Origin of the sequence: Rhodopseudomonas palustris (assembly GCF_013415845.1) — a bacterium.
Classification (GTDB): Bacteria; Pseudomonadota; Alphaproteobacteria; order Rhizobiales; family Xanthobacteraceae; genus Rhodopseudomonas; species Rhodopseudomonas palustris_F.
Window position 1 is genome coordinate 3,639,177 of the sequence record NZ_CP058907.1, and the last position, 115,343, is coordinate 3,754,519.

The following is a 115,343-nucleotide window of genomic DNA, read 5'->3' on the forward strand; positions in this document are numbered from 1 at the left end:
GCACTATGGAACCGGATCCCGGCTCGCGCATTGTTGGCAGTCACGGGTATGGGGCTGTTCATGACACGACCGTCGGTGCTTTTCGTCCGAGGGCTCGCTCGAAGCGTGCGCCCCCACTCGGATGAATTCACACCGCTTGTGCAGGAGCCGCGCCAATGACCGACACCAACGAAACGCTGGAGCTGCCGCCGGAGACCAAGCCGGCAGAACCTGCAGCGAAGCCGCAGGCGGTCCCCGGCTACAACGTTTTCAACGACACTAAAGCGGTTCGCGAGGGTCTGCCTTATCCGCTCGGCTCGTGCTGGGACGGCCATGGTACCAACTTCGCGCTGTTCTCCGCCAACGCCACCAAGGTCGAGGTCTGCCTGTTCGATGGCGACACCGAGCGTCGGATCGAGCTGCCCGAATATACCGACGAGGTGTTTCACGGCTACATCCCCGATATCGGCCCCGGCACCTTCTATGGCTATCGCGTCTATGGACCGTACGAGCCGGAGAACGGTCACCGCTTCAATCCGAACAAGCTGCTGCTCGACCCTTACGCGCGCGCCCACGCCGGCTTGCTGACCTGGGATCCTGCCGTGTTCGGCTATGTGATGGAGAGCGGCGACGACACCACATTCGACGAGCGAGACAGTGCGCGCTTCGTGCCGAAATGTGTGGTGGTCGATCCCGACTTCGACTGGAAGGGCGAGCCCGGCCGCAAATTCGTGCCGTGGGACCAGGCGATCATCTACGAGACCCACGTCAAGGGTTTCACCAAGCTGCATCCAGAGGTGCCCGAGCATCTGCGCGGAACCTATGCGGGCTTCGGCACCAAGCCGGTGGTCGATTACATTTCCTCGCTCGGCGTCACCGCGGTCGAGTTGTTGCCGATCCACACCTTCGTCAATGACAGCTATCTGCTCGACAAGAACCTGGTGAACTACTGGGGCTACAACACCATCGGTTTCTTCGCGCCCGACCCGCGCTACGCCGCCGACGTGCCCAACAGCTTGCGCGAGTTCAAGGAGATGGTGGCGCGGCTGCACGATGTCGGCCTCGCCGTGATCCTCGACGTGGTTTACAACCACACCGCAGAGGGCAACGAGCTCGGCCCGACGCTATCGTTCAAGGGCATCGACAACGCCAGCTACTACCGGCTGCTGCCGGAGCAGAAGCGCTATTACATCAACGACACCGGCACCGGAAACACCGTCAACCTCACGCATCCGCGCGTGATCCAGATGGTCAACGACAGCCTGCGCTACTGGGCCGGCGAGATGCACATCGACGGCTTCCGGTTCGATCTCGGCACCATCCTGGCGCGCGAGCATTACGGCTTCGACGAACAGAGCGGCTTTTTGAAATCCGTGATGCAGGACCCGCTGCTCAGTTCGGTGAAGCTGATCGCCGAACCTTGGGATTGCGGTCCCGGCGGCTATCAGGTCGGCGGCTTCCCGCCGGGCTGGGCGGAATGGAACGACAAGTTCCGCGACACCGCGCGCGATTATTGGCGCGGCGAAGCCCCGGCGGCGGCGTTGGCGCCGCGGCTGTCTGCCTCCGGTGACGTGTTCAACCGCCAGGGCCGGCGCGCCTGGGCGAGCGTGAACTTCATCACCGCGCATGACGGCTTCACCCTCAATGACTGGGCGAGCTACAACGACAAGCACAACGAGGCCAATGGCGAAGACAATCGCGACGGCCACTCCGACAACCGCTCGTGGAATTGCGGTGCGGAAGGTCCGACCGACGACGAGACCATCCTCAGCCTGCGAGAACGTCAGAAGCGCAACATGCTGGCGACGCTGCTACTCGCCCAAGGCACGCCGATGCTGCTGGCCGGCGACGAGTTTGGCCGCACCCAGAACGGCAACAACAACGCCTACTGCCAGGACAACGAGATCTCCTGGGTGCACTGGGACCACGACGAGGCCGCGCAGCATCTGCGCGCCTTCACCCAGCGGCTGCTGGAATTGCGCCGGACCACGCCAACGCTGCGGCGCAGCCGGTTCCTCACCGGACAATACGACGAGACGCTCGACGTTCGCGACGTCACCTGGATCAACGCCAATGGCGGCGAGATGCAGCAAGAGCATTGGGACGATTCCAACGTGAAATGCTTCGGCATGCTGCTCGACGGCCGCGCCCAGACCACCGGCATCCGCCGGCTAAGCGAAGAAGCCACCGTGCTGCTGGTGCTGAACGGCTTCGACGGCATGGTGGAGTTCACCCTGCCCGAGGTTCCGCACGGCACCAAATGGTCGCTGCTGATCGACACCAACCTGCCCCACGGCGTGCCGGATGAGGAGTTCGAATGCGGCGCGGCGTATCAGGTGACGGCACGCTCGGTGCTGCTGTTCAAGCTCGGCGAGTAAGGCCAAGGCACGCCGGCGCTTTGCTACGCCGGCGTGCTGCCACAAATTTGCGCAACCTTCTCCGCGGCATAGCGGGAACGCCTGGTTCGTTCCGCGATTGAGAAAGTAACGAGGGCCGCCACCATCGGCCTTTCCTCGATCAGCAACGGAGCTTTTCAAGTGATCATTCGCGCGGGCTACAATATCGCATTTCAGTGTTTCCAGGAGACGCCGATCAACCTGCTGCTGAGCGTGCATCCGTCGCGCGCCCAGCATGTGATCGGCGAGCATGTCATCAAGTTTTCGCCGGACGTGCCCTCCCACGACTTCACCGACATGTTCGGCAACGTCTGCACCCGGATCGTGGCGCCGGCCGGACGCATCGATATCAGCAACGACTTCCTGATCGAAGACACCGGCCTGCCCGACGAGGTCGCCCCCGGCGCCCGCGAGATCCCGGTGGCCGAGCTGCCCGACGAGGTGATGGTGTATCTGCTCGGCAGCCGCTATTGCGACACCGATAAGCTGGCGACCCTGGCCTGGTCGATGTTCGGCGGCATCCCCTCGGGCTGGGAGCGCGTGCAGGCGATCGTCGACTACGTCCACAACCACATCACCTTCGGCTATCAGTTCGCCCGCAACGACCGTACCGCGTCCGAGGGACACGCCGAGCAGATCGGCGTCTGCCGCGACTTCGCGCATCTCGCAGTGACGCTGTGCCGCTGCATGAACATTCCGGCCCGCTACTGCACCGGCTATCTAGGCGACATCGGTGTGCCACAGGATCCGGCGCCGATGGACTTCTCGGCGTGGTTCGAAGTCTATCTCGACGGCCGCTGGTACACCTTCGACGCGCGTCACAACCATCCGCGGATCGGCCGCATCGTTATCGCCCGCGGTCGCGACGCTGCCGACGTCGCGATCTCCACGTCGTTCGGCACCGCGAACCTGCTGAACTTCGAGGTGATCACCCACGAGGTAACGGATCAAGCCGCAGTGACGGACGCCCGGCTGCAGAAGGTCGCGTGAGGCTTTCGGCGTCGCGTATCCTTAGGAACTCCCTTCTCTGTCATTGCGAGCGCAGCGAAGCAATCCAGCCTCTCTGCACGAAGCATCTGGATTGCTTCGTTGCTTCGCTCCTCGCACTGACGGATAGGCGCCAATACGCAGAGGGCACCAAAGGCAGAGAGCACCAAAGAAAGCAGCGGCCGGGCTTGCACCGGACCGCTTGAGACCAAGACCAAAACGTTCAGTTGGTGATCACGCCGAGATTGGTTCCCGAACCATCGTTGCCCGGCACGGTGATCCGAACCTCATGACCGAATTTGATCGCGTTGGACGCCGCCGCGCAGGCGGCTTCGAATGCGGCTTCCTTGCTGGAGTAGTCGCCGGTCGGATCGTCGTCGTGGCGGATGCCCCAACGATTGTCGCTACCGACGATGTCGTAATAAGCCTTGCCCATCGTTCACCTCCGATTGCTGCAACAATCGGCGGCGAATGCATTCGTTCCGATCGGCGCCCTCCAGGGCGCTTCAGGTCCGGCGACGCTGCGAGATATCAGTCACCTTCACGGTCACCGTCCGGGCGCGTCCGTCGCGCTCGACCGTCAGCTTGACGTCGCGACCGATCCCCGCCTCCTCCAGCGCTGCGGCAAGATCCGACATGCTGTGGATGTCCGAGCCGTTTGCACCGGTGATAACGTCGCGGACATAGCCGTCGTCGGTCGCGCCTTCGAGGCCAGCTTGCGCGGCCGGCGAATCCGGCAGCGTGCGCAGGATCACCACACCGTCGATGCCGAGCTGCGCGGTTTCGGTCTCGCGCGCCGCGACGATGCCGATGCCCGGCACCGGCACGCTGCCGTTGGTGATCAAGGCTGTGACGACGCGATTGACCGCATCGACCGGGATAGCAAAGCCGATGCCTGCCGAGGCGCCGGAGCCGGAGATGATCGCGGTGTTGATACCGATCAACCGCCCGGCGCTGTCGAGCAGCGGACCGCCGGAATTGCCGGGATTGATCGCCGCATCGGTCTGGATCACCCCGCGCACCTCGTGGGCCGCCGCGGTCGGCAGCCGCCGCCGCAGCGCGCTGACGATGCCGGTGGTCAGCGTCTGTTCGAGGCCGTAGGGATTGCCGATCGCGAACGTCGCCTGCCCGACCTGCAAATCCTCCGAGCTGCCGATCGCGAGCGGGCGCAGCGGTGTGTGCGGTCGCTCCAGCTGCAACACCGCGAGGTCGTAATTCGGCGCGGTGCCCACCACCCGCGCAGTGACGAATTCGCCCGACGCCAGCCGGACGCCCAACTGGCTGGCGTTCTGGATGACATGGTTGTTGGTGACGACATGGCCGGCGGCATCCCAGATCACGCCCGAGCCGGACTGCACCGGCGCCTCTTGCTGGACGGCGAATGGCGACACCCGCTGGCTGCCCTGCGCGAACACATGCACCACCGACGGCGACACCTGCTTGAACAGATCCACGGTGGCCTTTTCGGCCGGCGCCAGCTCGCCGCGTGCCGTGACGGTGCGCGGCCCCGTTGCGGAAAACCACAGCGCGCTGAGATAAGGCTGCGCCACCCAGAAAGTCGCCAGCACCAGCAGCCACACGATCGCAATCCGGAGCAACCGGTCGGTACGCTGCGTCCTTCGGACCTGCGTCTGCTGACTGGCGAGCGGATCAAGTCCCGGCGGTCGCGGGGGCGGCGGCGGAGTCTGCGGGGGCAGCGACGTCATCGGCGTGTCTCGAAGAACAGCAGGTTGGCCCGACGGACCGGTTCCGTCGCGCCGGCCAGCTAATGCGCCAAGTTCCGGCTGGTTCCGTGGATCAAGGCATGTCGTCCTTCGGGACCGGGCCTCGGATGGTTAAAAGACAGTGAACGCAGCCGCCGCCGGTCGGCTCGCATTACTTCTCATCCATGATCTCTCCTGAGGCCGTCCCGGCGCTGGCGCCACGCTGGCGCGGCTTCTATATCTCGCTGGTTCCCGCTTCGGATCTTCGGCTTCCCGATCGATCCCAACCCCGGGTGGATCGACATGACAGGCTCGTTGTCCAACATGATGGTGGTGATCTCGGTCTGGGCGCTGCCGCTCCTGATCGCGATCACGTTCCACGAAGCCGCGCATGCCTATGTGGCCAAGCTGTGCGGTGACAACACCGCCTGGATGCTCGGCCGGGTCAGCTTCAACCCGATCAAGCACATCGATCCGTTCGGCACGGTGCTGCTGCCGCTGCTGTTGCTGGTGATCCAGTCGCCGTTCCTGTTCGGCTACGCTAAGCCGGTACCGGTGAACTTCCGCAATCTGCGCAATCCACGCCGCGACATGGTGCTGGTCGCCGCTGCTGGTCCCGCGATCAATCTCGTTCTCGCAGCCCTTGCGGCGCTGGCGTTTCACGTCGTCGGTTACGTGCCGGGCGAAGCCGGCCAGTGGCTGGCGCAGAACCTCGTCAACGCGCTGCTGATCAACGTCGTGCTGGCGATTTTCAACCTGCTACCGATCCCGCCACTCGACGGCGGCAGGATCGCCGTGGGCATCCTGCCGCGGGTGCTGGCCCATCCGCTGGCCCGCGTGGAGCCCTACGGCATGCTGATCCTGCTCGGGCTGATCTTCATCCTGCCGCTGGCCGGCATCGGCATCGCCACGCAGTTCATCGCCCAATCGAGCCAGTTCGTCGTGCAGGCGATCCTGCGGCTCACCGGCGCGGCCTGATCCAGCCCACACCTCCAGGACGCGTTACGACGCGCCATCTTGGAAACGCTGATCGCCCGCACCGCTCGCCGCAACGACCAGCCGGCGTAGCGCGGGGCCGTTACGACCATTCCTCGGAAACCACGTTGTTGCAGTAATAACAGCGGAATATCCTGCGCGCCGCGTGCGCATGTCGCCTCGGCGCGCTGCCCAGATACGTCATCTGATTGCCGCACACCTCACAGACCCGAACACGCACCTCCGCAGTCTCTTCAAGATCTGACATCGTCGCCTTTCCGATCATATTGGGGGCGCAACGGGCCTTCCAACCAACGCAGAAGCGCGCTTGAACGCATTGGATCGTCCACGGCATTTCCGAGCTTTCGCTTGCGCTCGCAACTCGCGCATTCGTGTGAAAGAAGATGCCGGCAATCGCAACACGCCAACACTGGCGGCAAGACGGGCATCGATATGGCGGGTTGACGCATACATTCCTCCCGCAGTCAGGACATAAGCGACGCGTTTGCGACTCCAGGCTGCCGGCCCGCAACAGCAGGCGATCAGTGCCACTCTGGCGCGGACGCGCCTCGACCAGCGTGGAATGCGCATTTCCATTGAACCCGCCGTTATTCCCGACTCCACTTCAGCCGCGGCGGTCTAGTGAGAATTTATGCGTCGCCAAGCATCGCGGTCGAAAGTTCGTGACCATCAGCGCTGGTCGATGGGGTCGAACGAGCCGCTGTCAGCGAGCAGGCCAGCCTGCTTCGACAGCGCTTCGTTCTTCACGACGACAATTCGTGCGCAGGCCATGCACTTGAAGATACCACTGTGGGGACACAGACCCAGGTCCGGGATCTCGGCCACAAACAAAAGAGTCTGGCCGCACTCGTGGCAAGCAAGAAAGCCAGCTCCTGCTTTGTCAGCCATTGCCAACCTCTCCCGGATGCCTTTGGTAACTAATCAGACCCCAGAATGGCCTGCACTAACAAATGTGGGCAACCGGTGATGATCTGAACCGCACCGGAGACGTCCGATTTGCCATTCGCTTTGGCTGAATGGGCACCTTGTTTTGGTTTTACGTGCCACGCGTCGTATAGCCGCACAACCAGAATGGCCCGTCCTGCAATTAGACTGGTGAAACCGAATTCGGCCCAGTGCGACCACAAAACGCTGTATTGTAAGAGCGATCAGTCGGTTGCGGCCATTGAGAGCCTGGAGACGGTAGGAATGAGCGTTGGGAAGTCAGGCCAAGAGACCGGTGCGTCTATGGTTTCGCCCCGTCGGCGCCCGCCTTCCCTGGTGGTCGGCATTGGTGCCTCGGCGGGCGGGCTCGCCGCTTTCAAGACGTTCTTTGACAATATGCCGGCCGACACCGGTATGGCGTTCGTGCTGGTTCAGCACCTCGATCCCGATCACAAGAGTCTGCTGGTCGAGCTGTTGCGGCCGCATTCGGCCATGCCGGTGGTCGAGGCGCAGGACCACGATCCCCTGGCGCCCAACCAGATTTATGTGATCCCGCCCAATGCAACGCTGTCTCTCGAGGGAGACGTTCTACGCGTTGCGACGCCCTCGCCCGCGCGGGAATATCGTCGTCCGATCGACACATTCTTCGCGTCGCTCGCAGAGAGCCAGGAGGATTGCGCAGTCGGCATCATCCTGTCGGGTGTCGGCAGCGACGGGTCGCTCGGCATCAAGGCCATCAAGGAGCATGGCGGGTTTACGCTGGCGCAGGCGGAGTTCGACGATACCGCAATGACGGGAATGCCGAGCAGTGCCGCGGCCACGGGACTGGTCGATCGCGTCGCCTCGGTCGAGAGCCTGCCGACCAAATTGCTCGAGCATCAAGCCTATCTGACCAAGGTCGAGGAGCAGAAAGGGGCAGATGGCGCACGCGAGGACGTCCGCGGCAGCTTGAGCGCCATTACGGCGGTGCTGCGCAGACGGCTCAAGCACGATTTCAGCGGCTACAAGCAAAACACCCTCATCCGCCGAATTCAGCGCCGGATGCAGGTTCTTCAGATCGAGTCGGTCACCGCTTATGCAGAGCATCTGCGCAAGGAGCCTTCCGAAGGCGACGCTCTGTTTCGCGAGCTGCTGATCGGCGTCACCCAGTTCTTCCGTGACGAAGACGCATTCGACTCCCTGAAGGCCAATTTCCTGCCGTCGCTGTTCACCGGGCGAGATGCGGACGATCCGATCCGGGTCTGGGTGGCAGGCTGCGCCACCGGCGAAGAAGCATATTCGATTGCGATCATGCTGCAGGAACTGCTCGGCTCCCATCAACACGAGGCCGCGGTCACCATCTTCGCCACCGATATCGATCCGCAGGCCGTCGCGTTCGCCCGCGCCGCGCGGTTCCGCCGAATTGACGGCCTATCGCAGGAGCGGCTTCAACGCTGGTTCGTGAAAGACGGCGACGACTACGTTCCGACTCATGTCATCCGGGAGATGTGCGTTTTCTCCGAGCACAATCTGGTCAGAGATCCTCCGTTCTCCAGGATCGACCTGATTACATGCCGCAACGTCCTGATCTATATGGAGAACGATTTTCAGCACCGGGTGATGCAGACGTTCCATTATGCACTGCGGCCCGGCGGCTATCTGTTCATCGGTCCGTCCGAAAGCATCAGCCGCGAAACAGGATTGTTCAGCATCGTCGATAAGAAGCAGCGCATCCTGCAACGCCGTGACGGCGCCAGAGCCGCGCTGCCGCACTTCGTGCCGCAGGCAGGGACCATTTCATCTCCCCAATTGCCGGCCAACCGGATCGAAGACCAAATCGACAAGAGCGCGCGCCGCGTCATGGCGAAGCACTCTCCGGCTTATTTCATTATCGATCGCAACCACAACATCGTCCGGTTCTCCGGCGGCGAGACCGGGCGCTATCTCGAGCCTTCGGAAGGCAACGCCAGCCTCGACCTGTTCGCCAATCTGGCCAGAAGCCTCAGAACGCAGGTCCGTCGCGCTGTCGAGACCGCCTTCTCGTCGGGGCGCGCGGTTGAAGAAGAAAACCTGAGACTCGAAGGCAAGCCGCCGGTCGACCTCGTCGTCGAACCGATTATCGAGGTCGGACATCCGCCGAGCTTGGTAGTAGTCGCCTTCCGAACCAGCCCTCATACAACCGACCTGCCGCAAGAGACCGAGATATCGCCGGCGAACCGGCGCGAGCTCGAGGCGATTCAGCAGGAATTTCGCGCCTTACAGATCCAACATCGGGCGACCAGCGAGGAACTGGAAAGCCAGATCGAAAATATGAAATCGGTGACCGAGGAGTTCCAGTCGGTCAACGAGGAGCTTCAATCGTCCAACGAGGAGCTCGAGACCGCCAAGGAGGAGATGCAGTCGGTCAACGAGGAACTGCAGACCATCAACAGCGAGCTTCACGGCAAGAACGAGCTGCTGCTGCAGGCCAACAACGATCTTCAGAACCTGCTCGACAACACGCAGATCGCCACCATCTTTCTCGACGACGATCTCACGGTCCGAAACTTCACGCCGGCGGCGCGCGAAGTGTTTTCGCTGCGCGATGGCGACCGCGGCCGGCCGGTGACGGAGATCACCTCCCTGCTGTCCTACGACAAGCTGTGCGAAGACGTCAGGACCGTACAACGCACCCTCGGTGTCGTGGAAAGCCAGCTCGATCTCAAGGACGAGAGCGCGACCTATATCATGCGGATCAGGCCCTACCGCACGGTCGCCAACGTCATCTCGGGAGTCGTGATCACGTTCAGCAACATCACAGAGCAGAAGCAGCAGCACGACCACCTTCAAGTCTTGATGGGGGAGCTCCAGCATCGCACCAACAACGTCTTTGCGGTCATTCTCGCGATAGCACGACAGACAGTGCGTAACAGCGCATCGTTGGAAACATTCGAACAGCAATTCGGCGCGCGACTGCTGGCGCTGGCGCAAGCCAACGCGCTGCTCGTCGACCAGGAGTGGAAGGGCGTTTCACTGGAGAAACTGATCGAAGCGCAGCTGGCGCCGTTTATCGGTGGCGACTCCACCCGACTCGAGTTGGTCGGCCCGCCCGTGACGATGGCCGGTGCCACCATCCAGACGATCGGGCTCGCGCTGCACGAGCTTGCGACCAATGCATCCAAATACGGTTCACTATCGGTGCCGGGCGGCAAGGTGGTCGTTAGCTGGAGCTTCGACGAGGGCGAAACGTCCCCCGAGTCCTTCCGACTGGAATGGAGAGAACAGGATGGTCCGCCGGTCAAGCCGAGCGACCGCAAAGGCTTCGGTCACTTCGTCACAAAGCAGATGGTCACGCGCTCACTCAACGCGAAGGTGGACGTCGACCTCGCTCCCGAAGGATTGCGATGGAGCATGCAGATGCCGGCGAATGAAGCGCGCAGCGGATAAGCGACTCCGTTCAGGGGACTTCACACAACACACCGCGAAGCCCCCCACTCCCGGTCGATAGGCGCACTAAGACTAGGGCAGCTTCGCACGAATCGCAGCGAAGATCTCTCTTGTTTTCGACAGTTCGGCACTAAGCTCGTCTTTCAACTTCGCGCCGCGCGCCATTTCACGGCAACAATTCTCCAGGATCATCCGAGTCTGGCGCCGGGTCGGCGAGCTGCGCGCGTCGGCCGCAGGGCGCAGCACTTCGGAAAACGGCACCTGAATGAGCACGTCATGACTGTGGTCGGTGATCTCGAAAGCATCGGTCGCTGGATCCTGCCGCATTCGAAGTTTTTCGAAAGCAATCTCCAACACGCTCTCATATGCGTCGAGATAGGCCGCTTCGAGCGACGGAAACTCCGTCCCAACGTCGTCCGTGTAGGTCGCGCCGCCAGACGTGTAGTTGAAGAAGAAACGGGGCATCCGGGCACTCCTCAGTTGTCGATCTTGTGTCCTTCGAGGTACTGCGGGTCGAATTCGGCAACCGAGTAAAGCCCGTCTCTATCCAGGATGATCAGGCGGCTACGGGTCAGCTCGATCAGCCCCTGCCCTCTCAACACCTGCAGGCTTCGATTGACGTGCACGGTCGACATCCCAAGGGCATCCGCGAGATCGTTCTGGGTCAACGGAAACTCAACTTCAGAGTTCAAATCGCGTCCCGCCAGTCGCAAGCGGTAGGACAACTCACACAGAAAATGCGCAAGTCGAGGCCGGGCTGCGCGCAGCCCGAGCCAGATCATCCATTCCTGCTGGATTGCAGCATGGACCGCCGTCTCCAACCAAAGCGCTCGCGTGATCGCGGGCCGGATCGTGATCAGATCGTTCAGCTTTCCGGCTGGAATGGACACATAGGACGCCGGCGTGAGGGCATAGACCGAATTTCGGGATTGGCGGAACACCACTTCGCCGGCGTTCAAGGCGTCACCTTCGACGAATACGGCGACAATCTGCTCCATTCCGTCGGAAAATCTGCGCACCTTTCGCGCCATCCCGCTGCAAAGAATGACGAGGGACGAAAACGGTGCGCCCCCTTCGATCAAGCAATCACCTTTGCTGGCTTGCCGCAGCGTCGGGGCCACTCCGAACAAAGCCCGCTGATCTGAGATCGGCAGTCCCCCCCGAAACAGCAGCCGCTTTACTGCCAGCGACAGTTCGTCAGACATTTGCAGCCTACGTCTTCAATGGGCGTCTATCAGAAGCTCTGATCAGCAATCGACGAATTGGCCATGCACTTGACCTTGCATGATATTGCCATCCCCCCCGCCACAGTACGCGGCTTCCCAATATTGGGGGCTTATTATCTCCGCACAGTGCGGGCGTGCGCGCTCATTGGCTCTAGCGAGATCATCGGTCCGGCTGGATGCCACCATTCCCGGCGATGGCATGTTGCGGCGTCCGCCCATCCTGTCAGGAACCAGATGTTCCCCAAGCGTCCGATCGTACACTGGAGCTATGCGCTCCCCTCAACTATTCCAACCCCAACACGATCAAGGCTGACCTAAGCACGCGCGGAACCTCTGAGCAGCGGTGGCGCTTTACCGGCCACATTCCTGAACGCGGGAATGCTCGGCCGGGCCGGCCGCAATCCGATCAGCGCAGGACGGCACGCTCGCCTCTCCTGCCGCTGAGGATCCAGTCGCCGCTTCCGGTCCGCTGCGCCAAGCGCGGGCAGTTGCTCGTCCGCAGTCTGCGCCATCCGCGCCGCGACGTGCGCTGGCTGCCTCGGCGGCCCCGATCAATCTCATCCTCGCGTCCGTGGCGGCGCTGATTTCCCACTTCGGTGAGTACATGCGGAGCGAAGCCGAACAGTGACGAGCGCACAACCTCTTCAACGCGCGGCTAATCGACGTGGTGAGGGCGATGTTCAACCCGCTACCGATCCAGTCGCTCGATCGCACACGCAACTTGGACCGCTACTCTTCAGCACACGCTTGGATTATCACGCGGCCATTTTCCGGCAACAGCGGACACGTATTACTACGGGCTCGACGGCACCACCGATCGAAGCCGACACGAGACCGCCCTGAGCCAGCACGTCCTATCCCAGCAGCTTTCGCTCTTCAAAACTCAGATTCGCCTGCCCCTGTAGATCAGACTAAGCGGGCTACGATGGACACCGAATTTACCCAACCCCTGTCACTCCGCTCGTCCGGCGCGCACTCAAGTAGGTGCCGATCGATTGATCGACCTGGTATCACGTTACGATTGAATTAACCAAGACGAGCTAATCTACTGTGGGGTTGAACTGAGGAAATCGCTTCAAGACGCATTCAAGCGGGGGCTGGAATGATCGTTCTGCTGATAATTGTCGGCCTTCTGACCGCTTTCCTATGGGCATGCTGGTCGTCGGCTAGAGCATACTACCAGCATGGGCGAGTCAGGGGCATGGACGAAGCCGTTCGGCAGATCGTCCGGGGAATCGCTCGTCACTACGAGATGGCCGCGAGAGCGACACCCGAAGGCGTGGCCGGGGCGATCGCCGAAATCAAAGGGCTGTTCAATCACGGCCCCCATCTCAAAGCAAAAGACATCGAGCGCTTCCATCTTCAGCTCTCAATATTGGCTGACGCCATCGGTGAAGCCTGCTGTTCAAAAGGCCAGGCGCAAGGCGTCGAGATGATGGCACCGGCCGAAGGCTACATCCGTGTCGACCTGTCAGTGATCGAACTCCTGCAGCTCAGTCGGCTGGCTCATTTGGGCTTTCTTCACATGATGCCCAACTATCGCGGGCTGGAAATCCAGCGCTTCAGCGATGAGCTCGATGCACAGGAGGGCACACGGTCGATCTACAAGCTGGAATCCGTGATCCCGCTGAATGAGCGCCCGTTCGCCGATCTTGCCACCCACTATAAAGGGCGCGAGCAGCTGATCTCTGATTGGTGGCAGCCCACCCCCGCCGACCGTGTCGGATATGTTAGAGGCCTCGGCTCGCTGGTGGCTCTGGCTCCGGCAACGGCCTCCTCATAGGCCTCGGCGGCGACTGACATGCGCCACGTGCCCTGTCGCACGCAGCTTTCTGAACTCTGCAGACATCCCTCTATGCGTTCAGCGCCGTCGGCACTGTCCGTGCCCTGCCTTGCCAGGCGATAGAGCTCAGATCGTCTGGTTATAGGCGCCGACTTCGGGATGCTGGCGCAGTACGACGTTCACCGCTTCGAACATGTCGTGCATCCGCTGCTCCGACACCGGGCTTTCGACCACAACCACCAGCTCGGGTTTGTTGGAGGAGGCGCGGACCAGGCCCCAGCTGCCGTCTTCGCAGGTGATGCGGACGCCGTTGACGGTGACAAGATCGCGGATCGGCTGGCCGGCGACGAGGTCGCCATTGGTCTTGGCGGCTTCGAAGTGCTTCACCACCTGATCGATCACCCGGTACTTCACCTCGTCGGCGCAATGCGGCGACATCGTCGGCGACGACCATGTCTTCGGCAGTGCGTTCTTCAGATCCGACATCGACTTGCCGGGTGCGCGGTCGAGCATCTCGCAGATCGCGATCGCCGACACCAAGCCGTCGTCATAGCCGCGGCCGAGCGGGGCGTTGAAGAAGAAGTGGCCGGACTTCTCGAAGCCCGCGAGCGCGTTCAGCTCGTTGGTGCGCCGCTTCATGTAGGAGTGGCCGGTCTTCCAGTATTCGGTCTGGGCGCCCTGCTGTTGCAGCACCGGGTCGGTCGCGAACAGGCCGGTCGATTTGACGTCGACGACGAAGCGCGCGTTCGGATGGATCGCCGACATGTCGCGCGCCAGCATCACCCCGACCTTGTCGGCGAAGATCTCCTCGCCGGTGTCGTCGACCACGCCGCAGCGGTCGCCGTCGCCATCGAAGCCGAGCCCGAGATCGGCCTTATGCTGCAGCACCGCGTCGCGGATCGCGTGCAGCATCTCCATGTCTTCGGGATTGGGATTGTACTTCGGGAAGGTGTGATCGAGCTCGGTGTCGAGCGGGATCACCTCGCAGCCGATCGCTTCCATCACCTGCGGCGCGAACGCGCCGGCGGTGCCGTTGCCGCAGGCGACCACCACCTTGAGCTTACGCTTCAGCTTGGCGTGCTTGGTGAGGTCGGCGATGTAGCGGGCCGGGAAGTTCGGATGAAACACATAAGAGCCAGCGCCCTGCTTGAACGCCGCGCCGAGCACGATCTCCTTCAGCCGGTTCATCTCGTCGGGGCCGAAGGTGAGCGGCCGATTGGCGCCCATCTTGACGCCGGTCCAGCCGTTGTCGTTGTGCGAGGCGGTGACCATCGCGACGCACGGCACGTCGAGCTCGAACTGCGCGAAATACGCCATCGGCGTGACCGCGAGCCCGATGTCGTGGACCTTGCAACCCGACGCCATCAGGCCGGCGATCAGCGCGTATTTGATCGAGGCGGAATAGCTGCGGAAGTCATGCCCGGTGACGATCTCCTGCGGCCGGCCAAGCTCGGCGATCAGCGTGCCGAGTCCCATGCCCAGCGCCTGCACGCCCATCAGGTTGATCTCCTGGCCGAACAGCCAGCGCGCGTCGTACTCGCGAAAACCGGTGGGCTTCACCATCGGCTCGGATTCGTAGGCGTAGGTGTTGGCCGTCAGAAGCGGCTGCGGCGTCGGAAACATGGCGCTCTTTCGCAAAAGGAAGGGTGCGGCGGGGACAGCGATCGTCTTACGAACGACGATAGTCGTCGTCGAACCGAATGATGTCGTCTTCGCCCAGATAGCTGCCGGTCTGCACTTCGATCAGCTCGAGCGTGATCTTGCCGGGGTTTTCCAGCCGGTGGGTGGCCCCGATCGGAATGTAGATCGACTCGTTCTCGTGGATGATCTTGATCAGTTCGTCCACCGTCACCTGCGCGGTGCCGCGCACCACGATCCAATGCTCGGAGCGGTGGTGATGCTTCTGCAGCGATAGCCGCTCGCCCGGCTTGACGATAATGCGCTTGACCTGATGCCGGTCGCCGGAATCCAGCGAACGGTAGGAGCCCCACGGGCGGTGGACCTGGGCGTGGTGGTCTGTGACCTCCGGCGCCACGGTCTTGACCTTGGCGACCAGCCGCTTCAGTCCGTTGCCGTCCTTCTGCCGGGACACCAGCACGGCGTCCTGGGTCGCGACCACCACCAGATCGTCGACGCCTTCGAGCGCGACCAGGGTGTGGTCGCTGGACACGTGACAGTTGCGGGAATCTTCAAATACTGCAGGGCCTTGCGCGGCATTCCCGCCGCCGTCCTTGGCCGTCAGCTCCCACACCGCGCGCCAGGAGCCGACGTCCGACCAGCCGCAGTCGACCGGCACCACGGCAGCGCGTTTGGTCTTCTCCATCACGGCGTAATCAATCGAAATCGGCTTGGCTTTGCCGAACGAGGCTTCAGGCAGTGTCACGAAGCCGAGATCGCGGCCGGCCGACGTCACCGCCTCGGTGATAGTCGCCACGCTGTCGGGATCGACCGCATTGTACTCCTCGAGCAACGCCGCCGCCGGAAACATGAAGTTGCCGCTGTTCCACAGATAGCCCGCCGCGACATAGCCCTCGGCGGTGGCGAGGTCCGGCTTCTCGACGAACTTGGCGACGTTGCGGACCTTGCCGACAATCGCGTCGCCGGGAGAAATGTAGCCGTACTCGGTCGCCGGACGTTCCGGCTTCACCCCGAAGGTCACGATCCGCCCCTCGGCGACGCCCGCCAGTCCGTCGCGGCAGGCCGCGATGAATGCGTCCTTGTCGCGCACCACGTGATCGGCCGCCAGCGCCAGCACGGTCGCTCCCGGCTCACGCTGCTCGGCGAACACTGCACCCGCCACGATCGCGGGACCGGAGTCGCGACGCGCTGGCTCGAGCAGGACGTCGGCCTCGACCCCGATCTCGGCCAGCTGGTCCCGCACCATGAAGCGGTAGGCGGCGTTGGTGATGATGATCGGCCGGCCGAACAGCGCCGGGTCCGAGACCCGCAGCAGCGTCTCCTGGAACGTCGAGCGCGGCCCGAACAGCGGCAGAAACTGCTTCGGCCGCACCTCCCGCGATGCCGGCCACAGCCGCGTCCCGGCGCCGCCGCACATGATCAAGGGGACACACCGAGGATCGTTCGCAGACTTCCCGACAGCGTTCATCGAAGACACCCAACTCTGATTACGATCTCTTTGTGGTTGCAACGAATTGTCGAGTCAACACGCCTCCCCCGGGACGGCCGCCCCCTTCCACTTGCAGCCTCACCGCCGCAGGGGCCAGGAACGCCACAAGCCTCTATCCCACGTCTCTTGGCGAGATCGCACCACGCTCAACCCGAAGATGCGACCTCGACCAGATCGAGAGACTCGGCCAGTGGCGTAACTATCATGATCGCTGTCAGGCGCGACGCGGCGCCACGAGCTCGGTCTCTGCCGGGGCGTGCGAGCCGGGACCGACGTCACGCATGCCTCCGCCATTGTACACCACCACCAAGCGCTCGCCCTCCTCGGGCTGGCTGGCGGGGACGGCTTCCTCCACCACTGGCTCCCTGTGCACCGGAGCCACAGGCTCAGCCGAAACCTCATCGGCAAGCCGAGCCTCGACCTTGTCGCTGCTCTCTGCGGGCACCGGGATCGTCGCGATGATCGCCTGGTCATTGGTGGGCGCCGGATACGCTTCCTTCGCCTTCCGTAACGGCAGTCCCCATCGCCGTCTTGCCGTGGGATTCGATGGAGCTCGGGCCGCTTCAGGCGGCTCGAACCTCGGGAATATCGGAGTCACCCGATCGTCCGCATGAGCTGGCTCGACCGGTGCGACAGCTTCCGGGATCACCCGCTCGCGCTCCGGCTCATCCTCCGCCAGCTTCCACGTCATCGACCGAGCAGCGACCCGCGCAGACTTGATCTGCGACTGGACGTTGATCGCGTACATGCTCGGCGGCGAGAAGAAGATCTTGGTGACCACCGGCACGATCTCGAGAAACACCACGAACAGCCGGATCATCCAGGAGAACAGGGTGATCGCCTGGCCTTCCTGCGGATCGCTCTTCAAGGCCTGATACGCCGTCAGCCGAACCAGCGGATCATTGCTGTCCTTCCTTTGCTGGACGAACGAGCCTTCCAGCGTGCGCTCGCGATAACGCTGAACCTTGGCCTCGCGCTGGCTTTCCAGCAGTTGCAGGTTCGCGCGCGCGGTGTCGACCTGCTTCTGGATCGCCGCGCGTTTGGCGGCGAAGTCCTGCTTCTGATCGTCGCGTTGCGCGAGGTCCGCCGCCATCCGTGCCGCCGCGTCGTTCTTAACCCGCTCGCGTCGCGCGACGATGTCGGACAGCTCCGCCTGGCGCGACTGCAGCAGCATCTCGGCGGCTTCCTTCTGCTTCTTGGCGAGTTCATAGCGCCGCCCGGCGCCGGCCCGCCCGCTATTGGTCGGGCGCAGCTTCTCGCCGAACTGCTCCGCGCTCATATCGAGCGACTGATCCCTGATCGTCGCTTCCAGCTCTCGGACCTCGCCGCGGACGGTAGCTTCGCGTTCGGCCAGCGACTTCAACTCGCGGTCCACCTCGGGGTCCGCAGCGGTTGGGGTGTCGGAGGGAAGCGGTGCCTGCGCCAGCAACTCACGCTGATGCTGCTCGATGGCGGTCAGTTGGGCGCGGCTTTCCGCGATCTCGCGATCGAGCCCCGATGCGTATTTGTCGATCTGCTCGTAGATCGGGCGATTGCCGGCAACACGGTCGCGATCGATCTTCTGGGAAATCGCATCGGAGAACAGCGCAAGCTCGAGAAACAGAGCGATGACCCAGGCCAGCCCGAGCGAGATGGCGAGACGCGCCGTGATGCGGACGAACTGCCACACCGAGCGCCTTAGCCCCTCCCCGACCTTCTTCGACTGATCGTCGTCCAGCCAGAACGCGCCTTGCACGAACCAGTCCGACTGAAACAGCGCGCGGTCGAACATCATCACGGTGAGTGCGATCACCACCGCAATCGAGGCTCGCAGCGGGGTCGAGCCGACGATATAGCCGAGCGCGTAGTAGGAGACGCCGAACACCACCAGGAACGACAGGCAGAGCGAAAAACCAATCTGCATCGCCCAGATACGGTCAGTCGGCGGGCAGCGGGCGATCAGCTCCCGGTCGACGCCGGCAATGAAATAAAGCAATCGTTGGAGCATGGCTCACCCCTCTATGAACCAGATGCGGGCCGTTCACCGCCCACGCCCGGAGCGAGGATCGAACACCTTTTGGAGGCGACGGGCAACAAACTGATTAGTCAACGGTTAACCGATCCGGGAAAAAGCTGGTAAAAGAACACTTCGCTCGCAGGCCGAGCGGTATCATCAGTTATTTCGACGAGGTGCGTTGACATATATGTCAACGTAACCACGGCCCCGACTAATTATTCAGAACAGATGCATGCTACGTCGAATCGTTCGACGGTCACCAAGACGTCACGGACGTCGCACGCGATACGCGATCAACGATCGAGGTCCAGCGGACCCAGGCCGGCAGACACGGCGAATTATCGGGAAGCTGCCGTTTGCCGGCGGTCGGCGTCGAGCACGAAGAACAGACCCCAGTACGTATCATTCAGGTCCGGCCGCAGCGGCACGCGGCTTGCGCGCTCGTGCACCGGCCATTTCGCCACGAACCGATATCCAATGGCTTCCATGCCTGCGATCGTGCCCGCCAGGCTGTGGAGCTTGCAGGCATGCACATAGCCGTCGCCCACTTGCGTGGTCACGATCGGATCCGTCTGAGAGAATGGCGTCCGGTTGACGACCACAAGGCGCGGCAATTCGGGAAGCCGGCCTAGGATCACCGCAAGCTCGTCTTCGAAATAATGCAGCGCCCCGGAGACGATAAACAGATCGACCCCGGAGGCATCTTCCATCCGCCGCGAAAACCCGACCCGCTGTTCGTTGCGTGATTTGGCGAACTGCAGCACGATTTCTTCCTTGTCGGGCAGATCGTGCACCATCCAGCGCAGCGTCGCAGGCAGCCGCAACTCGCGGTCGTAGGGATAGAACAGATTCCCGATCCCCCCGCCGAGATCGAACACCGTCGACAGGCCAGGCGCGTAGCCGGACAAATAGAACAAGACCGGATAATCGCTCTCTCGGGTGACGTCCGCGAACTGCTTGAGCTGGCTCACCACATCGGAGTGCTCGTGACCGGCCGGAATGAACCGCCGGATATACCTGGTCGCCGTGTCGATGTCTGGAAACGGCTGATAAACGCACAATAGCGCTCGCAACCAGCGCTCGATTCCGGGGCGGCTCGCCGCGGCGCGAATGAGCTGCGGGCCGTAGGGCAGTTTCGCCAGCGCCCGTAGGCCGATCGCCGCCGACGAGCCGATCGCGACACGCAATTTGTTGAGCCCCGGGACCATGCTGCCCTTCCAAGCTATTGCCTGCTGACCTGTCTATCAGACTGTTCGGCGATGTCCGAACTGATACCGACTTCGGCCCTCGCTCACAAATGGCGGCAGGTCGTCCACCGCCTCCAGATCGGCAGCGCGCTCATGATCGATCTCATCACAAGTGAGGCGCGATCGACCAAGCGAGTCGTCGCGATTGCCGCGCCCGACGCCCGCTGCAGGTCGACGCATCCGCCGAGGTGTACGGCTCCGTCGGCGTCCCTCCTCGGGTCGTTCAGGCTTACCCCGCAAGCCAAAGGACAGACCAGACGCCCGCTTCAGCAACGGGTTCGATGAGCCGTTTGTCTGATGCCCGACGGGCAATCATGCCAGCCGTCAAACCATGATGAGATGCGGAGACTCTTAGCCAATCCCGAAGGTATTTATTAACGTTATGCCTTTTCCAATGTGGATCGCGGCGCGCGCGCCCTGCCCTTGGCCGGGTTAACCTCGCACAATGATCTCGACGCCCAGCGAGCCATCCGGGGGGCTGGAAATCAGGGGGGAACGACCGGCAAACGCTCGCCGTGAATGAGGCGCAGAAAGCACTCACACAACCACCAGCTGCAGCCTATCTTGAGCAATCGCTGGGCTGTTGGGCAATGCGCATCGATCGACGGGGCGCTGGACGAAAGCGAAAATGGCAAAATTCGGCCACGACGTGACCGAATTTGCACGGGAATCTGGTCAGACTGCCGGTGGGGACTCCGGCAGCTCGGTAGAAGCCTGCGGGGCAGTCTGGCGGGCACTACGGAGCGACAGAGTCTGATCGTAAGGGGAGCGCGCGGGGACACGTGACGATCGAGGATCTGCTGCGGCAAGGGGCGATACGACGGATCGAGGTGGATCTCGGAGCAGGCGCGCAGCCGGCCCGGCTGCTGTATGGCACCCCAAATTTCATCGAATGGCTTGAGAACTTGCTGGGGGGGGCGGAGCCTGACCAACGGCTCGGCGAAGCGACCCCCGCCGAACAAGTCGATGCGCTGTTCTACGCCTATATTTCCGGACGGCCTTTGGTTTATGTCCGTCAATTCAGGATGATACGCGTCGAGCAAAGCGCCGTATGGGAATTGAAAACTCCCGACGTGCGCATCTTCGGTTGGTTCCTACGCAAGGATTGTTTCGTCGCCGTTTTCGGCGATTGGACCGACCACGTAAAAGATCACAATTTATATAAAGGTTACCGCACATCAGTCCGCCGAATTCGACGAGAATTGGGTATAGGTGCTACCCTGTGTGTCACAGGGAGTTCACCCGATGACGTCATTTCAATGTGAAGATGGCGGCTATTCAACAGTCACTACGCGCTTTGCTACCTCATTAAGCGTTGCTGTTTCCGGGGCCTCGCCGGCGCGCGAACACCTCGTGGCGGTGCCGTCCGCGCAATTAGCTGGCCGGCTCGGCGGGGCTGAGCTGTCGCTATCCGATCCCGCAAAGTGCGCAGCGCGGAAATTAACTTTGTCGGGTCCGGATCGGTCTCGAACCGCAGTGATGGATGTCCGTTGGGACCGATCCAACGCCGCGCATCGACGATCTTTCGATCGGGATGTCCGAACGACACGCGCTAGAATGCTCGATCGCGCCGTGCGCGCCGACTGAGATAACTGGCTCAGGCCGGCCTTTTGGCCCGAATGCTTTTCTGACACCCTTTTATTCAAGCGAGCTCAAATGGAACGATATGGATATTGCATCTTCTGCGACGATATTCGTACCGAGGCAGGCGGAAAACTCAGCTTTATCGGGTGCTACAACTCGGCGATGTTCGTGACGAACGAGTTCCCGCTGTCGCTGCCCAAGCTGTGTGTGCACTTCAACGTCTTCTCGCCCGCCGATCAGCCGTACAAATCTCTGCGGGTCCGATGCTATCTGCCGGGCGAAGATAAGCCGATCGCCGAGGAGACCATCGAAGTGCCTGCGCTGCAGGACCAGATCAATCTTCTGACGAGCCTGCCGAAAGACCAGCCGATGATGCCCTACATCGTGGTTGCGGCAAGCCTGATCTTTTCACCTTGCGAAATCAAATCGCCGGGCATGATCCACGTGCGCGCCGTCATCAACGACAGTCCGACCGAACTTCATCTCGGATCGCTCGCCGTCTCGTCGCAAGCAACGCCTCAAGTCGCCCTGGAACATGGGCCAGCGGCCATTAACTGAGATCTACCGTCGATCGCTGGCGCGATCGACGACTTTGCCGAGGGGCGAGCGAGCCGTGAGCAGAGACTCCGGCGCAGACCTCAGCCGCAGCCGGTCGGACCTGGCAGCCGCCCTCCCCGTTCGCGCCCGACTTCACTTATGAACATCCGAACGTGGACCGCGCGCATCTCGCGCTCACCCATCAATTCCAGAGCTGTTCTGTTACGAGATCGGGATGGCGAGGACTTCGTCCCCTTGAGACGGGCCGAGTCCGCTTCAAGCAATCGATGAAGCGCTCAAGCTGCGATGCTTGCCTCGATTTTCATATCGAGGTGCATTCGATTGGAACTGGCGCGCTAGAATGTCCGAGCAACTCACCGCGGACACCGAGCTGGGCCCTATTTGTCATCTTCAGAAACACGAAACCGCGCAGCGATCTCCGGCACGGTCGACATGCGAGAGACCAAACAAGGCTTGCGGCACAGCGGCCGCTCACCATCCGTTGCTTCGCCAAAGATCAATGAGCTGATTGGGCGACACCGCAGCCCGCCACAATCCGATTGTCGCGCGGTCGGGTCGGTCAGGAACTCCTGACCATGACGCGGCGTCGGGGAAGGCCACGACGACCCTACTCCGCGGCGCCCGAGAAGCTCTGGAAATTCGAGTTGCGCGCGCGCTGGTCCGGCATGAGGTCGTTTTTCACCGAGCGGATATTAACGACTTTTATCTGGCCGTAGCTGAGCGTCGAGGTGGTCACTGGCTCGTTTTGTCCGGGATGGCGCTCGGGCTGGCGAAGCTCGAACGACAGCTCCATGTCCATGGCCCAGGCCAGATCAGCAAGGCTGCGTAAGGTGAGATTGCTTTCGCCGGAGAGCTGGCGATTGATCACGGAACGATTGACCCCGAGGCGTTTGGCGAGTGCCTGTTGGGTCAGGCCGTCCCTCTTCTTCTCTGAAAGCACCTTAAGCAATTCGTCTCGTACGCGGGCAATAAATCGTCCTGCCTTCTGCGCACGACCGCCGATATCAAAATGATAAGACGTCACTGCGGAACCTCCTACCCAGCCGCGATCCTCAATACAACGTGGCGCCGTCCTATCACTTGCAAGTAGTGTTCATTGTGCACCAAAGCGGACAGGTTGACAGCCCTTTTTTGTCGGCTTGCTGAATGAATACAGGCGGAGTGTTGCCAAATATCCATCCCACCAAGCAGCGGGACCCCAGGCCCTAAGATTTAGTATGCTTTGGCAGCACAACGGTTCAACGGAACTAGATACCGGACCGGTCATTTAAGGAATTCGTGCGCCCCAAAGGCCACTTCCTGAGCGAAACCTTCAGAATATTGCCGATGGCAGGTGCGGCCGCGGTATTCGGCCGCCCGAAAAAAGACGGCGGGACCGAGGTCCCGCCGTCCGAAGGCATCTTAGTGCTGCGAGGTGAACGCGACGTTGTGCGAGCCGAACTGCGCCGTCACCGACGTGTTGGTCACGGTCGCGCTGTTCTGGGCGGTCACGGCGTAGTTGCCGGTGCCGACCTGGACGGTCGCCTGCGTGTTCAGCGCGCCGATCATCGGCTGCAAGCCGGTGCTCTGGGCGGCGACCGCGGTATTGCTGTTGCCGAACTGGGCGATCAGCGATCCGTTGAGGCCGGCGTTGAGCGGATTGGCGACCTGGTTGGTGAAGGCACGGTTCTTCGAGCCGGCCTGGATGGTCGCCGCGGCGTTGACCGTGCCGGACACCGGGGCGTTCTTCTGCAGGGTGACGGCGTTGTTGCGGTCACCGAGCTGGATGGTCGCCTGGCCGTTCAGGCCGTTCTGCTGGCTGACCAGCGCGCCGTTCTTCTCGCCGAACTGCGCGACGAGCGAGTCGTTCGACACCGGCAGAGCGCTGACGCCGTCCTGCAGGGTGATCGCAGCGTTCTTCTTACCGACCTGGACGGTCGCGGCGTTGTTATTTACACCCTTCAGAGCGACCGCCTGGGGAAGTTCAGCGGTCCCGGTGACAGTGCCGTAAACCGTCTTGGTCGGGTCAGGCAGGCCATGCCAGACGCCGAACCCCACCGGCACATCGACACTCTTCGAAAGGGCGACACCAGTACGAGCCCCTTCCGAATTCTGCACCGTCAGGGCGGAGTTGCCCTTACCGACCTGCAGGGTGCTCGCAGCATTCACGCCGCCGTAAACCGCCGGGGCAGTGTACGGGAAGGCAACCGGGCCGTAGTTGGTCGTTCCGGGCTGATTGACCTGGTAGTAGGGGAACGACGACTTGGGCGTCGTATACTTCTCGGTGGTCTTGATGCTGCCGCTGAGCGAGCCGTCGTTCGCCGCGAAGCTCGGCGAGCCCTTGCTGCTCTGCAGAGTCACCGCCTTGTTGCCGATGCCGATCTGCGTGGTTAGCGCCGAGTTGGTGGCGCCCTGGGCGTTGGTGGTCTGGCCGGTCGCCGACAGGTTGCCGTAGCCGAACTGCAGCGTGCCCTGATCGTTGCCGCCGCCGGCCTGACCGGCGAACGACCGGTTGAAGTTGCCGAACTGCAGGGTCGACGACTCGTTGGTGCGGCCGAGGGTGGCAACGCCGGTCTGGCTGGTGGCGGCGAAGTTGCCGACGCCCACGCTCAGAGTGGTCTGGTTGTTGTTGCCGCCGGTCTGGCCGACCAGCGCGCTGTTGAAGGCGCCGAGCTGGGTGGTCGAGGAGGTGTTCTTGTTGGTGCCGGCGTTATCCTGCGAGGTCGCCGCGAAATTGCTACCGCCGACCTGCAGCGTGGTCTGCTTGTTGTTGCCGTCCTTCTGATTGACGATCGAGCCGTTGAACGCGCCGAACTGGGCGGTCGTCGAGTCGTTCGGGGTGGCAGCGCTCTGGCGGCCCTTCTGCGAGGTGACGGCGAAGTTGCGCACGCCGCCCTGCACGGTGCCCTGCTTGTTGTTGCCACCGGTCTGCAGCGCAACGGCGCCGTTCTGCGCGCCGATCTGCAGCACGCCCGACTCGTTGGGCTTCGACGAAGCTGCGCTCTGCGCGGTCAGCGCCGAGTTGCCGCGACCGAGCTGAACGGTGCCCTGCTTGTTGTTACCACCGGTCTGTCCGGCGATCGCGTGGTTGGTCGATCCAGCCTGCACGATGAACGATTCATTGCTGGCGGCGGAAGCAAGTGACGTCGTGGCCAACAGGACGGCCAGCGTTGTCAGCATACGCATGTTTTTATTCCCTGTTATCCGAAGCGGGGTCGACGACCATCGCCGCCCTCAAAATCGATTTAACTCCAACTTAACTATTCGGACAACCGTAAACCGGTTATTTACTTTAACTGTCAACCTAACCGCGAAGCGCCACGGAACTAACAGCCCGCTAACACGTCGGTTTTTGAGGAATCGAGACACTAATGGTCGGCTGCTACCTGATGCGTTGACATACAGGTCAACACGCCGCGGAACCGCGGCCTCATCGGCGTTGACTCATATGTCAACACGGCCGGATCTCAGGCAAAAGCAGTGCAAAAAGCACCGAAAAATCGTGACTTTCTTGATTCTTTAGCCGACACAGCCATCCGGCCGATGACGAATTAATTCAAATCCATGTCCACCCTTGTGGAGGCAGTTAAATCAAGTTTAACTATCCAGGCCTCGGGCAATGAGCACCGCCCAACGAATGATTTCGTCGCCAAACCTCGACGAAAGCACGATCACTTTCGAATTCCGCGCCACGCAAGTTGATTAGTTCAAACCAGTTCACACAGACCTAGAGTCGTCATTTCGATGTTTGTCGCGTCACGACATTTCAGTCACCTCGCCCGCTGCAGTGCGGGCCTGCTGCTGATTTCGATCGGGTTGCCCGACGCCAACGCGAGCAACACGACGGGACTCGACTGCGAGATCAGAACTACGCCGGACGGCAATCTGCTGCGGATCGACGCGATCCTTCATGCGCAAAACGCCGCGGCGGGCGAATATCAACTGAACGTCTTCAAACAATCGACAAGCGGCGTGAGCCAAAGCGCCCAGAGCGGAACTTTCGAACTCACCGGCCCGGCGGACCAGGTGCTGACCAGCGTCATCGTCGATCAGTCGCCAGCAGCAAAAGCTCGGTCCGAACTAACGATAAGATCCAATCAAGGGAGCGTATCATGTGCTTCACCATGACATCGCGGTTGTACTCGATGGCGGCCGCGCTGGCCGTCGCTACCGCGGGCGCTGGACACGCGACGATCGCGCATGCAGAAACAGCCTATATTTCGCAGGCCACCGGCAACGGCGGCAGTCCCGTGATCGGATTAGCGCCCACTTCGCTCAGTAACGGAACCGCGGCGAATTTCGCTAACGGTAATCGGCAAAAGATGTCTCTGCCGGAGATGGCCGCGCCGAGAATGACTGGCGGAAACTACGCGAGCACGCTGCAAATCGGCTCGTACAACACGGTTTTCCAGGCCCAAAGCGGCTTTGGTAACGTCTCCAACGTCGGCATCATCGGCGGCAACAACAATGCGGTGGGTGTGTTGCAGGCTGGCAACAACCTTCGATCCAATCTTGTGTTACTTGGTACATCAGGAACGTCGGTCGGCGTCCTGCAGGGAAATGGTGCAGCGCCGCTGAACCTCCTCGTCGGACGATTACCGAGCGGCGCATTAGTGATCGGAGGCCTGCCGATCAGACGATGAGACGAATTGTTTGTAGCTTATAGGAGGGTAGGATGAAGTCGAAGTTTCTGCTAGCCGCTGCCGCGTTGGTGATTCTCACAGCGCCCAGCTTCGCGACCGAACAGATCTATCGGCCCGTCAGCCCGACCTTCAACGGCAATCCGCTCAACGGCAACTTCCTTCTCAGCACCGCCCAGGCTCAGGGCATGGGCGCGAAGTCCGGCAGCAACAACACACCGGATCTGTCCGGCTTGAGCTCGGCGCTCAGCAATGTCGGCAGCGGTTCGTCCGTGATCGTGATCGGTGGTACGCCGACCACAGCTTCGACCAGCCCGTAACCGAGCATCAACATTGCTTGGTCAGTATTGAGTTAGCTAAACGGGGGGCGGCGGCGATGGATAGCAGAGCCGGAGTATTGGCGTGTGTCTTGCTGGCTGTTTCCTTAGGTGGATGCGCTATCACCGGAACCGATAAGGACCCGGTGACTCCGCCGGCGACCATGGTGGCGTCGACCAAGACCGGCGTCGTCCTCGAGCAGCTTCCTCCTCCGACCAAGAAGCTCGACGTAGCCGTCTATAACTTCCCGGACCTCACCGGTCAGAACAAGTCGAACGACAACTTCGCGGAGTTCTCGCGCGCCGTCACGCAAGGCGGCAGCGCGATTCTCACCGATGTGTTGCTGACCGCCGGCGGCGGACATTGGTTCGACGTTGCGGAACGCGCCGACCTGCAGCCGCTGCTGCAGGAACGCCAGATCATTCAGAATACGCGATCGGCCCTGCAGGGCGAGAAGGCGCAGAGCCTGCCGCCGCTGCGATTCGCCGGCGTGCTGCTCGAAGGCGGCATCGTCGGATACGACACCAACGAGACCACCGGCGGCATCGGTGCGAACTACCTTGGTCTCGGCGGCAACATGCAGTATCGGCAGGACATCGTCACGGTGTCACTGCGCGCGGTGAGCGTCCAGACTGGCCGTGTTCTCGCCGCCGTCACGACCACGAAGATCATCTACTCGGTGAACGTCAGCGGCAGCGGCTTCAAGTATGTCGCGATCGACAGCTTGCTGCAGGCCGATGCGGGCTTCACCAAGAACTCTCCGACCACCCTGGCGGTGCGTGAGGGCATCCAGCTCGCCGTTTATTCGCTGATCTTCGAGGGCGTGAAGAAGGAACTTTGGAACTTCAAGGATCCGGCCGCCGGCACCGCCTTCATGCGCGAGCTCGAGCTGCAACGGAAGGCGGCTATTCCGACCGCCCCGCCTGCGATGTGATCCGGGACTGGTATCTCCCAGTCCCGACAGCGCTCATCGTTTGAAGAATTCGCCTGGGCGGGTCGAGAGCCGCTCCGCGCGGATCTGACTTGGCGAACGGCCGGCAACATCGGGCGCAGTTCACGCCGATGCTCTTCACTCGGACAGCAATCGTTCAGACGGTCTTTGCTTGGGGCGCCCCGCCCTGTTGAGCAACGACCAACTCGGCCGCAACGTCGAACAGGAAGCCGTCGGCACTCAGCCGAGGCGATCTCAGCGTGTCGGCGGCCTGGCTTGCTGGGTAGCGCTGTAGCAGGCTTGCGACGACGCGTTGCTCGGATCGCAGGACACCTGGCCATTGCTCCCGGCCGGAACGGGCGATCCACCACTCAGTTCGGGCGAGCCCTTTTTCTTCGGTGCGTCCGGCTTCAGACCGCCGGGAGGGGCTTTCGGAGCAACCAACCCGCTCTCCGGTGAGAGCTTGGGGGCTTCTCCCGCGCGGGCCGCGAGCGGCGGAAGCATGCCGTGCGGCTGCTGGACATACACCTCGTTGGCGACCAGGAAGGTTCCGGCCTGGCCGGCCGCGGGCGACTTGACCGCGCCACTCTCCCAAACGAGACCACCGACGCTCATCACCGCCAATAGCATTGCCGGATAGGACATCTGCTGCTCCCTCGCGATGGGAGATCGTCCGTCCCCCGGACGATTCTCTCGATCCCGTCATTAGCATTGCCGGCCGCAAATGGCGAAGGCTTCGACCGGCGATACGCCTCAACAGGATCGCTTCGCCGCCTCGACTACCGGCGCTGACTGACGATGGCGCTGTTCTGGGATCCCTGCTGGATGATGTAGGAGGAATTCCCACCGCCCACCTGCGCCAGAAGCGCCGAGTTCAGAGTACCAGACTGAGCGACCATCGATACGTTGGCCGTGCCGGGATCAGGCATCTTAGCAGCAGCCTTCATCAAGCGCGCGGCGCTTTCGATCGTCACCGGCACAGCGGTGGTTCGAGCGGATCCGGTCGGCGCCTGCTGCGCCTTGCCGCCGACGGGCTGGCTCACATAGGCCTCGCTGGCCCAAGCTGGCTGATAGGCGGCGATGAAAACGGTGGCGACTGTCAGTATCCGGATGGTCCGCATCGTTGCTCCCCCTCGATTCTCTCAGTATCGGAGGTGGTTCCTTTCGAAATCGTAAGAGGCCAGCCCCGCCCGCTTGGGGAGCGACTCAGCCGTCGACGTCGATGATGGCATGCCCGTGCGCGCACGCTCATGACTTGAAAGCGCTGCTCGGAGCCAGGAATCACATGGCGGGGATCAGGCGAAGATCAGCCAGCCGATACCGGCCCACAGTCCAGAGCTGATGAAGATCGCGGCCACCCAGGGCCAAGGAGAGGAATACTGGAGTTCGGCCAGCGGGCCCGATGACGGGCCGGCTTCGTCGTCCGTATTTCCGAAGGCCGATTCGGGAACTTCGGAGAATGAAATTCCAGAGCCCTTCATTGCCCCCTCCGCCCAATGTCGTGACAATGAGCGTCAAAGGTTAACGTGAGCTTGCAAATTGACGACGCCCCTCGGCCACTTCGCGCCAGAAGAGGACAGGTCGGAGGGATTCCGCGCCTGACTAGGCGCAACCAACGGCAAGCAGGGATCAGGAGGCCATGAGCTACCGTGCCGCCCTTGCGACGGTATGGAGGAATTTGAGGCCTAGCGTGTGGAAGCCGCACGCGACCGGAGGGTCTGCGCGAAGTGGAATCGGCGTACGCGGGGACGAGTCGGCAGAGCCACGCCTGCAACGGCAGCCGCCCTGGCATCCGAGCTCAGATCGATCAGCGCGAGCCGGCGACTCATCGGGCTGCGCACCGACACGCTCCAACTGCCGCCGTCATCCAGCGGCACCTGGAACAGCTTGGGGTCGAGCAGAAACCCCGTTCCGACAGCCTTCGCCACCGCCTCCTTGCGGGTCCATCCCCGCAGGAAAAGATCGTTGCGGACGGATTTTTCCAAGCGATGCAGGCAAGCGGCCTCGTGCTGCTCGAAGATGGTATCGATCATTTCCGAATAGTCCGCCCTGGCGTCGCGATCCTCGACGTCGACTCCGACGGTCCCGGCCTTGGAGATCGCGATCAGCCCGGTCCGCCGGCTGTGCGAGAGATTGAAATCGATCTCTGCGGCGCGCCCAGCAACGAATGGCCGGCCGTGGGCTCCGACGACGATCGGAACCGCTTCGGCAGCCATGCCGAGGAGCTCGGAAAGCCGCAGCCGCAACGCGGTATGAATCACACCGTAGCGATAGCGATCCTCAGCGTGGATGAACGCATCCGCCGCGGCGGTCTCGCGCGGATCCAGGAGTTGCCAATCCACCGCCCCGGCTTCATCGAAGCTGATCTCCCAGATCTCAACCGGTTCGCTCATGGAGCAGTGCCTGATCTAATTGGCTGAACCGGCGCCCGGCCGCGGGCCGCTCGGAATGAGCCCCTCGATCTCCGTCACCGACCTGACCTCTGCAAAAGTCGTCCTGGGCGGACCTCCACGCTGGATCAGATGCCCGACAAGAAACTGCACGAGGAGCGTGTCGATGATCGCATGCATCCGCTCCGGCGCAATACGCCTGGGGGCCCACGGCCGCCAATCGCGCCAGCGATCCTCGGTGTAGAGCTGATCGGAGAAGTCCGAATGCCTCGCGCCGTCGACCATGAACACGTCCGAGCCTGACGAGCGCGCCAGCGCCAGCAGGCAGCCGAAATCCTCCCATCCGATCTTGGTCTCGTAGTTCGGACGATACGACCATGTCCGTTCTGAAGACGGCAATGACGCATACACCGCCAGAAACGGGCGCTTCAGCCCGGCGGCTGCAGGAGTGTGGATCACCCAGCCATCGAGATCGACACCAGCCGCCAGGGCCTCATCCAACGCGAGAGCTCTCGCCGCGACGGCACCGCCGAACGAATAGCCGACCACCGCAATCCGGGAGAAATCGGCTCCTTCAAGCATTGTGGTCGGTTGTCCGCCGCGCAGCGCCGCCAGGACGCGCTGGAGCTTGTCATATCCCAACCGAGTTCGGCGCTCACTGGTGGTCGGGAAGCTTGCGTAGTCCTGCGCGGTTTGCATGCTGAACGGCGCCAACCGGACCGTCTCGTCGGCAGGGTCAATCGCGGGATCTGGCCGGTCATGGCTGATGTCGTCCATGGCGACGACGATAAAGCCCGCGCTGGCGACGGTGGAGAGCAACACATCGTTCTCGGACCGGCGCCCACCCCACGAGGGGACGTAGATCACCAGCGGCAGCCCTCGATCAGAAGCGCCCGCCTTCACCGCGTCGCGCTGCACCGGCTGGCTCGGCCTCCAGATGCGGACCGCGATCTCTGTCTCTTGTGTGGGATCAGTCAAGACGACTTCTCCGACACGCGCCTGATCAGTTGGCTTGATGACACTGGAGGCGCGACGTTCGGCCCACATCGTGCCTCCGACCAGCACAGCCGCCGCAAGCCCTGCCACGACGAGGAGAAGCACAACGGCACCTCGGCGCATCGTTCAGCCGGGCGCCTGCCGGAGACGTCCAGCGGGCACATCGAGATGCCTACTCGCCGACAACATCGCTCAACCTGCGGCGCGCTGCGCGGACCAGCGGCCCTCCCGCCGATCGATCATCCAGCTCATGTATTCGGCGATGGTGGCGACCGCGGGCTCGCGGGTCATGTCGTCGTGACCACCAGGAACGTCGAAGATCCGCAACTGCCCATTCACGACGTTGTCCCATCCCAGGCCGCGTACGAACAGCCGTCCGACACGTGATTTCGCGCTCCGGAACAGAACGACTTCGCCGTCATACGGCTTCCAGGGATACAGAGCCCTGGCGTCCAGCAAATAGTCCATCAGCCCGTGATTGAGGAAGTCTTCGTTGGTGGCTCGTGGACGTGGCGCATCACCGTCCCTGCCGATCATTCGAACCAGTGGATTGTTCCTGATGATCGAGTACTGCGACATCGCAGCCGCAATGCTCATGTCCCCGGACCTGACTTTCCGGATCCGTGCGACCAGATCGGGGATGATCCGATCGGTCAGTTGGACTCGCCTCAGGAAACGGTCGAACCGGCTCATCGATTCCACGTAGCCGGGCGCGACCGTGTCGAGCAGAAAGATCACCGACGCTTCGCCATTGAGGCTCTTCAGTTGCTGCGCAACTTCGAGCGCGACGTTGCCCATCAGGCACAGGCTGATCAAATAGTACGGACCGACGGGATCGTGCGCCCGGATCTGCCGAACCGCATCCGCCGCGATCCTGCAAATGCTGTCCTGATCGAGCGGCGGCAACTCAGCGTCGTCGGCCCATTGCAAGTCGATGAAGGGACGCCCCGCCGCCACCCGCTGCACCAGCGGGTAGTACAAGGACCTGTTGCTCAACGCGAAGATCGGCGGCAGCTTGCCTTCGGACTGCAGGACGCACGGCTGAAAATACGGGCGCGTGGGACGCCGGTTCGGCAGCCTGCGTTCGAGCGAGAGGGCAAGAGGAGCAACGACATCACCGGTCGGCTGATCCGCCTTCGAGGCCGGATTCGCGTTCCCCAGGTCGCTCTCGATCGGAGCGACCTGAGCCTCCAACTCCTCCGACCACGCTTTCAGCAGCGCATCGGCAGCGGCGGCAACATGATGATCGGTGTTGTACTCGCAGGAGATCCGCCACCCCTCTTGCCGCTCCACCAAGAAGAAACTGAATTCATAGAGGCAGCCCGTCGTCGCCGACGGCAGCGACACCAGTTGGAAGTCGCCGTGCCGGATCACGCCGGCCTGGCCGGTCTCGACATTGCCGGCGGCAAAGTTGATGGCGTAGCCGAGCGGCAGATCTTTCCGATCCGACAGTTCGATACCGGCGGCGATCTCGGCGAAAGGCAGCGCCTTGTTCGCCAGTGCCTGCGAGACCTCGTCCCTGATGCGGCGCGCGTGCGTGAGCGGATCGCTCCCCGCCTCGATCCCGAGCCTCAGGACCACAGTGTTGACCACGGGGCCGACCAGATCGAACAGCAACGGATCGTCGCGGTTGGCGACCTGCGTTCCGATGACGATCTCGTCCGCCTCCAGCTTGCGGCCCAGCGCCCGCGTCAAGGCCGCACAGGTCAGCCCGTACATCGTGAAGCCTTCCTGCTGCGCCAGCGATTGCAGCGCATCCGTCAAAAGCCTCGGAAGAACACGGCTCCTAATCTCGCCGTTGCGGCCGGCATCGAGCACGCGCTGCCTGCTGGGTTTGATATCGAGTGGACACACCCCCGACAACTTGCGACGCCAGTATTGTCGCTCATCGGCCAGTCCGTCACTCGCCAGCAACGCCGACTGCCACTGCGCATAGTCCACGTACTGAAGGCTCAACTCGCGGCAATCTGGCCTTTGACCGCGCTCCAGTGCATCGACCACTTGGGCAAATTCGTGCGCGATCAGTCCGACCGACCAGAGATCTGCGATGGCGTGATGGATCGTTAGCAGCAGGATCGCATCGTTCGGCGAGCGCCGAAGCACGGTCGTTCGCCAGGGCGGCGCGACCAAAGGATCGAACGCCGCCCTCGCCTCCAATGACGCAAGCCGCTCCGCCTCCGCCTGGTAGCGCTCGCTCGATAGCTGCGACAGATCGATCAGCGACAGTCTCGGCGGAGTTTCGACGACAATCTGTGAGTAGCCGTCGGCCGAGCGTTCAAATCTCGTCCGGAGCGCCTCGTGTCGCCCGGCGAGAAAGTCCAGCGCCTTCTGGATCGTCTGGTCGCGCACCGCTCCCTTCATCTGCCAGCGCATCGCGACATTGGCCAGCGAAGAGGTTGGATTGTGTCTCTGCAGTTCGAGAAACCGCTCTTGAATGCTGGTACAGCGGACCGGTTCAATCTCCGGCTCTTGCCCGACGGCGGAAGGGACCTGTGTCTTCATGTTGTCCTCGCGCGGCTCGAGGGACGCCGAAACTCGGCGAGCGATGGTGTCTTCTTGTCGGACGTCTGCGCTCTTGCCGCGACGGAAGCTCGCCGCGCCAAATCGCCCATGCTTGGATTGGTCATCAGATCTTGTGCCCGGATCGGCAGCTGCGCTTCGGAAAACCGCGCAGCCATCCGGAAAACGTGCAGACTGGTCGCACCGAGCGCGAAAACCCGGTCGTCCGGCTTGATCCCGGTTCGGTTCAACGCCGCCTCGACGATGGCGATGACCTTGGTCAGCACGTCCGGCGCCGGCTCGTCGCGCAGCTCCGCCTTCTCGATGAAGTTGACGACAATCGACGGACTGACGATCGTCGCAGACAGCGCCTTTCGGTCCAATTTGCCGTTCGCAGTCTTCGGCAATTCGGCAACCGCGACGAAGCGGTTGGGAACCATGTAGTGAGGCAGGCTGAACTGCGCCGTCTGCTGCAGGCTGTCGATGCTCACCGTCATGCCCGGCTTCGCCACGAAGGCAGCAACCAGCGCGGCGTCGGCAGTGCCGGCATTCTCGACCATGACGGCGGCATCCACGATCTCTGGACAGGTCCGCAGCACGGACTCGATCTCTTCCAACTCGATGCGGAAGCCGCGGATCTTCACCTGCTGGTCGCGTCGGCCGAGCAGTTGAATGCCGCCGTCCGACAGTCGCACGGCCAGATCGCCGGTTCGATACAGACGCACCGTTTTGCCATCCTGCAACGAGATCACAGGAAACGCTGCGGCTGTCAGATCGGGCCGGTTGACGTAGCCTTTTGCTAGACCAAGTCCGCCAATACACAGCTCCCCGGGCGTGCCGACCGGCGCCTGCGTTCCATCGTCGGACAGGATGTAGAGATCGGTATGAGCCACCGGCTCGCCGATCACGATCGGGCGGCTGGCATCGACGATCCGCCCGCAGGCCGACCAGATCGTGGTCTCGGTCGGCCCATACATGTTCCACAGCTCGAAGCCTGCAGCGATCAGCTTCTCGGCGACGTCGCGCGGCAGCGCCTCCCCGCCGCTCAATGCCCGAAGCGGACGCGATGGCTGCAAACCAGCTTCGAGAAGCACGCGCCAAAGCGTCGGTGTGGCCTGAACAATCGTCGCAGAGCTGGTCTCGATCAGCCGAACGATGCTGTCGGGCTCAAGCAACCTGTCCTTGCCGCAGATCACGGTTCGTCCGCCGCAATACAGCGGCAGCAGCAGCTCGAGCACCGCGATGTCGAACGACACCGTGGTCACTGCGACGATCCGATCATCGGCACCGAAGCCAGGCCGGACTGCCATCGAGCCGAGGAAGTTGGCGAGTGCGCGGTGACTGATCTCGACGCCCTTCGGTGTCCCGGTCGAGCCGGACGTGAAGATCACATAGGCGGTCGAGTCCAGCACCTCTTGCGGTGGCGCCGGTTCGGGACGAGCGGACGATGCGGCATCGATCTGTGCAGCATCACGCTCGAGATCGATGACCGGTACACCCATTTCGGCCGCAACCGGACAGTCCGCCCCTGACGTGATGAAGACCGCAACCTCGGCGGCTTCAGCCATCTGCCGAATCCGAACCACGGGCAGCAAAGGATCGACCGGGACGTAGGCGAGACCCGCCTTCGCTACGGCGACCAATGCGACCGGCAGATCAATGCCCCGCTGAACCGCGACCGCGACCCGGGCTCCCTTGGTCGGAGCCAACGCTCTCAACCGATCCGCAATCCGATTGCTCCTGGAGTCGAGCTCGCGGTAGCGCAACACGTCGGTCTCGTACTCAACCGCAATCGCGTCAGGCGTGCGGTCGCAGTTACGCTCGATCATTTCGACCAGAGGAATATCGAAACGCGCGGCCTGCAGCGTGGTGGTTTGACCGCTTTCAAGCCCGATGACGACCGGATTCTGCAGCTTCAGTTCCTGCAGCTTGATCTCAGGCCGCTCGAGCGCTTGCGCCAAGATCTTGCGCAGCTGATCGAGCCATCGCGACACCGTCGCACGATCCAGAAGATCAGTTGCGTAATCGACCTCGATCGTGAGGTCGTCGTCGGTTTCGATCATGTTGATGAAGATGTCGAAATTGACGAAGGCCTTTGGATTTGTATCGACCCGCGTGTCGACGCCGCGGAATGTCAGCCGAGAGCCGACCCTTTCAAGGTTGAACTGGATGTCCGACAGCGGCGTCCGGTTGATACTGCGGGGTATGTCCAGATCGCGGACCAGAGATCCCAACGTGTAGTCCTGGTGATCGAAGATCTCGTTCAGTTTCTCGTCGACGTGTCTCAGATGGTCGCAGAACGAGACCGCCAACCGAGCCGTGACTGGCACCGGCAGGAAGTTGACGCAATGCCCGACCAGATCTTGCCGATCCAGCAAAGCCTGACCGCCCATCGGGACGGTCAAGACAACGCGCTCGTTGTCGCAAAGCCGCGCGAACAGAGTCTGCACCGAGGCAAACAGCACGGTGAACAGCGTTACGCCCTGGCGTTTCGCCAGCTCCCTGGCGTCACGGCAGAGGTCCTGTCCCAGCCGCTCCCGCAGGGATGCACCGAAGAAGCTCTTGACCTCCGGGCGTGGGCGGTCGAGCGGAAGCTCTGAGGCGACCGGCACATTTTCGAACTGCTTCCGCCAGAATTCGATCGTGGAAGCCGAAGGCCGCGGTCGCTCCGCAGCGTGTTCGGCGAAACTCGCGGCGGGCACCAGCGACGGCGTCTTTCCGTCACGATAAGCGTTGTAGATCTCGGCCAGGTCCCCGAGCAGGACGTTCATCGACCAGCCGTCACAGATAATGTGATGCGCGGTGAAGACCAACACGTGGACGTCAGCCCCCAGACGCAGAACGCTGGCACGAACCAACGGGCCGCTGAAAAGGTCAAACGGCGTTCTTGCATCCTTGGCAAGCCACTGCGCCAGTTCTGTATCGCCATCCTCCCCGTCGAGAGCGATGATCGGAACCTCAGGCACGAAATCAGGGTTGATCTCAAGCATTCCGGTGAAATCAACCACACGGCTCCGAAGTGCCTCGTGGCGCCGAACGACTTCTTCAACCGCCTTGATCAACAAGCTTTCGACGAGAGTCCCATTAAAGCGAATGCTGACCGACTCGTTGAACGCCATCGAGGCTGCCTCGCCCATTTGCGCCGCGAGCAGCACCTCCATCTGAGGCTCGGTCAAGGGCACCGTTTTGAATTTCTGCGGCTGCGGTTGAGCTTGATCATCACCAATAAGGCTCGACTTCCTGGTGATACCCTTGGCTTCTCCCGTGCTCAGCCCAGCGTCGGCAAAAGCCCCTATCGCCCTTTCAAACGCGCCGTCGATCGCCTGGCACTGAGCGGCCTCGTGTGCGGTGGTGAGAAAACACGGGAACCCTTCGTGGACATGAATCCCCTGCAGTCGAAGCTCGGCAAACAGCAGGCCGGCGAACCGTCCTAAAGGTGAACCATCGACAAAGAACCAGCTCGCACATGTCTCGGCCTGCGTCGGAAGTCCGTAGCTGTCGAGGTGCGAATTGATCCGATCGACAAGCTGCCCTGTGCGCTGCGCCAAGGGCGCATAGATCTCCGCCTTATTCCGTTCGATGTGCTCGAGCACGGCGCGCGCGGCGGCGAGCACCATCGGATGCCGGACAAACGTTCCGGCGAAGAATGTCGGGGCGACTTCCGGCTCGCTATCGTCGCCGTATTGCCAGAAGCCGCCATCCAGCGCGTCCATGAAATCCGCGCGGCCGGCGACCACGCCGATTGGCATTCCTCCGCCAAGCACTTTGCCATAGGTCGCCATGTCGGCCTTGATGCCGAAGACCTTTTGCATTCCACCGGGATCCACTCGGAAGCCCGTCACCACCTCGTCGAATACCAGCGCCGTCCCGCTCTTCGCGGTCAACTCTCGGAGCGACGCTACGAAGTCTCGCGGCTGCAAAGCTGGATGCCGGCTTTGAATCGGCTCGACGATGACCGCGGCGAGATCGTCAGCCATTTGCCTGACAATCTCGAGGCTGGCTGGATGGCCGTACGGCAGGACAATCATCTGTCCGACGTTCTCGGCCGGGATGCCGGACGCGATCGGAAGTGCACCGGGGACGCTGCCAGCGCGGCACGACTTGATCAGAACCTCATCGAACTGGCCGTGATAGGCGCCACTGAACACGACGACCTTCAGTCGTCCGGTCACAGCGCGCGCCACCCGGATGGCGGCCATGACAGCTTCGGAACCGGTATTGCAGAAGGCGACCCGCTCATTGCCGGTCATGGCGCTAATTCGCGCCGCAACCTCCCCGGCCAGCTCGGTCTGCGGTCCGATCGCGAATCCGTCGTCTAGTTGTGCCTGCAACGCAGCGGCGACGAATGGCGGAACATGGCCGAACATCGTCTGACCGTAGCCATTCACCAGATCAATGTACTCGTTGCCGTCGACGTCCCAGATCGACGCTCCCTTCGACCGCTTGCACACGATCGGGTAAACGATCTCCTTCCACTGCGCATTGAAGCCGCTCGCCGTCCGGGGATCGGCAAGAACTCTGCGCGACGCCTGAGCACGGGCCTTCGATCCAGGAGTGCGGTCGTTATAACGCTGGACAAGGTTCTCGATGTAGGCCCGCTGCTCCGGTGCAAGTGCGAGATCGCCATCGCCGGCGCCAGGGCGATAGATCTTGAACCGACCGCCTCCCTCCTCTCCCGTGTCCGGCATCACAAGAGCCTTGTCCGGCGAGTTGTCAGGCGAAGGCGCTTCGCCGCTGTTGGCCGGCACCGCAGTAACCGGCAACTCAGCCGCGACGCGCCCTTCTTTGCCGACTGCCGCCAGCTGAGCGGCAAAAATCCGCTCCATCGATTGCAGCTGCTCGCGAAGCAACGCCTCGACTCCCGTAGCTCCCGCCATCACCGGCACAGGCGGATCTTTCGGCAGCACAGCCTCTGCCGGCCTCTGCATCATTGCTACCTGGGGCTTCACGGCTGCTCGCTCGACCTGGGGCAATTTGTCGGCCGGTGCCGAGGTCTTCAACATCGCGGCCAGGGCGTCCAGAGAATTGAGATCTCGCATCAACTGCCGGAAGGTAATCTTCACGCCGAACGACTTGTTGACGCGCTGCGCGACCTGACCGAGCAGCAAGGAATCAAACCCGAGCGAGATGAAGGAAGTCGCCGCGTCCTGATCCGAAAGAGGTCGTCCGGAGACATCTGACAGAATAGCCGCAAGCGCCTTGATCAGCGCCTTCGAGACCTCGTCACCGGACATTTTACTCTCCATCGAAACGCTATGCAGACCATCCTGATCGCTACTCGCCTCCTGCGGAGGCTCGGTCCGAGGGAACGAGTCTCCTTGGGCAGATGCGACGGGCATGGCTATGTCGAGACTGACCGGAGCAGGACGCGCGATCCAATGGCGCGTGCGCTCGAACGGATAGCTTGGCAATCGTAGTCGGGCCGCGCCAGCGGCCGGGCGAACGTCGGATTTCAGCCTCGCACCGTGTGCCCACAGATCACCCAACGCTTGAGCGAAAGTAAGCTCTTCGTCGTTTCGCTCCACATAGTCCGGCGCAGTCGTAATGATCGCCCGAACCTTAGAAACGGATGATGAGGCCCCTGCAAACGTCGCCAGCGTTCGGCCCGGGCCGACCTCCACCAAAAGACAATCCGCCCGCTCGGATATCGTGTCGATCAGCGTGGTGAGTGCGGCGCGGAAACTGACTGGCTCGCGGCATTGGCGAGCCCAATAGGCAGGCGACGTGGCCTCCGCCGCGGTCATCCAAGTTCCGGTGACAGTCGAGATCAACCGACGCTTCGGTGGCTGGAGCGGAATCCCGGCCGCAACCTTCTCGAGTTCGACCGCCACCGGATCCATCATGGCTGAATGGAAGGCGTGGGATGTGTGCAGACGCCGATGAGGGATCTCCGCCCTCTCCAACCGGCGCTCGAGATCTTCCACAGCTTCAAAAGGACCGCTGGCGACACTGAGGCGAGGCGAATTGTCGGACGCAATCTCGACCCCGACCGGCAGATGCGCCGCTAGCTCGCTGGCAGCCAATCGCACGCTGAGCATGGCGCCAGGTGGCTGAGCCTGCATGATCCGTCCGCGATGCACCACAAGCTTCAGCGCATCCTGATAAGACATCACGCCCGCAAGCGCCGCCGCCACCAACTCGCCGAGGCTGTGGCCGATCATCGCTTTCGGCTCGATGCCGGACCGGAGCAGACGCTGTGCCAGAGCATATTCGATGAGGAAGAGCGCCGGCTGCGCCAACGTCGTCGATCGGATCGCATGGTCGTCATCGTCACGGTCGTCGAACAGCACGGCAAGGATATCGACGCCGAGGTGTTCTTTGACGATTGCGGCCCCGAGCTCGACATCGGCGCGGAATTCGCGATCGGACTCGAAGAGCCAACGTCCCATCCCAGGGTACTGAGCTCCCTGGCCGGGAAACATGAACACCGCACCGGGGCGAAGCGATGTCGGTCGGGGGTCGGAGCGGACTTCCCGCAACGACTGAACCGCTCCCTGCACGGAGTTCACCGCAACCGCCCAGCGCCGATCAAACGTTCGCCGTCCTGCGGCCAGGGTGTGGGCGAGTTCGTTCAAGCCAATGCGCTCGCCACGCTGCACTGCCGCCTCAAGATGGTCGGCGAGCCGGAGGCGCATCGCCTCCAGTGCAGTGGGAGACCGGGCAGACAGGCGGAGAACCACCGCATTCTCCACCGGCAACAAGCTCTCCGCGGCAGCCGGTGGTGACTCCTCCAGGCACAGATGAACATTGGTGCCTCCGACCCCGAAGGCGCTGACGCCGGCGCGGCGCGGCGCATCTCCGCGAGGCCACTCTTGCAATTCCGTCGCCACCCGAAATCCCCGCTTCGCGAGGTCGAGGCGTGGGTTCGGTTCGGCAAAATTCGCCTGCGGCGGAAGAACGCCGTGGTGAAGTATCAATGCGGTCTTGATCAGACCCGTCACGCCCGCCGCAGCATCCAAGTGACCGACATTGGCCTTCACCGATCCCAGGGCGCAGTTGCGGTCTTCGATCGCACCGGTGGAAGCTTCAGCGAATGCTTGCGACAGCCCCTCGATCTCGATCGGATCACCCAGAGGCGTGCCGGTGCCGTGACACTCGACGTAGCCGATGGTCTCCGCCTCAAATCCGGCCATTGCGAGCGCCGCCGCGATGCACTCCGCCTGCCCTCCGACGCTGGGGGCCGCGAATCCGACTTTGGCTGCGCCATCATTATTGATGCCGTAACCTCTGATCACGGCGTAGATCGCGTCGCGATCAGCGACGGCATCCGCCAGCCGTTTGATCGCCACCACACCCGCGCCGGAGCCGAACACGGTCCCGGCCGCGTCGACATCGAACGGCCGGCAGGTGCCATCGCGCGAGGCAATCCCGCCATCCTGATAGATGTATCCTCGCTTCTGGGGGAACGTAACCGAGACGCCACCGGCCAACGCCATGTCGCACTGCAGAGCCGCGAGACTCTCGCAGGCCTGCGCAACAGCGAGCAGCGACGTCGAACAGGCGCTCTGGACAGAAACAGCTGGTCCCTTGAGATTGAGCTTGTAGGCGACCCGCGTCGCAATGAAATCATTGAGCGTGCCGAGCAGCTCCGAATAAGAGCCCACCTGGAAGTTCGACGTGAACCGCTCCAGGGCAGCGCGGTCGGGGCACACGTGTCGCAAAAAATAGGTATTCAGTGAGGTGCCGGCAAAGACGCCCACCGCACCCTGATAACGCTCGGGGTCGTACCCCGCATCGTCCAACGCCTCGGAGCAGATCTCGAGGAAAATCCGCTGCTGCGGATCGGTCAAATCCGCTTCGCGCGGCGACATCCCGAAGTAGTCGCTATCGAACAGATCGACGTCGTCCAGAACAGGCTTGGCCGCGACAAAGTCGGGATCGGCACGCTCCTGGTCAGCGAAGGAGTCCTCCAGCTCTTCAGGCGAGAAACGCGAAACGCTCGTACGCCCCGCTTGGATGTTCTGCCAAAACTTCTGAACGTCGGGTGCGCCTGGAAAGCGACCAGAAAGTCCCACGATCGCGAAGCCGATCTCATTGCTGTCCAACATCTCGCCTCAGCTCCGTCTAACCCTACGCGTGATGGCTCCGAACGTTGATCGCTCCATACGCCGCATTCATCGCACGCCTCTGCCGGCGGCCACGCGCCGCTCCGGCAATGGCGAGCGACCGATGCGAGGCTCCGTCCAGACAAGCCTGGAACTCGGCGATGCTGGGATGGGCGAACAGGTCCGTGACTGGAAAACGAAGGCCGGTCGCCGCCTGGATGCGCTCGTGCGCCGCGATCATCTGGAGTGATGTCGCGCCGAGATCGAACAGGTTTGCCCTGGCGTCGACCGACTTGCCCAGCAATGCGCTCCAGATATCGGCAACGATCGAGCCGACACTATCGTCAGAGAAGTCTCCCTCGTCGGTACCTGCACCCAGCTGCTCCGTCGCGATCAGGTCGCTCAGCAGCTTCGCTCTGTCGATCTTGCCGTTCTTGTTGAGCGGTAACTCATCCACGACCTTGATCGTTGACGGTATCGCTTGCGCGGGAAACTGCTCTTTGAGCCTACGGATGACGCCGGCTTCAAGATCACCGGCAGCGTCACCCGGCAGTGGCTTCAAGAATGCGACAATCCGCTTTGCGTCGCCTCGATCCGCGGAGAGAACCACCGCCGCGTCGGCCAGGACAGGATCCTGCCGGAGCGCCTGCTCCACCCCATCGAGCTCAATACGCACGCCGTTGATCTTAACCTGACGGTCCCGGCGGCCATGGAACTCGATGGCCCCGTCGCTCCGGCGCCGGACGTAATCCCCGGTCAGATAGAGACGAGCCGCAGGGTCATCAGACAACGGATCGACGATGAATTTCTCCGCGGTCAGCTCTGGGCGATTGAGATACCCCAGCGCGAGCCCGAGGCCGCCAGCGCAGAGCTGCCCTTCATCGCCGTCCGCAACCGGCTCCAGCGTGTCCGATAGAATGTGGACGCTGGTCCCCGAAATTGGAAATCCGATCGGGACGGGTCCGTCGCCCCAACCGGTGCGCGGGATCGAATAGCAGCACGTGAACGTCGTATTCTCAGTGGGCCCATACCCGTTGACGATGGTGCAGTCCGGCAACAGTGCCATCGCACGACGAACGTGTGCCGGCGAAAGAACGTCGCCGCCGGCCAGCAGGGTCGTCAGCCCCGACAGCGCCTCGGGCCGCTCGTCCACCATCAGATGGAACAGACCGGCTGTGAGCCAGGCCGCGTTGACCGAGAAACGCCCTAGCGTCTCGGCGATCCGATCGACCGACAGCACCGCATCTTCGACGATGACGATCTGCCCACCGTTCAGCAACGGCCCCCAGATTTCCAACGTCGAGGCATCGAACGCCAATGGCGCAGCATGCAGCATCACGGTCGCGGGCGACAACGTCATGAAATCCGTATCAACCACCAGCCTGACGATGGCCCGATGCGGCACCACAACGCCCTTCGGCCGCCCGGTCGATCCCGACGTGAACATCACATAGGCCGGCAAGGATGGCGTCAGCTCGAGCGCCAACGGATCACCGGGCTCAAGTCGCGAGGCATCCAGCTCGTCACTCAGGCGGCGCTGCTCGATCGCGTCAATCAAAGCAGGTTGATGCTCCGTCAAAACAAGCGCCGGCTGCGCATCCTGGATGGCGCCGCTGATCGCTTCCGGACCTAGCCCGACATCAAGGGGCATATAGACTCCGCCCGCTTTCAAAATCGCGGTCATGCCGATCAACGTATCGATCGAGCGCCCCGTCATGAGGACGACAACTGCGCCAACCTTCACGCCTCTTTTGACAAGCAATCGTGCCAATTGGTTCGAACGAAATTCAAGTTCGGCAAAGGTAATCCGCCCACGCTCGGAAATGGCGGCAATGGATTCCGGAAAACTCTGGGCAATCTGCTCAAGAACCTGTGGAACGGTGCATGCCGCAACCGCGCCGCTGCCAGATCCTTCTTTGATAACCACGGTGCTCGCCATGACTATCCCTACCCTTGCAACCAACTAACGGCAATCTGTCTCGCATATTAAGCTTACTCTTAACCCGACTGTAAGCGAAAGCGCTAACGCAGATCGATCACGCGAGCCTGATCCTAATCGTCGCTAGTTCCTGCGACGGCAGCGTGTTGACCTATATGTCAACACGCTGCACTCATCTCACCTCGCGAGCGTTGTAGAGAACGATCACAACCGCCACCGCACGACACCACGCGTCGGGAACAATCGTTGCGAGACGGTGATTTAACACACCCTTTTTCACCGCCCGGTCGCCCGCAATTTGATGAGAGACTAACTCGCACTTGAAAGGTTCTGAAAAACCTACAATGATGCTGCACAGCGCAACGACCACCGTCGCGCACTCGATACGATTTAGCGCGCCGCGATCACGATACTTCTGGCACTACGTTGAACGCCAAGCAGTTCAACGCCAAATGCATTCTCGTCAACGATCACTGGGTATCGCGCAATGTCATTGCAATCACTCGGAGACCGCCTTGATGCAAGCGCCGGACGCCCCTCCGGCTTCGATTACATGAAAGTCTCGCTCGCGGTCATGGTGATCGCGACGCACAGCGTTCTGACGAGCTATGGACAGGCAGCGGACGCAGCGATGTGGGATACGCCGGCGCGCCCGTTTCTACGATCTGTGCTTCCGATGTTCTTCGGAGTGAGCGGATTTCTGGTCGCCGCCAGTCTGGATCGTTGCAAGACGCTCATCAAATTCTTTGGTCTTCGGGCGATCAGAATATTCCCAGCGCTTGCCGTAGAGGTGCTGCTGTCCGCGTTTCTGATCGGCCCGATGCTGACGACGCTCGCTTGGAGCGACTATTTCACCGATAAGCTGTTCTTCCTCTATCTCCTCAACGCGATTGGAGAGATCCACTATCTCCTTCCAGGCGTGTTTCACGACAATCCCAAGCCCGACATCGTGAACGCTCAGCTCTGGACCGTCCCTTTTGAGTTGTACACCTATGGGGCGGTCGGTCTGTTGGCGATTGCCGGCGTGCAACGCTATCGCATCTTGGGCCCTATCTCGGTCGTTGCGCTGATCGTATTTCATTTCGTCGCCCGCCTGTGGTGGCACGGATGGCAATATCTGCCATTCAGCGGCAACGTTCCGGGCTTCGCTCTGATGATCTCAGGGATCGTCGGCTTGTCGCTTTACTACTACCGTTACGAGATTCCGTGGCGTTGGCCCCTGTTCTGGTGTGCCACGGCGATTGCGCTGCTCGGTTTGTACTCCCGATACGGCGGCGAATATTTCGGCGCGCTGGTCGTCCCCTACGTCGCGATCTTTCTCGGCCTCACCACGCCGCGGCGCCTCGCGATCGTTCGCGATCGCGATTACTCATACGGGATGTATCTGTACGGATTCGTTATCCAACAGACCTTCGTGGCCACGATTCCGTCCGGTCGCGTCTGGTGGATCAACATCCTGGTATGCGTGCCGCTCGCAGCGATCCTCGCCGCGATGTCGTGGCACTTTGTGGAGCGTCCCGCTCAGCAACTGAAGTCTCTGGTCGGGTCCCTTGAAACGCAATATCTGCGGATCATGCGCAGGACCACGGTAGTCCCCCGCAGCGCTCCCGTGAGAGCGGATGCGTGAGGATATGGGCCAGGGAGCAACAGCGGCATCCCTTGCTCGGACATCACCAGACATCGGCGATGGCGACTTGATCGAGTGAGACAAGACAGAATGGCGTCCGACTGCGCTCGTCTTGGGCGCCCCATATCCTTTCTTGGTCAGCTCCGCGCTCGGGCGCGCCGACTGATGCCGTTTGTGGTGACGGCGACCATCATGGCTGCCGGCGCCGCCTTCGATCTGCACGGTGCCCTCGCCTCGGACGTCACCGGAGAGCGCACGGAACAAGGGGCTAGCCCTTGGGGTGTCGCCACCGGTGCCGAATGGCTTGATGATCATCGCCGGTTCAATCCGATCCTGGCGAAGGCGGGCGTGAAATGGCTGCGGGCCTTTCAGGAATGGCAGACCATTCAGCCGACCCAAGGCACCTGGAACTGGGCCCCAGCGGACCGGCTGGTGAGCGATGCAACGGCGAACGGCATCAGCCTCCTATATCCGCTGGCCTATCTGGCTCCCTGGGCCTCCGCCGATGGCGGCACCCGTGCGTTCCCCATTAAAGACATCCAGTACTGGAAAGACTACGTCGGCGCCGTCGTCGAGCGCTATCGTGGGTCGGTGAAACACTGGGAGATCTGGAACGAGTTCAACGGCAGCTTCGCCGTCAACGGAAGTCCATCCGCCTACGCCGAGCTGGTGAAGGAAGCGTCGACTGCCGCCAAGCGGATCGATCCATCGGCAAAGATCGGAGTTAGCGTTGCAAATTTCGACGTCAACTTCCTTGAACGCGCGATCGAAGCGGGCGCCGCCGGTCATTTCGACTTCATCTGCGTGCATCCCTACGAAAAGCTCGATCTGCTGGAGGCTGGAGGCGAGATCGAATTCATGGCGATGACATCGACGCTGCGGCGGATGCTTGCCTCCCATAATCTCGACAGCTCGCTCCCGCTGTGGATCTCGGAGGTCGGGGCGGTTGCAACCACTGAGCCGAGGTCCGAAGCAGGCCAATCGCGACTGCTGACAAAAGCCTTCATCCTTGGGCTCGCCTCCGGTTTCGACAAGATCTTCTGGTTCGAGGCGCGAGGACCCGCCTATCACGATCAGGCAGACCATGGATTGCTTCGGGCAGACTTTTCACCGCGCCCCTCATTCGCGGCGCTTGCAACTTTGATCCGTCTGCTGGGCGATCACCCGACCTATCTTGGATGGGTCCGAGCGGACGCCGACAGTCTGGGCTTTGTCTTCGAGGGCCGACAAGGCTTCGTATTGGCAGCTTGGACGACCTCGAACAAGACGGTGGAAGCGACCTTCCAGTCGCCGGTTCTGGTCACGCATACCGACGGCTCGGAGGTCACCGTAGATAGCGGCAAGCCCCTGAGCCTGTCGTCCACGCCCCTGTTCGTTTCGAAGCTTCCGGACACGATCGTGCAGCAGGCGAAGAAGAATCGCGATCTGCCGATCCTGCAAGATGTCGACTATTCGAAGGAAACCACCGTCACGATCTCTCTTGGTGAGACCAATCGCGGCGGCGGTCTCCAGCAAATCAATCCGCAGACCACCAAGGTGTTCTCGGACGAGGGTTCAACCTCGCGGCGGCTGGATTTTTCAGTCGCGAACGATGAAGGCCACTACGCCTATTTCGCGGTATCTCCGCAATTTGCTCCGTGGGGTACCCGTCGCCTGCAGATCACCGCGACGGTCAAACGGTTGCCTGGAAGTCCGAAGGCCGGCTTCAGCTTGGACTATGAATCCCAGCGGGGCTACGTCAACGCCTCATATCGCGAGATACCGAACGAGGCGGACTGGCAGGAACTGACGTGGACGATCGATGACGCGAATTTCGTCGGTCAGTGGGGCTGGAATTTCCGCATCAACGCGATTGCCTCGCCCAGCGAGTTTCTGATCAAGGACGTTCGGGTGAAAAAGCGGCCATGACACGCACGTCCCATCAGCCCATCATCGAGCGCCGATCATGGAAGACTGAACGAGAGCTGGGCATGTCTGGTCAAGCAGGACTCGTCGATTGCGACTTCACGCTGGCGCTCAACAACAGGACCGGCAAGTTCTTCTTCTGCGGCGATCTGATCGCCGGCTCGAAGGATCTGATCCGCAACGTCTATTACTGGAGGCTTGGATTCGACCAGATTCCCACCGGTCTGATTGCCCGCATCCTGGGCCGACTGGCCGTCGTAGAAATCGATCTCCGGGTTCGGCATCCCAGGACACTCCCGACCTTCTTGTCGCGCCGGGACAGGGTGCCAATTGTCTTTACCGATCCAAGAGAAGTCCTGATCCACGACCTGCGCGAAACCGACATCATCCTTTGCCATGACGTCGGCCCGCTGACCCACCCGACCTTTTACGCCGATGGCGTCGAGCAGATCTACCGCGCGGCGTTCGATCGCATTGCGGAGGCCAAGCCGCATCTTCTGTTCGCCAGTGAAAGCTCCTGCGAGGAGTTCAAGCTGCTCTATGGCGACGATTTCCCGTACTTGGGCGTTCTTTACCCGCCAATCAGATTCGGCGCGGGCTCCTCAGACCAGCAACCGGTGACGTCTATCCCGGGCAAGTTCTTTCTGTCCGTCGGCAGCCTGGGAACGCGCAAGAACCAGTTGCGGGCGATCGAGGCCTTCGGACGAAGCGGCCTCGTCGAGAAGGGATATCGATATGTGATTTGCGGCGGGCCGGAGCCTGGCGCCGAACACGTCATCGCCGCTGCAGACCAGACCCCCGGCGTCCTCATTCCGGGTTACGTCAACGATCCGCAGCTTCGCTGGCTGTACTCCCACGCAGAAGGATTCATTCTTCCGAGTTTGCTTGAAGGCTTCGGCTTGCCGGCGGCCGAGGCGATTCACTATGGAGTGATACCATTGCTGAGCCGAGGCGGCGCTCTCGAGGAGGTCGCGGGCCCATCGGCCATCCTTGTCGACCCGCTGGATGTCGATGCGATCGTCCAAGGAATGCATCAGATTGCAGTTATGAGCGAGGGGGAGAAGACGCAACGCTTGGATCAGATGCGAACGAGTATTGCGAGATTCTCAACGGAAGACGCCTTAGGGGTCTGGCGATCAGTTCTGTCCCGTGCCGCGTCGCTTCACCAGCATGTGGGCGCTGGCCGATCCACATCGCGATAGCAACGGCAGCGCAACGCCCTCCCCGTCACGCAGACATCTTCCCTGAACGGATGAGTGTCTGCGCGAACAGCCCGCCATGAAAGAGATTCCCGGCATCAGTGCAGGCTGGTAGGCTGACCCCATGCTTGTCGAGAACCTTGCTCATTTCAGCGCCGATACTCGTTTTGAAGCCGACCTCGTCATTATCGGAGGCGGCCCAGCAGGTCTCACAGTAGCGCGCGAGCTGCGAGGTGCTCAGCTACGCGTCCTGATCGTCGAGAGCGGGCTGCTTGAGGAGGCTCCTCAAGCAAACGAACTCTCCACGCTGGAGAGCATCGGCGAGCCGAACGCCCCGCACCAGATTCAGAAGAGGATTGCTTTTCACGGCGCCAATTGCCGTTCCTGGACTCAGGACCAGCAACCTTATGGTGTCCGTTGTCGAGCGCTCGGAGGCTCGACCCATGCTTGGGCGGGAAAGTCAGCCGCCTTCGACGACATCGATTTTCAGGAGCGGGCATGGGTACCGCATTCCGGCTGGCCGATGGACCGATCCAGCCTCGATCCGTTTCTCGATCGAGCAGCCGATATTCTGAACCTCGGACCGAACCGTTACGACGACACCCTTTGGACTCTGCTCGGCATTTCGCCTCCCGAACCTCAACTCGGCACGCAGGGGCTTCGCTCGTTCTTCTGGCAGTTTTCGCGATCCCGGGTCGATCCTCTCGACATTATGCGGTTCGGTGCCGACTTTCTCAGGCTGGAAGCCGACAACATTCGCGTTCTGCTCAACGCGACCGCGACGCGCCTCAATCTCACCCAGGAGGGAGACGGGTTTCGCGGACTGGAGATCGCGACGATCGACGGGCAACGCCACACCGTTCACGCAAAGGCCGCCGTGATCGCCGGCGGCGGTATCGAAAATGCGCGCCTTCTGCTCGCGTCAACCACGATCCACGCCAATGGAGTCGGCAATCAGTACGATCTGGTCGGGCGCTTCCTGATGGATCACGCCGGCGCGCGGATCGCCAGGTTCGGCGGATCGAACGCCAACCAGATCATGCGGCGTTTTGGATTCTACGGCCTCCGCAATAGCGGCCGCACCTCCATGTACATGCACGGCCTCGCCATCACGCCTGAGATGCAGGAGCGAGAACATCTTTTGAATTCGGCTATCTATTTCATGCCGGAGCATGCGGCGGACGATCCATGGGACGCCGTCAAGCGGCTCCTTACCGGCAAGAGCAAGCGACAGGTCAAGGATGCCATGCGGGCCATCGCCGGCGCCGGCCTCCTTGGCAAGGGCGCCGCCATGAAGCTGCTGTCCAGCGACCGGCTTCCAGTCGCCGTCAAGGATTTCATCGTCCAAACTGCCATTCGATACATGCCTAATGTGGCCGCGGACGACTTCCTCAGTCGCGGCGTTCCACACAAGGTGACGGACGTGTGGATCGACGCCATATCCGAGCAGCAGCCCGATCCCGACAGCCGCATCACGTTGTCAGAGAAGACAGACCGGTTGGGCCTGCCGCTTGCTCGGGTCAATTGGAAGATCAACGCTGACGAGCGCCGAACCATCATGCGGCTCGGCCACATCGTGGAGTCGGCTTTCGCGCAAGCGCGGCTACCGAAGCCGATCCTGGAACCATGGATCGCGGAAGGCGCGTTCAACGACGCTGTGATCATCGACATGGCGCACAGCATGGGAACGACGCGGATGTCGGCGTCGGCGCGATCAGGCGTTGTCGACGAACAGTGCCAAGTTCACGGCGTTCGCGGCCTCTATATCGCCGGCAGTTCGATCTTTCCGACCAGTGGTCACGCCAATCCAACTCTTATGATCGTGGCCTTTGCGGTCCGTCTTGCCGACCGTATCCGACAGACCCTGCTATAGTCCGCTTCCGCCGGATCGTCGCGCCGCGGCCAGAATACCGAGCCCGGGTTCGAGCGCCAGGCTCGTACTCGACCTCACGCCCGACAACGCGTCGCGCTTGGCACAGGCTAGCGCTGCGAAGATGAAGAACGGTAGACCAAGGTCAGTCAGCGCACCGGCCAGAACCTGTGTCACCAGCATCGCCGCACAGGTGACCTTGGCTGCCTGTCTGTAGCCCTCATCCCTTGCATCCACCCCGTTTTCGTCTTTCGCCAAGAACACCGACAGGAAGAAGCCGATGAACAGGATGCTTCCCACGATCCCAAGGCTGGCAAGCACGGCAATCGGGAAGCTCGAGGCTCGCATGCTGCCGTTGCCGACGCCGAATCCGAAGGTGTCGAAGAAGTTCTCGAGTCCTTGTCTGTTCCAAAGCGATCTCTCGACCCCCGAGGAACTCGACAGCTTGTTCAACACCAGCTCGTTGAGAATGTCCGCCACGTAGCTGGATGCACGTTCGTCGGCGAGAATGCCCAGAATGACGAACGCCACGGCGAACGGAGCGCCCGCCAGCAAAACCATGGACTCGATGCGCAAGGTACCGGAGAGCGATGCCGAGACGATCTGGAAATAGAAGATGCCCAGGACCACCGCGAGCCCGACATAAGCCGTCGACGATTTCGAAAGAAGCGCCGCGCCGAGGGACAGCACGGCCAGCACCAGCGACAAACGCCGGTAGACCCCGCAAAGCCATAGCTGAAACGTGAAGGCAAAGAACGCGATCGTCATCGATCCAAACGAGGACGCCTCGGTGAAGGAGCCGACCAGTCGCTTCGACCCCGCAAGCTCCACCTCGGTCAAAAGCCCGTACGAGGCGTTCCGGATGAACGACAAGATTTCAGTCGTGTTGGAGTAATAAGTGGCGAGGTCGAGCACTGCGAAGGCAAGGTTGGCGGCGACGCACAAGATCGCAGCGCTACCCAGCTGACTTCTTCCCACGTAAGAGGTCGCGTACGCCCAAATCAGAGCAAAGCAGATGAGATCTCCGACAAGATAGACCGATTGTGTGAAATTCGACGTCGCCGGCTGGAGAACCACCATGTAGCCGGTCGTTCGCACAGGATAGACAAACGTTTCCCCAGCAAACAGCCTCGGCATGAAATAGGCCGAGACCAGACAGTCCACCACGATAAGCGCCAGCCAAAATCCCGGCGTTCCTATCGCCAGGGCATCGGACACCCGGCTCCGGTAGTCCGGTTCGGCCAGAATACGGATCGTCAGAAACCCCAACAGCAAATGCGATGGGGTTACGTTGGTGCCGCCCAGGCTTGGCAGCGTGAAAGCAGCGGCCGCACCGAGCAGGATCGAGCAAACGAACGCGTGAATGATGAAAGATACGGGCCGAAAGAGGCAGATCACGCCGAGCGCGAGCGTGATCATTCCGATGACTTCGATCGTCATGGTGGTGCCCCGGAGCCCTTCTCTTGCTGTCGGCGGCCGGAGCTCATCGAGCCTCGGACCGCACTGAAGTTTCTCGCTTTACTCAATTCTGTCAACGCCTCCTTCGAGCCGGCGAGGCATGTGGGCCGCTATACGGCGAGCGGCTTCCCTCTGATCGGCCGCCCCGGCCCGCCCACCGCGGCACGAGACCACGTACAGGAATAGAGCTGTGCCAGCTACGCTATCAGGACAGGCCGCAGACAGGGGCGTCCATGAGGTCGTATCGACGCCGGACCGGACGCACCGCCTGCTAATTCACGCACCACCGCAAGTCCGAGTGCTGACCGGCACCTTTGCGCCTATCCCATTAGGAAGCCCCATGAATTTACCATTGTCCCAAACAAACAAGCACGGATGACCTCATTCTCCCTACAGTTGCCTTGACACTATCTGTCGCCGTCGGCAGATCGATAGTTGGCCCAGCACGCGAGAGGCGCTCTGGGGATCGCATTAGGTGAACCCATTGCCCTTTCGTCGACTGACGATCAACGGGAAGTTCCTGACAGCGCGACCTACCGGCGTGCACAGGGTCGCCGATCAACTTATTCGCCAGATCGTTTTGAACCAGGGCCTCCTGGACGGCGTATTTGCGACTTCACCTGCGATCGTTGCCCCAAGGTCCGCACCAGACGGGACGCAAGGCGTTCACGTCGAGCGCTATGGCCGCCTGCGCGGGCAGTTGTGGGAGCAGATGGACCTGCCCCGCGCCGCGCGCTCCGATCTGCTGCTCAACCTGTGCAATCTTGGACCTGTGGCACTCGGCAGCGCGATCACGATGATCCATGATGCTCAAGTCTTCATCACGCCGCAGTCCTATTCGTTCGCTTTTCGCACGTGGTATAAGACCATTCTGCCGCTGATCGGGCAGAGACATCGTCGTATTCTGACGGTGTCCCATTTCTCCGCCGAGCAACTGACGCGGGCCGGCGTCGCCGATGCCGAGCGCATCTCGGTGATTCATAACGGCGTCGATCACGTCCTTGCGTATCCACGAGCGCCCGAGATCATCGAGCGTCTTTCGCTTGCGCGGCGGCGCTTTGTTGTCGCGCTTTCTTCCACTCAGGCGCACAAAAATATCAAGGTCCTGCTGGATGCCTTCTCCAGTCCGGAGCTTGGCGACATCAAACTCGTCCTGTTTGGCGGACATGATCGCGGCGACTTTGAACGCCTGTCCTACAACGTTCCAGCCAATGTCGTGTTTGCAGGGCCTGTGACCGACGGGGAGTTGCGGTCCCTGTTTGAAGCGGCGCTGTGCGTGGCATTTCCATCCACCACGGAGGGGTTCGGCCTTCCCCCGTTGGAAGGAATGGCTTTGGGGTGTCCGGCCATCGTCGCGCCGTGCGGTGCACTTCCCGAGGTCGCCGGGCAAGGTGCGCTCTACGCGGCGGCAGACAATCCCAGGGAGTGGATCGAAGCGATCAGATCCCTCGCGGCCTCGCCGCCATTCTGGCTGGAGCGCTCCGCCATGGGGGTAGCGCAGGCAGCCAATTTCACTTGGCGGAAAGCTGGTACGGATCTCTGCAATGTCATTCGACTCGTCGCCGAAGACCGATAGCGAAAGCCGAGTTGGAGGACCGATGGGGTCGACCAGGATCGCAGTGGTCGTCGCCAGCACCGGCCGTCCAGAGGAGCTTGGCCGCTGGAAAGAGCACATTCTCCGACAGACCCTCCAGCCAAGCCGGTTCGTATTTGCGGTCGTGAAGCCGTCAGATCTGCCGTCCTCGGACGCGATGCTTCCCTGCGCCGAGGTTGTCTACTGCAATCCGGGACTTCCCGCGCAGCGCAACGCTGCGCTTGAGTTGCTTCTTGGCTCCACGGACATCATCGCGTTTTTCGACGATGATTATGTTCCCTCGGCCTATTGCCTCGAGGGGATCGTGGACTTCTTCCAGCGCCATCCTGCAGTGGTCGCCGTGAATGGATCGCTGCTGGCGGATGGGATCAACACCGCAGGGATTCCATACGAAGAAGCCATCGCACTTGTCGACGCCAACGATAGGAACGGTAAGCCCGAGGCGAAAGTGATCTGTTCGCTCGATGGACTGTATGGCTGCAACATGGTGTATCGGAGCGCCGCCATCGGTGCGGAGCGCTTCGACGAGAACCTACCGCTGTACGCCTGGCAAGAGGACATCGACTTCGCCGCACGCGTGGGTCGCCGCGGGGGCCTCGCACTCACCACCGCCTTCGCCGGAGTTCACCAGGGTGTCAAAGCCGCACGTCTGGCGGGCGTACGCCTGGGCTATTCGCAGATCGTCAACCCAGTGTATCTCATGCGGAAAGGCACTCTGTCCTTCAAAGCCGGAATTCGGTTGATTGCGCGCAATCTGGTGATGAACCATGTCCGCGCCTTCAAGCCCGAGCCGTGGATCGATCGCAGGGGCCGCTGCAAGGGAAATTGGATCGGCATCCTGGACCTGGTGATCGGACGCGATCACCCGAAGAACATCCTTTCCATTCGCCAGTGACCTCCGAAACAGATCATTTTACCGCTTGCCTTGGCACGCCAAAGATAGCGGCGGAGATCGCGAACCACGATGATCAGTCACAACTTCGGCAATACAGATCGATCTAGCGCCTGATGAACGATCGAACGAGATTGACGATCTTCGCTTCGGCGCCTGTTGGGCGCCCTGCGACAAACCAGAGCGCCAGAATCGCGACGGCATAGACTGCTGCAGCCAATAGAACTGCCCCCAGCAACTTCGCGGCCATCAGAACAATTTGCGGCTCGTGCTCCAGGTCACCGGTGAACGGATAGACCGCCGCGGCCATCACCGCGCTTGCCACGATCGAACGCCAATGCTCTGCGACCTGCTTCCACGCGGACCAGCCAATTGTTTGTTGTGCCGCCCGCATCGACACCGCTGCCACGAATACAGCTGTCAGCATTCGCATCCCGACCGCCCCCTCCATCCCGAACAGCCAGATCGCGACCAACAAAATCGGCATCTTGAAGAGCAATTCCGACAGCGCGATCGGAAACAGCGCCTGGGTCCTGTTCAACGACATCAACAGCGGCGATAGCGGCGACACGAACAGTGACGGAATAATCGACAGCGCCATGAACGCGACGATCGGCGAGATCACGATCCATTTTTCGCCCAGCACCAGGCGGATCAGCGGATCCGCCACGAGGCCGAGTCCGATCAGCACCGGAAGGCCGACGCAGACGATCATCGCGGCGCTTGCCCGATACGCATCTTTCAATCGCGTGGGATTGTCGCGGATCAGCGAAAACGCCACGGTGAGCGGATTGAGAAGCTGGACGATGATCACCTGGGTCGGCAACGACGCCAGATTTGATGCCATGGAGAACCGCCCGAGATCCTGACGGCTCACCATCCGCCCCAGCATCAACTGGTCGATCTGCCAGTTCATCGCCCCGACAAGCTGATTGATCGTGGACCAGCGCACAAAGGCGGAGAATTCGCCCCATTCGGCCAGCGACAGCCGCGGCCGATACCTGAACGCGATGTGGCTCGCGACGGCTATCGTGAGCGGCGTCGCGATCGTCCCGACAGCGATCGCCCAATACGACCCCGTGCACCAGGCAACCACGACCGACACCACCAGGGATGTCAGCTTGCCCATCGCCTCCAGGGCAACGATCGGCCGATAATCCATCCGACGGGTAAATTCAGTGATCCGCGGACTTCCCAGGCTCCGGACTGCGGGCGCAGTACCGAGCACAGCAATCAGCCAGATCAACCTTTCATCCCGGTACAGTTCGGCGATCAGCCACGACAACGCGGTCACGACCACCATCAAGGCACAGGACCGCAACAGCCCCACGGTGAAGGCGGTGTCGTAGTGTCGTTTGGTGGGATTTCTCACTCTGATGAGCGCCACGCCGATCGGGATTTCCATCACCGCCTCGACGATGAAGATCACCGACATCGCGATGGCTACGATGCCGAAGTCGGCAGGCGTCAGCAGCCGGCCCAGCAAGCTCAAGGTGATCAGATCGATACAACGCGTGATCAGGCGTGAGGCGACCAGCAGGCCGGCGCTCGCGGCGGCTCGCGCACCAACCGGCGCCTCAGAGTGACTCTCGGAGCCCATCACCCACCAGACATCAAACCCGCGACGCCGCGCCGGCAAAGAGGTGAGCCATCATCGCTCTGCAGTTGCGCGGTTGCACGAGCGCCTGGGCTCGCAACGGCGAAACCCGGCAGGCACTGGGGCATCTTCCGGCAATAGGCTTCACGACCGCAATTCCCCGACCGGATGATCCCTCTGTGGCGACCCAGCCAACAGCGGCTTGATCGCTCGGCTCAGAGGCCGCTCCACAAGTGCCCAACCGGCGACGCCGCTCGCAACGACCAGAATGGTCAAGATCACGACATTGAGGTCGAACGGCAACATTCCGAAACCAAGGTGGGACATCACGATGCCCCACATCGGCAGCGCGAACACTTGAAACAGATAGATCGAATAGGATGCATCGCCCAGCACCGCGGCCAGCCGACGCGGTCGCCCCTGCCCCACGTCGAGGTTCGTCGCCGCAACGACGATCCCCGCAGCCGGGATACCCCAGAATGCAAACCGACCAGCACCCTGCTCGTCCGGCGTCCAATATACGGTCGCCAACAAAGCAACCAGTGACAAGGCCGCCAGGACGCGCGCGGCCTTGACTGACAGTTGCCCCCCCGACAGCTTCCAATAGGCGATTCCGATGCCGAGCAGAAACTCCAGCAGCAGCCAACTCGTCGCGAATTTCGCCCAGGGCGCGGCCGGCGCCAAGGCAACTCCCAGGCCGACCAGTACGGTAAACGACGCGAGCAAAAATGGTAGCGCCGCCGCGCGCGGCAACGTCAGAAGCAGCCCAAAGACCAGATAGAAGAACATCTCGTAATTCAGCGTCCACCCCACCCCGATGACAGGCGACAGCTCCCGTCCGGGAGCGGGAATGGGGAGGAACAGATACGAGCCGGCGATCCACGCCAGGTCGGCTGCCGCGTAATGCGTTGTGAATAACCCCGGTGACAGCACCGTGACCGACACTGCGACCGTGGTCAGCAACCAATACAGCGGCACGATTCTCGTGATCCGCTTCTTGAAAAATCCAGTCACCGCTCCCGACTGGCCGAAATCGTTCCGATGCACATACAGCATCACGAAGCCGGAGATCACGAAGAACAGGTCCACACCAGCATCGCCAACTCTGACCTGGCCGGAGATGCCGTCAAACAGGTGCGAGCCCGCCTTTCCCTCAGGGAACAAATAGCCGATCCGCGTCGTCGCATGAGTAAACACCACGGCGGTGGCCGCGAACGCACGAAGCAATTGGATCGCATCGATCCGCCTTCTGTTGACATCTATATCAACAGAGCCCGTCAACGTTTGTCGCTCCCGACACAAACACCCATTGATCCAACCGCCTCCAATCGGCAGTTTACAACACGACACTCATTTTTTGCGTCTTCGATCCATGCTGATCTTGTTCAATCTCTTCCGCAACAAACATCTTGGCGACGATCCGAGTGGGTTAACTCGCAACGGCAGTCGGGTCGGCCCTGCCGCGCAGTACGGCCGCACAGGGCTTCCGCCTGGAGAGTTCCTGAGGTGACAACGCAAGCGCCCCCCGAGAGCTGCCAACGTAGAGGCAACGGTTGAGAAATGCAGTGAGCAACAGGCCCACCCCCGGCGGAGGATGTTGACCGCGCGAGGTAAACTCGGTTTTCTGGATCAGAACGTTGTCGTCGCACCACACATCTATGACGCCCAGGCACACGCGGGAAATGCTGAGCGGTGGTACATCAGGCCGCCTGTTTCGGCGCCATCGCGCACTCTTAACGATCACTCACTCAATGTGACTGTGGCTACACGGATCGTCGAACCAGCCTCGCGGATTCATTATGTTTGGACCGATCACTTGCTGATCGCCCATTGCTCCGATACGTACAACGGATAAACTTCGGACTAAATGCAACGAATTGGGGTCCTCGAATGCCGCGCGTTGGATTCTCGGAGTGGCTCGCGTTAACGAAGGTAGTCGCTCGCGGTCAGCTGTTGCGTTACCGCGGAGGCGAGCAAGGCTACACAACCCAGTTCGAGCAAAATCTCGAAAAGCAAATCGGCGTCAAGCACGCCCTGACGGTGAACAGCGGAACAAGCGCGCTGATCTCGGCGCTCGCAGCCGCAGGTATAGGTCCCGGTGACGAGGTCCTCGTTCCCGCCTATACGTGGGTGGCGACCGCGATCGCCCCGCTCATGGTCGGCGCTGTCCCGATCGTCGTCGACGTCAACGAAAGCCTGACGATCGACCCGGAAGACATCAAGCGGAAGATCACGCCCTACACCAAGGCGATCATGCCTGTTCACATGCTCAATCTGGTGTGTGACATGGACTCGATCGTGGCGATCGCTCGCGAGCATCGGCTCAAGATCATTGAAGACGCATGTCAGGCTGTCGGGCTGACCTACAAAGGACGTCGCGTCGGCACGATCGGCGACGCCGGCGCGTATAGTTTCAACCAATTCAAGAACCTCAATTCTGGCGAGGGCGGCGCGGTTCTGACCAATGATGACCGTCTCTTTACCCGCGCTCGAATGTTCCACGATGCCGGGAGCTACACGCGGGAATACTCTTACGAGTCCAACGAAGCGCCCTTCACCGGCATGAACTTCAAGGTCTCGGAGCTGACTGGCGCGGTCCTTCACGCACAGCTGCCCAAGCTCGACCCCCTGATTTCTCGCCTGCGCGCTCGCTACCCGATCATGGTGAAGCACTTATCCAAGACCAATAAGCTCCGGGTCTCGCCGCACAACGATCCGGAAAACGCCGCCGGACTGACGGTGATTCTCGACACAGCGGAAGACGCCAAGAAGTTCGCGCAGAACCGGGGTGTCGATCGGCTGATCGACACCGGCCGCCACGTCTATACCAATTGGCGGCCGATCATGACCCAGCGCACCTTCGATGACCGGATGAATCCGTGGAAGTGGGCCAAACGAGACATCCAATACTCGGAAGATATGTGCAGCAAGACTCTCGACATCCTGTCGCGAACCTGCCGCGTGTCTCTTGGGCCGCAATACCCGATTCCGTTCATGGAATGGCGCGGACGGTCCCTCCTCAAGGCGGTGTCCTAGAGACATCCGAATGCGTGCATTCAGCGCGACATTTTCAACGTGACGCTGAATGCTCCGAGATCAAAGCCATAGGCAATGAACCCATCGGTCAAAATCGTCGTTCTGAGCTTACCGACTGCCACTGCGCGCCGAAGCCAGATGTCCGCCATGCTCGGCAACACGTCGCTGGACTGGCAGTACTTCGACGCTCACGCCTCACTGATGTGCCCTAACCTGCACTATGACGGCGCAGAGCTGCGGCGACACTTCGGACGCAATCTGTCTCCTCCGGAAATCGCCGTTTGCTCGAGCCACGCAGCGATTCTCCAGGAGTTTGTCGACCGCAATCAGGCCGATTACATCCTGGTCCTCGAAGACGACGTCATCTTCGATACCGATTTTCCGCTTGACCAGTTCTGCGCCTTCTGCGCCAGCAACGGATTGGAATACGTCCGGTTGTTCGGCAAGCATTACGCCAAGGCGGTTCACCTCGGCTTCTTCTACGACCGGTCGATCGTCCGCTTCACCACGAGCCCGGCCGGCGCCCAAGCCTATCTGATGTCGCGCATGGCCGCGCGGCGGTTCCTCGACAGCTACCGATCAATCCGAGCCACGGTTGATCTCGCCATGGATTCGTTCTGGATTACGCAGCTGCCGATCTACTCGATCTTTCCCTACCCCATTATCGAGAGGTTCTCGCCAACCTCAATCCCGATGCCTCCACACACGGTTGAAGTCCGGGGGCTCGAGCATGCCATCTGGCAGGGAGCGCGGGTCGTCAACAAGGCCAAGAAAATCCTGACGAATGCCAAGCTTCGCAAGAGCGACGAGAGCTTGCGGCAGCGCCACTGGCAGTTTCGGCAAGTCGGGCGGGTGGATGTCGAGCAACGACGCGATCCATGAACAGAGTGCCGTAGACTGGAGTGGTATCCGTTGAAGGTCGCGATCGTACACTACTGGTTCGTCGGAATGCGGGGCGGCGAAAAGGTGATCGAGGCTCTGTGTGAACTCTACCCGCAGGCCGACATTTTCACTCATGTATTCGTCCTCGAGGCCGTGAGCGACAGGATCCGACGTCATCGCGTGACGACGTCGTTCATCAACTCCCTGCCCCGCGCCAGCTCGATGTATAAGTCGTACCTGCCGCTGATGCCGCTGGCGCTGGAGCACCTCGATCTGAGTGGCTACGACCTGGTCATCAGCAGCGAGTCCGGCCCGGCCAAAGGGATTATCCCGCCACCGGATGCACTGCACGTGTGTTACTGCCATACGCCGATGCGGTATATCTGGAATATGTACCACGACTATCGGAATGGCGCCGGCAGGCTGACGAAATTGCTGATGCCGCCGTTGGCTCACTATCTTCGGATGTGGGATGTTTCGACCGCATCCCGCGTCGACAGCTTCATCGCAAATTCGGCGACAGTTGCAGACCGGGTCCGCCGATACTATCGCCGAGACTCCGTCGTCATCCATCCTCCCGTCGACACCGCCGCATTCACCCCCGTTCCGGCATCAGAACTGGGCGACTACTACCTGATGGCCGGCGAGCTCGTGGCCTATAAACGACCGGATCTGGCCGTCCAGGCGTTCAACCAGATCGGCCGAAAGCTCGTTGTGATCGGCGGCGGAGAGATGCTGAACGAATTGAAGCGGATCGCCGGACCGAATGTGACCGTCATGGGGTCGCAGCCGTTCGAAGTCTTGAGACACCACTACATGCATTGCCGCGCTCTGATTTTTCCCGGCGAGGAAGATTTCGGCATGGTTCCAGTGGAAGCGATGGCCGCCGGGCGTCCGGTGATCGCGTTCGGTAAAGGCGGCGCGACCGAGACCGTCGTGCCGGGGCTCTCAGGGTTGTTCTTTCAGGCCCAGGAGGTCGAGCAGATCCGCTCGGCGATCCTCCAGCTCGATGACATCGAAATCGATCCGGCGAAGATCTCGAGCCATGCCGCCCGGTTCGGCAAACAGGCCTTCTTTAACGGTTTCCGCTCGCACATCGACCAGTTGTTGGCAGCAAAGGCGGAGGCCTCCGCGCGCAACAGAGGCTAGCCGGTCGCCAGCACCGTGAGGGCGTCGCGATCCACCACCAGGCACGTCAGGTGTCCGGTGGCAAAGGCGCCGGTATCGATATTGATCCTGTTCGATCGAACATCGATCCGCTGAACAGGCGTATGACCGTGCACAACCAATTTTTCGAAATTCATCGTCGACGACAGGAATTCGTCCCGTATCCAGAGAAGATCTCGTTCGGTCTGGTCGGAGAGTGCAACACCAGGCTTCACGCCGGCATGGGCGAAGAACACGTTGCCGCAGGAAAACGTGCTCTGCAGCCCCTTCAAGAACCGATGATGTGCATCGGGAAGACTGTCCCGGAACGCAGACTGCAGTTCTGCAACCCCCGATTCCGACAACACCTTCTTCGGTTCTATGCCGTAGGACACTAACGTCTCAACCCCGCCGAGGCGCCGCATCCAGTTTTCGAAGACGCCCTCATCGGACAGGCATTTCATCGCGACGGCCTCATGATTGCCGCGGAGAAAGACGAGCTCCCTTTCACGTGATCTCCGGATCAGGCTGTCGATGACGTCGCGGGATTTTGGACCACGATCGATGTAGTCGCCAAGGAACACACAGACCGGGCGAACCACCGGGCGCTTGGCCAAGTCATCGTCGATCAGGCGAAAGAGCCGCTCCATGAGATCGGCCCTGCCGTGCACATCACCGACCGCATAAATCCGCAATCCGTCGGGCAGAAAGGGCAACCAGCGCTCAAATTTCCCTGAATCGAGATCCTGTTCAGCTTTCCCACCCCATCTGCTCACAGCGCTTCAGCCTCTCGCCCAAAGGTACCGCTACTCAGATTCAACATGTCCCCCTATCTGCCTCCCGTGACATACATGTCAACACGAAGGAAACTCGTTATCTTTCATAGCCATACTGGGCTCGATTACGAGCCCCCCTTGTTGATCACAATCAACTATAACGCCCGACCGTTGTTGAACCTATGGGGCGTTTAATGTATCTAAAAACTACAAAATTTATATTCATAAACAGTACCTTGGAGTCGTCAGATGGCGAGCAGGCTGGGTCGCATAGCGCTTTTAGCGGCTGTTTCTTCCATACCATTCTATAGCGGGTCGGCCGCGGCAGCCTGCATCAATCCGCCTCTCACCGAACAGGCGATCGCACAGTTCAGATCAAATCCGAAGGCGTTACTCAATCCAACGACCGATGGTCGCGCGGTGGAAACGACCGTTCGCGACTTGGTTGGCACCGACGCCACACTCGCCATGGACATCGCGAAAATAGCAGCAGGCGCACCGCCGCGGCTGAAGACGGCGATCGCCGCCGGTCTTGCACAGGCGGCCACCGCTTGCACTACAATCGACGCTCAGTCAGCCATGCTGATCCAGCAAGCTGTCGCCTCGGTGCCGGACGGTGACTTCCAGGCGACGTTCGCGGCGATCGCCGGAGATCTTTCAACGGCTGCAACAGCCGCAGCGGCTGCCTCCGCGAGCAGCGCCGCTGGAAGCGTCATCATTACCAACCCGAACCGCTCGGCTCGTGCCCCCCTGAACCCCGCCGTCGGGGGCGGCACCACGCTGCTAACTCAGATTACCGCGGGCGCACGCGCCATCGTCGCTGTCGATGGAACGGACAGCAACGTCAAGTCAGTTACGGCTGGAGGGTCGGTCAGCGCTACACGCTGAGCGCCGCCTGATAGTTGTATTCTTCGTATCAACGCCGATGTCGGTTTAGGACTGCCGTATGAACTTCGCCGGTCAACCTCTACAAGATGGTAGCCTGCCTCGTATTGGCACCGGAAAGGACGCGCTCTCCCTGCTGGACCTCAGCGATTTCGTTGCCCGGCACTGGCGCTTCATCGGTCTGGTCACCGTGTTCGTGATGGCGCTCGCGCTCGCCTATTTGGCAGCGGCGCCGTCCAGATACACCGCTCAAACCGACATGATCATCGACACCAAACGTGTCACCTGGACTCAGTCGGAGTTCGCGACAGAGAACCGGATGGTCGAGGACGCCTCGGTCGAAAGCGAGATCGAGACCACAAAGTCTGAAAAGGTCGCCCTGCAGGTCATTCGAAAGCTCCGCCTGACCGAGGACCCGGAATTCATCGGATCCGGGACCGGACTTCGCAACCGGCTTTATCAGCTTCTGGACCTGGATGCCCCGATCTCTCCCCAGCTCACGCCCAGTGAACTCGAGGCACGGGCATTGAGCCGGGTAAAAGACAATCTCAAGGTGATGCGGCTTGGGCGTTCCTACATCGAGCAGATCTCGTTCACGTCGCTGGTCCCGGAGAAGGCGGCAGTCATCGCCAACGCTTTTGCGGACGCCTACATTGAGGATCAGATCCAGGCGAAATTCGAGGCGACCCGGCGTGCCAGCGAGTGGCTGCAGCAACGGATCGGAGAACTGCGCCAGCAGGCCAGCGATGCCTATCGGGCCGTTCAGGATTTCAAGTCGAGCAACTCGATCATCGTGAGCGGAGACGGCAAGCTCGCGAGCGACCTGGAACTCGATCAGCTTGGCATCTCCCTCGCAAAGGCACGAGCCGAAACCAGCCAGGCCAGAGCCAAGCTGGAGCGGATCACCCGCGTTCTCGAGCTGCGTCAGGAAAAGGGAAGCAATGAGATCCCAGATCCGGTAGTTACCGACGCCCTCAGCAATCCCGTTATTACGCGCTTGCGTCAGCAATATCTCGACAACCAGAGCAAGGAAGCCGAATGGAGCTCGCGCTACGGCGCCGAGCATCAGGCCGCGCGCAATCTTCGGTCGGAAATGGCCAACGTTCGACAAGCCATCTGGGACGAAGTCAGCCGGATCGCCGAAAGCTACCGCAGCGAGGTCCAGATCGCGAAGACGCAGGAGGACTCGATCGACAAACGTATGATCGAAGTCTTTCAATCATCGACCGGAACTCGCCAGGCACAGGTCCATCTGAGGGAGCTCGAAACTGCGGCCACCACCTATCGCGGTATCTATGAGACCTTCCTGACCCGGTTTACTCAGTCGGTTCAGCAGCAGTCGTTTCCGTCGACCGAGGCGCGAGTGGTCACTCTCGCCTCGCCGCCTTCGGTCCGCAGCTCGCCCAAAACCAATCTGACCCTCGCCCTCGCCGCTATATCAGGCCTGACGCTGGGCATCCTCGGCGCCTTTGCGCGCGACCGGATGAGCCGTCGGATCCACACCCGCGCTCAACTTGAAACCATCCTAGGCACCAGCTGCTTGGCGATCATCCCCTCCTTCGCGAATCCGGCACCCGCGTCCCAGACCTCCACCAGCTCGTCTCGTCTGTCGCGGGCAGTTAAGCAACTTCTCCGTAAGAGAGATCACGTCCCAGGGCAGCCTCGCGAGAGAAGCCAGGCCAACTCTGCCGCCTTCGAGAAAATCAACGACGTCGCGCCATTCTCGGCAACTGCAGAAGCCCTCCGCCACATCAAGGTTGCGATCGACCTGAGCCCCGGAGGAGGACGCGTGATCGGCATCGTGTCCGCCCGCCCCGGAGAGGGTAAGACCACCATCTGCGCCAGCTTTGCGGCATTCCTGGCAAGGAGCGGCGCACGAACACTGCTCATCGACGGCGACCTGCGCAATCCGTCCCTGAGCAGAACACTCGGTTACAAGAACAAGCGCGGGCTGCTCGAACTCGTCGCCGATCAGCTCCAATTGAGCGACTTGGTCGTCACGGATCCGGTCTATAAATTCGATTTTCTGCCATCGGCCACGGAGATGAAGCCGATCAACAGCGCGGACGTGCTCACCTCCCCGTCCGTGAAGCGGATGTTGAAGTCTGCCGCAGGCAACTATGATTACATCATCGTCGATCTCCCCCCCATTCTGCCGGTGGTCGACGTGAAAGCCGCGGCGCACCTGTTCGATGCGTTCGTGCTGGTTGTCGAATGGGGCGCAACGATGAGCGACGAAGTCCGTAGCGCGGTCGGCGTCTCTCGTTCCTTGTCGGAGCGGCTATTGGGTGCCGTCCTCAACAAGACGGACGAAGACGTCATGCGCCGCCTCGAGGGCTACTCGTATCGCAGCCACCATTATTATTACTACGGTGCTCCCAAGCACGAGAATGAGCAGACCAAAAATTGACACCCTCTGAAGCTCGTCGGTCGACGACGATCAAGTTCGTATCTTTCGCAATCGGTGTGATCGGTATCGTCTGGGCGACCGCGAACTTTCACCGCGCAATCGCGATCGATCGCTTTGAGTCGTTTGCGGACCATCTTCTGCGTTTCAAGACATTCGATAACGGTTTCAGCTCGGCGGTTCTGAACAGCCGGGCGGCACATGCGCTCGATGCCTGCGACACCCGCGCACAACGTGCGCTGATCATGCTCGAAATCCCGCTTGCGGACGCCGCCCTCCGGACCGGGGCGACCAACGAGTTCGATGCCAGGACGGCAGATCTCAAAACCCGCGCCTATCAATCACTCTCCTGCGCCCCGACCGAGTCCTTCGCGTGGCTGGTCCTCTTTGGCCTGGCGGTGCAGTCTGGGCGGCTCGACCCGGATGCCTTCGCTTTCCTCGAGCGGTCCTACGAAACATCTGCGCGCGAGGCTTGGGTTGCGGTTCGACGGATCGCGATTGCAGCCCCCGTCGCCTCGCTTGCGCCGGAAGCGACCCGACACAAGATCGCGTCCGAGTTTCGCCAATTGTTGCTGGATGGATATGTTGAGCTGCCAGCGCAATCGTATGCGAGATCTCACCAGGGGGTAAGAGAATTTCTGGACGCCGAGGTCGAGCAGCTCGACGTCCGCAGCCAGTTGCGCTTCAAGGCCGCCGTGGCAAAGCTGTTGCCTTAAGCATCGCTTCGATGCTGCGGCAGATGCGAGGACAGCAGGCTTCGCCTCCTCGGCCGAGGAAACGCTGCCAGCATCCAGCCTGAGAGAAGCAGGCCGAGCGTTGATGCCGCCGTTCCTTGTCCTTCTGGCACCGCGTCGGCGTCTCAGCGTCACTGGCCAAGTGCCGGCTCGGCCACCTCGAAAGCTCCGTCCAGCGAACCATCAGAAGATCCCCGGACCTCCGTCGGGTCCAACGATCTTCCATCGTCGTTGGGCACACGCCCAATTCCGCTTACGTTTCGCTCCAGCTCGAGGAACGACGTTTATCGCGTGGGATATCCCCCTCCCTGACCGATCGACAACATCGAGACCGATTCATGCAGACCGGCGCCGGCCAGTTGTGTCCGCATCATTCGACATGCCGTCTCTACGAGCCGCAGCACCCATTAAGTGTCGGTTGGTTGCGATGGCGCCTCCAGTCTCGCCGTGGACGCGAAGACAGCGCTCCTTGCCCTTACCCCATTCGTCCGACTGACCTCTAAGACGGCTCCACAGGCAGCACCGAATATCGCTCAGCCGAAATGAGCTCGAGGACTCACAAGACAACCACCGCCCATCGAAATCTCTACAACGACGAGACACGACTTATTACTTCATACACTTCGATGAACCGCCGCACATTTCAATCAGCTACCGGGCAACACACGACAGACAATCGCTCGCGAACTTGACAAGAAGCCCCACAATCTTACGCGCCGGATATCCATTGATCGGCACCTCCGTAGCGCCTGAGACGGCGCCACTTCTGGGACGAGCAAACATTTCCAATGATGTCTGAAAAGCCCGTCCGGACGCGACTTTCACGGGCTGACGCGATTTGTTGCTCTATATGTCAACAACGCGATTTATCTTAACGCGAACTTGCATCCACAATGGTGCGATCAACAGTTTATTCACCATCGGCAATTTGATAAACATTCAATTCAATAACACTTTGAGTGACAGTTCATCTGGACATCTACGGGCGGCTTGAGAGTACGACGATGGATGGATTGCTGAGAACAGATACGGAGCTTGCTCTCGCCGACAGGAGTCCACCGTCTCCTGTCGGATGCGCATCGAAGAGAACCCTTGATCTTCTTTTGGCGCTTTCGGGCCTTTTGATTTTGGCTCCGCTATTACTTCTGTGCTACTTCGCGACGATGATCTCGTCTCCTGGACCGGTGATTTTTCGCCACAGACGAGTCGGATTTAACGGACAGCGATTCAACTGCCTGAAATTCCGGACCATGGCGGTCGATGCCAATGAGAGGCTTCAAAAACTGCTGGAGAGCGATCCCGAGGCTGCGGAGGAATGGAGACAGACTCAGAAGCTGCGCCGCGACCCTCGCATTACGCTAGTCGGAGCCGCACTTCGCAAGTCGAGCCTGGATGAGCTTCCGCAGCTCTTCAACGTATTGAAGGGCGAAATGAGCATCGTCGGGCCGCGCCCTGTCACTGAAGAAGAGCTGAGCCGTTACGGACACTGCTCGGCCGAGTATTTGGCATGCCGTCCAGGGCTGACAGGACTCTGGCAAGTCAGCGGCCGCAACACCACGACCTATGATCGCCGCGTGGCTCTCGACTCCTACTACGCGAACAACTGGTCGCACCGCCTGGATATGCGGATCATCTTGGTCACCATCCCGACCCTCCTCACCGCGTACGGCGCATATTGAGAGACGATTGCAGCGAGGCGTTCTGCGTCATGAACTGAGTGTGCAACTGGAACGACAAAGGAAGATCGCAACAGACGATTCGCCGAGACGAAAACGTGAGCACCGACCTCATCACTCATCCGAAACGTAACAGCGTATTTAAGATCTTGGTTGCGCTTAACGCGGCGGCCTTGTTGGCGTGGACCGGGTTACTGGTCATCGGCTTGGGTCTCTCGCTGGAAAGCGTACTCGCCGCGGTTTGGTTGTTCTTTTTCAAGTGAACCACGCTCTCTGATTGCCGACATTCTTTTCGTGCTCGGAACCGCAGGACAGAACTGCAGCCGCGATCGCGGTCGATCCAGCAGCACCTCGGCCGCTCAGGTTGCCTGGCGCAGTTCTCCCGCTCATCTTCGACGCATGAGATGCTTCAGCACTGAAGCGATGCATTGGCTTTGGAGGCGGCAGATCGAACGCGCCGTCCGCAGAATCCTGCCGAATGAATCGGATTAGTCGCCCCGCGTTGAATCCCGGCGTCGCCCCAAGAGACTCGTCCGGCGGAGCTCATCGAAACCGCGTCGCCGCCGTAGCCTCATGACGACGCCCGATCGACCATCGTCTTTTTGAGGCATCCGGCTGTCGCCAACCACGTTCTCCGCCTCGCTTCCTTGGCCCGCAGAGATAGCCCCCGCCTCAGAATCTGCACTGATCGTTAACCTCGATCAGTAGCCGTTCATTTACTCCGCAAATGCATCCTCTGGACCGGCCATCCCATAGGCGAGTCCACGATCAGTTGCGCTCGATGCTGAACAAGCTGCTCTGTCCGATCCTTTCGCTGGCGGCTGTCATCGTCGTTGTCAGCCCCTCAGCGGCACGTCCTATGGCGGGCCGGAGCGGCGCTATCCAGCTGCTGGCTGAGGTTGCCCCGACATTGGCCCCCTTTCAGCATGTTCGATTCTGCATCCGTTATCCGTTGGATTGCGCCTCCGATCGCGATCAGACCGACCGCGTCGAACTCTCCCCATCGACACTCAAATTGCTGGAAGCAATCAATCGCAGCGTGAATTCCGAGATCGCACCAATCCAGAAGGTCTATGGATCGGACTTGAAGATCGGCTGGACCATCGGCCCGAAGGCCGGGGACTGCAACGACTACGCCGTCACCAAGAGGCATCGCCTGATTGAAAGCGGGCTGCCGGCACGAGCGCTGCGCCTGTCGGTGGTGCGGACCCCCGATCAGATCGGACACCTCGTGCTCCTGGTCTCAACGACGGACGGAGACCTGGTGCTCGACAATCTGACGCCGTCGATCCGCTCTTGGCAGAATACAGACTACGAATGGCTGAAAATTCAGTCGCGCGCTGATGCGCGTCTCTGGTCTGATGTCGGCAGGAAGATCGCCGAGCCGGCCGATCTCAAAGCACCCGCGCGGCTTCAGCTAGCCGCACAGCGGACCACCGAATAGCCAAGCGCGAGCTACCGGCTAGGTTTCGTCAAACGCGCCCAGAAGGCGCCGTGACCGGCTCAGCGATACCCGACGGTCTCGTCCCTCTCCGCTCCACGTTCCCGCGTGGCCAAAGCGAGTCCACAACCGACCAGGATCCCAAAGGGGATCGAGTAGCCGGGGACCTGCAGCGGAAAGTCGATCAGCGAATGAAGGTAGGTCATCACCATGATGCCGCTGATGGCACACAGGAAGGTCCGACTGTGCCCGACTGAGCGCGTGCCGGCTCGCGCCACAACGACCAGCGAGACAACCGCCGAGACGCACACGAGTAATGCGATTGGAAGCCCCATTTCGACGGCGATTTCGACGAGTGTGGAGTGGGCGTAGTCCCAGACGCCCCACATCGACATATCGTCTCCCCGAAAGGCGGGAAACACGTCTCCAAACGCTCCGGCCCCGATGCCCAAGATCGGGTTTTCGACAATCACCCGGAGAGCATGCTTGTAGGCCATCCACCGGCCTTCATCGAACATGCCGCGCGTCATGACGCTCTGACTTTGCGCCAGCCACAGCGCGATCACGACCAAGCCTACAGCCGCGATCAACAGACCATAGACGAGCCGAAGCCGAAGCTGCCCGGCAACCATCTGAAGGATCGCCGCGAAAAGCCCGAGAACGGCACATGCGAGGCCCGCGCGAGAGCCCGTTGATAGCAGCGCGAGGAAACACAGCAGGCCTGCCGCGGCCCGGGTGGCAATCTGGATCCCAACCGCTTCATTGGACGGGCTGAGCATCAACAGTCGAAACGAAAGCGGGCCGATGAACCTAAGCTGCTGCTGGATCGAACAGGCCCACAAGATCACCCCGGCGCCAAGCAGGGCGGCTGCGGTATTGTGATTGATGAAGGTGGCCGTCAAATCGCCCTGATAGGCCGTCTTCGGCTGCCAAAGAACCAACCCTGGCGTGAACGCCCGAGCCAGCAAGCCATATAGCGCATAAAGCAGGATCGAATAGCGGGCGACCTTGAACAGTGTCTCCGCGTTGCTTCTCGAGGTTCCGATCCAGAAGCCCGCCAGGACCGAGGTGACCAGAAGTAGGTAATGCCCGGCAGTTACGACAGGGATCTCTGCGCGAGCCGATATTCTCGGCGAGATCGGGAGATGGATGAGCTCGCCGGCCCTCTGCCACGCCACCGAGTTCGGTCCGACCGATAGGCCGGGGACGATCTGGATCGCTGCCACAACGAGGTACGCGGCGCAGACGATCAAAAATGCAATCAGGATATGGAATTGGGCACGGGAAACCGGTCGCAGCGGTCGCCCGAGCAGGCTGAGCGACAGCACAACCACCCAAGCCAGCACCCAGATCGTATCGACGGAACCGAATGGCAGCGGCGCCAGTGCAAATGCTGCGAGGGTGAGCCCAAGCTGAGCCCTCCGGACAGCTTCGGCGTGGGAGGGCTTTGCGCCCGCATCCACTGCCGAAGCAATCGGAGAGGTCCTATCGGTCACCAACGCGTCTTCGTCGCTGCGTTCACATTGATTGCCGCGTTGGACACATTCGACGTGGTGTTGGCGGTGTTGTTGATCAGCGTCAGGAGCTTGTAGTAATCGACCACCCGCGCATTTGCCACGTACATGACGTCCTTGCTTCGGATCTGGAAGCCAGAGGCCAGAAGCATACCGGCCGGATCCCGCAGGTTGACGTGATAGATCGTCGGAATGCGGTCGTAGACGAAGCGGTTTGTGTCGACGCCGAGCTTCGCAAGCAGCGGTCGATCCTCGTAGCGGAAGACGAAGACTTCGGCCGGATCCGACTGCTGATCGTTCAGACCGCCGGCCTTGCCGATTGCCTGGGCGAGCGTCAGCGTTTCGACGTCGAAGGTCAGCTCAGAATTATAGCCGAACACGTTCTGATTGAGAGCACCAAGAGCCGTGAAGGTCGGTGCCTCCCGGGTAAGGAAGATCACGTCGTTAGGACGGACAAAGATGTTCTCTGACGGATCGTGAACGATCCGGCTCAGGAGGACCTTCACCTTCTTGCCATCGCGCTGAAGCGTCACATAGCTTTCGATCGCTTCATACTTGGGTCCACCCGCCCGCGCGATAAGCGCGAGGAGCTTCTCACCGACGCTGTTGAGCGCGAACACGCCAGGAGTATTAACGTCGCCAAGAACACTTACGACGCTCGAATGTTGCTGGTTGAGGCTCACGACAACCTGGGGCTCGATCGCCCTGTTGCGCAGCCTTGCGACCACCGCCTGCTGAACTTCGGGAACCGTTCGCCCAGCCGCGGGCACCTCGCCAGCGTAAGGAACGGAAATATTGCCGCGCTGGTCCACAGCCTGCGGCGGCAGATCGACGAAGTTACCGGGGCGAGCGCCGGCAGATTGACCAGGGGTGAACAGTCCCCCTGGCGCGGCTTCGAAGATCGAGATGTTCAGGACGTCACCGACGCCGATGACCTGCTGAGGCTTCGGCCGCCTGTCTTTAAACGAGCCTTTGAACGAGACCACGTTAGGCTGGGACAGGAAGCCGATGGTGTCGGCGGAGACGTCTACCAGCGCGTAAGGCAATGCAGTCGTCGACCGAACCCCGGCCGTCGCATAATTCTCGACTGATTCACTTGAAGGGCCCGTGCCTGGCAGAACCGAACACGCTGACATCGAAATCAGCAACAGCAGACCAGCAAGCACCTGAAACGTCTTGCGTACCACGCGAAACCTCATTGCATCGCGCCACAGGGCCCGCGGTCAACCAACTTCGGTAGGCGCGTCCAGGGGACGAACATCAATCTGTGGCCTTGTCGGGAGGTGAGACGACCGGTCCCTCCGAATCGAGCCTCGAATATCTCCCAGAACCTTACTTAGAGGGCACAGGCTTTTGAAGACGCTCCCCCCGCCCGCCCTCATTCTGCGGAGACACGTTGCAGTTGAGCCACACTGGATGGTGCTATTCAGTAGTTCCGTGACCGAAAAGTCCCATTTCCGCCCTCCGTGGACACTTATCCCACCCCCCCCCCCGATAGGCGGCATCCGAGCCGGGCCAGCCGGTCGCTAAGGTCAGGACGGCGACGGTCTGCCCCTGTGTGAGCTATGCCGAAGCCCTTGGAACGCCTCTGCCGCGAAACGGCCGGCCAACCCGCCCTCGCGGGACAGAACCACCGACGTCCAGAGTCTCAGTCCAGGTGCAAATTCCGAGACGCGATTACCCACTAAGTCACTGGGCGATTTTCGAAAATACTATCCGCAGTTACTTTCCTAGCTCGCCAGCCGAGCTCCCCTCCTCAAATTAAACAAAGTTCCACCCAGTATCGCTCGACAGTCATATGTTCATGCAATCAGGAGTGAGAGGTCCTCAGATCGCTGCACCTGAAGTGGGATTCGCGCTCGAAAGGCGCTTGGGGGGAGAGCTGCAAATGATCTATCAATCGTCTCGACTGAGCTGGGGTCACGCCGACGGAGGAAGCCGCGGGAGGCCGTAATGGCGTATTTGGCTATTGGCTTAGCGCTGGCGGGGTTCTTGATAGGACTGAGATTTCGGCTCGTGGGACTGCTTCAAGCCCTCGCCTTGGTGCTGCTCCTGACGATCGGCACCTGCATCGGACTTGGATACGGCTTCACAAGAACGATCGTGGTCGTGTTCGCGGCTCAGGCAGCCATCCAGGTCGGGTATTTTTTCGGCCTGCTCGCGCAGACGCTGTACCAGTCCCGTCGAACTCGAATGGTGCTTTAGGCCCGCTCCTGTTTTCACTAACGTTTTCAGATGCCAGGGTCAGCTTCGGTAGCCCTGATCTGCCTGGTCCTCTGACGCAGCTTCGCACATCCAAGCTGCCACTTGGCCTCTCGGCGCAAGATTAGCCTCTTGGATTCCCATCCTTGTGCTACAAGCGTGATCCGGTGCGGCCCACTTTTCGGGCAGATACTTGATGGAAATTCGGATTCTGGTTTCGGAGACCTGATATGAACTTGAGTAAGCTTGCGATCATTTCGCTGATTTTGGGCAGTTCAGCCGTCGCAGTCTCTGAGCCAGCTTCTGCGCGGACTCGGCTTTATCCCGTCACGACCTGCGGTCCCGACCGGGCCTACCTGTGTAAGCTGCACGGATCGTTCGACAGCCCGCCCTTCCACTACAACCTGGCGATCCATCCGGCTTGCATCAAGACGGTCGGCAAGAGCCGCCGCTACGGACGCGAGTACGTCCTCGTTTGTGGTAGCCCAGACCGCCCGATGATTTGGTGGTAACCCAAACCTCCATCAAACAAGCCTGGCAGCAACGAAACGGCGGTTCGGGATAGGCCTCTACCTTTCCGGCCGCGATCCGGCATTGTTCGGCGGCCCTTGACGGCTCGAGAAGTCGTTCGCGTTTCCTCGGCCGGCTTGGGATCGATCAGCCGGGCTGATGTTGTTCGACCCGCGATCACGGACCAGATTTCCGTACATATCTCGTTGGGGCGCCACGCTCTGTGCGGATGCACTACCGGCCATCGACAGGATGGCGGAAACAATCAAGATCAAAGCTCTCATGAGATCCTCCCAGATCCAGCCGACCCGAGCCTAGCTAAGAATGGAGGAGTTGCAAATCGGCGAGCCGAGACATCGCCCTCGATGTTGATAATGTCAGATGCTGGCGACTCCCGACTTTGACGCATTCGCAAGGGGCCCGGACATCACGGAACGGCAGAAGATACCCGACCTCTTCAATCCAGTGCGCGCCGCCCCTGATCCGACGTCTTCTCAGGCCTATTGCCACCTCAGCGACCGAGATTGGCGGCGCCAATCGCCTTGTCACAGCTTGCCAGATGATCGCGGTAGGACTGCTCGGCCTTTTCAGCTGCCAGCAATGACTTCGCCCGCTCATCGCCCCGCGTAGCACGCCGCATCAGGGATGCGACGGCTGACAGGTCACCGGCAGCCTGCCCGCACGCGCTACGCGCGTCCCCCGGCTCCGTTTCCTCGACGAGCGTCGATTGCAGCTGAAGAAGCCGTCTGGACTGCTCGCCCAGTTTCAGCTCGTCGCCCGTTTGCAACGCGGCTTGAATGACCTGCTCGGCGGTGAGGATGTCGCGAACGGCGGCGCCGAAATCGACATTCGCCCCGGCGCGTGCCGCGATCGTTACGTTGGCCTGCTTCATCGGAGCTGAAGCGCCGACAACAGGACCGGCCACAGCGGCGTCAGCAGCGGCGACCAGGACAAAAGCCGTCAGGAAAACTGCGCGCACGAAAGCTACCTGGGAGAGTTAGACGTTGAGGAGAGCGTAAGAGGTCGGTTGTCCCGATGGACAATCCGCCCCCAAATCCGTCGTCGTTGAAAGCTTCTCCGCCGCTGTTGCTGTGCGGAAACACCATCGACCGCTGGCAAATCGATCGGCTGGATGGTGGGGGAGGCAGGACTCGAACCTGCGAAGCCATGAGGCGGCTGATTTACAGTCAGCTCCCTTTGCCACTCGGGACACTCCCCCGCCCGTGCCGCCGGCCGAACGCCTGTGGCAGGCAAAACCGGGACCGGAAGCCGCAGCGAGCCCGCGGGCGGGCCTGCAACGCGGCGCGGTTATGGGCGATGCGGCCCCCTAAAGTCAACCAACCCCATGACGATTTCGACACTCCTTCGTCATATCGGACGATCGAAGCGAAATTGCCTTGTGCAAGAGGGCATGAGACAAGCGCCGCCATGAGCGACAGACCGCAGAATCCCCGCTTTTCCCGCCGCGATGGCCCGCCCCGCGGCAAGCCCCGCCCTGCCGGGCTCCGCCGCGAAGCCCGCGAGCGCGACGGCGACGGGCCCGTGATCCTTTACGGCTGGCACACTGTGACGGCGGCGCTGGCCAATCCGCAGCGCAAGTTTCGCAAGCTGTGGCTGACCGAAAATGCCGCCCGCAGGCTGGCCGAAGAGAACATCGACACCCGAATCGCGCCGGAGATCGTCCGGCCGTCGGAGATCGACCGCCAGCTCGGGCCGGACGCGGTGCATCAGGGCATGCTGGCCGAGGCCGATCCGCTGCAGGGACCGCGAATCGACACCCTCCCCCAGCACGGCATCGTGCTGGTGCTCGACCAGATCACCGATCCGCACAATGTCGGCGCGATCCTGCGCTCGGCGGCGGCGTTCGCCGTGCAGGCGATCGTCACCACCGCCCGGCACAGCCCGGAAGCCACCGGCGTGCTCGCCAAGTCCGCCTCCGGCGCGCTGGAGCTGGTGCCGCTGGTGCTGGTGCAGAACCTCGCCCGGGCGCTGACCGAGCTGAATGACCGCGGCTTCCTCACCGTCGGCCTCGACAGCGAGGGTGACGACGACCTCGCCGCGGTCGAACTGCGCCAGCCGCTGGCGCTGGTGCTCGGCGCCGAGGGCAAGGGTCTCCGGCAGCTGACCCGGCAGACCTGCAACACCGTCGCCCGGCTCGACATGCCCGGCGAGATCAAGAGCCTCAATGTCTCCAACGCGGCCGCACTGGCGTTGTACATCGGCGCCAGCAGGCTCGGCCTGATGGGCGGCCGCTAAGGTTCAGAACGCAAAACGCCCGTCCGCATCGGCTGCGGACGGGCGCTTTTCAGCCGGCAAGATGCCGATCCATCAATAGCGCGGATGATGCACCGGCCCGTGATAGCGGTGCCGCTGGTGCCGGCCGGCATGGTGGCGATGCGCCCAGGCGCGGGCGTGGTGGCGGCCGTGATAGCGCACCACCGCCGGCCCCCAAGACGGCTCGCCGATCACCTGATGGGTCATGGCATGCGCGTAGGCGCCGCCGGTGTAGGCGGTGCCGGTGCGATACACCGAGACGGCGCGCTCGTCGTAATAGGGGCGCGGCGCGAACTGGCCGGGGCCGGTATAGGCCGGGCCCTGATTGACGTAATAATAGCGGGTCGGATCCGGCAGGCGCTCGAACGACGCGGTGCCGTAGCCATAGCCGTAACCGGTTTCGAATGTGGCATAGCCATTGCCGCACGGGCTGACCACGGGGCCGCACGGCCCGCAGCCGTTGCCGAACAGCCCTCCTCCGCAGGCCAGCGCCGGCGCGGCGCTCGCAGTCACCACGGCCACCGCCGCGACCAGCCCGGAAATCATCGTACGCATGCTACGCTCCTGTTCGATGTCGTCGTCGAGATCGTGGGGTCGGCCGGAAAACGGCCATCAACGGTACGGCCGCGGGCCGGGCCGCGGCGGCTCGTTGAACGGTGGCGCGATCAGCACCTGAGGCTCGATCATCGGGGTCGGCGGCGCCGGCTGCGGCGGCCGCGATTCCACTTCCCAGGATTGATGGAAGCTCTCGGCCGGCTTCGGCAGCTTGCGGTCTGGCGGAGGCTCGACCTCCAGCCGGCCATAGCCCGGCAGCCGGTTCGAGCCCGGGTAATAGTGGCCGACCTCGGGATACACCACCGGGCGGCTGCCATAGATCGTCGGCTGCACGTGGTTGCCGCTCTCCAGCCCCCAGTCGCCTTCGATCGTCGCATAGGACGCATCGCGGCCGTTGATGATGATCGGCACGCCGGGCCGGCCGGGAATCACGATCGCCCGCCCGCCGCTCTCGGCGAAAGCCGGAGCCGCGGTCACTGTCAGCAGCGCGAGCGCCTGGGCCAGACGCCGAAGGGTGAAAGGATCGGACATGCGCCAACGGTAAGGGAAAAGCCTGGCAGATGGGTTAAGGCACGGCCGCTCGCGACCGGTAAGCCTAACGCGCGAACGCGGTTTCGGGTCCGCCCGATGCGTTCCGCCGCAACGTCGTTAACGCGCGCTTTCGATCCGCGCGCCGTGCGTCAGCTTGGAAACCATCTGCAGCGGTCTTGTCGATCTGCGGCGGCGCTGCTAGCTGTCTGCCCGATGCCGGCGTAGCACAGCGGTAGTGCAGCGGTTTTGTAAACCGAAGGTCGGGAGTTCGATCCTCTCCGCCGGCACCACGAAAACTAGCATTTAATAGCCGTTTTTCGCAGTATTTGGGCCGCGGCAAATCCGGCGATTACGGAAACAAACCGAGATCATCGCGGGCGCGAAACCAGGCACAGTTGTTTCCGGTGTGTTCTCAACTCTCGCGCAATCAGCAATGACAGGCGGCAACCCAACGAAACTCACGAGATTGAAGCGCCGCACCCGCCGGTCCGCAACCTAGGCCGCATTGCGGTCCGGCGGGGCCGATTGCCATCAACCGAGCGCGGCACGATCAGGACGCGCCGACGGGCCGAAGGCCAACCAGCAATTCCCCCTTCCGATCACCTGCCGCCTGGATGGAGGACGGACACCGCACGGCCCATGTCCGCTGCATGTGGTGCAAGCATCAGCAGCTCAACCTGAAACTTGATCAGCTCCCGCCGGATTGGCCATGGCGCCGCGTCTGCAGAGCCATGCTCTGCACCGAATGCGGAACGCCTGGCTGCATCCACGTCGTGCCAAACTGACACGACAACAGCCTCCACAAAGTCCCGTTTCATCGGCTAGGGGGCGGACCCGACCGCATGACGAGCCCCATACGGCAGAAGATCGCAATCCACCGGCGTTAAGCGCAGATATCTTGGGCGAATTGCTTTGACCCGCCGATCAAGCTCTCCGAGGGGAGAGAACTAAAGATGTTGCGCGAGGCCGGCAGCTATATCGCCGCCCTGCACGCCACGAAACAGAAGCCCCCCAAAGGTTCAGGCAGCCATCCACGTCCTGCTGCAGGCAGCCGATCACAACGGACCAATGATCTTCGCTCGCATAGGGACTGCATGTGCTTTCGAGGTGACCGGCCACCATCACCGCGCCAACGAAGCGGCGGTTTGAACAATTGCTATATTGCCCTCAAGAGGGTTCAATTTTACTGAGCTTGACCAACTACAAACTGCAAACTCCGACCGAATCGATAAGAGGCAAACTCACCCATGGTGCGCCTTAGACTTGGAATTGCACGTACCGGCACATTCATTGCAACGGTGTTTTTCTGGACTTGGACAACAGTTAAGGCGATTATTGCACTTATCGGAGCAACCACCGTCGGTGATGACTTCAATCAATTGACGGAGCGGCTGCCTGCTGTCGCGGCATGGGTACTTTCGACCCCGTGGTGGGTTCCTGCGGCCCTTGCTACTGTTCTAACGTCATTTCTAATTTGGCTCTCTTGGCCAAGCGCCCCCCAAGTAACGCAACCCCACAATCAAACCAGCGAACCCAGCAACGCAGATCGAGGCCAACCACAGACGCGATCGATCGAGCCAAGCTCTCCCAGAATCACGATATCACTACGAAAGGGGCTCTACGTCGGCGACATTAGGATCGGTCTTGACCATCTTGCGGATGATCGCCACAGCGAGATCACTCTCCGAGTCTTCAACGGAACCGGAAGGACCGTGATGCTCCACGGGCTATGTGGCAAAATCTCATTTGCAACTCCCAACAATCAAGACCCGCGTTTCTGTGGAGAGCTGCCCGAGCCCGCGGTACGAAACGACACCTCGCGACTGGCGGAACCATTGGAAGAGTGGTTTCTCATCCTTGAGCAAAAGGTACCTGCAAAGGAAGCAGACAAGCTACTCGCGATGATCAATGACAACATGAAAATCCTCTTTTCCTTCGCACAGTTTGACATCGAAGTGTGCGATGCCACTAAGGTAGACCACATCGAAAAACTCGACATGGGAGGCGGCGTTTCTTACGATCGAACGTATGGATATGGAAAAATTATCAATTTGAGTGTGAAGGAAACCATCGGATCACGAGCAGATACCTTCGGGCCGTAGGTGACGCGCACGCATCATGCTGAGCACAAAAAGTTCGCCGATCGGGAATGAGCGATGGCCAGTCAGGGAGGAACGGTAAGGCGATCAGGCAGACGCTGCCTGCATCGAGCGCAACCGATAGCCCTACAGAGCCCAAATTTGTAAACCGAAGGTCGGGAGTTCGATCCTCTCCGCCGGCACCATCTCCCTCGCAAGCAAAGCTCGGTCGCTACGCGACGTCGCCCGCCTCCTGGGAATAGGCCATCTCCATCACGATGGTGTAGAGCCGCTCGCCGATCAGATGGCCGGTGTGGAAGCCTGTCTCGGTCTGAAGCCAGGCCAGCGCGTGCTGGTGGCGGGGCGACTGCCCGACGAACGCCATCGCCCAGTTCGGGAATGCCCGAACGGTGATCGGGCTGGCGAGCAGCACCTGGACGTCGCTGTGGCGGTGGTCCTGCTGGATGGTCTCGAACACCTTCTCGACCGCGCTGCGCGGCCCTTCGAGCACTTGGGCAAAGAAGCCGCTGTTGACGATCAGCGCCCCGGTGATCCCGGCGCGGGCATTGTTGATGCGGGAGGTGGCGAGGATGCCTGCGATTTCCGAGGACAGCCGATCGAGCGGTCCTTCGATCCGGTTTCGGCTGACATAGAGAACGCGAAACAGCTCATCCTGCATCGAACCCCTTTTCCCCTACGGGCATCCCTGATTCTGAATAACGCGAGCGCGGATCGCACTCGGTTCAAAATCATACGGAGACGCCGGTGGAAGGACTTGTTCGAACGCAAATCCACAGGCGTGGATCGGATCTCGGCCGCCAGCACGGTCAAACCGAGGCAACGGCGTGCGGGTGGTCCTCGCGCGGCACATCGATCGAATAAACCACCACCGCGCTTGGCGGCGGGAAATCACCATGGGCGAAAATGCCGTCGCGCTCGAACCGGCCCTCGGTGCTGATCAGCAAGGTCGTGGCGAGGATCGACACCACCTCACCATGGTTGTTGATGAACGGCAGCAGCAGCTTCTCGTATTCGACCGGCACATCATGGGCGTCGGTGGTGCAGGCGATCGAATACACCGGCTTGCGGCCGCGGCGGCACAGCTCGTACTGGGCGAGGATATGATCGCGGGTCGTAGGCCCCAGAATCTCGTCGAGATGCCGCCCCTGAGCGTCGTCGACGCTGACGGCTTCCGCCAGCTGCGAACCGAAATGCAGGATCAGGAAGCGCGCCGCATCGCGGATCGGAACGACGCGGGTGATCACCGAGCGGGTCAGGTCGATGCTCGCCGGCTCGAATCCGAACGCCGCCATGGTCGGATCGGGCAGCGCGCCCCATCCGGGTCCACTGACTGATCAGCCAGCGGTGCGGAACGTGCCTGACGACCTCCGGGCTGCTCCGGTTCGCGAACATGATGAGTTGTTTCCTCGACGTGCCGTCGTGGGCATTTCAGTTGATGAAGGATTGGGGTCGGCCGCTCGTGCGACGCGTCCATGCATCGCCCGGATCGTGAGCCTCCCCACGGCAGCTCACAGCACCATGCAAACCATTCGCACAAATCAGCGCCGCGACCACCCTCGGGGCGCTACGGGGCGCCGCCCGTTTTCAGCGGAATGCCGAATTTTCCGTATGCTTATGTGACCGGTTTTCGGAGCAAGGAGCCGCCAAAGCGCCGGCGTTGCCCGCTGAGACCACGGCAATCTGAGCCGAGCCTTGGCCCCCCTGGAAGCTCCCGTCTGGAACTACGCCGAGCTTGATGTAACTCAATACCGTTCCCGTCAGAGCTGCAAAGCTAAGTTGCACCGCCCAGAAGGGAATCATCCGGCATGCGATCGTTTCACCACCGCGACTACTTTTTCCATCCGTGCCGGATGTGCGGAGCCGCGGCGAACCTGACGCGCAACACGCCGGCCGCCGACGGCTACGAGCATCGGACCTACGAATGCCGACGCTGCGGCCATGTCGATCTATTCGGCGTCGGGCCGGACGACAGCAGGCCGTGGAAAGTGATCGGCTCGGCCGACGCGCAGCCGATGTAGCCCGCCGCATTCGAGCCTGGGGCGATCGAAGGCTCGAACCTGAGCTGAACGGATCGCAGCCAGCGCCCTCGCCTGCACCGCATCTCAGCGGAGTTCACGGGATCAATCTGGCCCGTGCCGTCACGCCGCGATCGCCATCAACACCGTGTCCGCGCCGTTCCAAGCGAGTGCGATCGACAATGCCCCTTCGCCGATCGTCGTCCGCCGCATCGGTCGTGTAGCAAGCGGTTGCGCAGTTTCTCAGCACGGCATGAGCCGCCTAGACGCGGCACACGCCTCGCCGCGCTCGATCCGAGCAAGCCAATCACCACCGGCGCCCGCGTGGCGCCGGTTCTGTTCAGAGCCAGCCCAACAGCGTGGCTGGCATTGCTCGGGATTCAGTGCCGCGAGGCAAGTGCCGCGGCGATACGGCCCTGGATGACGACGCCGAGCCAAATCACCAAGGTCGACAGCCCGGCCGCGGCCACTACCAGTAAGTCGGTCTCGCTCATCGGATCAGTCCTCCGCAAGGACGGTCGCGGCAGCCCGGTAATAGCTACCGCCTCGGCGGCGTCGCATCCGCGGCGCCGCAACTTGCGCGATTATTGCTGCACGGCGCGGGCCGGCTTTGATGCCGGTCAACCGCGGCGGCGGCAGGCATTCCAGCGCTCACAGCCACCGCACCAGGACGGTGAGATTGACCGCACAGGCCCCCAGCAATGCCAGGGTGAGGCCGAACGGAGCGCTATCGATGCGGGTTTTCAGGATCGTCGTCATGTTGGAACCCGATGTCATGACCGGACCATCGGGTGATTCTAGCCGTGGAGTCCCAAGCGATATTTTTCGCCGGATTTAACCCTCGTTAACCTTCGATTCCCGACTCCCGGCCCGCTTCCGGCTGGCGCAAAAAAGCCGACGCTGAGGCCGGCCTTGAAGCTACGATTCGTGAGGCGGGAGAGGGACTTGGCCGGTCCCCGATCAGTATTTGGCAACCGCCGGACCACCCCAGCCAAAGCGGTAATTGATACCGGCCTTGACGGTGTGTTCGTCGTTGCGGAACGAGGTGCCGACCACGTCCGCCGGACCGCCGGTGAAGGTGGTGTCGCCGAACTTGTAGTACTGGTACTCGACCTTGGCCGACCAGCTCGGCGCGAACATGTATTCGAGGCCGGCGCCGACCGTGTAGCCGTCGTTGCGGCTGCCGCTGGTGGTGTAGCCGGACGGCACGCCGCCGAGCGACGCGACGCTGAGATCGCTGTCGCGCCAGGCGTAACCGCCCTTGGCGTAAACCAGCGTCGGCCCCCAGGCGTAGCCGAGTCGGCCAGTGACCGACCCGAGGCCCCGGGTATCTTCGGTCGCGGTGCTGCCGCCGGGGAAGATCACGCCGGTGTTGTTCGACGACATCCAACTATACTGGGCTTCGATACCGATCACCCAGTTGGTGGCGAACTGATAGTCCGCGCCGCCCTGGACACCGCCGAAGAAGCGGCCGGAGTTGCCGGTGATGTTGTTATCGCCGGCCCAGGCGCCACCGACGTGGCCGCCGACATAGAAGCCGGTCCAGTTGTAAACCACCTCGGGCGCCGTGTAGGCGGGCGCGGCCTTGGTGTAGGGGCGCGGCGGCAGGTCGGCCGCGAAGGCGGGAGCGGAGAGCGCGATCACCGCCGCTGCGCCGAGCAGAGTGTTCTTCATCGTCTTCATCGTCGTCCCTCTTTCGATGCGTTCCGATGTGCTCAAAACAGCATGGCAATCGTTTGGTTGCCCGATGGCGACGGCGTAGCAATCATTCAGCAGGACTGTGACGACGCCGCAACACTCGGGAACCCGTCCCTGCCAGGCCGGCATCAGATTAGTCGCGGCAGATTGCGATCCGGTCGGGATCAGCGCGACAATTTTTCCAGCTCGGGAAACGGCGCATAAACGACGCCGGTGCACAGCTCGCCGGCGTGCGGCGCGACGCGGTCGAGCCGGCCGTCGACATGGACGATCGCCATGTCCTGCAGCGTGCCGCCGCGCGGGGTGAAGCGCAGGCACGACACCCAGCGCACCCGGCCGTCGACCGGGCGCTGCACCGGCTCGGCCATCGCGGCATCGCGCAGGCCCGACGGGTTGTTGAGATAGGTGCGCAGGAAGGCCGGGATCTCGCTGCGATAGTTCACCGGAAACGGCTGCGGCGGATCGGTATCGAACGACATCGAGCCGCCGATCGCGCAGGCGCCGAGCAGCGCCGCGAGCGGCAGCGTCAAGGCGGCGCGCAGCGGGCGCAGTGAGGTCGGCAATGGGATCGCGGGACGGCGCATGCCTCATGCAATAGCGCGCCGGGCGGCGAAATCAATCGCCCGCCGTGCCGCGAGGGGAAGCGCGGCGCGGCGGGCGTTGGGACGGCTGAAGATCAGCCGCGCTTCGGCGCGATGTGGCGGATCGACGCCTTGGACAGATGCTGCTTGGCGACCGGCTGCTTCATCGCCTGGTGCTTGGCGTGATGCTTGGAGGCGTGGTGCTTGCCGACGTGGCGCTGGGCGTGATGCTTGCCGGCCTGCTTCTGCACCGGAGCGGCCTGCGCGGTCTTGCCGGCCGGCGCGGTCTGGGTGGTGGCCGGCGCGGCCGGGGTCTTGTCGGCCGAGGCGGCGAGCGCCGGGGCGGCCAGCATCGAAACGGCAACGAGCGCGGCGGACAGGGTCTTGATCATGGTGGGTCTCCTTCAAGAGGCGGTTCGAAATTCGCTTGATCCGAACGCGGGGCCGGAGCGGCCGGGTGCTCGATCACGGTGCCAACCCTAGATCCGCGGCACTGAACCGCACCTGACGGCCGCCGATGGCTTCCGTTCATCAGCATGAATTGTTGGTCATGCACGCTGGCACCGCGCTGGCGCCACCGGCCTCCTCGCCTGCTCGCCTCGACACCCCTCGGCAGGTCGTATAGACCGGCGACGGTGAGAGGCGGCCGGCACCATGATCGCCTGTCAGCTGACCGCCGCCGTCAGAGGCCGCTTTCGATGAGCACGTTCGCGCGGCAAGGCCGCGACCCTTCGCCCCGCCCCGCATCGCCGCGCATCGCGACCGACCGCATCGCCTTCGTCGCCTCCACCAGCGCCGAGGCGCAGGCCGCGATGGCACAGCTGGTGCAGCTCTACGGCAATGCCGAGCCGCACGAGGCCGATGTCGTGGTCGCGCTCGGGGGCGACGGCCTGATGCTGCAGACGCTGCATCAGCAGATGCACAGCGGCAAGCCGATCTACGGCATGCATCGCGGCACCGTCGGCTTCCTGATGAACGAGTATTCGACGGTCGATCTGCGCGCCCGCCTCGCCGCCGCGCGCGAGACCGTGATCCATCCGCTATTGATGCGCGCCACCGACATCTACGGCGAGGTGCACATCCATCACGCCATCAACGAGGTCTCGCTGTTTCGCCAGAGCCATCAGGCCGCGCGGCTGCGGATCTCGATCGACGAGCGCGAGCGGATGAGCGAGCTGGTCGCCGACGGCATCATGGTCGCGACCCCGGCGGGCTCCACCGCCTACAATCTGTCGGCGCAGGGACCGATCTTGCCGATCAATGCCCAGCTGCTGGCGCTGACCCCGATCTCGGCGTTCCGCCCGCGCCGCTGGCGCGGCGCGCTGCTGCCCGACACCGCCTACGTGGTGATCGACGCGCTCGAAGTCGACAAGCGCCCGGTCGCCGCCGTCGCCGACCACGACGAAGCCCGCGACGTCCGCCGCGTCGAAGTGATTTCCGACAAGACCATCGCGATGCGGATGCTGTTCGATCCGGGCCACAGCCTGGAAGAGCGGATTCTGAGCGAGCAGTTTGGGTACTAAGCCCGCCGGCTCGCTACTTGCGCGCAGCCTGAGGTGACTACCCGCCTTACACCTCTGTCGAGATTCCGGGTTCGCGAGCGTTGCTCGCGCCCCGGAATGACGTGGGGAGAGGCCGCGCGGTGCAACTCCTGTTGCCGTCCCTGAATAGTTGCGGGTCTAGCCGCATCCCGTTACACCGCCCGCGTCAGGCCGCCGTCCACCCGGATGTTCTGCCCGGTGATGTAGGCGGCGCCGTCGGAGGCGAGGAAGGCGATGGTGGCGGCGATTTCGGCGCTGGTGCCGTAGCGCTTCATCGGCACCGTGTCGCGGCGCTGTTCGGTGGCCGGCAGGCTGTCGATCCAGCCGGGCAGCACGTTGTTCATCCGGACGTTGTCGGCGGCGTAGTGGTCGGCGAAGATCTTGGTGTAGGCGGCGAGCCCGGCCCGCGCCACCGCCGAGGTCGGAAACATCGCGCTCGGCTCGAACGCCCAGGCGGTCGAGATGTTGATGATGGCGCCGGCCTTCTGCTGCAGCATGATCGGCGCCACCAGCCGCGTCGCGCGGACAACGTTGAGGAAATAGACGTCGAGCCCCTGATGCCACTGCTCGTCGGTGATCTCGAGGATCGGCGCGCGCGGGCCGTGGCCGGCGCTGTTGACCAGCACATCGATGCGGCCCCACTGCGCCATCGCCTGATCGACCAGGCGCCTCAGATCGTCGTTCGACTGGTTCGATCCGGTGACGCCGAAGCCGCCGAGCTCGCGCGCCAGCGCTTCACCCTTGCCAGACGACGACAGCACCGCGACGCGGAAGCCGTCCGCGGCCAGCCGGCGCGCCGCCGCAGCTCCCATGCCGCTACCGCCCGCGGTGATCAGGGCTACTTTGTCGACTGCCATGCTTTGCCTCCGTCTGCTGCTCCAGCGGGCCGGCACCGGTCTGCCCCGCGCGTGATAGCAGCAACGGCACGCCGCGCGAACGACTCTGCGCCGTGGCGCGATCACAAAGCAATCAGAGACGGAGGATGTGGGATTTATGATGCGACGGGGCGCATGGTCATGCCGTGCGCGACAAGAGATTCCGGGTTCGCGCGCTTTGCGCGCGCCCCGGAATGACTTGGGGAGAGGTTGTCCGCGCCGCGCGAAAAACGCAGGTCGGGCGATCAGCCCTTCTTGCTGCGCACCGGCACCGGTTGCGGGACGAGCTCGGTCAGGGTGGTCAGGGCGGAGACGGTGCTACGCAGACGGTTGATGCGGCGGGTGTAGTTGAACATCAGTCCGGCGAGGAACGCGCTGCAGATCAGCGTGAACACTGCGAACGCTACGACGTCGTCACCCATGGTCGTCCCTTTCCTTGATGAGCACGGCCGCTGGCAGACGGGCCGCGTGGCGCGCAGGCCGGCTGGGACAGCCGGCTGCGTCGCTGCATGAACGATACATGATGCTAGGCGCCGGAATCATAATCATGAATGACCGGGAACAACCGATCGCCGCTTCGATGCGTCTGTCGTGTGCGATGGATAATCGCTGATTAAGCGATCTGTTGTGCAGTGCAGCGCAACGAGGGAGCACACGTCAAGCGTGACGCACTGCTAGGCGGCGCGAGCGACGTGCGCTGCGGCGACCTCTATCAGCAAGCGGGATGTCGGGGAGCGATCGTGCCGCGGACGGTCCGGCCGGTGCGGGGCGTGATCGCATCGAAGCTACTCGTGATAGAACGGCCCGTGCGGCTCGGTCAGCGAGTGGTCCCACGGCATCGCGCGGTGGGTCACCGCCTCGCAGGTCGTGCATTTGTATTCCCGCACCTGATAGCCCTGCACCAGCGGCCGATTGCCGATCAGCTCCAGCGGAAGGTTGCAGGTCGGGCAATGCGGGGTGGTCGTGGTCATGCGCGCCATCCGAATCAGTACAGTCCCTAGTCGGCACGATTTCGGGTTCCACCGCCACTGCGATCTCGCAGCGCCGGATTCGCCAAAGGTGCGATATCCGGTCGCAGCCGAAAGTCGCCCCCTCGCCGGCGGCCTGCCCGCCCGGGGCCCTCAACCCTTCCTTAACGACGCGCCGCTATCGTTAACGCAACGTTTATCGGCGCACAGCGCTCCCGGGCCGGGCCATGTATCGGATCGACTTCAACAAGCTGCGCTTCCTGATTTGCGACGACAATCCGCACATGCGGCGCATCCTGCGCACGCTGCTGCACTCGTTCGGCACCCGCGAAGTCTATGAGGCCGAAGACGGCGCCACCGCGCTGGAAATGTACAGCCACTATTCGCCCGACATCCTGATCACCGATTGGGAGATGCCGATCTTCGACGGGCTGGAGCTGGCGCAGATGATCCGGCAGCCGGAGGCCAAGGGCAATCCGTATGCGCCGATCATCATGCTGACCGCGCATTCGGAAAAGCGCCGCGTCACGCTGGCGCGCGATGCCGGCGTCACCGAATTCCTCGCCAAGCCGATCTCGTCGAAGGGGCTGTATCAGCGCATCCTCAACGTGGTGGCGAGCCCGCGCCCGTTCATCCGCACCCGCAATTACTTCGGCCCCGACCGCCGCCGCAACACCACCGCCGGCTATATCGGCCCGGAGCGGCGCCACGGCGGCGAAGCGGACATCATCCAGCAGCCGTCGCTGCTCGATAAGGCCCGGGTCAACACCTAGCAGGCGTTTCGACAGCCATGAGCAAGCCACGCCCCGGCGACATTCAGGTCGCGACCTTCCCGACCCATCAGGTGATCACCCAGGCCAACCCGCTGCGCCGCGCGATGCGGCGGCTGGCCGAGGACGCCCCAGCGGAGACCGCCGACGATCCGGTGGCACGCGCCGAAGCCGCGCTGGCGTCGCTGTCCGGCGAGTTCGGCGACTGGATGGCCGAGGAATGCCAGCGGCTCGCCGCCGCCCATGCCGATCTGGTGCGTGACGGCGTCACCAAGGACAGCCGCGCCGCACTGTTTCGCGCCGCCCACGACATCAAGGGCGACGCCGCCACCTTCGGCTTTCCGGCCGCGGCCGCGACCGCCGCCAGCCTGTGCCGGATCATCGAGCACGCGCCCGATCTCGCCAAAGTCCCGGCCGAACTGATCGCCAACCACGTCGCCGCGATCCAGGCGATCGTTCGCGAAGGCGCCGGCGGCCAGAAGTCCGAAGTGCAACGCGCGCTGAACCGCAAGCTGCGCGGCGTCGCCGACGATTACCTCGCCGCCGTCAACCGCGATCGCCCCGAACACCTCGAAGCCATCTTCGCCCCGAGCATCGCACCGGACGAGTAATGGTTTGTCATTCCGGGGCGCCGCGCAGCGCTTCCCGCGCGGCAAACCCGTCGCGTCTGAGCCTCCGCACCTCGTCGACCAGCTATCTGGCATCGCTTATCAACATGTCGTCCCCGCGTAGGCGGGGACCCATACGCCGCAGCATCTCGATTGAAGCCCTGCGTCAGCCACCTTCCCTCACTTGCGAAGCCAGGGGATATGGATCCCCGCCTGCGCGGGGATGACTCGAGGCGGAGTGGTTCAGCGCTAACTATGTTGGTGCGTGTAGCAATGCGACAGGGATTGGACCTACGCCGCGACCGGCGCGTAGCGCCAGCTGGCTTCTTCGGCGATCACTTCGTCGCGCAGCGCGGCGGCTTCTTCGCGGGCGAATTCGGTGGCGAAGCGGCGCAGCAGGATCAACAGCGGACCGGCCGCATCCGGATCGGTCTCGCACTGGGTCAACACCCGCTCGACCATGCGGCGGCGGAGCCGTGCGGCGCTGGATTCATTGGCGACGAAGCCGATCTCACGCTCGGCGGCGAGCGCGGCGCGGAACGCCGGGAAGACGGTTTCCGGCAGCCCGGCGCGGCCGAGCAGCGCATTGAGCGAAGCGCGGCCGCCGTCGGCGAGCAGCGCCGCGACCCGCGCCGGCGCAGTGCCGGAGAGCTCGGCGAGCGCGTGTTCGACCAGCAGGAGATTGCCGGATAGCAGCGCGCGCAGGATCAGTCCCGCGGTCAGCGTGCGGGTCTCGCACAGATGCCGCATCAACGCCGCCATGTCGGCGCCGCGGGCGCGCGCCGCGATCGCGATGGTGGAGCGATCCATCGCCTCGCCGGTTGCGCGCGCGGCGCGGTCGGCGCTGAGCCAGCCGCGCGCCACCACGAATTGCTGCAAGGTGTCGGACAGCTTCGCCACCAGCGCCAGCCGCGTCGCCGCCGGCAGATCGGGCAGCGCCAGCATCGACTCGCGGATCGCGGCGAGATGGCCGTGGCGCTCGACGATGCGGTCCCAGGAGAACGGCGCCAGTTCGGCGTGCGGGTTTTCGATCAGCTCCAGCGCTGCGGCGGGTGAGCCGACCTCGGCGATCGCCGCGCACACCGCGGCGGGCAGTTGGAAACGCCGCGCCACCGCGCATTGCACGGCGTTGTCACCGGTGGCGACGATGTCGACCAGATCGGCATCGAGCAAGAGCGGCGAGAATTCCAGCACCGGCAGCGCCACCGAGGCCTGATCGGAAGCGAGTGCGCGCACGATCGTCGGCGGGGCGTCGGGATGGGATGCGAACACTTCGGCGATCGCCTGCCGCACCTGGGCAGCGGGATCATCCAGCATCAGCAGCAGCGCGCCTTCGGCGGCGATGCGGTCGTCGATCGTGAGATCGGAAATCAACCAGGCGCGGGCGAGAGCGCGGGTGGCTTCGGCACGTTCGCCGGCCGGTGCGTGACGGATCCAACTGATGAACTGCCGAACAATCATGACACTTCCGGCCGACGCAACTTCACCTCACGCCTGTTCGGCGCCTCTCATAAACGATCAATAAACCATGCCCCTTAACAAAGGGTTCACCATAACCGGCTGAGTTCGTTGACGTTTCGTTAAGGCTCCACGGGCGGGGCGGAAACTCGCCCAGCCACAGCCGTCCGCGTGCCACCACGAACTTGCCGCCGCTCCGCGAACGAATAGCTCCGCACGCGATGTCTCGTCGTCTCCGAGATCGGGACGCTGCACCTTGCGAAGCCGCGGAAGGCGCCAGACTGCCCACAATCTCGACAGTGTATGATTACAGATTGATCGCCCGTCCCGCCGATTTGAATATGCAGATTTGCACATTGCGTTGCACAATTCGTCATTTTCATCCCGCCGCCGTCAGCGATGATGAGCGAACTAACTAACGACTTCGACCTGATCAGCAGGAGAGCGCCGTGCAAACAGCCATCTCGAAAGCCACCACAGCAAGGCTGCGACGCGCGACCGAACTTGCTGTCGGCCCGCTGCTGCTGTTCGGCGTCTGGTGGCTCGCCGCGCGTGGCGGCTGGGTCAACAAGGATCTGCTGCCCTCCCCGGTCGACACCCTTCGCGACACCGCTGCTGCGATCTGGTCCGGCAGCATGACCAAGGATTTCTGGCACACCATGGTCCGCGTAGCTTACTCGATCGCGATTGCGATCGTCGCGGGCGTTCCGGTCGGCATCGTGCTCGGTGCCAAGGCGGCGGTGTATCGCTCGGTCGAGTTCATCGTCGACTTCTTCCGCTCGACGCCGGCGACCGCGATGTTTCCGCTGTTTCTGCTGCTGTTCGGGCTCGGCGATCTCGCCAAGATCGCAGTGGCGGCATTCGCGGCGTGGCTGGTGATCGTTTTCAACGTCGCCTACGGCGTGATGAATGCGCGGCAGACCCGCATCCTCGCCGCGCGGTCGATGGGCGCGTCCTCGCTGCGCATCTTCCGCGACGTCATCTTCTTCGAGACCCTGCCGCAGACCTTCATCGGACTCCGCACGGCGGTGTCGCTGGCGCTGGTGGTGATCATCGTCGCCGAGATGTTCATCGGCGCCACCGACGGCATGGGCCACCGCATCATCGATGCGCAGATCTCCTACTCGCTCACCGACATGTACGGCTCGATCCTGATCGCCGGTGCGATGGGCTACGGCCTCAATCTGATCCTGCTGTTTATCGAGCGCTCGATCATCCACTGGTCGGGCAAATGATCCGCACCGCTGCCCTCGTTCACAAGGAGACGACGATGTCCAAATCACTTCTGCTGGCCGCCACGCTCACGGCTGCGCTCTCCACCATCGGCGGCGCGCAGGCGGCCTGCGACAAGATGGACAAGGTCACTGCGGCCTGGCTGCCGATCATGCAGACCACCGCTTACTACGTCGCGCTCGATCAGAAGCTGTTCGAGAAGGCCTGCATCGAGATCGACTCCGCCAAGATGGAATCGCCGAACCAGATCATCGACGCGCTGATCGCCGGCCGCGCCGATTTCGGCCCGCCCGGCGCTGCCGCCGGCATCGCGATGATCGCGGAGTCAAAGTTTCCCGGCAAGCTGAAGGTCTTCGGGCTGCAGGGCGGCGGCATCAAGGTCGACCGCATCAATGACGGGCTGATCGTCAAGCCGGACAGCACCATCAAGAGCTTCGCCGATCTCAAAGGCAAGACGCTCGGCCACGTGCCCGGCATCCAGTGGCGGACGATCTCCCGCCATATGGTGAAGGCGGCGGGCCTCGATCCCGACAAGGACGTCAAGCTGGTCGACCTCGCGGTCGCGATGCAGGTGCCGGCGGTGGTCGGCGGCACGGCCGACGCCACGCTGTCGCTGGAGCCGGTCGGCTCGATCGCGGTCGCCTCCGGCAAGGCCAAGCGCGCGATGACCAATCCGGTCGCCAGCGTGATCGCCGATCCGTTCTACTCCGGCGCCTCGGTGATGACGACCAAGTTCATGACCGAGCGCCCCGACGTCGCCCGCCGCGTCGTTGCGGTGATCGATCAGGCCACCGACCTCGTCAACGCCGACTTCAACAAATACAAGGCGGTGCTGCCGGCCTACACGCCGATCAAGGCCGATCAGCTCGATCTGGTGGCGCAGCCTTACTTGCGCGGCTTCAAGGATCTCAACGACACCGACGTCAAATCCTATCAGGCGCTGGTCGACGTATTCGTTGCCGAAGGCGTGGTGCCGGGGCCGATCAACGTTCGCGAGAAGCTGCTGACCAAGGCGGATCTCGGCGAATGAGCCCGAGCAGCATCCACCAATTGCGGCCGGAGCCGATGACCGAGACTGCCCCTACGCCCCCCGCCGCGAAGCCCGGTCGGCAGGCGAAGATGACGATCCGCGGCCTGCGCAAGACGTTCAACGACGCCGTCATCTACGACGGCTTCGACCTGGACTTGCCGCTCGGCCAGTTCATCTCGGTGTTCGGTCCGAACGGCTGCGGCAAGAGCACGCTGATCAACATGATCTCGGGCTTGATGCCGATGGACGCCGGCGAGGTGCTGTATGACGGCCAGCGCATCAGCGAGACGCGAATCTCCTACGTGTTCCAGAACTATCGCGAGGCGCTGTTTCCCTGGCTGAAGGCGATCGACAACATCCACTACCCACTCAAGGTGATGGGCGTACCGCGCGCCGAGCGCAAGCGGCGGATCGAGAAGCTGCTGGCCGAGTTCGAGATCCGCATCGATCTCAATGCCTATCCCTACACGCTGTCGGGCGGGCAGCAGCAGACGGTGTCGATCCTGCGCGCATTGGTGACCGAGCCGGAGGTGTTGTTTCTCGACGAACCGTTCTCGGCGCTCGACTACGAGATGACGATGTCGATGCGCGAGCAGCTGCAGAAGATCTTCATGAAGACGAAGACCACCATGCTGCTGGTGTCGCACGACCTCGACGAGGCGATCGAGCAGGCCGACAAGCTGGTGCTGCTGACGCGGCGCCCGACCAAGGTCGCCGAAATCGTCGAGATCGGTCTGCCGTGGCCGCGCGACCGCGCCGTCACCACAGGCGATGCGTTCATGACGCTCAAGCGTCACTGCCTCGATCGCTTCTGGCAGGAAGTAAAGAAATGACGGGCGCCGGCTGAGCCGGGCCTGAAAGATCCGAACCACCCCTACAATCTGGAGACTGACATGACGAAGCGCCGGTTTCGCGCCGCTGCGGTGCAGACACTCGCCAAGTTGGGCGATTTCGACTTCAACATCGCGCTAGCGACGGCTTACGTCGAGGACGCCGTCCGCCAGGGTGCCGAACTGATCGTGTTCCCGGAATGCATGGACACCGGCTATCTGTTCGACTCGCCCGAGCACTGCCGCGAACTGGCCGAGACGCTGACCGAAGGTCCGTTCGTCAAGGCGCTGGCGGCGCTGAGCCGCAAGCACGGCGTCTATATCGCCAGCGGCATCACCGAATGGGATCCGGCCAAAGAGAAGATCTTCAACACCGGCATCATGTTCGACCGCAAGGGCGAAGTTGCGTGCCACTATCACAAGCAATTCCTCGCCACCCACGATCAGAACTGGTTCGCGTTCGGCGAGCGTGGTTGCCCGGTGGTCGATACCGATCTCGGCAAGATCGGCCTCCTGATCTGCTTCGACGGCCGCATCCCCGAGATCTTCCGCGCCATGACGATGCAGGGCGCCGAGGTGATCGTCGACATGGCGAACTTCTTTGCGATGGACCAGGCCGACATGTGGGGCCCGGCGCGCTCTTATGAAAACGGCGTCTGGCTGGTGGCCGCCACCAAGGCCGGTTACGAGCGCTCGATCTACTATCCGGGCGGCAGCATGATCGTCGATCCGAAGGGGCGCGTGCTGTCGAAGGTGCCTTACGACACCCACGGGATGTCGATAGCCACCATCGACCTCGACGCCGCAGCAGACAAATCGATCTACACCGCCAACGACAAGATCGCCGACCGCCGTCCCGAGACCTACGGCATCATGGCGTTGCCCTATGAAGAGACGCCGGTCTATGGCGTCGCCGATCGCCCGCTGATCCCGTCGAAATCGGTGACCAAGGTGGCGGCGGTGCAGATGCACGTGACGCCCGAGTGCAGCGTCGCGGAGGTGCTCGACATGGTCGACCACACCGCCAAGCTCGGTGCCAAGGTCATCACCCTGCCCGAATACGCGTTCAGTGCGCAGTACATCCTGACGCCCGCGGAAGCGGCTGCGGCCGCCGATCAGGCCGCGGCGAACCTTGCCGCGGTGGCAAAGATCAGCGCGCGCTACGGCTGCCTGATCGCCGCGCCGATCGTCGAGCGCGCCGCTGCGGGGCTCTATGTGACCACCGTGCTGATCGGTCCCGACGGCAAGGAGATCGGCCGCTATCGCAAGACACATCTCACCGCCGAGGAGCGCAAATGGGCCGTCGCCGGCTTCGACTATCCGGTGTTCGACACGCCGTTCGGCCGTATCGGCGTGATGTCGGGCTATGACGCGGTGTTTCCGGAAACCTCGCGCTGCCTCGCGATCGGCGCGGCCGACATCATCCTGTGGCCGGCGGCGCTGCGCGAGCCGTTCGAACGCGAACTGCTCGCTGTGCCGCGCGCCGAGGACAATCGGGTCGCGGTCGTGCTCGCCAACCGGGTCGACAGCCCCTACCCCGGCGGCAGCATGGTGATCCCGCCGACCGGCTTCCCGCAGTGGGACATCAACATCGCGGCGCCGCGCGTCATGAAGCTCGGCGCGGTGATGCCGAAGCACATCGATATCGCGGTGTGCCGGCAGAAGATGATGATCCCGAAGGTCGACATGTTTGCAAACCGGCTGGTGGAGACGTACGCTCCCATCGTCGCGGCGTAGTCCCGTTCGGTGGCTGTCCGGACACAAACGGAAGGCCGGCGCATCGGCGCCGGCCGTGCCGGGGAGACGGCTGCGGGCGTGGCGAAGACTCAGCGCACCATCAGGTACGACTGGAACGACGTCGTCTATTTCCTCGAAGTGGCGCGGCAGCGCAGTCTGGTTCGCGCCGCCGCCAAGCTGAAGGTCGACCACACCACCGTCAGCCGCCGCGTCCGCGAGCTGGAGCGCAGCCTGAACTCGACGCTGTTCAAACGCAGCAAGTCGGGCTTCACGCTGACCGAGATCGGCATGCGGCTGCTGCAATATGCCGAGGGCATGGAAAGCCAGGCGAACTCGATCGTCGAGGCGATCGGGACCGATACGGCCGATGCCGGCGGTGCGGTGCGGATCGCTGCGATGGAAGGGATCGGCAGCTTTTATCTCACGCGCTGCATCGCCGACTTCAACCGGATCTACCCGTCGATCCAGATCGAACTGATCACCGACACGCGGCTGCTCGACCTCAGCCGGCGCGAAGCGGATATCTTCGTCAGCTTCTTCCGGCCGCACGGAAAGCGACTGTCGATCAAGAAGGTCGGGGAATTCCGGATCTCGCTGTACGCGACGGATGCGTATTTCGGAGGCCGGAGCCCGCCGACGACGGTGAAGGATCTGGAAACCCACGCCTTCATCGATTTCATCGAGGACTACATCTACAGCAAGGAAAACCGCTGGCTGTCCGACGTACTGCGGCCGCCGCACACGATCTTCCGCAGCACCAGCCTGGTGGCGCAGTCGATCGCCGTGTCGGCCGGCCAAGGGATCGCGATGCTGCCGTCCTACGTGGCGTCCGGCAATGCCGAGCTATTTCCGGTGATGCCCGAACTGTTCACCACGCGCGACATCTGGCTGTCGGTCCACGAAGATCTGCTTCACGTCGCGCGGATCAAGGCGGTCACGACGTTTCTGGAAAAGCGAATCGAGGCCGACAAGGCGTTCCTCAACTCGGTGCAAAATCAGCGCGGTCGCCGCAAGCGGAGTGGCTGAACTAAGCTCAGCTCGCGAACGTGCCGTTGCGGTCGCTGAACAGATCGAGCGGAGTCGGCGTGCGGACTTCGGGAGTGCGCGGCAGGTCCGGCAGCGCGGTCTGGGACGGAATCGGCGTCTGTGACGGCATGGCCGTTTGCGACGGCGAGGTCCACAGCGATTGCACCGCAGGGGATATCGGCTCGGCGCGGTCGCCGCCCAGGAACAGCGAACGGAACATCGGTTCGTTGCCGCGCTGCGACGTCGCGGTGCGCGTTGCGTCGCTGCCTTGCGCGGGGGTGACGTTGCGCACGTCCGGGAAGCTCGCCAGATACGCGGCGTTGTCGACCGGCACTTGCGGTGCGGCCGAAGCCAGCGTCACCGGCAGGCCGGCGACCGAGGCGATCGCGCTCTGCGTTGCAGGTGCATTGGCGGCTGCCTCGTAGCGCGTCGCGAGATTGGAATACACCTCGGAGACGCTGCGGGCGTTGCCGGAGCGATCGTAGAAGATCGACTGATTGGCCGCCGCCGCCGAGGGAAACAGCGCGGCGCCGGCGACATTCGGCGTGTCGCTCGCAGCGTTGATCAGCTTGGCGGCGCCGGCTACGCCCATGAAGTGCGCCATGTACAGTTCGGCATCCGACGGGCGGCGGCCGATCTCGCCGGTGAGCTTGAAACTGTTCGACTGCGTCAGCACCCCGGCCATCGCCGAGGACACCACCGGATCGTTGCGCAGATTCATGATCGCGGCGCGCGCCGACGGATCGCTGACCGAATAGCTGCCCGAAGCCGAGCGGGTGATGGAATCGGCATATTGGCCATAGCCGAGCTGCGCGCCGGCTTCCTTCACGGTGCCGAGCCAAGTCTGCTCGATGAACTGGAACAGACCCTGCGCCGACGAGGTGGTGGCCTGGGCGGTCGGGTTGAAGTCCGACTCCATCTTGGCGGTGGCGAGCAGATACTGGAAGCTGGTGCCGGTGGCGCCGGCGGCCTGCTTGATCGCGCCGGCGACCTTGGTCCGCGCCGGATCGACGATCATCACCGCCGGATTTGAAATCTCGACCGCCATAGCCCCTGCCCGCTCTCCGCTGCGAGCGCCCTTCCGCCACGTTGACCCTGCGGGATTATGGTTAACGCAGTGTTAACGACCGAGACCCGATACAGCTTTGGCGGGCGTTTTGACACCCGCTTAACCCAAAGATGGCTAGACTCACGCCAGTCCGCTCGGAGTTTGACCGGGGGCGCAGAGTCATCGGGAGAAAGCCATGACCGCGATCACCAACTCCACCACCGCTGGGACCTCGGCCTTTTTGGCGAGCCAGGCGCAGGCCGGCGCGATCCCATCCGCCGCCGCATCGACGACATCGCAGTCGGCTACCACCGCGGCCACGGGTGCGGTCGACACCGTCACGCTGTCCGATCGCGCCCAAGCGATCCTCGACAAGGCCAAGGCCGACAAGGCCGCCACCGCCAAGCTCGCGTTGTCGTTCGACGAGATGCTGCAGCAGCGCACCGATGCCTTGACCGCCAAGCTCACTGACGCGTTCAAGAAAATGAACGTCAATCTCGACGATGCCGTCAGGCTGCAGGTCGACAAGTTCGGCAACGTCACTGCCGAAGGGCCCTGGAAAGCGAAGATCGAGAAGTACTTCGCCGACAATCCTGACGTCGCCAAGGAGCTGAAGGAAATCTCCGGCCTGAACGCACTGAAGGCGGCGAACGCCGCGCTCGAGCTCTACAATAAGGAAAAGGGCTCCAGCGCCCAGGGCAGCAAGCAGCAGCAAAGCGCCTGGAGCAACTACAACATCCGCTCGATGAACATTCAGACGCTGTCGGGCGTGATCAGCCTGAAGGATGGCCAATTGCGCTCGGCCGCGCTGGACTACATCGACAGCATCGCCGACCCGACCGGCGCGAAGGCCGGTCCAGACCTGGTGCAGCAGCAGCGCGAGGTCGCCAGCCGGCTGGCCTGATCCGCGACGCTATTTGCCGTAGACCTTGTCCGGGTCGAACTTGCGCTCGGAGTCAGTCTCGATCAGCACCGGCGCGCCGTCGCCGCCGCGGTCGATGCGACGGTAGAAGCAGGAGTGGCGGCCGGTGTGGCAGGCGGCGCCACCGGTCTGGTCGACCTTGATCCACACCGCGTCCTGATCGCAGTCGACCCGCATCTCCAGCACCTTCTGGATGTGGCCGGAGGTCTCGCCCTTCTTCCACAGCCGCTTGCGCGAGCGGCTGTAGTACCAGGCCTCGCCGGTCTGGATGGTGCGGTCGAGCGCTTCGTCGTTCATGAACGCGACCATCAGCACGTCGCCGGTCCGCGCGTCGGTGGCGACGACGGTGACGAGCCCGTGCGCATCGAATTTCGGGCGCAGCACAACGCCTTCCTCGATGTCGTCGGGTGCAACGGGTGAAGAAGCTGAACGCGATTCGCTGGACACGATTGAATTGCCTTGCCGGACTCGGGCGTTAGCCGCGGTCCCTGACCATCGACATGAACCGTGCCTGCTCCGCCGGATTGTCACGGAACACGCCGGTGTAGCGGCTGGTGAAGGTGGTGGCGCCCTTCTTGGCGATGCCGCGCACCGACATGCAGGTGTGCTCGGCTTCGAGCAGCACCGCGACGCCGCGCGGTTTCAGCACCTCGTCGATCGCGGCGGCGATCTGCGCGGTGAGATGCTCCTGAGTCTGCAGCCGGCGGGCGAAGATGTCGACCAGCCGCGCCAGCTTCGACAGCCCGACCACGCGCTCCACCGGCGTATAGGCGATGTGCGCCTTGCCGTAGAACGGCATCACGTGGTGCTCGCAATGCGAGGTGAAGCTGATGTTGCGGACCAGGACGAAATCGTCATAGCCGGCGGTTTCGCCGAAGGTGCGCTCCAGCACTTCCTTCGGGCACTGGTGATAGCCCTGGAACAGCTCGTCATAGGCTTCGACCACCCGGCGCGGCGTATCGATCAGCCCCTCGCGCTCGGTGTTCTCGCCGATATAGGACAGCAGCGTCTTCACCGCGGCCTCAGCCTCAGCGCGCGACGGGCGCGGCTGATCGGGCTGCACCGCGACTTCGAGGAACTCGGACGGTTCGAGCTCGGCGGGCTGGAATTCGGGGCGGCCTTCGGCCGGATTGGTGCCGCGGATCGGCTTGATTTTGGCGTCCATCTTCTCTCCGTTCGACCGGCCTTGTTGGGCCGGATGTGTCACCGGGCAGACGGGCGGACAACAGCCGGTCGTCTTGATCCCTTCGGCGAGCCCGGCCGGCCAAGTGTTTGACCGATTTCGGCTCGCAGCCTCCGCGCAGCGCAGTCAGCCGCACGGCGAGGCTTCATTTCGAAAGCCACGCTTCCTATATAAGACGGCAAGCCGGAACCGCCAAGGTCGCCGCCTCCGGGCGACCGGCGTGTGGAGCGCCGGCACGGAATTCGCGGCATGCTCAACGACGTCTACAATAAGCGCATCATCGAACTGGCCGGCAATATTCCGCGGATCGGACGGCTGGAGCATCCCGACGCCAGCGCCACCGCGCATTCCAAACTGTGCGGCTCGACGGTGACGATCGACCTCAAGATGGACGGCGACACCGTCACCGACTTCGCCCACATCGTCAAAGCCTGCGCGCTCGGCCAGGCCTCGTCGTCGATCATGGCGAGCCACGTGGTCGGCTCGACCGCCAGCGAACTCAAAGCGTTGCGCGAGACCGTGCGCAAGATGCTGAAAGAGAACGGCGCCCCGCCCGACGGCAAATGGGCCGACATCGCGATGCTCGAGCCGGTCCGCGACTACAAGGCCCGCCACGCCTCGACGCTGCTGACCTTCGACGCGGTGGTCGACGCCATCGGGCAGATCGAAGCGCAAAACGACGGCGCCAAGGCGACAGCGTAAACACTCCCCCCCGAGTCATTCCGGGGCGCGAGCGCAGCTCGCGAACCCGGAATCTCGACGTTGTGAAAAACAACGCACAATAATCTCGGGATTCCGGGTTCGCTCGCTGTCGCGAGCGCCCCGGAATGACGACCGGGTCGTGTCGGCGGGATCAGTGCCCCGGCTGCGCCGCGGCGGTGCCGCCGGTCGGAAGCGCCTCGGCGGTCTTGGTGGCGGCTGCCGGCTGCTGGGTGAAGCGGTCCTGCACCGGCTTCGGCTCGGCCGACGCCACGGTCTTGGCCGGTGCGCTGCCGAGGCCGGGCAGCAGATCGGCGATCGCCTGGGTGGTGATCAGATTGGTGTCGCGCAGCTCGGTTCGCGACAGCTCGTGCAGGTCTTCCCACGGCGGCACGCTGAGGGCGAGCGACAACAGATCGCCGGTGCCGCCCATCTCGAAGGTGAACTTCGCCAGCCGGCCGATGTCGCGCTCGACGATCGACATGTCCTGCGCGCTGTAGCTGGCGGCGCGGGCATCCTCGGCGCGGTCGCCCATCCAGATCTGGTGAACCCGCACGTGAGCCCCTTCCGGCACATAGCGGGAATTGCCGGCGAGCAGCAGGAACACGCACATCGATTCGCAGTAGGCACCGGGCTCGATCCGGGCGCGGCTGCCGAGCGGCGACGCCGACGGCACGCTGGTGCCGACCGTGGTGGCCAGCCCGAGCTTGCGCCAGCGACGGCCGAGCGTGATCGCGTCGTTGACCGAGCCACCGCTGGAATCCAGCACCACGGTGGCGCCGCCGAGCTTGCGATCGCGGGCGAAGTCCTCGAAATCCTTTGGCGTGTCGGTGGTGACGATGCCGACGGCGCTGATCCAACCACCGCAATCCGGATCACAGGCGACCCAGCCAAACTTCATCGGCTGCCGCCGCGCCTCGAGACTGCCGGCGCCGGCCGTGACAGGAATACTGCTGTCGGCCGCGAACCCGAGTAGAACGATGCCGAGCGCTGCCACCCGCCCCAGCGCCCCACCGTTCAGACAAGAGAGAACCGCGCGTCCCAACCTGGCTTCCTTCGCTCCGGCAGCAACTGCGTCACAAGTTCCAAGGCGAATCTGTCACGTCTCTGTTACTTAACCGTTGTGAAAAAGCTAACTTTGATCAACCGCAAACACCACCCCGTTTTGCTGCGACGCGCTCAACAGCGCGCGAGTTTCGGGTGAAGTGTTGCGCAAATGTCGGCGCGTCGCGGTTCCCAGCAACGGAACCGTGCAAACCACCGCTCACCGAAACGGCATCTGCTCATGCAACTACCAAGTCGCGGAACTGATTGGATCGCACCGGTGCTGCGGCTGCCGCGCAACGCCGGCCGCGGACTGATCTGGCTGTATCGCCACACGCTGTCACCGCTGGTCGGCTACAACTGCCGGCACTATCCGACCTGTTCGATGTACGGGGACGAAGCGATCAGCAGGTACGGACTATGGGCGGGCGGCTGGATGACGCTGGCGCGGCTGTTGCGCTGCCAGCCATGGGGCACGTCCGGCATCGACCTGGTTCCGCAAACTGTCCCGAGCCGCGCGCGCTGGTATCTGCCCTGGCGCTACGCCCGCTGGCGCGGCGTCAATGCGCCGCCGCCCGATGTCGCCGAGCCGTGCGGCTGCGGCTCACATTCACAGCTTACGCCGCACTGACGCCGATGCGGCCGAGGCCCGGGAGCTTGATCGCCGGCCGGCGCAGGTCGACGCCGATGACTGCGCCGAGCACGTTGAGTTCGAGGCCTTCGATCCAGCCGAGCGTCAGGCCGAGATAACCGCCGAGCGTGGCGCGCACGCCGGTGCCCGACGGCGTCCAGGCAATCCAATCATTGTCCCACGGATAGTCCTTGCCGATCGCGGTCGGCGGCAGCGTGGTGCGCAGTTCCGGCACCGCCGCCAGCACGGCCGCCACGAAAGTGTTGGAGTTCGGCCCCGGCCAGGCGCGATAGTCGCCGTAAGCGGCGAGCCTGTAGCCTTTCACCGCGGCCTCGATCTTCGGGATCATCACCGCCGCCGCTTCACCGTCGGCCGCCGCGATCAGTTGCGGTTCGTCGCCGAACCAGCGACCGTCGGCGACGAAGCCGTTGACGCGGATCGGCGCACCCCAGGCGGTGTAGTCGTAACGGGTGTAGCGCGAGGCGTTCGCCGGCTTGACCACGATCCAGCTGTGCACGGCGAAGATGCCGCGCCAGCGCACCGTGCGCGCGGCGAACACCCGCACCAACGCATCCGGATGCTGCGCGGCCGGCGGCAACAGCCCGGCGCTGGAACGGTCGGCGCTCTGCCAATCGACACTGCGATCGCCCAGCCAATATTTTCCGGCCGACACGGCGATCGGCACGATCAGCAACAACAACAGGATCAGCACGAAACGTCTCACGTGGGGATGGTCGATGCGGAGGAGGATGCTGGGCATATAGACCGCCTCCCTGCCCTCGCCAGAACCGATCACGCGCTCGTGCAGGAACGGCACGTTGTTAGCAAGCGTCGCGCGACGATCACCACACGGCTGCTGCGAGCGCCGCGATCAGTGCCGGCGGCGTCACTACGAGACCGAGCTTGAGGAACCGCCAGGCCGTGACTTCGATCTGGTTCCGGCGCAGCACCACCAGCCACAGGATGGTGGCGAGCGAACCGGTGACCGAGAAATTCGGCCCCAGATCGACGCCGATCAGCAGCGCAGCGATGGTCTCGCGCGGCAGGTGATTGTCGGCGGCGACCGAGCCCGCGACGAGGCCGACCGGCAGGTTGTTGCCGATGTTGCAGGCGATCGCGGTGACGATGCCGGCCGCCCACGAGCCGAGCCGCGGCGCATCGGCCACCGCCTCGCGCAGCAGGCCGCCGAGCGCGCCGATCACGCCGGTACGGCTCAGCGCTTCGACCATCACGAACAGGCCCGCAACCAGCGGCACCACGCTCCACGACACGCCCTTCAGCACAGGAACCGGCGACTGCCGGGCGATCGCCAGCACCACCGCGGTGGTGACGAGGCCGCACACGAAGGTCGGCAGGCCGAGCGCGACATTGAGCGCCGAAGCCGTCAGCAGCACGATTGCGATCGCGGCGATGCCAACCGCGGCGAGTTTGCCGCCGCGCGACAGATGCGGCGTCTCGACGCGTGTCTCGATCGTCTGCCCGGCGAGCGAACGGCGCAGCGCCAGACGCAGCACCAGATAGGTCGCAACGATCGCCGCCAGCGACGGCAGGGTGAATTGCTGCAGCCAGCCGCCGAGATGCGGCATGTGCTCGCCGAACACCACGAGATTGGCCGGGTTGGAAATCGGCAGCACGAAGCTCGCCGCATTGGCGATGAATGCGCAGACGAACAAATACGGCAGCGGTGCAGCGCCCGCCGCGCGCGTCGCCGCATAGACCGCCGGCGTCAGCACGATGGCGGTGGCGTCGTTCGACAGCAGCACGGTGACCAGCACGCCGACCGCATACACCAGCAGGAACAAGCGCTGCGGCGAACCGCGCGCGTGCTCGACGGCATAAGCCGCAAGATAATCGAACAGCCCTTCGCGCTGTGCCAGCTCGGCGATCAGCATCATGCCGATCAGGAACAGATACACATCGACGCCGTTGCGCACGCCCGCGAGTGCGTCCTGCCACGACAGCAGACCGAGCGCCACCAACGCCACCGCGCCCGCTACCGCCCACACCGCTTCCGGCCAACGCATCGGACGAATGATCACCCCGGCGGTAGCGAGCGCGACGATACTCCAGGTCAGAACAGGATCGTGGGACAGCATGGAACTTGGCATAGCGACGTGAGGGGGCAGGTCTGTGTAAACGGAACTAACCGATAGGCGAAGATCCGCGTATTGTCTCTATCGGTACAGTTGCAGCCGCTGCACGCGGCGCGCGACAATATAGTCCTTGTACGAACCAGGCATATGCTATACAGTCGGGACATTCGATTAGCCGCTGTGCCTTTCTGAATGCGCCCGCGGGCTCCTTCCCAAAGTCATCGATTAGTTGAAACGCAGCATGCCATGTTGGCGTGGGCGATATGCTTTGGAGAACGGAAATGACGACAGGAACCGTGAAGTGGTTCAACGGCCAAAAGGGTTTTGGCTTCATCGCACCGAGCGACGGCGGCAACGACGTGTTTGTGCACATCAGCGCGGTTGAACGCGCCGGCCTGACCGGCCTCGCCGAAGGCCAAAAGGTCTCGTTCGAGGTCAAGACCGACAAGATGCGCGGCAAGAGCAGCGCCGAAAATCTCGCGCTGGCTTGATCCAGCGTCTCCGTTTCACGGATGTACTGAAACGGCAGATGGGCCCGTTCGATCTTAGCGATCGAGCGGGTTTTGCCGCGCGTCCAGAAACGAGGCGGATATGAGCGATAAGAAGACAACGACACCCTCCCCAACCAGTATCGAACGGGCGCGCCGCAAGCTGGTCGAACAGCAGGAAGGCGCGCAGCGGATGGTCGAGGTCGAACGCGAAGGCGTCGCGCTCCGCAAGAACATGGAGCGGCTGCGCGCATTGCGGCTTGCCCGCGAGGCCGAAGAGGCCGCGGCGGCTTTGGCCGCACCACCGGCAGCGCCGAAGAAGCGGACCCGCAAGACGACGTCCTTAACCTGAAGCGTGCGGAGCGCTGCCTGCGCGGTCCCGGCTGGAGACGACGATGGCGACCGCCGACGATTTCAAACTGATCCGCGACATTCACAGCACCGGCGGGCGCCGCCAGGTTTTCGGCTCGCGCGAGCAGAAGCCATTCGAAGACCTCGTCGACCTCGGCTGGCTGAAACGCTCGTCGGTCGATTCCCGGGCCACGCACTATCAGATCACCGAGCGCGGCACCTCCGCTGCGCTCAGAAGCTGACGCAGCTCGGCCGCACCGACACCATCACCGCCTGTTGCTTGAAGCGCAGTTTGTAGGCTTCGGCGATATCGGTCAGCGCCGCGCGCTTGGCCGGATCCTCGGCGAACACCAGCGTCACCAGCTTGGCCTTTTCGCGGACGACGTGGCCGCGTTGGCTGTCACGCCACTGCCCGACGCTGTCCACCACCGTCAGCCCATCCGGAAACCGCGGGGTAATTTCTTCGGCGGTGAACCGCTTGAACTCCGCATCGCTGACGCCCAGCCAGTCGCCGATATTGCGGCCGAACGCCAGCTCCGCATTCAGCATCGGCTGCGACGGCGGCAAACACATCGTCGCCGGCAGGCTGGCGCAGCCGACGAGCGTCGCCGCGGCCCCGCAGGCGATCAACAGCCGCATCATTGCTTTCCACATCGCCTCAACCCCGTCGCAGCGTCTTCAGATAAGCGCATAGCATGTCGGCAACCGCGTCCGCATAGGCCGCGATCTCGGCGGCCGCGCGCGGACGACTGGAGAAATCCTTGCCGAGCGCCGCAATCGTGCGGCTGATCAGCTCCGCCGCCCGCACGCGCGCCGCCTCGGAACTCTGCGGCGCCGCCTCGCGCAGAAACGCCGCCATGGTGCCGTCGATCGCCTTGCGCGCGGCGCGAGCCTCCGGCGCGTCTCGATACAGCGGCGCGGCGTCATCGAGCGCGCCACGGACTTCGGCCTCGTCGCACTCGGATTGGATAAAGGCATGTACCAAGCGGCGCAGCCGCTGCGGTGGCGGATCGCGGCGATCCTCGAGAATGTCGCGCAGCATCTCGAAAGTCTGCCGCCACTCGTCGCTCTGCAGCCGGAACAGGATCGCGGCCTTGTTGGGGAAGTACTGATACAGCGAGCCGACACTGACGCCGGCCTTGTCGGCGACCCGCGCCGTGGTGAAGCGCTGTGCGCCCTCCTTCGCCAAAACCTGAACAGCCGCCTCCAGAATGGCCGCGACCAGCTCGGTGGAGCGCGCCTGTTGCGGCTGTTTTCGCGAGGAAATTGAGCCACTTCGGCGGTCGGTCATGGTCGCCTCGGGAAATGCGATTAGCGAATGCGAGTATTTATTCGTATTTCTGAGGACGCGCAACACTGCGCTGATCACTCCCTTTTGGAGTTCGCAATGACCACCCTGACCACCTCTCCGCTGGCCCCGCTGCTGACGCGGCTGTTCGCTGAAGCCGACGCCGCGCAGCCGCAGCTCGACCAGCTCGGACCCGACACGGTGCGGCTGATGCGCAGCAAGACCGACTACGCGACGCTGTACGGTCGGCTGAAAGACTACGCCCTCGCCGTGTCGCCCGAGACCGGCGCGCTGCTCTACATGCTGGCGAGAGGCTGCCGCGCCCGGACCATCATCGAGTTCGGCACCTCGTTCGGGATTTCGATGCTGCATCTGGCCGCAGCGCTGCGCGACAATGGCGGTGGCCGGCTGATCACCACCGAGTTCGAGCACGCCAAGCTGGTCCGCGCCGAGGCCAATCTCGAAGCCGGCGACCTTGTCGATCTGGTCGAATTCCGCGAAGGCGATGCGCTGCAGACGCTCAGCAAAGACCTGCCCGATCGCATCGACCTCGTGCTGCTCGACGGCGCCAAGGCGCTGTATGCCGACGTTCTCGACCGGCTCGAAAGTCGGCTTTCGCCCGGCGCGCTGATCGTCGCCGACAACGCTGATCACTGCCCGGACTATCTCGCTCGGATGCGCGATCCGGCGCAGGGCTATCTGTCGGTGCCGTTCGCCGGCGATGTCGAGCTGTCGATGCGGCTCGGCTGATTATTTCGCCGGGGCGCGCGCTCCGTGGTCTGCCGCCGGCATCGCCGGCCGTAAGCGTTCAACGTCAATCAACGCACGTCCCGATCCATCGCGATCGGCGTGCGCTGATGACGCCGCCGATCGCGGATCAGCCTGGAGAGTCCCATGGCCGTCCGTTCGATCGACGCCCCGCCCGCCTCTGCGCTGCCGCTGCACCGGAAGCTGGCGCTGCACACCTGCCTCGTCTTCACTGCGATCGCTGTGCTGATCCCGCCGCACGCCTCGCCTACCCACGCGCCGGTGCTGATCGGCGCGCGCCTGCTGCTGGGCGTGATCAGCTATGTGAGACGACGGAGCGCGGCGCGCTGCGGCTGCGGCGCGTTCAAGCGTTGCGGTCGCGGGTCGCGACCACCACCATGCACAGCGCAAGGGTCAGCACAGCAGTAGAGACGTAGCCGTTGACGTGCAGCAACCCGGCGGCGAACAGCGTGCCACCGAGCGCCGAGCCGATCGCCTGGCCGACATACAGCACCGAGGTATTGAGCGACACCGTTGCGCCGGCGAGCATCGGATCGGCCGTGACCAGCCGGACCTGCTGCATCGAGTTCGACGCCGCAAAGCCGAGCCCCCACACCGCCACCGCCGCCGCCATCACTGCGAAGTGCCCGGCCGCGAAGGTCCACCCGGCTATGCCGGCCAGCATCAGCGCGGTGAACAGCGCCGAGGTGCGGTACGCACCCCAGCCGTCGACGATGCGGCTGGCGATCACGTTGCCGACGAAGCCGCAGACACCGTAGATCGCGAACACCAAAGCGATCTCGCGCGGCCCGGCGCCGGTCAGCCCGGTGAGCAGCGGCCCGAAGAAGGTGAACACCACGAACTGCCCGGAGGTCTGCAGCGACGACACCCCGAGCAGCGTCAGGATGCGCCGGTTGCGCCCCACGGCGGCCCAGGTGCGCAGGCTCACCGGCGCCGCTGTCAAGCCGCCCGGCAGCCGTAGCCACAGCAGGATGAAGCTGATCAGGCCGATGCAGCCCACCGTCAGATAGGCACCGCGCCAGCCGGCATGATCGGCCGCGAAAGTCACCAGCGGCACGCCGAGCGCCACCGCAAGCGACCAGCCGAGGAACACATAGGCCATCGTGCCGCCGCGCTTCTCGGCCGGCACGATCAGCGCCACCGCGCCGGCGGCCTGCGGCGTGTACAGCGCGCCGACCGACAGCATCGCCAGCCGCAGCACCAGCAGCACCGCATAGTTCGGCGCAAAGGCGGAGGCGAGATTGCCGAGCGCCAGCACCGCGAGCGTCGTCGTCAGCAGCAGCCGGCGATCGATCCGGCTGGTCAGCCACGCGGTGAGCGGCGATCCGATGCACAGCACGATCGCCCCGAAGGTGATCAGGAGCCCGGCGTCGCGGATCGTCACCCCGAGCCCGGCCGCCAGATCCGGCAACATGCCGGCCGGTGCCAGAACCGAGGTTCCGGTGACGAAATTGCCGAGCATCAGCGCGGTGGGGGCGAACGAGCGGGACACCACGGAAGGCTAGCAGGACTTCCATGCAAGTGCATTAAAATTCTGCGGGACCGGTCATGCGCCGCGACACCAGCAGGCGAAATGCGCGACGCCGCAGGGCCCGGGTTCCTTGAATCGTCCGATTCCCCTGCTATACAGCCCCTTTCCGCTTACCTGCGCTCGTACGCAGGAGTGAGCCAGAGGAGCCTTCCGATGAACGATAAAACTTCGGGCGACAAGCCTTCCGCGTCCACCTCCGGCTTCCAATACACGCTCTCCAACCTCAAGCCGGTAGCCCCCATGGACCAGATCACCATCACCTTCCCCGACGGCAAGACCCGCGAATATCCCCGCGGCACCACCGGGCTCGACATCGCCAAGGGCATCTCGCCCTCACTCGCCAAGCGCACCGTCGTGATGGCGCTGAACGGCACGCTGACCGACCTCGCCGATCCGATCGACGACAATGCTTCGATCGACTTCGTCGCCCGTGACGATGCGCGCGCGCTGGAATTGATCCGGCACGACTGCGCCCACGTGCTCGCCGAAGCGGTGCAGAGCCTGTGGCCGGGCACCCAGGTGACCATCGGCCCGACCATCGAAAACGGCTTCTACTACGACTTCTTCCGCAACGAGCCGTTCACGCCGGAAGACTTCGCCGCGATCGAGAAGAAGATGCGCGAGATCATCGCGCGCGACAAACCGTTCACCAAAGAAGTCTGGACCCGCGACGAAGCCAAGAAGGTGTTCGCCGACAACGGCGAAGCGTTCAAGGTCGAGCTGGTCGACGCCATTCCGGAAGACCAGACCATCAAGATCTACAAGCAGGGCGAGTGGTTCGATCTGTGCCGCGGCCCGCACATGACTTCGACCGGCAAGATCGGCACCGCCTTCAAGCTGATGAAGGTGGCCGGCGCATATTGGCGCGGCGACAGCAACAACCCGATGCTGACCCGCATCTACGGCACCGCCTTCGCCAAGCAGGAAGACCTCGACGCCTACCTGCATCAGATCGAGGAAGCCGAGAAGCGCGACCACCGCAAGCTCGGCCGTGAACTCGACCTGTTCCACTTCCAGGAAGAAGGTCCGGGCGTGGTGTTCTGGCACGCCAAGGGCTGGAGCCTGTTCCAGTCGCTGGTCGGCTATATGCGCCGCCGCCTCGCCGGCGACTACGACGAGGTCAACGCGCCGCAGATCCTCGACAAGGTGCTGTGGGAGACCTCAGGCCACTGGGAGTGGTACCGCGAGAACATGTTCGCGGCGCAGTCCGCCGGGGACGACGCCGAGGACAAGCGCTGGTTCGCGCTGAAGCCGATGAACTGCCCGGGCCACGTGCAGATCTTCAAGCACGGACTGAAGAGCTACCGAGACCTGCCGCTGCGGCTCGCCGAGTTCGGCGTGGTGCATCGCTACGAGCCGTCGGGCGCCATGCACGGCCTGATGCGGGTGCGCGGCTTCACCCAGGACGACGCGCACGTGTTCTGCACCGAGGCGCAGCTCGCCGAGGAATGCATCAAGATCAACGACCTGATCCTGTCGACCTACTCCGACTTCGGCTTCGAAGGCGAACTGACGGTGAAGCTGTCGACCCGGCCGGAAAAGCGCGTCGGCACCGACGAGATGTGGGATCACGCCGAGCGCGTGATGGCCACGGTGCTCTCCGAGATCAAGGCCAAGGGCGGCAACCGCATCAAGACCGAGATCAACCCGGGCGAAGGCGCGTTCTACGGGCCGAAGTTCGAATACGTGCTGCGCGACGCGATCGGCCGCGACTGGCAGTGCGGCACCACGCAGGTCGACTTCAACCTGCCGGAGCGGTTCGGCGCGTTCTACATCGACGCCGACGGCGCCAAGAAGGCACCGGTGATGGTGCATCGCGCGATCTGCGGCTCGATGGAGCGTTTCACCGGCATCCTGATCGAGCACTACGCCGGCAACTTCCCGCTGTGGCTGGCGCCGGTGCAGGTCGTCGTCACGACGATTACGTCGGAAGGCGACGACTACGCCAAGAAGGTGCTGGCGGCGCTGCGCAAGGCCGGCCTGCGCGCCGACATCGATCTGCGCAACGAGAAGATCAACTTCAAGGTGCGCGAGCATTCGCTCGCCAAGGTCCCGGCCCTGCTGGTGGTCGGCAAGAAGGAAGCCGAGAGCCACTCAGTCTCCGTCCGCCGCCTCGGCAGCGACGGCCAGAAGGTGATGCCCACCGACGAAGCCATCGCCGCGCTGGTGGACGAAGCGACCCCGCCGGACGTGAAGCGGATGCGCGGAGCGGCCTAACCACCGTCGGCCAGCGGCGAGTGTCGTGCCTGGAAGGCCAGATACTCGCCGGTGTGCTGATGGAAGGGGTTGAGCTCTGACGCTGTTGCAGAGTTCAGCTCAAAGACCTGGAGACGAATCCTTCCACGTTATGCCCGGGCTGGTCCCGGGCATTCCCGTTTTTGGCGGACCATGCAGCAATGACATAGATGACCGGGACTAACCCCGGCCATGAAAAGTCAGTAAGCGAACCCGTGCCCAACTAAGCGGTCGCCGGCCTTGCCAAGATTGGTGCACGCGCGCTTACGCGCTGCGGTCGAGCCCGGGGGATTGGGTGGTGCCCTTCTGCATGGCGGCGATTGCGGCATCGAGTTCGGCGCGGCTGTACTGCGGCGCGGTGCCGGACCGCGGCGTCCATTCGCTTTGCGCCTTGGCGGTGTCCGCGATCTCGACCTTGCCGCCGAGCAGCTTGGCATAGGTCTCGGCCCGCCACTGCGCCAGCGCTGGGCCGACCAGCGGCGGCTCTTCGATGCCGCTGACGACGCCTGCGGCGGCGTTGCTCATTTCGGCGAGACCGCCATTGTACAGCGTCGCCACCACCTGATTGCCGACCTTGACGGTGGCATAGACATCGTTGGGCTCGTTGTCGGAGCCGCCCTGCGGCGCGGTCTCCTTCTGCTGTAGCCAGACGCGGGCGATCTCGTCGACCTCGGCGGACGTCACTTTGCGCACCGCTTCCGGATGGGCCTTCATCAAGTCTTCGAACCTGTACACGTCACCTTCGAAGCGGAGGCCGTTCTTGTCGGTGGACTTGTCCGAATCCGCCTTCGTCACATGCACGTACGGCGTCAGCACATGGCCTTGTCGGTCGGTGATGTTCATGATGCGCCCCCACTCCAAATTCGTCCGAGTGATCGGATTGCAAACTTCGCGCCACAAAGAAGTCTTGTCCGATCAACACGATCGGGTGGCGCGCCGTGCGAGCATCGCGGCGAGAATTGCCGGTGGCGGCAAGCTTTTCCTATGGCGAAGCGCGATGGTCGAGCGCGCCGGATTGGTATGGTTCTGATCGAACCTTGCGCGGACATGCGATAGATTGCCGGCCGACGCGCGCGCCTTGCGGATCACGCCTGCAAGCGGCGCTGGACCTGATGGAGAAGAGCCATTTCCGACCCTATCGAATTCTTCAAGACCCGCCGCTCGGTAAAGCCGCGCGAGATGACCGGGCCCGGCCCGACGCCGGACGAGCTGGAGACCATCCTGACGATCGGCGCGCGCGTGCCGGATCACGGCAAGATCGCGCCGTGGCGGTTCATCGTGTTCGAAGGCGACGCGCGCGCCCGCGCCGGCGACGTGATCGGTGCGGTGTTCGCCCGCAAACACCCCGAAGCGACCGCCGAGCAGATCGCCGCCGAAAAGGCGCGGCTGTCCGAAGCGCCGCTGGTGATCGCGGTGGTGTCGTCACCGAAGCCGCATCCCAAGGTGCCGGTGTGGGAGCAGGAATTGTCGGCCGGCGCGAGCTGCATGAACATCGTCTCCGCCGCCACTGCGCTCGGCTACGGCGCCAACTGGTTGACCGGCTGGATCGCGTTCGATCCCGAAGTGCTGAGCGGCCTCGGCCTGCGCGGCGACGAGAAGCTCGCCGGCTTCATCCATATCGGCACGCGGTCCAAGGAGATCGAAGACCGGCCCCGCCCGGAACTGAACGCGATCGTAACGCGGTTCTAAGGGCGCCCCGAGCTATCCGGCTGCGGCCCGCGCGCCGCAGCCGCCCGCGCGCTAGGCGCGGCCGACTGGGAACACCCGGCCTTCGAACACCGTGCCCCAGATCGGCACGTCCTTCAGCTGTTCCGGCGGCACCGCGTACGGGTCCTGCTCGAGCACGGTGAAGTTCGCGATCTTGCCCGGCGCGATGCTGCCGAGCTGATCCTCGTGGCGCCAGGAATACGCCGCCTCGATCGTGACCGCGCGCAGCGCCGCATCGACGGAGACCCGCTGCTCGGGACCGGCGACGCGCCCCGACAGCGTGAGCCGGTTGACGCCGCACCACGCCAGATACAACGGCGCACTCGGCGCCATCGGCAGATCGGAATGGTACGACAGCGGTACGCCCTGATCGAGCACCGACTTGGCGCGCACCATCGCGTCCGCCCGCTCCGGCCCCAACCCCACCGCGCTGTATTTATCCGCAAAGCCGGTCGTGTAGTACGGATTGGCGCTGACCAGGGCGCCGAGCCGCTTGATCCGCCCCACCTGATCCTCGGTCGAATTGGCGAAATGCACGATCACGCTGCGATGATCGGCGCGCGGATGTTCGGCGTTCAGCTTCTCCAGAATGTCGAGCAGCTTCTCCAGCCCGAGATCGCCGTTGACGTGAGTGTGGATCTGGTAGCCGGCATTCCAGAACAGCCGGGCGCGGCGCTCCAGCTCGTCCGGCGGAATGATCCACTCGCCCTGATGACCGTCGAGATAGCCGTCCTTCATCTGCATCAGTTGCGAGATGATAGCGCCGTCCGCGAACAGCTTGATCTGGCCGGGGAAGAACATCAGCTTGCGGCCGGGCGCCTCCGGCGCCACCGCGATCTGCTGTTCCACCGCATCGAGCGCACCATCGAGCCCCACCCGGTCGACGATGCCGCGGCCGTCGGCGATGAACGTCGCATACATCGGCGTCTCGGGCGCACCGAGGATCTGCTCGTACAGCTTCCACATGTCCGGCGTGTACAGCGCGCCCGGCTCCATATAGGCGGTGACGCCGTTGGCGTGCAGATAGCTCACCATCTGCTTCAGCCCGAAGGCCAGCCGCTCCGGCGTCGCCAGCACCTTGAGCATCGGCGTCATCATCAAATTGAGGCCGCCCTCCCAGAAATGCCCCTCGCGCCAGTTCGACTGCTCGCTCGCCTGCCCCTGGTTCTGCGTCATGGCTTCGGTGATGCCGAGCGCCGCCAGCGCCGGGGTGTTCAGATAGAATTCGTGGCAGGAGCGATGCCACACTGCAATCGGCCGGGTCGGATTGATGGCGTCGAGCGCAGCGCGGTCGAGCTTGCCGTGCCATAGCGCGTGATAGCCCCAGGTCAGCAGCCAGGCATCGGGCTTGTCGAGCTTGGCATCGGCCGCCTTCAGCCGCGCTTGGTATGCGTCGGCGCTGCCGGCCGCCTTGTGGGTGCCGCCCGGCAGCACCCAATCCTCCGGCGCGATCACCTCGACCGCCAGGGTCAGCGCGCCGAGCACCGGATGCAGATGCTGATCGATCAGCCCCGGCATCACGATCTTGCTCGCAAAGGTCTCGTCCAAGGTGAACGGCCGACTGCCGACCGCCATCTTGACCTCGGCGAGTGAGCCGGCCGCGACGATGCGCTTGCCGGCAACAGCGACCGCGGTCGCCTCCGGCGCGCCGCGCTCCATCGTGATGAACTTTTTGGCGGTAAAGATCGTCACCGGCGGCGCTGCGCCGGCGGCCTGATCACCACCGAGCGCGCTCGCCAGCCGCGCGTTGATACCACCATCGGCCTTCGCCGATTTGGATACCACCGCTTCGGCCACAAACGGCACGCCCGCGCTGAGCGCGACCGCGCCTTTCAGTACCTTGCGTCGCGACGGCAGCGACAGCGAGCGAAACGCAGACTGGAATCCAGGATTGCAGGCAATGCACATCGCGCGTGCTCCAGGACCGACATTGTTAGTTGTCCTGCAAACAGCTTAGCACACGAGTCGCGAACTCAGCGCCCCGAACCTTGGTCGCGCCTGGTCACGCCGCCTGTGAGGCTTGTCGTCCGAACCGCATCAACAGCCCGCAAATCTCCGAGGCCGGTCGCGCCGCGCTGAACAGGAATCCCTGCACCTCATGACAGCCTTCGGCGCGCAGCACGTCGAGCTGTTCGACGCTCTCGACGCCTTCGGCCAGTGTGGTGATGTCGAGGCTGCGGCCGAGCCCGGCGATCGCCCGCACGATCGCGAGGCAGTCCGGCCGCTGGGTCAGATCCTTCACGAACGAGCGGTCGATCTTGATCTTGTCGAACGGGAAACTGCGCAGATAGCTGAGCGAGGAGTATCCGGTGCCGAAATCGTCCATCGAGATCCGCACCCCGAGGCTGCGGAGCTGATGTAGCGTGGCAAGGTTGGCTTCGCTGTCGGCGAGAAACAGCGACTCGGTGATTTCGAGTTCGAGCCGGTGCGGCACGAGGCTCGATTGCGCCAGCGCCGAGATCACCACCTGCACCAGATTGCGGCTGCGGAATTGCACCGGCGACAGATTGACCGCGACCTTGACGTCGGACGGCCACGATGCGGCCTCCAGGCACGCCTGCCGCAACACCCATTCGCCGAGGCCGACGATCAGGCCGATATCCTCGGCCACCGGAATGAAGTCGGACGGCGAGATCATGCCGCGCTCGGGATGGCGCCAGCGCAGCAGCGTCTCGAAGCCGCCGATCCGGTCTTCGGCGAGGTCGATCAGCGGCTGATAATGCAGCTCGAATTCGCCGCGCGCGAACGCCTGCCGCAGGTCGAGCTCCATGTCGCGGCGGATCTGCGCCTGGCGGTCCATCTCCTTCTCGAAGAAATGGTGGCAGCCGCCGCCCGCCGCCTTGGCGCGGTACAGCGCCATGTCGGCGTTGCGCGACAGTGCCTCGCATTCGTCGCCGTCGGATGGGGCCAGCGCGATACCGATCGAGGCGCCGATCACCACTTCGAGCCCATCCATGTCGTAGGGCGCGCTCAGGATTTCGATCAGCCGTGCCGCAAAGCTGCTGGCCTCGTTCGGGGTGGCCAGCGAGGTCAGCACGATCGCGAATTCGTCGCCGCCGAGCCGCGCTACAAGATCACCGTCGCCGATCTGCTGCCGCAGCCGCTCGGCGACGCATTGCAGCAGCCGGTCGCCCATCGGATGGCCGAACGAGTCGTTGACGTTCTTGAACAGGTCGAGGTCGACGCACATCACCGCCACCATGGTGCCGCTACCGCGGGCCTGCGCCAGCGCCTGCTCCAGCCGCTGCTGATACAGCGCGCGGTTCGGCAGATTGGTGAGCCCGTCGTGATGCGCCATATGGGCGATCTTGGCTTCGGCCTTGCGGCGCTCGGTGATGTCGACCACCGCGACCAGGAAGCCGTCGCGGCCGTCGAACAGCACGCGACGGCCGAAGGTCAGCACGTGGATCTCGGAGCCGTCGGCTTTGATGTGACGCCAATTGCCTTCCGACTGATAGCTGTCGCGCATCTCCAGCAGCGTCTGGCCGTGCGCGATCCACTCTTCGCGCGGCCAGATCTCGCGCAGCGACATCCGCAAGAACCGTTCCCGCGGATAGCCGTAATGCGCCACCGCGGCATCGTTGACGCTGAGGAATTCGAAGCTCTGGGCGTCGAACACCCACATCGGCATCGGATTGCCGTCGAACAGCAGGCGGAACGACTCCTCGCGCTTCTTCAGCGAGGTGACGTCGGAGATGGTCACCGACACCACGTCGCCGAACGCGGTGGCGCTGACGCTGAGATTGCGGTCGCCGCTGTCGACCGCAAAGGTGACGCTGGCATCGGAATCGACAAGTTCGATCAATCGCCCGGCGACGTCGGCGCTGCACAGCAGATGATGTCCGGCCGACAGCCGGCTCCAGCGCAGCTCGGACACCGGGTGCCGCAGCAACTGCGAGGCGCCGTGGTTGACGTGCACGATCTGAAAATCGAACGGCCGGCGGTCGGGGCCGCGGATCGCCGTCAGCGCGACGATGCCGTCGTCGGTCGATGAGAAGATCGCGTCGAGCAGGTTGTAGCGCTGCGCCTCTTCATTGACATAGACGCCGACCAGCGTACCGCCCCAGCGCGAGGCGGTTGGCAGCGCCAGCAGCGTGTAGCGCTGCACGATGCCGTCGCGCACGCAATGCGCGGTGCCGAGATGCGGCCGCTTGTTCTGCAGTGCGCCCGAGGCGGCTTGTGCCAGCGCGGTGCCGCAGTCCGGCGACAGCGCGTCGAGCGGAATGTCCCAGCGCTCGTCGCAGAGCCATTGCTGGGCATACCTGCCGGTGCGCGACACTTCCGGCGTCTCGCCGTCGATCTCTAGCAGCACCAGATGATCGGCGAGCCGCCCGAGGCTGCCGAGCATCACCTCTTCGTAGCTCGGCAGCGACTGTCCCGGCTGAATCGCCGCGTACCACTTGCGCTGGAGCACGGTTAAGTCGGCAGCAAGCTGATTGGTCGAATTTTCGGAAACTTGAGTGACGGCAGCCGACACGAGAAGCGCCCCGCGGATGAGAACTGCGGTGCAGTCGAACTATTCCCGAT

Annotated in this window: 98 protein-coding genes and 2 tRNA genes; 49 read left to right on the forward strand and 51 right to left on the reverse strand. The window is 62.8% G+C overall.

What is annotated here, in order from left to right; all coding sequences use genetic code 11:
• Window positions 1–155 precede the first annotated feature (155 nt).
• On the forward strand, window positions 156–2,357 hold the full coding sequence (glgX, locus tag HZF03_RS16655; protein WP_119019793.1) for a glycogen debranching protein GlgX: 2,202 nt from the start codon (window positions 156–158) through the stop codon (window positions 2,355–2,357).
• A gap of 159 nt (window positions 2,358–2,516) precedes the next feature.
• Complete coding sequence (locus tag HZF03_RS16660) at window positions 2,517–3,365, forward strand: transglutaminase-like domain-containing protein (RefSeq protein ID WP_119019794.1); 849 nt, start codon at window positions 2,517–2,519, stop codon at window positions 3,363–3,365.
• A gap of 220 nt (window positions 3,366–3,585) precedes the next feature.
• On the opposite strand, the gene HZF03_RS16665 is transcribed toward HZF03_RS16660, so the two are convergent.
• Both HZF03_RS16665 and HZF03_RS16670 read right to left on the reverse strand, forming a co-directional pair.
• Window positions 3,586–3,798 (reverse strand): hypothetical protein, encoded by a 213-nt coding sequence (locus tag HZF03_RS16665; protein ID WP_012496697.1) that lies wholly within the window; start codon window positions 3,796–3,798, stop codon window positions 3,586–3,588.
• Between the two features lie 70 nt (window positions 3,799–3,868).
• Complete coding sequence (locus HZF03_RS16670) at window positions 3,869–5,068, reverse strand: S1C family serine protease (RefSeq protein WP_119019795.1); 1,200 nt, start codon at window positions 5,066–5,068, stop codon at window positions 3,869–3,871.
• A 300-nt stretch (window positions 5,069–5,368) separates the two neighbouring features.
• Here HZF03_RS16670 and HZF03_RS16675 point away from each other — a divergent pair, with 300 nt between their 5' ends.
• On the forward strand, window positions 5,369–6,043 hold the full coding sequence (locus HZF03_RS16675; protein ID WP_011158857.1) for a site-2 protease family protein: 675 nt from the start codon (window positions 5,369–5,371) through the stop codon (window positions 6,041–6,043).
• Window positions 6,044–6,730: 687 nt separating this feature from the next.
• On the opposite strand, the gene HZF03_RS16680 is transcribed toward HZF03_RS16675, so the two are convergent.
• Window positions 6,731–6,949: a hypothetical protein gene (locus HZF03_RS16680; RefSeq protein ID WP_119019796.1), complete on the reverse strand. Its 219-nt coding sequence runs from the start codon at window positions 6,947–6,949 to the stop codon at window positions 6,731–6,733.
• 300 nt (window positions 6,950–7,249) lie between these two features.
• On the opposite strand from HZF03_RS16680, the gene HZF03_RS16685 reads away from it, so the two are divergent.
• A complete protein-coding gene (locus HZF03_RS16685) occupies window positions 7,250–10,390 on the forward strand; it encodes a chemotaxis protein CheB (protein WP_119019797.1) in 3,141 nt (1,046 codons plus the stop codon).
• Window positions 10,391–10,462: 72 nt separating this feature from the next.
• On the opposite strand, the gene HZF03_RS16690 is transcribed toward HZF03_RS16685, so the two are convergent.
• Together HZF03_RS16690 and HZF03_RS16695 are read right to left on the reverse strand one after the other, a co-directional pair.
• On the reverse strand, window positions 10,463–10,855 hold the full coding sequence (locus tag HZF03_RS16690; protein ID WP_119019798.1) for a DUF6894 family protein: 393 nt from the start codon (window positions 10,853–10,855) through the stop codon (window positions 10,463–10,465).
• Window positions 10,856–10,866: 11 nt separating this feature from the next.
• On the reverse strand, window positions 10,867–11,595 hold the full coding sequence (locus HZF03_RS16695; protein WP_119019799.1) for a Crp/Fnr family transcriptional regulator: 729 nt from the start codon (window positions 11,593–11,595) through the stop codon (window positions 10,867–10,869).
• Window positions 11,596–12,817: 1,222 nt separating this feature from the next.
• On the opposite strand from HZF03_RS16695, the gene HZF03_RS16700 reads away from it, so the two are divergent.
• Complete coding sequence (locus HZF03_RS16700; RefSeq protein WP_234832331.1) at window positions 12,818–13,399, forward strand: hypothetical protein; 582 nt, start codon at window positions 12,818–12,820, stop codon at window positions 13,397–13,399.
• A 126-nt stretch (window positions 13,400–13,525) separates the two neighbouring features.
• On the opposite strand, the gene HZF03_RS16705 is transcribed toward HZF03_RS16700, so the two are convergent.
• The 4 genes from HZF03_RS16705 to HZF03_RS16720 form a co-directional block, all read right to left on the reverse strand.
• The gene (locus HZF03_RS16705) at window positions 13,526–15,022 is read right to left on the reverse strand and encodes a phosphomannomutase/phosphoglucomutase (protein WP_179906180.1); all 1,497 of its coding nucleotides are present in this window, start codon (window positions 15,020–15,022) and stop codon (window positions 13,526–13,528) included.
• Window positions 15,023–15,068: 46 nt separating this feature from the next.
• Window positions 15,069–16,505, reverse strand: coding sequence for a mannose-1-phosphate guanylyltransferase/mannose-6-phosphate isomerase (locus HZF03_RS16710; RefSeq protein WP_119019995.1), 1,437 nt, complete (start codon window positions 16,503–16,505; stop codon window positions 15,069–15,071).
• Between the two features lie 235 nt (window positions 16,506–16,740).
• Complete coding sequence (locus HZF03_RS16715; protein WP_119019994.1) at window positions 16,741–18,513, reverse strand: DUF4407 domain-containing protein; 1,773 nt, start codon at window positions 18,511–18,513, stop codon at window positions 16,741–16,743.
• Between the two features lie 347 nt (window positions 18,514–18,860).
• The gene (locus tag HZF03_RS16720; protein WP_119019993.1) at window positions 18,861–19,730 is read right to left on the reverse strand and encodes a TIGR04325 family methyltransferase; all 870 of its coding nucleotides are present in this window, start codon (window positions 19,728–19,730) and stop codon (window positions 18,861–18,863) included.
• 821 nt (window positions 19,731–20,551) lie between these two features.
• Between HZF03_RS16720 and HZF03_RS16725 the strand changes: the two genes are divergently transcribed.
• Window positions 20,552–21,034, forward strand: a complete 483-nt coding sequence (locus HZF03_RS16725; RefSeq protein ID WP_011158867.1) for a hypothetical protein — start codon at window positions 20,552–20,554, stop codon at window positions 21,032–21,034.
• A 391-nt stretch (window positions 21,035–21,425) separates the two neighbouring features.
• Window positions 21,426–21,911, forward strand: coding sequence for a DUF6941 family protein (locus HZF03_RS16730; RefSeq protein WP_119019992.1), 486 nt, complete (start codon window positions 21,426–21,428; stop codon window positions 21,909–21,911).
• Between the two features lie 607 nt (window positions 21,912–22,518).
• On the opposite strand, the gene HZF03_RS16735 is transcribed toward HZF03_RS16730, so the two are convergent.
• Both HZF03_RS16735 and HZF03_RS16740 read right to left on the reverse strand, forming a co-directional pair.
• Complete coding sequence (locus HZF03_RS16735) at window positions 22,519–22,935, reverse strand: helix-turn-helix domain-containing protein (RefSeq protein ID WP_011158870.1); 417 nt, start codon at window positions 22,933–22,935, stop codon at window positions 22,519–22,521.
• A gap of 377 nt (window positions 22,936–23,312) precedes the next feature.
• Window positions 23,313–25,076 (reverse strand): beta strand repeat-containing protein, encoded by a 1,764-nt coding sequence (locus tag HZF03_RS16740; protein WP_119019563.1) that lies wholly within the window; start codon window positions 25,074–25,076, stop codon window positions 23,313–23,315.
• Window positions 25,077–25,634: 558 nt separating this feature from the next.
• Between HZF03_RS16740 and csgH the strand changes: the two genes are divergently transcribed.
• The 4 genes from csgH to HZF03_RS16760 are packed head-to-tail and all read left to right on the forward strand — an operon-like array spanning window position 25,635 to window position 27,782.
• The gene (gene csgH / locus HZF03_RS16745) at window positions 25,635–26,018 is read left to right on the forward strand and encodes a curli-like amyloid fiber formation chaperone CsgH (RefSeq protein WP_012496710.1); all 384 of its coding nucleotides are present in this window, start codon (window positions 25,635–25,637) and stop codon (window positions 26,016–26,018) included.
• A complete protein-coding gene (locus tag HZF03_RS16750; protein WP_119019562.1) occupies window positions 26,003–26,533 on the forward strand; it encodes a hypothetical protein in 531 nt (176 codons plus the stop codon). Before csgH ends, HZF03_RS16750 begins: the two co-directional genes overlap by 16 nt.
• Before the next feature lie 32 nt (window positions 26,534–26,565).
• Window positions 26,566–26,850 (forward strand): curli assembly protein CsgF, encoded by a 285-nt coding sequence (locus tag HZF03_RS16755; RefSeq protein ID WP_011158874.1) that lies wholly within the window; start codon window positions 26,566–26,568, stop codon window positions 26,848–26,850.
• Window positions 26,851–26,906: 56 nt separating this feature from the next.
• Entirely contained in the window at window positions 26,907–27,782 is an 876-nt protein-coding gene (locus HZF03_RS16760) for a CsgG/HfaB family protein (RefSeq protein ID WP_011158875.1), read from the forward strand.
• A gap of 252 nt (window positions 27,783–28,034) precedes the next feature.
• Here HZF03_RS16760 and HZF03_RS16765 read toward each other — a convergent pair whose 3' ends face one another.
• The 8 genes from HZF03_RS16765 to HZF03_RS16800 form a co-directional block, all read right to left on the reverse strand.
• Window positions 28,035–28,424: a hypothetical protein gene (locus tag HZF03_RS16765; protein WP_012496712.1), complete on the reverse strand. Its 390-nt coding sequence runs from the start codon at window positions 28,422–28,424 to the stop codon at window positions 28,035–28,037.
• A 134-nt stretch (window positions 28,425–28,558) separates the two neighbouring features.
• On the reverse strand, window positions 28,559–28,900 hold the full coding sequence (locus tag HZF03_RS16770; protein WP_012496713.1) for a curlin repeat-containing protein: 342 nt from the start codon (window positions 28,898–28,900) through the stop codon (window positions 28,559–28,561).
• 174 nt (window positions 28,901–29,074) lie between these two features.
• A complete protein-coding gene (locus HZF03_RS16775; protein WP_012496714.1) occupies window positions 29,075–29,260 on the reverse strand; it encodes a hypothetical protein in 186 nt (61 codons plus the stop codon).
• Between the two features lie 204 nt (window positions 29,261–29,464).
• Window positions 29,465–30,172, reverse strand: a complete 708-nt coding sequence (locus HZF03_RS16780) for a 4'-phosphopantetheinyl transferase family protein (RefSeq protein WP_119019561.1) — start codon at window positions 30,170–30,172, stop codon at window positions 29,465–29,467.
• A gap of 15 nt (window positions 30,173–30,187) precedes the next feature.
• On the reverse strand, window positions 30,188–31,216 hold the full coding sequence (locus HZF03_RS16785) for an alpha/beta hydrolase (protein ID WP_234832315.1): 1,029 nt from the start codon (window positions 31,214–31,216) through the stop codon (window positions 30,188–30,190).
• 141 nt (window positions 31,217–31,357) lie between these two features.
• On the reverse strand, window positions 31,358–33,667 hold the full coding sequence (locus tag HZF03_RS16790; RefSeq protein WP_119019559.1) for a condensation domain-containing protein: 2,310 nt from the start codon (window positions 33,665–33,667) through the stop codon (window positions 31,358–31,360).
• Window positions 33,664–41,712, reverse strand: a complete 8,049-nt coding sequence (locus tag HZF03_RS16795) for a hybrid non-ribosomal peptide synthetase/type I polyketide synthase (RefSeq protein ID WP_119019558.1) — start codon at window positions 41,710–41,712, stop codon at window positions 33,664–33,666. Before HZF03_RS16795 ends, HZF03_RS16790 begins: the two co-directional genes overlap by 4 nt.
• Window positions 41,713–41,734: 22 nt before the next feature.
• A complete protein-coding gene (locus HZF03_RS16800; RefSeq protein ID WP_119019557.1) occupies window positions 41,735–43,648 on the reverse strand; it encodes a non-ribosomal peptide synthetase in 1,914 nt (637 codons plus the stop codon).
• Window positions 43,649–44,201: 553 nt separating this feature from the next.
• Here HZF03_RS16800 and HZF03_RS16805 point away from each other — a divergent pair.
• The 4 genes from HZF03_RS16805 to HZF03_RS16820 all read left to right on the forward strand — a co-directional run bounded on the left by HZF03_RS16805 (window position 44,202) and on the right by HZF03_RS16820 (window position 50,252).
• The gene (locus HZF03_RS16805) at window positions 44,202–45,275 is read left to right on the forward strand and encodes an acyltransferase family protein (RefSeq protein WP_234832314.1); all 1,074 of its coding nucleotides are present in this window, start codon (window positions 44,202–44,204) and stop codon (window positions 45,273–45,275) included.
• A 165-nt stretch (window positions 45,276–45,440) separates the two neighbouring features.
• Window positions 45,441–47,183, forward strand: coding sequence for an endo-1,4-beta-xylanase (locus tag HZF03_RS16810; protein WP_234832313.1), 1,743 nt, complete (start codon window positions 45,441–45,443; stop codon window positions 47,181–47,183).
• Window positions 47,180–48,382, forward strand: a complete 1,203-nt coding sequence (locus tag HZF03_RS16815; protein ID WP_234832312.1) for a glycosyltransferase — start codon at window positions 47,180–47,182, stop codon at window positions 48,380–48,382. Before HZF03_RS16810 ends, HZF03_RS16815 begins: the two co-directional genes overlap by 4 nt.
• Before the next feature lie 121 nt (window positions 48,383–48,503).
• Window positions 48,504–50,252, forward strand: coding sequence for a GMC oxidoreductase (locus HZF03_RS16820; protein WP_119019553.1), 1,749 nt, complete (start codon window positions 48,504–48,506; stop codon window positions 50,250–50,252).
• Here HZF03_RS16820 and HZF03_RS16825 read toward each other — a convergent pair.
• Window positions 50,247–51,689 (reverse strand): hypothetical protein, encoded by a 1,443-nt coding sequence (locus HZF03_RS16825; protein ID WP_119019552.1) that lies wholly within the window; start codon window positions 51,687–51,689, stop codon window positions 50,247–50,249. The genes HZF03_RS16820 and HZF03_RS16825 overlap by 6 nt on opposite strands.
• Before the next feature lie 493 nt (window positions 51,690–52,182).
• Here HZF03_RS16825 and HZF03_RS16830 point away from each other — a divergent pair, with 493 nt between their 5' ends.
• Window positions 52,183–53,283: a glycosyltransferase family 4 protein gene (locus tag HZF03_RS16830; protein ID WP_119019551.1), complete on the forward strand. Its 1,101-nt coding sequence runs from the start codon at window positions 52,183–52,185 to the stop codon at window positions 53,281–53,283.
• The gene (locus HZF03_RS16835) at window positions 53,252–54,196 is read left to right on the forward strand and encodes a glycosyltransferase family 2 protein (protein ID WP_234832311.1); all 945 of its coding nucleotides are present in this window, start codon (window positions 53,252–53,254) and stop codon (window positions 54,194–54,196) included. Before HZF03_RS16830 ends, HZF03_RS16835 begins: the two co-directional genes overlap by 32 nt.
• Before the next feature lie 103 nt (window positions 54,197–54,299).
• Here the strand turns inward: HZF03_RS16835 and HZF03_RS16840 are convergent, their stop codons facing one another.
• A complete protein-coding gene (locus HZF03_RS16840) occupies window positions 54,300–55,793 on the reverse strand; it encodes a lipopolysaccharide biosynthesis protein (RefSeq protein WP_119019549.1) in 1,494 nt (497 codons plus the stop codon).
• 141 nt (window positions 55,794–55,934) lie between these two features.
• Complete coding sequence (locus tag HZF03_RS16845; RefSeq protein ID WP_119019548.1) at window positions 55,935–57,071, reverse strand: acyltransferase family protein; 1,137 nt, start codon at window positions 57,069–57,071, stop codon at window positions 55,935–55,937.
• A 609-nt stretch (window positions 57,072–57,680) separates the two neighbouring features.
• Between HZF03_RS16845 and HZF03_RS16850 the strand changes: the two genes are divergently transcribed.
• The 3 genes from HZF03_RS16850 to HZF03_RS16860 all read left to right on the forward strand — a co-directional run bounded on the left by HZF03_RS16850 (window position 57,681) and on the right by HZF03_RS16860 (window position 60,857).
• Entirely contained in the window at window positions 57,681–58,826 is a 1,146-nt protein-coding gene (locus HZF03_RS16850) for a DegT/DnrJ/EryC1/StrS family aminotransferase (protein WP_011158892.1), read from the forward strand.
• Between the two features lie 75 nt (window positions 58,827–58,901).
• Window positions 58,902–59,708 (forward strand): glycosyltransferase family 25 protein, encoded by an 807-nt coding sequence (locus HZF03_RS16855; protein ID WP_119019547.1) that lies wholly within the window; start codon window positions 58,902–58,904, stop codon window positions 59,706–59,708.
• Window positions 59,709–59,738: 30 nt separating this feature from the next.
• A complete protein-coding gene (locus HZF03_RS16860) occupies window positions 59,739–60,857 on the forward strand; it encodes a glycosyltransferase (protein WP_119019546.1) in 1,119 nt (372 codons plus the stop codon).
• Here HZF03_RS16860 and HZF03_RS16865 read toward each other — a convergent pair.
• Entirely contained in the window at window positions 60,854–61,570 is a 717-nt protein-coding gene (locus HZF03_RS16865) for a metallophosphoesterase family protein (protein WP_234832309.1), read from the reverse strand. The two genes, HZF03_RS16860 and HZF03_RS16865, sit on opposite strands and share 4 nt — an antisense overlap.
• Window positions 61,571–61,879: 309 nt before the next feature.
• On the opposite strand from HZF03_RS16865, the gene HZF03_RS16870 reads away from it, so the two are divergent.
• From HZF03_RS16870 to HZF03_RS16895, 6 genes are all read left to right on the forward strand, one after another.
• Window positions 61,880–62,518 carry a hypothetical protein gene (locus HZF03_RS16870; protein WP_119019544.1) on the forward strand — a complete coding sequence of 213 codons (639 nt, stop codon included), beginning with the start codon at window positions 61,880–61,882 and terminating at the stop codon, window positions 62,516–62,518.
• Window positions 62,519–62,576: 58 nt separating this feature from the next.
• Window positions 62,577–64,925 (forward strand): polysaccharide biosynthesis tyrosine autokinase, encoded by a 2,349-nt coding sequence (locus tag HZF03_RS16875; RefSeq protein WP_119019543.1) that lies wholly within the window; start codon window positions 62,577–62,579, stop codon window positions 64,923–64,925.
• A gap of 56 nt (window positions 64,926–64,981) precedes the next feature.
• Complete coding sequence (locus HZF03_RS16880) at window positions 64,982–65,638, forward strand: hypothetical protein (RefSeq protein ID WP_119019542.1); 657 nt, start codon at window positions 64,982–64,984, stop codon at window positions 65,636–65,638.
• A 1,022-nt stretch (window positions 65,639–66,660) separates the two neighbouring features.
• A complete protein-coding gene (locus HZF03_RS16885) occupies window positions 66,661–67,335 on the forward strand; it encodes a sugar transferase (RefSeq protein ID WP_119019564.1) in 675 nt (224 codons plus the stop codon).
• A gap of 95 nt (window positions 67,336–67,430) precedes the next feature.
• Window positions 67,431–67,595 carry a hypothetical protein gene (locus HZF03_RS16890; RefSeq protein ID WP_165858160.1) on the forward strand — a complete coding sequence of 55 codons (165 nt, stop codon included), beginning with the start codon at window positions 67,431–67,433 and terminating at the stop codon, window positions 67,593–67,595.
• A gap of 518 nt (window positions 67,596–68,113) precedes the next feature.
• Window positions 68,114–68,776: a transglutaminase-like cysteine peptidase gene (locus HZF03_RS16895; protein ID WP_119019541.1), complete on the forward strand. Its 663-nt coding sequence runs from the start codon at window positions 68,114–68,116 to the stop codon at window positions 68,774–68,776.
• A gap of 59 nt (window positions 68,777–68,835) precedes the next feature.
• Here the strand turns inward: HZF03_RS16895 and HZF03_RS16900 are convergent, their stop codons facing one another.
• Both HZF03_RS16900 and HZF03_RS16905 read right to left on the reverse strand, forming a co-directional pair.
• Window positions 68,836–70,269, reverse strand: coding sequence for an O-antigen ligase family protein (locus HZF03_RS16900; protein ID WP_119019540.1), 1,434 nt, complete (start codon window positions 70,267–70,269; stop codon window positions 68,836–68,838).
• Complete coding sequence (locus HZF03_RS16905; protein ID WP_012496736.1) at window positions 70,266–71,474, reverse strand: polysaccharide biosynthesis/export family protein; 1,209 nt, start codon at window positions 71,472–71,474, stop codon at window positions 70,266–70,268. Before HZF03_RS16905 ends, HZF03_RS16900 begins: the two co-directional genes overlap by 4 nt.
• Window positions 71,475–72,240: 766 nt before the next feature.
• On the opposite strand from HZF03_RS16905, the gene HZF03_RS16910 reads away from it, so the two are divergent.
• Entirely contained in the window at window positions 72,241–72,492 is a 252-nt protein-coding gene (locus HZF03_RS16910; RefSeq protein ID WP_011158903.1) for a hypothetical protein, read from the forward strand.
• Between the two features lie 227 nt (window positions 72,493–72,719).
• The gene (locus tag HZF03_RS16915) at window positions 72,720–73,001 is read left to right on the forward strand and encodes a hypothetical protein (RefSeq protein ID WP_011158904.1); all 282 of its coding nucleotides are present in this window, start codon (window positions 72,720–72,722) and stop codon (window positions 72,999–73,001) included.
• Window positions 73,002–73,510: 509 nt separating this feature from the next.
• Here the strand turns inward: HZF03_RS16915 and HZF03_RS16920 are convergent.
• Window positions 73,511–73,978, reverse strand: coding sequence for a hypothetical protein (locus HZF03_RS16920; RefSeq protein WP_133303226.1), 468 nt, complete (start codon window positions 73,976–73,978; stop codon window positions 73,511–73,513).
• 154 nt (window positions 73,979–74,132) lie between these two features.
• Window positions 74,133–74,218, reverse strand: a tRNA-Tyr gene (locus HZF03_RS16925).
• 209 nt (window positions 74,219–74,427) lie between these two features.
• On the opposite strand from HZF03_RS16925, the gene rlmB reads away from it, so the two are divergent.
• A complete protein-coding gene (gene rlmB, locus HZF03_RS16930; protein WP_119017959.1) occupies window positions 74,428–75,255 on the forward strand; it encodes a 23S rRNA (guanosine(2251)-2'-O)-methyltransferase RlmB in 828 nt (275 codons plus the stop codon).
• Window positions 75,256–75,327: 72 nt separating this feature from the next.
• Here rlmB and HZF03_RS16935 read toward each other — a convergent pair whose 3' ends face one another.
• Window positions 75,328–75,828 (reverse strand): hypothetical protein, encoded by a 501-nt coding sequence (locus tag HZF03_RS16935; protein WP_119017960.1) that lies wholly within the window; start codon window positions 75,826–75,828, stop codon window positions 75,328–75,330.
• 57 nt (window positions 75,829–75,885) lie between these two features.
• Window positions 75,886–76,359: a hypothetical protein gene (locus HZF03_RS16940; RefSeq protein WP_011158908.1), complete on the reverse strand. Its 474-nt coding sequence runs from the start codon at window positions 76,357–76,359 to the stop codon at window positions 75,886–75,888.
• 215 nt (window positions 76,360–76,574) lie between these two features.
• Between HZF03_RS16940 and HZF03_RS16945 the strand changes: the two genes are divergently transcribed.
• Window positions 76,575–76,649 (forward strand) — tRNA-Thr (locus HZF03_RS16945).
• Window positions 76,650–77,606: 957 nt separating this feature from the next.
• A complete protein-coding gene (locus tag HZF03_RS16950) occupies window positions 77,607–78,461 on the forward strand; it encodes a hypothetical protein (RefSeq protein ID WP_133303227.1) in 855 nt (284 codons plus the stop codon).
• Window positions 78,462–78,669: 208 nt separating this feature from the next.
• Here HZF03_RS16950 and HZF03_RS16955 read toward each other — a convergent pair whose 3' ends face one another.
• Window positions 78,670–79,116 (reverse strand): BLUF domain-containing protein, encoded by a 447-nt coding sequence (locus HZF03_RS16955; RefSeq protein WP_012496798.1) that lies wholly within the window; start codon window positions 79,114–79,116, stop codon window positions 78,670–78,672.
• Window positions 79,117–79,264: 148 nt separating this feature from the next.
• Window positions 79,265–79,750, reverse strand: coding sequence for a hypothetical protein (locus HZF03_RS16960; RefSeq protein WP_234832198.1), 486 nt, complete (start codon window positions 79,748–79,750; stop codon window positions 79,265–79,267).
• Between the two features lie 513 nt (window positions 79,751–80,263).
• Between HZF03_RS16960 and HZF03_RS16965 the strand changes: the two genes are divergently transcribed.
• The gene (locus HZF03_RS16965; RefSeq protein WP_012496800.1) at window positions 80,264–80,476 is read left to right on the forward strand and encodes a hypothetical protein; all 213 of its coding nucleotides are present in this window, start codon (window positions 80,264–80,266) and stop codon (window positions 80,474–80,476) included.
• 377 nt (window positions 80,477–80,853) lie between these two features.
• Here the strand turns inward: HZF03_RS16965 and HZF03_RS16970 are convergent, their stop codons facing one another.
• The 4 genes from HZF03_RS16970 to HZF03_RS16985 form a co-directional block, all read right to left on the reverse strand.
• Window positions 80,854–80,967 carry a hypothetical protein gene (locus HZF03_RS16970; protein WP_012496801.1) on the reverse strand — a complete coding sequence of 38 codons (114 nt, stop codon included), beginning with the start codon at window positions 80,965–80,967 and terminating at the stop codon, window positions 80,854–80,856.
• A gap of 466 nt (window positions 80,968–81,433) precedes the next feature.
• A complete protein-coding gene (locus HZF03_RS16975) occupies window positions 81,434–82,147 on the reverse strand; it encodes an outer membrane protein (protein ID WP_042441632.1) in 714 nt (237 codons plus the stop codon).
• Window positions 82,148–82,335: 188 nt separating this feature from the next.
• A complete protein-coding gene (locus HZF03_RS16980) occupies window positions 82,336–82,755 on the reverse strand; it encodes a hypothetical protein (RefSeq protein WP_119017961.1) in 420 nt (139 codons plus the stop codon).
• Window positions 82,756–82,847: 92 nt separating this feature from the next.
• On the reverse strand, window positions 82,848–83,144 hold the full coding sequence (locus tag HZF03_RS16985) for a His-rich protein BRANT (RefSeq protein ID WP_107345173.1): 297 nt from the start codon (window positions 83,142–83,144) through the stop codon (window positions 82,848–82,850).
• 306 nt (window positions 83,145–83,450) lie between these two features.
• Here HZF03_RS16985 and HZF03_RS16990 point away from each other — a divergent pair, with 306 nt between their 5' ends.
• On the forward strand, window positions 83,451–84,275 hold the full coding sequence (locus tag HZF03_RS16990) for an NAD kinase (RefSeq protein WP_234803260.1): 825 nt from the start codon (window positions 83,451–83,453) through the stop codon (window positions 84,273–84,275).
• 170 nt (window positions 84,276–84,445) lie between these two features.
• Here the strand turns inward: HZF03_RS16990 and HZF03_RS16995 are convergent, their stop codons facing one another.
• The 3 genes from HZF03_RS16995 to HZF03_RS17005 form a co-directional block, all read right to left on the reverse strand.
• Window positions 84,446–85,150, reverse strand: a complete 705-nt coding sequence (locus tag HZF03_RS16995) for an SDR family oxidoreductase (protein ID WP_119017962.1) — start codon at window positions 85,148–85,150, stop codon at window positions 84,446–84,448.
• A gap of 263 nt (window positions 85,151–85,413) precedes the next feature.
• On the reverse strand, window positions 85,414–85,590 hold the full coding sequence (locus HZF03_RS17000) for a hypothetical protein (protein ID WP_011158920.1): 177 nt from the start codon (window positions 85,588–85,590) through the stop codon (window positions 85,414–85,416).
• A 363-nt stretch (window positions 85,591–85,953) separates the two neighbouring features.
• A complete protein-coding gene (locus HZF03_RS17005) occupies window positions 85,954–86,139 on the reverse strand; it encodes a hypothetical protein (protein WP_234832199.1) in 186 nt (61 codons plus the stop codon).
• 224 nt (window positions 86,140–86,363) lie between these two features.
• On the opposite strand from HZF03_RS17005, the gene HZF03_RS17010 reads away from it, so the two are divergent.
• Window positions 86,364–86,909, forward strand: coding sequence for a response regulator (locus HZF03_RS17010; RefSeq protein ID WP_011158922.1), 546 nt, complete (start codon window positions 86,364–86,366; stop codon window positions 86,907–86,909).
• Window positions 86,910–86,926: 17 nt separating this feature from the next.
• Window positions 86,927–87,517, forward strand: a complete 591-nt coding sequence (locus HZF03_RS17015) for an Hpt domain-containing protein (protein WP_119017964.1) — start codon at window positions 86,927–86,929, stop codon at window positions 87,515–87,517.
• A gap of 288 nt (window positions 87,518–87,805) precedes the next feature.
• On the opposite strand, the gene HZF03_RS17020 is transcribed toward HZF03_RS17015, so the two are convergent.
• The gene (locus HZF03_RS17020; RefSeq protein ID WP_119017965.1) at window positions 87,806–88,975 is read right to left on the reverse strand and encodes a DUF2336 domain-containing protein; all 1,170 of its coding nucleotides are present in this window, start codon (window positions 88,973–88,975) and stop codon (window positions 87,806–87,808) included.
• Window positions 88,976–89,421: 446 nt separating this feature from the next.
• Here HZF03_RS17020 and HZF03_RS17025 point away from each other — a divergent pair, with 446 nt between their 5' ends.
• The 5 genes from HZF03_RS17025 (at window position 89,422) to HZF03_RS17045 (ending at window position 94,828) form a co-directional block, all read left to right on the forward strand.
• On the forward strand, window positions 89,422–90,207 hold the full coding sequence (locus HZF03_RS17025) for an ABC transporter permease (RefSeq protein WP_119017966.1): 786 nt from the start codon (window positions 89,422–89,424) through the stop codon (window positions 90,205–90,207).
• 35 nt (window positions 90,208–90,242) lie between these two features.
• Window positions 90,243–91,235 (forward strand): ABC transporter substrate-binding protein, encoded by a 993-nt coding sequence (locus HZF03_RS17030; protein WP_119017989.1) that lies wholly within the window; start codon window positions 90,243–90,245, stop codon window positions 91,233–91,235.
• A 35-nt stretch (window positions 91,236–91,270) separates the two neighbouring features.
• Window positions 91,271–92,068 carry an ABC transporter ATP-binding protein gene (locus tag HZF03_RS17035; RefSeq protein WP_234832200.1) on the forward strand — a complete coding sequence of 266 codons (798 nt, stop codon included), beginning with the start codon at window positions 91,271–91,273 and terminating at the stop codon, window positions 92,066–92,068.
• 60 nt (window positions 92,069–92,128) lie between these two features.
• Window positions 92,129–93,802: a carbon-nitrogen hydrolase family protein gene (locus HZF03_RS17040; RefSeq protein ID WP_119017968.1), complete on the forward strand. Its 1,674-nt coding sequence runs from the start codon at window positions 92,129–92,131 to the stop codon at window positions 93,800–93,802.
• Window positions 93,803–93,880: 78 nt separating this feature from the next.
• Window positions 93,881–94,828, forward strand: coding sequence for a LysR family transcriptional regulator (locus HZF03_RS17045; RefSeq protein ID WP_119017969.1), 948 nt, complete (start codon window positions 93,881–93,883; stop codon window positions 94,826–94,828).
• Window positions 94,829–94,835: 7 nt separating this feature from the next.
• On the opposite strand, the gene HZF03_RS17050 is transcribed toward HZF03_RS17045, so the two are convergent.
• The gene (locus HZF03_RS17050) at window positions 94,836–95,876 is read right to left on the reverse strand and encodes a transglycosylase SLT domain-containing protein (protein WP_119017970.1); all 1,041 of its coding nucleotides are present in this window, start codon (window positions 95,874–95,876) and stop codon (window positions 94,836–94,838) included.
• Window positions 95,877–96,072: 196 nt separating this feature from the next.
• On the opposite strand from HZF03_RS17050, the gene HZF03_RS17055 reads away from it, so the two are divergent.
• Window positions 96,073–96,780, forward strand: coding sequence for a hypothetical protein (locus tag HZF03_RS17055; RefSeq protein ID WP_119017971.1), 708 nt, complete (start codon window positions 96,073–96,075; stop codon window positions 96,778–96,780).
• A gap of 9 nt (window positions 96,781–96,789) precedes the next feature.
• Here HZF03_RS17055 and hisI read toward each other — a convergent pair whose 3' ends face one another.
• Both hisI and folE read right to left on the reverse strand, forming a co-directional pair.
• Window positions 96,790–97,245, reverse strand: coding sequence for a phosphoribosyl-AMP cyclohydrolase (hisI, locus tag HZF03_RS17060; protein ID WP_119017972.1), 456 nt, complete (start codon window positions 97,243–97,245; stop codon window positions 96,790–96,792).
• 28 nt (window positions 97,246–97,273) lie between these two features.
• Entirely contained in the window at window positions 97,274–97,963 is a 690-nt protein-coding gene (gene folE, locus HZF03_RS17065) for a GTP cyclohydrolase I FolE (protein WP_011158933.1), read from the reverse strand.
• Between the two features lie 267 nt (window positions 97,964–98,230).
• Between folE and HZF03_RS17070 the strand changes: the two genes are divergently transcribed.
• Window positions 98,231–98,683 carry an iron-sulfur cluster assembly scaffold protein gene (locus tag HZF03_RS17070; RefSeq protein WP_012496819.1) on the forward strand — a complete coding sequence of 151 codons (453 nt, stop codon included), beginning with the start codon at window positions 98,231–98,233 and terminating at the stop codon, window positions 98,681–98,683.
• A 151-nt stretch (window positions 98,684–98,834) separates the two neighbouring features.
• Here HZF03_RS17070 and HZF03_RS17075 read toward each other — a convergent pair whose 3' ends face one another.
• On the reverse strand, window positions 98,835–99,725 hold the full coding sequence (locus HZF03_RS17075) for a COG3904 family protein (RefSeq protein ID WP_119017973.1): 891 nt from the start codon (window positions 99,723–99,725) through the stop codon (window positions 98,835–98,837).
• Between the two features lie 240 nt (window positions 99,726–99,965).
• Between HZF03_RS17075 and yidD the strand changes: the two genes are divergently transcribed.
• A complete protein-coding gene (yidD, locus tag HZF03_RS17080; RefSeq protein ID WP_119017974.1) occupies window positions 99,966–100,355 on the forward strand; it encodes a membrane protein insertion efficiency factor YidD in 390 nt (129 codons plus the stop codon).
• On the opposite strand, the gene HZF03_RS17085 is transcribed toward yidD, so the two are convergent.
• Window positions 100,342–101,115 carry a DUF3750 domain-containing protein gene (locus tag HZF03_RS17085; RefSeq protein WP_119017990.1) on the reverse strand — a complete coding sequence of 258 codons (774 nt, stop codon included), beginning with the start codon at window positions 101,113–101,115 and terminating at the stop codon, window positions 100,342–100,344. The two genes, yidD and HZF03_RS17085, sit on opposite strands and share 14 nt — an antisense overlap.
• An 82-nt stretch (window positions 101,116–101,197) precedes the next feature.
• Window positions 101,198–102,451 (reverse strand): arsenic transporter, encoded by a 1,254-nt coding sequence (locus HZF03_RS17090; RefSeq protein ID WP_119017975.1) that lies wholly within the window; start codon window positions 102,449–102,451, stop codon window positions 101,198–101,200.
• A gap of 278 nt (window positions 102,452–102,729) precedes the next feature.
• Here HZF03_RS17090 and HZF03_RS17095 point away from each other — a divergent pair, with 278 nt between their 5' ends.
• The 3 genes from HZF03_RS17095 (at window position 102,730) to HZF03_RS17105 (ending at window position 103,529) form a co-directional block, all read left to right on the forward strand.
• On the forward strand, window positions 102,730–102,939 hold the full coding sequence (locus HZF03_RS17095; RefSeq protein ID WP_012496824.1) for a cold-shock protein: 210 nt from the start codon (window positions 102,730–102,732) through the stop codon (window positions 102,937–102,939).
• Between the two features lie 100 nt (window positions 102,940–103,039).
• Window positions 103,040–103,288 carry a hypothetical protein gene (locus HZF03_RS17100; protein WP_011158942.1) on the forward strand — a complete coding sequence of 83 codons (249 nt, stop codon included), beginning with the start codon at window positions 103,040–103,042 and terminating at the stop codon, window positions 103,286–103,288.
• Window positions 103,289–103,331: 43 nt separating this feature from the next.
• Window positions 103,332–103,529 carry a hypothetical protein gene (locus HZF03_RS17105; protein WP_011158943.1) on the forward strand — a complete coding sequence of 66 codons (198 nt, stop codon included), beginning with the start codon at window positions 103,332–103,334 and terminating at the stop codon, window positions 103,527–103,529.
• On the opposite strand, the gene HZF03_RS17110 is transcribed toward HZF03_RS17105, so the two are convergent.
• Window positions 103,519–103,941: a DUF3574 domain-containing protein gene (locus HZF03_RS17110; RefSeq protein ID WP_119017976.1), complete on the reverse strand. Its 423-nt coding sequence runs from the start codon at window positions 103,939–103,941 to the stop codon at window positions 103,519–103,521. The two genes, HZF03_RS17105 and HZF03_RS17110, sit on opposite strands and share 11 nt — an antisense overlap.
• Before the next feature lie 4 nt (window positions 103,942–103,945).
• Window positions 103,946–104,578: a TetR/AcrR family transcriptional regulator gene (locus HZF03_RS17115; RefSeq protein WP_119017977.1), complete on the reverse strand. Its 633-nt coding sequence runs from the start codon at window positions 104,576–104,578 to the stop codon at window positions 103,946–103,948.
• A gap of 96 nt (window positions 104,579–104,674) precedes the next feature.
• On the opposite strand from HZF03_RS17115, the gene HZF03_RS17120 reads away from it, so the two are divergent.
• On the forward strand, window positions 104,675–105,325 hold the full coding sequence (locus tag HZF03_RS17120) for an O-methyltransferase (protein WP_119017978.1): 651 nt from the start codon (window positions 104,675–104,677) through the stop codon (window positions 105,323–105,325).
• A 361-nt stretch (window positions 105,326–105,686) separates the two neighbouring features.
• Here HZF03_RS17120 and HZF03_RS17125 read toward each other — a convergent pair whose 3' ends face one another.
• Window positions 105,687–106,805, reverse strand: a complete 1,119-nt coding sequence (locus HZF03_RS17125; RefSeq protein ID WP_119017991.1) for an MFS transporter — start codon at window positions 106,803–106,805, stop codon at window positions 105,687–105,689.
• Window positions 106,806–107,027: 222 nt separating this feature from the next.
• Between HZF03_RS17125 and thrS the strand changes: the two genes are divergently transcribed.
• Window positions 107,028–109,091 carry a threonine--tRNA ligase gene (gene thrS, locus HZF03_RS17130; protein WP_165858107.1) on the forward strand — a complete coding sequence of 688 codons (2,064 nt, stop codon included), beginning with the start codon at window positions 107,028–107,030 and terminating at the stop codon, window positions 109,089–109,091.
• A 282-nt stretch (window positions 109,092–109,373) separates the two neighbouring features.
• Here thrS and HZF03_RS17135 read toward each other — a convergent pair whose 3' ends face one another.
• Window positions 109,374–109,952 carry a hypothetical protein gene (locus HZF03_RS17135; RefSeq protein WP_119017981.1) on the reverse strand — a complete coding sequence of 193 codons (579 nt, stop codon included), beginning with the start codon at window positions 109,950–109,952 and terminating at the stop codon, window positions 109,374–109,376.
• A 282-nt stretch (window positions 109,953–110,234) separates the two neighbouring features.
• Between HZF03_RS17135 and HZF03_RS17140 the strand changes: the two genes are divergently transcribed.
• Window positions 110,235–110,798: a nitroreductase family protein gene (locus tag HZF03_RS17140; protein WP_119017982.1), complete on the forward strand. Its 564-nt coding sequence runs from the start codon at window positions 110,235–110,237 to the stop codon at window positions 110,796–110,798.
• Between the two features lie 51 nt (window positions 110,799–110,849).
• On the opposite strand, the gene HZF03_RS17145 is transcribed toward HZF03_RS17140, so the two are convergent.
• On the reverse strand, window positions 110,850–112,724 hold the full coding sequence (locus HZF03_RS17145) for an amidohydrolase (RefSeq protein ID WP_119017983.1): 1,875 nt from the start codon (window positions 112,722–112,724) through the stop codon (window positions 110,850–110,852).
• A 94-nt stretch (window positions 112,725–112,818) separates the two neighbouring features.
• Entirely contained in the window at window positions 112,819–115,293 is a 2,475-nt protein-coding gene (locus HZF03_RS17150; RefSeq protein WP_011158952.1) for a putative bifunctional diguanylate cyclase/phosphodiesterase, read from the reverse strand.
• Between the last annotated feature and the right edge of the window lie 50 nt (window positions 115,294–115,343).

Bases quoted from the DNA above. Each gene is read 5' to 3' on its own strand.
- glgX (WP_119019793.1), top strand. From the start codon at position 156: ATGACCGACACCAACGAAACGCTGGAGCTGCCGCCGGAGACCAAGCCG.
- HZF03_RS16665 (WP_012496697.1), bottom strand. From the start codon at position 3,798: ATGGGCAAGGCTTATTACGACATCGTCGGTAGCGACAATCGTTGGGGC.
- HZF03_RS16670 (WP_119019795.1), bottom strand. From the start codon at position 5,068: ATGACGTCGCTGCCCCCGCAGACTCCGCCGCCGCCCCCGCGACCGCCG.
- HZF03_RS16675 (WP_011158857.1), top strand. From the start codon at position 5,369: ATGACAGGCTCGTTGTCCAACATGATGGTGGTGATCTCGGTCTGGGCG.
- HZF03_RS16680 (WP_119019796.1), bottom strand. From the start codon at position 6,949: ATGGCTGACAAAGCAGGAGCTGGCTTTCTTGCTTGCCACGAGTGCGGC.
- HZF03_RS16685 (WP_119019797.1), top strand. From the start codon at position 7,250: ATGAGCGTTGGGAAGTCAGGCCAAGAGACCGGTGCGTCTATGGTTTCG.
- HZF03_RS16690 (WP_119019798.1), bottom strand. From the start codon at position 10,855: ATGCCCCGTTTCTTCTTCAACTACACGTCTGGCGGCGCGACCTACACG.
- HZF03_RS16695 (WP_119019799.1), bottom strand. From the start codon at position 11,595: ATGTCTGACGAACTGTCGCTGGCAGTAAAGCGGCTGCTGTTTCGGGGG.
- HZF03_RS16700 (WP_234832331.1), top strand. From the start codon at position 12,818: ATGGACGAAGCCGTTCGGCAGATCGTCCGGGGAATCGCTCGTCACTAC.
- HZF03_RS16705 (WP_179906180.1), bottom strand. From the start codon at position 15,022: ATGTTTCCGACGCCGCAGCCGCTTCTGACGGCCAACACCTACGCCTAC.
- HZF03_RS16710 (WP_119019995.1), bottom strand. From the start codon at position 16,505: ATGAACGCTGTCGGGAAGTCTGCGAACGATCCTCGGTGTGTCCCCTTG.
- HZF03_RS16715 (WP_119019994.1), bottom strand. From the start codon at position 18,513: ATGCTCCAACGATTGCTTTATTTCATTGCCGGCGTCGACCGGGAGCTG.
- HZF03_RS16720 (WP_119019993.1), bottom strand. From the start codon at position 19,730: ATGGTCCCGGGGCTCAACAAATTGCGTGTCGCGATCGGCTCGTCGGCG.
- HZF03_RS16730 (WP_119019992.1), top strand. From the start codon at position 21,426: ATGGAACGATATGGATATTGCATCTTCTGCGACGATATTCGTACCGAG.
- HZF03_RS16740 (WP_119019563.1), bottom strand. From the start codon at position 25,076: ATGCGTATGCTGACAACGCTGGCCGTCCTGTTGGCCACGACGTCACTT.
- csgH (WP_012496710.1), top strand. From the start codon at position 25,635: ATGTTTGTCGCGTCACGACATTTCAGTCACCTCGCCCGCTGCAGTGCG.
- HZF03_RS16750 (WP_119019562.1), top strand. From the start codon at position 26,003: ATGTGCTTCACCATGACATCGCGGTTGTACTCGATGGCGGCCGCGCTG.
- HZF03_RS16755 (WP_011158874.1), top strand. From the start codon at position 26,566: ATGAAGTCGAAGTTTCTGCTAGCCGCTGCCGCGTTGGTGATTCTCACA.
- HZF03_RS16760 (WP_011158875.1), top strand. From the start codon at position 26,907: ATGGATAGCAGAGCCGGAGTATTGGCGTGTGTCTTGCTGGCTGTTTCC.
- HZF03_RS16765 (WP_012496712.1), bottom strand. From the start codon at position 28,424: ATGTCCTATCCGGCAATGCTATTGGCGGTGATGAGCGTCGGTGGTCTC.
- HZF03_RS16770 (WP_012496713.1), bottom strand. From the start codon at position 28,900: ATGCGGACCATCCGGATACTGACAGTCGCCACCGTTTTCATCGCCGCC.
- HZF03_RS16775 (WP_012496714.1), bottom strand. From the start codon at position 29,260: ATGAAGGGCTCTGGAATTTCATTCTCCGAAGTTCCCGAATCGGCCTTC.
- HZF03_RS16780 (WP_119019561.1), bottom strand. From the start codon at position 30,172: ATGAGCGAACCGGTTGAGATCTGGGAGATCAGCTTCGATGAAGCCGGG.
- HZF03_RS16785 (WP_234832315.1), bottom strand. From the start codon at position 31,216: ATGTGGGCCGAACGTCGCGCCTCCAGTGTCATCAAGCCAACTGATCAG.
- HZF03_RS16790 (WP_119019559.1), bottom strand. From the start codon at position 33,667: ATGAAGACACAGGTCCCTTCCGCCGTCGGGCAAGAGCCGGAGATTGAA.
- HZF03_RS16795 (WP_119019558.1), bottom strand. From the start codon at position 41,712: ATGTTGGACAGCAATGAGATCGGCTTCGCGATCGTGGGACTTTCTGGT.
- HZF03_RS16800 (WP_119019557.1), bottom strand. From the start codon at position 43,648: ATGGCGAGCACCGTGGTTATCAAAGAAGGATCTGGCAGCGGCGCGGTT.
- HZF03_RS16805 (WP_234832314.1), top strand. From the start codon at position 44,202: ATGAAAGTCTCGCTCGCGGTCATGGTGATCGCGACGCACAGCGTTCTG.
- HZF03_RS16810 (WP_234832313.1), top strand. From the start codon at position 45,441: ATGCCGTTTGTGGTGACGGCGACCATCATGGCTGCCGGCGCCGCCTTC.
- HZF03_RS16815 (WP_234832312.1), top strand. From the start codon at position 47,180: ATGACACGCACGTCCCATCAGCCCATCATCGAGCGCCGATCATGGAAG.
- HZF03_RS16820 (WP_119019553.1), top strand. From the start codon at position 48,504: ATGCTTGTCGAGAACCTTGCTCATTTCAGCGCCGATACTCGTTTTGAA.
- HZF03_RS16825 (WP_119019552.1), bottom strand. From the start codon at position 51,689: ATGACGATCGAAGTCATCGGAATGATCACGCTCGCGCTCGGCGTGATC.
- HZF03_RS16835 (WP_234832311.1), top strand. From the start codon at position 53,252: ATGTCATTCGACTCGTCGCCGAAGACCGATAGCGAAAGCCGAGTTGGA.
- HZF03_RS16840 (WP_119019549.1), bottom strand. From the start codon at position 55,793: ATGGGCTCCGAGAGTCACTCTGAGGCGCCGGTTGGTGCGCGAGCCGCC.
- HZF03_RS16850 (WP_011158892.1), top strand. From the start codon at position 57,681: ATGCCGCGCGTTGGATTCTCGGAGTGGCTCGCGTTAACGAAGGTAGTC.
- HZF03_RS16855 (WP_119019547.1), top strand. From the start codon at position 58,902: ATGAACCCATCGGTCAAAATCGTCGTTCTGAGCTTACCGACTGCCACT.
- HZF03_RS16870 (WP_119019544.1), top strand. From the start codon at position 61,880: ATGGCGAGCAGGCTGGGTCGCATAGCGCTTTTAGCGGCTGTTTCTTCC.
- HZF03_RS16875 (WP_119019543.1), top strand. From the start codon at position 62,577: ATGAACTTCGCCGGTCAACCTCTACAAGATGGTAGCCTGCCTCGTATT.
- HZF03_RS16885 (WP_119019564.1), top strand. From the start codon at position 66,661: ATGGATGGATTGCTGAGAACAGATACGGAGCTTGCTCTCGCCGACAGG.
- HZF03_RS16895 (WP_119019541.1), top strand. From the start codon at position 68,114: ATGCTGAACAAGCTGCTCTGTCCGATCCTTTCGCTGGCGGCTGTCATC.
- HZF03_RS16910 (WP_011158903.1), top strand. From the start codon at position 72,241: ATGGCGTATTTGGCTATTGGCTTAGCGCTGGCGGGGTTCTTGATAGGA.
- HZF03_RS16915 (WP_011158904.1), top strand. From the start codon at position 72,720: ATGAACTTGAGTAAGCTTGCGATCATTTCGCTGATTTTGGGCAGTTCA.
- rlmB (WP_119017959.1), top strand. From the start codon at position 74,428: ATGAGCGACAGACCGCAGAATCCCCGCTTTTCCCGCCGCGATGGCCCG.
- HZF03_RS16935 (WP_119017960.1), bottom strand. From the start codon at position 75,828: ATGCGTACGATGATTTCCGGGCTGGTCGCGGCGGTGGCCGTGGTGACT.
- HZF03_RS16940 (WP_011158908.1), bottom strand. From the start codon at position 76,359: ATGTCCGATCCTTTCACCCTTCGGCGTCTGGCCCAGGCGCTCGCGCTG.
- HZF03_RS16950 (WP_133303227.1), top strand. From the start codon at position 77,607: ATGGTGCGCCTTAGACTTGGAATTGCACGTACCGGCACATTCATTGCA.
- HZF03_RS16955 (WP_012496798.1), bottom strand. From the start codon at position 79,116: ATGCAGGATGAGCTGTTTCGCGTTCTCTATGTCAGCCGAAACCGGATC.
- HZF03_RS16960 (WP_234832198.1), bottom strand. From the start codon at position 79,750: ATGGCGGCGTTCGGATTCGAGCCGGCGAGCATCGACCTGACCCGCTCG.
- HZF03_RS16965 (WP_012496800.1), top strand. From the start codon at position 80,264: ATGCGATCGTTTCACCACCGCGACTACTTTTTCCATCCGTGCCGGATG.
- HZF03_RS16970 (WP_012496801.1), bottom strand. From the start codon at position 80,967: ATGAGCGAGACCGACTTACTGGTAGTGGCCGCGGCCGGGCTGTCGACC.
- HZF03_RS16975 (WP_042441632.1), bottom strand. From the start codon at position 82,147: ATGAAGAACACTCTGCTCGGCGCAGCGGCGGTGATCGCGCTCTCCGCT.
- HZF03_RS16980 (WP_119017961.1), bottom strand. From the start codon at position 82,755: ATGCGCCGTCCCGCGATCCCATTGCCGACCTCACTGCGCCCGCTGCGC.
- HZF03_RS16985 (WP_107345173.1), bottom strand. From the start codon at position 83,144: ATGATCAAGACCCTGTCCGCCGCGCTCGTTGCCGTTTCGATGCTGGCC.
- HZF03_RS16990 (WP_234803260.1), top strand. From the start codon at position 83,451: ATGAGCACGTTCGCGCGGCAAGGCCGCGACCCTTCGCCCCGCCCCGCA.
- HZF03_RS16995 (WP_119017962.1), bottom strand. From the start codon at position 85,150: ATGGCAGTCGACAAAGTAGCCCTGATCACCGCGGGCGGTAGCGGCATG.
- HZF03_RS17000 (WP_011158920.1), bottom strand. From the start codon at position 85,590: ATGGGTGACGACGTCGTAGCGTTCGCAGTGTTCACGCTGATCTGCAGC.
- HZF03_RS17005 (WP_234832199.1), bottom strand. From the start codon at position 86,139: ATGACCACGACCACCCCGCATTGCCCGACCTGCAACCTTCCGCTGGAG.
- HZF03_RS17010 (WP_011158922.1), top strand. From the start codon at position 86,364: ATGTATCGGATCGACTTCAACAAGCTGCGCTTCCTGATTTGCGACGAC.
- HZF03_RS17015 (WP_119017964.1), top strand. From the start codon at position 86,927: ATGAGCAAGCCACGCCCCGGCGACATTCAGGTCGCGACCTTCCCGACC.
- HZF03_RS17020 (WP_119017965.1), bottom strand. From the start codon at position 88,975: ATGATTGTTCGGCAGTTCATCAGTTGGATCCGTCACGCACCGGCCGGC.
- HZF03_RS17030 (WP_119017989.1), top strand. From the start codon at position 90,243: ATGTCCAAATCACTTCTGCTGGCCGCCACGCTCACGGCTGCGCTCTCC.
- HZF03_RS17035 (WP_234832200.1), top strand. From the start codon at position 91,271: ATGACCGAGACTGCCCCTACGCCCCCCGCCGCGAAGCCCGGTCGGCAG.
- HZF03_RS17040 (WP_119017968.1), top strand. From the start codon at position 92,129: ATGACGAAGCGCCGGTTTCGCGCCGCTGCGGTGCAGACACTCGCCAAG.
- HZF03_RS17050 (WP_119017970.1), bottom strand. From the start codon at position 95,876: ATGGCGGTCGAGATTTCAAATCCGGCGGTGATGATCGTCGATCCGGCG.
- HZF03_RS17055 (WP_119017971.1), top strand. From the start codon at position 96,073: ATGACCGCGATCACCAACTCCACCACCGCTGGGACCTCGGCCTTTTTG.
- folE (WP_011158933.1), bottom strand. From the start codon at position 97,963: ATGGACGCCAAAATCAAGCCGATCCGCGGCACCAATCCGGCCGAAGGC.
- HZF03_RS17070 (WP_012496819.1), top strand. From the start codon at position 98,231: ATGCTCAACGACGTCTACAATAAGCGCATCATCGAACTGGCCGGCAAT.
- yidD (WP_119017974.1), top strand. From the start codon at position 99,966: ATGCAACTACCAAGTCGCGGAACTGATTGGATCGCACCGGTGCTGCGG.
- HZF03_RS17085 (WP_119017990.1), bottom strand. From the start codon at position 101,115: ATGCCCAGCATCCTCCTCCGCATCGACCATCCCCACGTGAGACGTTTC.
- HZF03_RS17090 (WP_119017975.1), bottom strand. From the start codon at position 102,451: ATGCTGTCCCACGATCCTGTTCTGACCTGGAGTATCGTCGCGCTCGCT.
- HZF03_RS17095 (WP_012496824.1), top strand. From the start codon at position 102,730: ATGACGACAGGAACCGTGAAGTGGTTCAACGGCCAAAAGGGTTTTGGC.
- HZF03_RS17100 (WP_011158942.1), top strand. From the start codon at position 103,040: ATGAGCGATAAGAAGACAACGACACCCTCCCCAACCAGTATCGAACGG.
- HZF03_RS17105 (WP_011158943.1), top strand. From the start codon at position 103,332: ATGGCGACCGCCGACGATTTCAAACTGATCCGCGACATTCACAGCACC.
- HZF03_RS17110 (WP_119017976.1), bottom strand. From the start codon at position 103,941: ATGTGGAAAGCAATGATGCGGCTGTTGATCGCCTGCGGGGCCGCGGCG.
- HZF03_RS17115 (WP_119017977.1), bottom strand. From the start codon at position 104,578: ATGACCGACCGCCGAAGTGGCTCAATTTCCTCGCGAAAACAGCCGCAA.
- HZF03_RS17120 (WP_119017978.1), top strand. From the start codon at position 104,675: ATGACCACCCTGACCACCTCTCCGCTGGCCCCGCTGCTGACGCGGCTG.
- HZF03_RS17125 (WP_119017991.1), bottom strand. From the start codon at position 106,805: ATGCTCGGCAATTTCGTCACCGGAACCTCGGTTCTGGCACCGGCCGGC.
- thrS (WP_165858107.1), top strand. From the start codon at position 107,028: ATGAACGATAAAACTTCGGGCGACAAGCCTTCCGCGTCCACCTCCGGC.
- HZF03_RS17135 (WP_119017981.1), bottom strand. From the start codon at position 109,952: ATGAACATCACCGACCGACAAGGCCATGTGCTGACGCCGTACGTGCAT.
- HZF03_RS17145 (WP_119017983.1), bottom strand. From the start codon at position 112,724: ATGTGCATTGCCTGCAATCCTGGATTCCAGTCTGCGTTTCGCTCGCTG.